The 96,452-nt window shown below is 48.8% G+C and carries 89 protein-coding genes, 2 tRNA genes and 1 other RNA gene (1 of these 92 only partly in view); 79 read left to right on the top strand and 13 right to left on the bottom strand.

Translation table 11 applies throughout. The annotated features are described in order from the left end of the window. Positions 1-613 precede the first annotated feature (613 nt). Positions 614-1,192 (bottom strand): LOG family protein, encoded by a 579-nt coding sequence (locus tag FAY32_RS08225; protein WP_143462959.1) that lies wholly within the window; start codon positions 1,190-1,192, stop codon positions 614-616. 273 nt (positions 1,193-1,465) lie between these two features. Here FAY32_RS08225 and FAY32_RS08220 point away from each other — a divergent pair, with 273 nt between their 5' ends. Beyond that, positions 1,466-2,365: a 3-hydroxyacyl-CoA dehydrogenase gene (locus tag FAY32_RS08220; protein WP_143462958.1), complete on the top strand. Its 900-nt coding sequence runs from the start codon at positions 1,466-1,468 to the stop codon at positions 2,363-2,365. A 65-nt stretch (positions 2,366-2,430) separates the two neighbouring features. On the opposite strand, the gene nrdF is transcribed toward FAY32_RS08220, so the two are convergent. The 3 genes from nrdF to FAY32_RS08205 form a co-directional block, all read right to left on the bottom strand. Continuing rightward, a complete protein-coding gene (gene nrdF, locus FAY32_RS08215) occupies positions 2,431-3,426 on the bottom strand; it encodes a class 1b ribonucleoside-diphosphate reductase subunit beta (protein WP_143462957.1) in 996 nt (331 codons plus the stop codon). A 72-nt stretch (positions 3,427-3,498) separates the two neighbouring features. Then, positions 3,499-5,664, bottom strand: a complete 2,166-nt coding sequence (gene nrdE / locus FAY32_RS08210) for a class 1b ribonucleoside-diphosphate reductase subunit alpha (protein WP_143462956.1) — start codon at positions 5,662-5,664, stop codon at positions 3,499-3,501. A gap of 117 nt (positions 5,665-5,781) precedes the next feature. Further along, positions 5,782-6,009 carry a redoxin NrdH gene (locus FAY32_RS08205; protein WP_048732442.1) on the bottom strand — a complete coding sequence of 76 codons (228 nt, stop codon included), beginning with the start codon at positions 6,007-6,009 and terminating at the stop codon, positions 5,782-5,784. A gap of 197 nt (positions 6,010-6,206) precedes the next feature. On the opposite strand from FAY32_RS08205, the gene FAY32_RS08200 reads away from it, so the two are divergent. The 22 genes from FAY32_RS08200 (at position 6,207) to tsaD (ending at position 27,031) form a co-directional block, all read left to right on the top strand. Further along, the gene (locus FAY32_RS08200) at positions 6,207-6,809 is read left to right on the top strand and encodes a class I SAM-dependent methyltransferase (RefSeq protein ID WP_143462955.1); all 603 of its coding nucleotides are present in this window, start codon (positions 6,207-6,209) and stop codon (positions 6,807-6,809) included. 24 nt (positions 6,810-6,833) lie between these two features. Continuing rightward, positions 6,834-7,355 (top strand): tRNA adenosine(34) deaminase TadA, encoded by a 522-nt coding sequence (gene tadA / locus FAY32_RS08195; protein WP_143462954.1) that lies wholly within the window; start codon positions 6,834-6,836, stop codon positions 7,353-7,355. Positions 7,356-7,804: 449 nt separating this feature from the next. Continuing rightward, positions 7,805-7,891: signal recognition particle sRNA small type (gene ffs, locus FAY32_RS08190), an RNA gene on the top strand. Between the two features lie 271 nt (positions 7,892-8,162). Beyond that, positions 8,163-9,923, top strand: a complete 1,761-nt coding sequence (gene dnaX, locus FAY32_RS08185; RefSeq protein ID WP_143462953.1) for a DNA polymerase III subunit gamma/tau — start codon at positions 8,163-8,165, stop codon at positions 9,921-9,923. A gap of 20 nt (positions 9,924-9,943) precedes the next feature. Next, entirely contained in the window at positions 9,944-10,261 is a 318-nt protein-coding gene (locus tag FAY32_RS08180) for a YbaB/EbfC family nucleoid-associated protein (protein WP_143462952.1), read from the top strand. A gap of 23 nt (positions 10,262-10,284) precedes the next feature. Beyond that, positions 10,285-10,884 carry a recombination mediator RecR gene (gene recR, locus FAY32_RS08175; RefSeq protein WP_143462951.1) on the top strand — a complete coding sequence of 200 codons (600 nt, stop codon included), beginning with the start codon at positions 10,285-10,287 and terminating at the stop codon, positions 10,882-10,884. A 13-nt stretch (positions 10,885-10,897) separates the two neighbouring features. Next, complete coding sequence (locus FAY32_RS08170; protein ID WP_143462950.1) at positions 10,898-11,149, top strand: YaaL family protein; 252 nt, start codon at positions 10,898-10,900, stop codon at positions 11,147-11,149. Positions 11,150-11,639: 490 nt separating this feature from the next. Then, positions 11,640-12,776, top strand: a complete 1,137-nt coding sequence (locus FAY32_RS08165; RefSeq protein ID WP_191988163.1) for a glycosyl hydrolase family 8 — start codon at positions 11,640-11,642, stop codon at positions 12,774-12,776. Positions 12,777-12,801: 25 nt separating this feature from the next. After that, entirely contained in the window at positions 12,802-14,286 is a 1,485-nt protein-coding gene (gene wsfD / locus FAY32_RS08160) for a glycan biosynthesis hexose transferase WsfD (RefSeq protein WP_143462949.1), read from the top strand. A 3-nt stretch (positions 14,287-14,289) separates the two neighbouring features. Next, the gene (locus tag FAY32_RS08155; RefSeq protein ID WP_143462948.1) at positions 14,290-15,843 is read left to right on the top strand and encodes a hypothetical protein; all 1,554 of its coding nucleotides are present in this window, start codon (positions 14,290-14,292) and stop codon (positions 15,841-15,843) included. Between the two features lie 48 nt (positions 15,844-15,891). Further along, positions 15,892-17,145, top strand: coding sequence for a glycosyltransferase (locus tag FAY32_RS08150; RefSeq protein ID WP_143462947.1), 1,254 nt, complete (start codon positions 15,892-15,894; stop codon positions 17,143-17,145). Next, positions 17,090-19,204, top strand: coding sequence for a cellulose biosynthesis cyclic di-GMP-binding regulatory protein BcsB (locus FAY32_RS08145; protein ID WP_318635486.1), 2,115 nt, complete (start codon positions 17,090-17,092; stop codon positions 19,202-19,204). Before FAY32_RS08150 ends, FAY32_RS08145 begins: the two co-directional genes overlap by 56 nt. Beyond that, positions 19,197-20,057 carry a diguanylate cyclase gene (locus tag FAY32_RS08140; RefSeq protein WP_143462945.1) on the top strand — a complete coding sequence of 287 codons (861 nt, stop codon included), beginning with the start codon at positions 19,197-19,199 and terminating at the stop codon, positions 20,055-20,057. Before FAY32_RS08145 ends, FAY32_RS08140 begins: the two co-directional genes overlap by 8 nt. A gap of 284 nt (positions 20,058-20,341) precedes the next feature. Next, the gene (gene tmk, locus FAY32_RS08135; RefSeq protein WP_318635485.1) at positions 20,342-20,983 is read left to right on the top strand and encodes a dTMP kinase; all 642 of its coding nucleotides are present in this window, start codon (positions 20,342-20,344) and stop codon (positions 20,981-20,983) included. A gap of 26 nt (positions 20,984-21,009) precedes the next feature. Then, positions 21,010-21,339, top strand: coding sequence for a cyclic-di-AMP receptor (locus FAY32_RS08130; RefSeq protein ID WP_143462943.1), 330 nt, complete (start codon positions 21,010-21,012; stop codon positions 21,337-21,339). Positions 21,340-21,347: 8 nt separating this feature from the next. Continuing rightward, positions 21,348-22,364, top strand: coding sequence for a DNA polymerase III subunit delta' (gene holB / locus FAY32_RS08125; RefSeq protein WP_143462942.1), 1,017 nt, complete (start codon positions 21,348-21,350; stop codon positions 22,362-22,364). Between the two features lie 26 nt (positions 22,365-22,390). Continuing rightward, complete coding sequence (locus FAY32_RS08120) at positions 22,391-22,729, top strand: DNA replication initiation control protein YabA (RefSeq protein ID WP_143462941.1); 339 nt, start codon at positions 22,391-22,393, stop codon at positions 22,727-22,729. 14 nt (positions 22,730-22,743) lie between these two features. After that, positions 22,744-23,625 (top strand): 16S rRNA (cytidine(1402)-2'-O)-methyltransferase, encoded by an 882-nt coding sequence (rsmI, locus tag FAY32_RS08115; RefSeq protein WP_143462940.1) that lies wholly within the window; start codon positions 22,744-22,746, stop codon positions 23,623-23,625. A 5-nt stretch (positions 23,626-23,630) separates the two neighbouring features. Next, positions 23,631-24,368: an acyl-[acyl-carrier-protein] thioesterase gene (locus FAY32_RS08110; RefSeq protein ID WP_143462939.1), complete on the top strand. Its 738-nt coding sequence runs from the start codon at positions 23,631-23,633 to the stop codon at positions 24,366-24,368. Positions 24,369-24,619: 251 nt separating this feature from the next. Continuing rightward, a complete protein-coding gene (gene tsaB, locus FAY32_RS08105; RefSeq protein WP_143462938.1) occupies positions 24,620-25,342 on the top strand; it encodes a tRNA (adenosine(37)-N6)-threonylcarbamoyltransferase complex dimerization subunit type 1 TsaB in 723 nt (240 codons plus the stop codon). Next, positions 25,326-25,913 carry a ribosomal protein S18-alanine N-acetyltransferase gene (gene rimI / locus FAY32_RS08100; RefSeq protein WP_143462937.1) on the top strand — a complete coding sequence of 196 codons (588 nt, stop codon included), beginning with the start codon at positions 25,326-25,328 and terminating at the stop codon, positions 25,911-25,913. The genes tsaB and rimI overlap by 17 nt, the downstream gene beginning before the upstream one ends. A 74-nt stretch (positions 25,914-25,987) precedes the next feature. Continuing rightward, positions 25,988-27,031, top strand: a complete 1,044-nt coding sequence (gene tsaD / locus FAY32_RS08095; protein ID WP_143462936.1) for a tRNA (adenosine(37)-N6)-threonylcarbamoyltransferase complex transferase subunit TsaD — start codon at positions 25,988-25,990, stop codon at positions 27,029-27,031. Positions 27,032-27,258: 227 nt separating this feature from the next. On the opposite strand, the gene FAY32_RS08090 is transcribed toward tsaD, so the two are convergent. Then, positions 27,259-29,211, bottom strand: coding sequence for an ABC-F family ATP-binding cassette domain-containing protein (locus FAY32_RS08090; RefSeq protein WP_143462935.1), 1,953 nt, complete (start codon positions 29,209-29,211; stop codon positions 27,259-27,261). A gap of 237 nt (positions 29,212-29,448) precedes the next feature. Between FAY32_RS08090 and FAY32_RS08085 the strand changes: the two genes are divergently transcribed. The 4 genes from FAY32_RS08085 to groL all read left to right on the top strand — a co-directional run bounded on the left by FAY32_RS08085 (position 29,449) and on the right by groL (position 33,967). Beyond that, the gene (locus FAY32_RS08085; protein ID WP_143462934.1) at positions 29,449-30,084 is read left to right on the top strand and encodes a redox-sensing transcriptional repressor Rex; all 636 of its coding nucleotides are present in this window, start codon (positions 29,449-29,451) and stop codon (positions 30,082-30,084) included. Positions 30,085-30,519: 435 nt separating this feature from the next. Continuing rightward, the gene (rsgA, locus tag FAY32_RS08080) at positions 30,520-31,593 is read left to right on the top strand and encodes a ribosome small subunit-dependent GTPase A (protein WP_143462933.1); all 1,074 of its coding nucleotides are present in this window, start codon (positions 30,520-30,522) and stop codon (positions 31,591-31,593) included. 405 nt (positions 31,594-31,998) lie between these two features. Next, on the top strand, positions 31,999-32,283 hold the full coding sequence (gene groES / locus FAY32_RS08075) for a co-chaperone GroES (protein ID WP_143462932.1): 285 nt from the start codon (positions 31,999-32,001) through the stop codon (positions 32,281-32,283). A 58-nt stretch (positions 32,284-32,341) separates the two neighbouring features. Beyond that, positions 32,342-33,967, top strand: coding sequence for a chaperonin GroEL (gene groL / locus FAY32_RS08070; RefSeq protein ID WP_143462931.1), 1,626 nt, complete (start codon positions 32,342-32,344; stop codon positions 33,965-33,967). 153 nt (positions 33,968-34,120) lie between these two features. Here the strand turns inward: groL and FAY32_RS15025 are convergent, their stop codons facing one another. Next, positions 34,121-35,011: a CatB-related O-acetyltransferase gene (locus tag FAY32_RS15025; RefSeq protein ID WP_191988162.1), complete on the bottom strand. Its 891-nt coding sequence runs from the start codon at positions 35,009-35,011 to the stop codon at positions 34,121-34,123. A gap of 742 nt (positions 35,012-35,753) precedes the next feature. On the opposite strand from FAY32_RS15025, the gene FAY32_RS08060 reads away from it, so the two are divergent. After that, positions 35,754-37,589, top strand: a complete 1,836-nt coding sequence (locus FAY32_RS08060) for an APC family permease (RefSeq protein ID WP_143462930.1) — start codon at positions 35,754-35,756, stop codon at positions 37,587-37,589. 216 nt (positions 37,590-37,805) lie between these two features. Here FAY32_RS08060 and lrgB read toward each other — a convergent pair whose 3' ends face one another. Together lrgB and FAY32_RS08050 are read right to left on the bottom strand one after the other, a co-directional pair. Further along, a complete protein-coding gene (lrgB, locus tag FAY32_RS08055; RefSeq protein WP_143462929.1) occupies positions 37,806-38,612 on the bottom strand; it encodes an antiholin-like protein LrgB in 807 nt (268 codons plus the stop codon). Positions 38,613-38,657: 45 nt separating this feature from the next. Next, positions 38,658-39,098 carry a CidA/LrgA family protein gene (locus tag FAY32_RS08050; protein ID WP_404820128.1) on the bottom strand — a complete coding sequence of 147 codons (441 nt, stop codon included), beginning with the start codon at positions 39,096-39,098 and terminating at the stop codon, positions 38,658-38,660. 409 nt (positions 39,099-39,507) lie between these two features. On the opposite strand from FAY32_RS08050, the gene FAY32_RS08045 reads away from it, so the two are divergent. Further along, a complete protein-coding gene (locus FAY32_RS08045) occupies positions 39,508-40,602 on the top strand; it encodes a glycosyltransferase family 4 protein (protein WP_143462928.1) in 1,095 nt (364 codons plus the stop codon). A gap of 113 nt (positions 40,603-40,715) precedes the next feature. Here FAY32_RS08045 and FAY32_RS08040 read toward each other — a convergent pair whose 3' ends face one another. Further along, positions 40,716-41,375: a YigZ family protein gene (locus tag FAY32_RS08040; RefSeq protein ID WP_143462927.1), complete on the bottom strand. Its 660-nt coding sequence runs from the start codon at positions 41,373-41,375 to the stop codon at positions 40,716-40,718. Positions 41,376-41,444: 69 nt separating this feature from the next. Here FAY32_RS08040 and FAY32_RS08035 point away from each other — a divergent pair, with 69 nt between their 5' ends. From FAY32_RS08035 to FAY32_RS07890, 30 genes are all read left to right on the top strand, one after another. Then, positions 41,445-42,761 (top strand): DEAD/DEAH box helicase, encoded by a 1,317-nt coding sequence (locus FAY32_RS08035; RefSeq protein WP_143462926.1) that lies wholly within the window; start codon positions 41,445-41,447, stop codon positions 42,759-42,761. Then, positions 42,758-43,435 (top strand): ComF family protein, encoded by a 678-nt coding sequence (locus FAY32_RS08030; protein WP_143462925.1) that lies wholly within the window; start codon positions 42,758-42,760, stop codon positions 43,433-43,435. The genes FAY32_RS08035 and FAY32_RS08030 overlap by 4 nt, the downstream gene beginning before the upstream one ends. A 140-nt stretch (positions 43,436-43,575) precedes the next feature. Continuing rightward, entirely contained in the window at positions 43,576-44,130 is a 555-nt protein-coding gene (gene hpf, locus FAY32_RS08025) for a ribosome hibernation-promoting factor, HPF/YfiA family (protein WP_143462924.1), read from the top strand. A gap of 537 nt (positions 44,131-44,667) precedes the next feature. After that, a complete protein-coding gene (secA, locus tag FAY32_RS08020; RefSeq protein ID WP_143462923.1) occupies positions 44,668-47,031 on the top strand; it encodes a preprotein translocase subunit SecA in 2,364 nt (787 codons plus the stop codon). Between the two features lie 258 nt (positions 47,032-47,289). Continuing rightward, a protein-coding gene (gene prfB / locus FAY32_RS08015) for a peptide chain release factor 2 (protein ID WP_143462922.1) occupies positions 47,290-48,406 on the top strand; the annotation gives its coding sequence in 2 pieces (ribosomal slippage) (positions 47,290-47,361 and positions 47,363-48,406; 1,116 coding nt in all). 115 nt (positions 48,407-48,521) lie between these two features. After that, complete coding sequence (locus FAY32_RS08010) at positions 48,522-49,676, top strand: PDZ domain-containing protein (protein ID WP_143462921.1); 1,155 nt, start codon at positions 48,522-48,524, stop codon at positions 49,674-49,676. Positions 49,677-49,680: 4 nt separating this feature from the next. After that, positions 49,681-50,388 carry a response regulator transcription factor gene (locus tag FAY32_RS08005; RefSeq protein WP_143462920.1) on the top strand — a complete coding sequence of 236 codons (708 nt, stop codon included), beginning with the start codon at positions 49,681-49,683 and terminating at the stop codon, positions 50,386-50,388. Further along, positions 50,385-51,746 (top strand): sensor histidine kinase, encoded by a 1,362-nt coding sequence (locus tag FAY32_RS08000; RefSeq protein WP_143462919.1) that lies wholly within the window; start codon positions 50,385-50,387, stop codon positions 51,744-51,746. The genes FAY32_RS08005 and FAY32_RS08000 overlap by 4 nt, the downstream gene beginning before the upstream one ends. 419 nt (positions 51,747-52,165) lie before the next feature. Next, positions 52,166-53,047 (top strand): phosphate ABC transporter substrate-binding protein, encoded by an 882-nt coding sequence (locus tag FAY32_RS07995; RefSeq protein WP_143462918.1) that lies wholly within the window; start codon positions 52,166-52,168, stop codon positions 53,045-53,047. Next, complete coding sequence (pstC, locus tag FAY32_RS07990) at positions 53,048-53,983, top strand: phosphate ABC transporter permease subunit PstC (RefSeq protein ID WP_143462917.1); 936 nt, start codon at positions 53,048-53,050, stop codon at positions 53,981-53,983. It begins immediately after the preceding gene. Continuing rightward, on the top strand, positions 53,983-54,867 hold the full coding sequence (pstA, locus tag FAY32_RS07985; protein WP_143462916.1) for a phosphate ABC transporter permease PstA: 885 nt from the start codon (positions 53,983-53,985) through the stop codon (positions 54,865-54,867). The genes pstC and pstA overlap by 1 nt, the downstream gene beginning before the upstream one ends. A 48-nt stretch (positions 54,868-54,915) precedes the next feature. Then, positions 54,916-55,704 (top strand): phosphate ABC transporter ATP-binding protein PstB, encoded by a 789-nt coding sequence (gene pstB, locus FAY32_RS07980; RefSeq protein WP_143462965.1) that lies wholly within the window; start codon positions 54,916-54,918, stop codon positions 55,702-55,704. Positions 55,705-55,721: 17 nt separating this feature from the next. Beyond that, positions 55,722-56,480, top strand: coding sequence for a phosphate ABC transporter ATP-binding protein PstB (pstB, locus tag FAY32_RS07975; protein WP_048732388.1), 759 nt, complete (start codon positions 55,722-55,724; stop codon positions 56,478-56,480). A gap of 11 nt (positions 56,481-56,491) precedes the next feature. After that, positions 56,492-57,169, top strand: a complete 678-nt coding sequence (phoU, locus tag FAY32_RS07970) for a phosphate signaling complex protein PhoU (protein WP_143462915.1) — start codon at positions 56,492-56,494, stop codon at positions 57,167-57,169. 320 nt (positions 57,170-57,489) lie between these two features. Next, a complete protein-coding gene (locus tag FAY32_RS07965) occupies positions 57,490-57,837 on the top strand; it encodes a PspC domain-containing protein (protein WP_143462914.1) in 348 nt (115 codons plus the stop codon). A gap of 1 nt (position 57,838) precedes the next feature. After that, positions 57,839-58,210: a phage holin family protein gene (locus FAY32_RS07960; protein WP_143462913.1), complete on the top strand. Its 372-nt coding sequence runs from the start codon at positions 57,839-57,841 to the stop codon at positions 58,208-58,210. A 91-nt stretch (positions 58,211-58,301) separates the two neighbouring features. Further along, positions 58,302-59,237 (top strand): HPr(Ser) kinase/phosphatase, encoded by a 936-nt coding sequence (gene hprK, locus FAY32_RS07955; RefSeq protein ID WP_143462912.1) that lies wholly within the window; start codon positions 58,302-58,304, stop codon positions 59,235-59,237. A 3-nt stretch (positions 59,238-59,240) separates the two neighbouring features. Beyond that, complete coding sequence (gene lgt, locus FAY32_RS07950; protein ID WP_143462911.1) at positions 59,241-60,104, top strand: prolipoprotein diacylglyceryl transferase; 864 nt, start codon at positions 59,241-59,243, stop codon at positions 60,102-60,104. A gap of 15 nt (positions 60,105-60,119) precedes the next feature. Beyond that, a complete protein-coding gene (locus FAY32_RS07945) occupies positions 60,120-61,133 on the top strand; it encodes an NAD(P)H-dependent glycerol-3-phosphate dehydrogenase (protein ID WP_143462910.1) in 1,014 nt (337 codons plus the stop codon). Between the two features lie 35 nt (positions 61,134-61,168). Next, complete coding sequence (gene galU / locus FAY32_RS07940; RefSeq protein ID WP_143462909.1) at positions 61,169-62,080, top strand: UTP--glucose-1-phosphate uridylyltransferase GalU; 912 nt, start codon at positions 61,169-61,171, stop codon at positions 62,078-62,080. A gap of 65 nt (positions 62,081-62,145) precedes the next feature. Beyond that, positions 62,146-63,087 carry a thioredoxin-disulfide reductase gene (gene trxB / locus FAY32_RS07935; RefSeq protein WP_143462908.1) on the top strand — a complete coding sequence of 314 codons (942 nt, stop codon included), beginning with the start codon at positions 62,146-62,148 and terminating at the stop codon, positions 63,085-63,087. Positions 63,088-63,265: 178 nt separating this feature from the next. Beyond that, a complete protein-coding gene (locus tag FAY32_RS07930) occupies positions 63,266-63,913 on the top strand; it encodes a YfbR-like 5'-deoxynucleotidase (protein ID WP_143462907.1) in 648 nt (215 codons plus the stop codon). Continuing rightward, a complete protein-coding gene (locus tag FAY32_RS07925) occupies positions 63,910-64,437 on the top strand; it encodes an acetyltransferase (RefSeq protein ID WP_143462906.1) in 528 nt (175 codons plus the stop codon). Before FAY32_RS07930 ends, FAY32_RS07925 begins: the two co-directional genes overlap by 4 nt. A 311-nt stretch (positions 64,438-64,748) precedes the next feature. After that, the gene (gene uvrB / locus FAY32_RS07920) at positions 64,749-66,755 is read left to right on the top strand and encodes an excinuclease ABC subunit UvrB (protein WP_143462905.1); all 2,007 of its coding nucleotides are present in this window, start codon (positions 64,749-64,751) and stop codon (positions 66,753-66,755) included. A gap of 20 nt (positions 66,756-66,775) precedes the next feature. After that, positions 66,776-69,631, top strand: a complete 2,856-nt coding sequence (uvrA, locus tag FAY32_RS07915; protein ID WP_143462904.1) for an excinuclease ABC subunit UvrA — start codon at positions 66,776-66,778, stop codon at positions 69,629-69,631. Between the two features lie 164 nt (positions 69,632-69,795). Continuing rightward, a complete protein-coding gene (locus FAY32_RS07910) occupies positions 69,796-70,341 on the top strand; it encodes an HdeD family acid-resistance protein (protein ID WP_143462903.1) in 546 nt (181 codons plus the stop codon). Between the two features lie 426 nt (positions 70,342-70,767). Further along, complete coding sequence (gene rapZ, locus FAY32_RS07905) at positions 70,768-71,652, top strand: RNase adapter RapZ (protein WP_143462902.1); 885 nt, start codon at positions 70,768-70,770, stop codon at positions 71,650-71,652. Beyond that, entirely contained in the window at positions 71,649-72,662 is a 1,014-nt protein-coding gene (locus FAY32_RS07900; protein WP_143462901.1) for a gluconeogenesis factor YvcK family protein, read from the top strand. Before rapZ ends, FAY32_RS07900 begins: the two co-directional genes overlap by 4 nt. A gap of 2 nt (positions 72,663-72,664) precedes the next feature. Next, positions 72,665-73,603, top strand: a complete 939-nt coding sequence (gene whiA / locus FAY32_RS07895; protein WP_143462900.1) for a DNA-binding protein WhiA — start codon at positions 72,665-72,667, stop codon at positions 73,601-73,603. Positions 73,604-74,009: 406 nt separating this feature from the next. Then, the gene (locus FAY32_RS07890; protein WP_143462899.1) at positions 74,010-74,573 is read left to right on the top strand and encodes a GNAT family N-acetyltransferase; all 564 of its coding nucleotides are present in this window, start codon (positions 74,010-74,012) and stop codon (positions 74,571-74,573) included. Between the two features lie 57 nt (positions 74,574-74,630). On the opposite strand, the gene clpP is transcribed toward FAY32_RS07890, so the two are convergent. Next, positions 74,631-75,227: an ATP-dependent Clp endopeptidase proteolytic subunit ClpP gene (gene clpP / locus FAY32_RS07885; RefSeq protein ID WP_048732353.1), complete on the bottom strand. Its 597-nt coding sequence runs from the start codon at positions 75,225-75,227 to the stop codon at positions 74,631-74,633. 350 nt (positions 75,228-75,577) lie between these two features. Between clpP and FAY32_RS07880 the strand changes: the two genes are divergently transcribed. Both FAY32_RS07880 and FAY32_RS07875 read left to right on the top strand, forming a co-directional pair. Beyond that, positions 75,578-76,024 carry a LytTR family DNA-binding domain-containing protein gene (locus tag FAY32_RS07880; RefSeq protein WP_143462898.1) on the top strand — a complete coding sequence of 149 codons (447 nt, stop codon included), beginning with the start codon at positions 75,578-75,580 and terminating at the stop codon, positions 76,022-76,024. 6 nt (positions 76,025-76,030) lie between these two features. Then, on the top strand, positions 76,031-76,768 hold the full coding sequence (locus FAY32_RS07875; RefSeq protein ID WP_143462897.1) for a LiaF transmembrane domain-containing protein: 738 nt from the start codon (positions 76,031-76,033) through the stop codon (positions 76,766-76,768). Positions 76,769-77,049: 281 nt separating this feature from the next. On the opposite strand, the gene FAY32_RS07870 is transcribed toward FAY32_RS07875, so the two are convergent. Next, positions 77,050-77,121: transfer RNA gene (locus FAY32_RS07870), tRNA-Arg, on the bottom strand. Positions 77,122-77,248: 127 nt separating this feature from the next. On the opposite strand from FAY32_RS07870, the gene FAY32_RS07865 reads away from it, so the two are divergent. Continuing rightward, positions 77,249-77,851: an ECF transporter S component gene (locus FAY32_RS07865; protein ID WP_143462896.1), complete on the top strand. Its 603-nt coding sequence runs from the start codon at positions 77,249-77,251 to the stop codon at positions 77,849-77,851. A 197-nt stretch (positions 77,852-78,048) separates the two neighbouring features. Here FAY32_RS07865 and FAY32_RS07860 read toward each other — a convergent pair. Next, positions 78,049-78,120, bottom strand: a tRNA-Arg gene (locus FAY32_RS07860). Positions 78,121-78,378: 258 nt separating this feature from the next. Here FAY32_RS07860 and FAY32_RS07855 point away from each other — a divergent pair. The 12 genes from FAY32_RS07855 (at position 78,379) to FAY32_RS07800 (ending at position 92,223) form a co-directional block, all read left to right on the top strand. Further along, the gene (locus tag FAY32_RS07855) at positions 78,379-79,407 is read left to right on the top strand and encodes a sugar-binding transcriptional regulator (protein WP_143462895.1); all 1,029 of its coding nucleotides are present in this window, start codon (positions 78,379-78,381) and stop codon (positions 79,405-79,407) included. 68 nt (positions 79,408-79,475) lie between these two features. Then, positions 79,476-80,486, top strand: coding sequence for a type I glyceraldehyde-3-phosphate dehydrogenase (gene gap, locus FAY32_RS07850; protein ID WP_143462894.1), 1,011 nt, complete (start codon positions 79,476-79,478; stop codon positions 80,484-80,486). Positions 80,487-80,665: 179 nt separating this feature from the next. Further along, positions 80,666-81,868, top strand: coding sequence for a phosphoglycerate kinase (locus FAY32_RS07845; RefSeq protein WP_143462893.1), 1,203 nt, complete (start codon positions 80,666-80,668; stop codon positions 81,866-81,868). Between the two features lie 147 nt (positions 81,869-82,015). Continuing rightward, positions 82,016-82,774: a triose-phosphate isomerase gene (tpiA, locus tag FAY32_RS07840; RefSeq protein ID WP_143462892.1), complete on the top strand. Its 759-nt coding sequence runs from the start codon at positions 82,016-82,018 to the stop codon at positions 82,772-82,774. Positions 82,775-82,882: 108 nt separating this feature from the next. Then, positions 82,883-84,202 carry a phosphopyruvate hydratase gene (gene eno / locus FAY32_RS07835; protein ID WP_143462891.1) on the top strand — a complete coding sequence of 440 codons (1,320 nt, stop codon included), beginning with the start codon at positions 82,883-82,885 and terminating at the stop codon, positions 84,200-84,202. Between the two features lie 131 nt (positions 84,203-84,333). Further along, the gene (locus tag FAY32_RS14895; protein ID WP_143462890.1) at positions 84,334-85,683 is read left to right on the top strand and encodes an LPXTG cell wall anchor domain-containing protein; all 1,350 of its coding nucleotides are present in this window, start codon (positions 84,334-84,336) and stop codon (positions 85,681-85,683) included. Positions 85,684-85,751: 68 nt separating this feature from the next. Beyond that, a complete protein-coding gene (locus FAY32_RS07825; protein ID WP_143462889.1) occupies positions 85,752-87,314 on the top strand; it encodes a ClC family H(+)/Cl(-) exchange transporter in 1,563 nt (520 codons plus the stop codon). A gap of 97 nt (positions 87,315-87,411) precedes the next feature. Continuing rightward, complete coding sequence (gene secG / locus FAY32_RS07820) at positions 87,412-87,648, top strand: preprotein translocase subunit SecG (protein WP_143462888.1); 237 nt, start codon at positions 87,412-87,414, stop codon at positions 87,646-87,648. A gap of 78 nt (positions 87,649-87,726) precedes the next feature. Continuing rightward, positions 87,727-88,470 carry an alpha/beta hydrolase gene (locus FAY32_RS07815; RefSeq protein WP_143462887.1) on the top strand — a complete coding sequence of 248 codons (744 nt, stop codon included), beginning with the start codon at positions 87,727-87,729 and terminating at the stop codon, positions 88,468-88,470. A gap of 18 nt (positions 88,471-88,488) precedes the next feature. Next, a complete protein-coding gene (gene rnr / locus FAY32_RS07810) occupies positions 88,489-90,906 on the top strand; it encodes a ribonuclease R (protein ID WP_143462886.1) in 2,418 nt (805 codons plus the stop codon). A gap of 15 nt (positions 90,907-90,921) precedes the next feature. Then, positions 90,922-91,395, top strand: a complete 474-nt coding sequence (gene smpB, locus FAY32_RS07805) for an SsrA-binding protein SmpB (RefSeq protein ID WP_143462885.1) — start codon at positions 90,922-90,924, stop codon at positions 91,393-91,395. An 81-nt stretch (positions 91,396-91,476) separates the two neighbouring features. Continuing rightward, entirely contained in the window at positions 91,477-92,223 is a 747-nt protein-coding gene (locus FAY32_RS07800) for an amino acid ABC transporter ATP-binding protein (protein ID WP_143462884.1), read from the top strand. A gap of 302 nt (positions 92,224-92,525) precedes the next feature. On the opposite strand, the gene FAY32_RS07795 is transcribed toward FAY32_RS07800, so the two are convergent. Continuing rightward, entirely contained in the window at positions 92,526-93,083 is a 558-nt protein-coding gene (locus FAY32_RS07795) for an LURP-one-related/scramblase family protein (protein WP_143462883.1), read from the bottom strand. A gap of 123 nt (positions 93,084-93,206) precedes the next feature. Here FAY32_RS07795 and FAY32_RS07790 point away from each other — a divergent pair, with 123 nt between their 5' ends. The 5 genes from FAY32_RS07790 to FAY32_RS07770 all read left to right on the top strand — a co-directional run. Further along, a complete protein-coding gene (locus tag FAY32_RS07790) occupies positions 93,207-93,926 on the top strand; it encodes a uracil-DNA glycosylase (RefSeq protein WP_048732330.1) in 720 nt (239 codons plus the stop codon). Between the two features lie 42 nt (positions 93,927-93,968). Next, positions 93,969-94,946 (top strand): phosphate acetyltransferase, encoded by a 978-nt coding sequence (gene pta / locus FAY32_RS07785; RefSeq protein ID WP_143462882.1) that lies wholly within the window; start codon positions 93,969-93,971, stop codon positions 94,944-94,946. Between the two features lie 207 nt (positions 94,947-95,153). Continuing rightward, complete coding sequence (gene tsaE, locus FAY32_RS07780) at positions 95,154-95,627, top strand: tRNA (adenosine(37)-N6)-threonylcarbamoyltransferase complex ATPase subunit type 1 TsaE (protein ID WP_143462881.1); 474 nt, start codon at positions 95,154-95,156, stop codon at positions 95,625-95,627. Further along, positions 95,624-96,139 carry a GNAT family N-acetyltransferase gene (locus FAY32_RS07775; RefSeq protein WP_143462880.1) on the top strand — a complete coding sequence of 172 codons (516 nt, stop codon included), beginning with the start codon at positions 95,624-95,626 and terminating at the stop codon, positions 96,137-96,139. The genes tsaE and FAY32_RS07775 overlap by 4 nt, the downstream gene beginning before the upstream one ends. Before the next feature lie 250 nt (positions 96,140-96,389). Beyond that, positions 96,390-96,452, top strand: the beginning of a protein-coding gene (locus FAY32_RS07770; protein ID WP_143462879.1) for an aldo/keto reductase. 954 nt of this gene lie beyond the right edge of the window; only the first 63 of its 1,017 coding nucleotides appear in the window; it begins with the start codon at positions 96,390-96,392; its stop codon lies off the right edge, out of view.

Genomic DNA, 96,452 nt, shown 5'->3' with positions numbered 1-96,452 from the left:
TGGCTTTGACACACAAAAGCCAGCGCCTTGAGACGCTGGCCAGTACCCAGGGCTTATAGCCCTAGAGAAAACCACCCGTTCAACGGGTGGTTTTTATTTTGGCTAAAGGGTGGAAGATAAAATTCAGGTCTCATCTCAGTATTGGTAAGCATTCGCACCGTTAAATTAGTCTAAATTGGGCGTACTCCGGCTGCCAGAGATTCCGCCTGCTGTGGGGATGCTTCGGCCTGGAAGAACACCAGTCTTCTGGGGCCATCCCTGGCCTCCTCCGGCTCTGATTGTGTTTTATCAAGTAAACAGTTATTTAACGATTGTTGGTCCGGTCAATAACGATGGTTATAGGTTAGTCTCAATGTTGTCTTAGCGCACAACGTAAGCCGAGAGGTCGGCAGATATGGGCTCAGGCGCGTCGTTCTACTTAGTCAGTAAGTGGTTTGCTTACTGGCTTAGTAGAAAACCAAGCTTGTAGACTCGGTTCTTTCGAGGCTTCAAGTTGTGTTCGCACCGATCCAGCCCATATCTGCCGACCGGTAAGGCGAAGGGACTACTAGGTTGCCTAGTTTTAGTCCTACTGTTGTTGCTATAACAGGCAAGGCCTTGGAACTTGCAACCCTTAGTTCGTGTACTTGAACGGTAATTGATGGTGGAAGTTATCGAAGCCCGCAAAGATGGCGTCGATGCTGTCCGCGTCAATGAAGAGGTTCAGATTCTCTTGTGGGGCAAAGCCCTCATCGCAACATTTGTGCATCATCGCAACCAGTTCATCGAAATAGTGATCGATATTGAAGAGTGCAATGGGCTTTTGATGGACGTTGATCTGGCTCCAGGATAGCATGGTCGTGAACTCTTCAAAGGTACCGAAGCCACCGGGAAGGACAATAAAGGCATCTGATTGGCGGAGCATTTCGTCCTTCCGTTCGTCCATGGTCGCAGTTTCGATGAAGGTCGTGACATCTTCCTTGGCTAAGCCCATTTCGCGCAGAAAGGTCGGGATAATGCCGATGACTTCACCACCAGCCGCCATGGTCGAGGTGGCAATGGCGCCCATCAAGCCCTCCTTACCTCCACCGTAAACGACGGGATGATTATTCTCAGCCAGGTACTTTCCCAGCGCATTGGTTTGAATTAGGAATTGTGGGTCGTAGCCGTGGTTCGAGCCACAGAAGACGCACACATTTTTAATGGTTGACATATTAAAGGCCCCCAAAATTTAGATTTGGCATTATTATACCGCAATCTTTACGGAAAAGTTTGATGGACTGGCCGCCGGGACGTTGGATAAGTGGCTTAGTAAATGTTGGGACGCAACAATCGCATCCAGATTGTGAAAAGATTTGGTGAATTTTAAAATAAGGGTGTTTTTAATAAAGAGGTCTGTGGCCAACTCATGATACAACTGATACCAGCCAACGCCGGCCAAAGATCTCAATATGTCTGAGGATTTCGTACAAGGAGGAAGAGGACCATGACGATTGAAAAGGTAACCGTTGCCGGTGGTGGTACGTTAGGAAGTCAAATTGCTTATCAAACGGCCTACAGTGGGCTGGAGGTCACCGTCTATGATGTGAACGCTGCGGCCATCTCAGCGGCTAAACGGCGCATGGCAACCTGGGACCAATCCTACACGCGGGAAATGAATGCAACGCCAGCAGTTTTATTTGACACGAATGAACGCCTGCATTTCGCAACGGATCTCGCGACAGCCGTAGAAGATGCCGATCTGGTGATTGAAGCCATTCCAGAGGTATTGACCATCAAGAGTGCCTTTTACGGTGAACTCGCAAAAGTTGCACCAGCGAAAACAATCTTTGCGACCAACTCGTCGACATTAGTACCTAGCCAGTTTGCGGCCATGACCGGGCGACCAGAGAAGTTCTTAGCGTTACATTTTGCGAACCACATCTGGTCCAACAACATGACTGAGGTCATGGGGCATGCCGGCACGGATCCGGCGATTTATGAAGCGGGGGTCACCTTTGCCCGCCAGATTGGCATGGTGCCGATTCAATTAAAGAAGGAACAACCCGCCTACGTCCTCAATACCCTGTTGATTCCGTTTGTGGACGCCGCTTTGGTTCTATGGGCCAAGGGTGTGGCAGATACCGAGACCATCGACCGTGCGTGGATGATTGCAACGGGGGCGCCGATGGGGCCATTTGGCATCCTCGATGAGATTGGGTTACGGACCGCCTACAACATTATTTTGGCGGCCAGTGCGCAACCCGGTAAGGAATTTCTGGTGGACGTGGCCCATACGGTCAAAACAGATATGATCGAACAGAATCATTTGGGGCAAGAAAGCGGGGCGGGGTTCTATCGGTATCCCGATCCGGCGTACGCCCGGCCAGAATTTTTGAAGGGATAACTAAAAAGTCCCCTCAGCAACACCCTGTGCTCTGGGGTGCTGGTGAGGGGACTTTATTGATGAACTTATTTGCTAGGATCTTCCGGATCAGCGGGTTCGCCGATGTTGTAATCGTCGTTGCTCATGGCTTCAACGTTTCCCAAAAGGTAACCGTTACCGACCTGGGAGAAGAAGTCGTGGTTGGCAGTCGAGGTGGAAATTCCGTTCATGACAACGGGGTTCACATCGTCGGCCGTATCTGGAAACAGGGGATCTTGTCCCAAGTTCATCAGGGCCTTGTTAGCGTTGTAGCGAATAAACGTCAACACTTGTTCTGACCAACCGATTTGATCGTACAGCGTGTGGGTATACTTTTCCTCGTTGTCGTAGAGCTTGTAGAGGAAGTCGTACATCCAGTCCTTCATGGCCTGCTGTTCGTTATCGGTCAATTCCTTCATGCCCAACTGGAACTTGTAACCGATGTAGGTCCCATGGACGGATTCGTCACGCAAGATCAACTTGATAATTTCCGCCACGTTATTGAGCTTGTTGTGGCCCAGGTAGTAGAGTGGGGTGAAGAAGCCGGAGTAGAACAGGAACGTTTCCAAGAAGACACTGGAAATTTTCTTCTTCAACGGATGTTCGTCATCGTGGTAGAGGTCGTAGATCCGCTTGGTCTTGTTCTGCAAAAATTCTTCAGAATCGCTCCATTGGAAGATCTCATCGATTTCATCCGGTGTGTTCAGCGTGGAAAAAATGGTGGAGTAACTCTTCGCATGGACGGATTCCATGAATTGAATGTTGTTGAGGACGGCCGTTTCATGTGGTGTTCGCACATCGCGTCGCAGCGCTGCCATGCCATCTTGAGACTGAAGGGTGTCCAGCAGGGTTAACCCGCCAAAGACGTGGCCCACGACCCACTTGTGGTCCGTGTCCAGCGTCCGCCAGTCATCGAGGTCATTAGACACCGGAATCCGCGTGTCCAGCCAAAATTGTTCGGTTAATTTTTCCCAGGTCGCCTTGTCGATTTCATCGGAGACCTGGTTCCAGTTGATTGCTTGATAATTTTCTGTTCTTGCCATGCTACCACTCCTTTGATTGTTCGTGAGTGTTGCTTTGATTTGGAAATTTAGACTGAAATTGAACGGTTCTTGCTAGATAACGCAGCTTTCACATTGGTTGGCGCCAACTTCGTTATTGTCGTCGGTGAAGGTCCGAACGTAGTAGAGGGACTTGATGCCCTTACGGTAAGCGTAGTTCCGCAGAATGCTCAGATCCCGCGTGGTCATCTTGTCGGTCCGGCCATTCTTCCATTCATACAGGCCGGCTGGAATCGTGGACCGCATGAACAGGGTCAGACTCATCCCTTGGTCAACGTGTTTCTGAGCAGCGGCGTAAACGTCGATCACGCGGCGCATGTCGGTATCATAAGCGGACTTGTAATAAGGCATGGTTTCGTTGCTCAGGTAAGGGGCAGGGTAGTAGATCTTCCCAATCGTCTTTTCTTGGCGTTCCTCAATACGGTTGATGATGGGGTGCAGACTGGCCGTGGTGTCATTGATGTAGGAAATGGACCCGTTGGGCGCAACGGCCATCCGGTTTTGGTGATACAGGCCGTCAGTCATCACGTCAGCCTTTAAAGCGGCCCAATCTTCCGGTGAAGGCAGCCAAACGTTGGCGAAGAGACCTTGGACCTTCTTGGACGTTGGGCGCCAGTCTTTTTCGGTGTAACGGTCGAAGTAGGTACCAGAAGCGTAGGTACTCTTTTCAAAGTTGTGGAATGTTTCGTGACGTTCCTTGGCAATTTGGTTGGAAGCTTTTAGCGTCCAGTAGTTCAGTAACATGAAGTAGACGCTGGTAAAGGCGACACTGTCCTTGGAGCCGTACATCATTTGATTCTTGGCAAAGTAACTGTGCAGGCCCATGGCGCCTAACCCAATCGTGTGCGCCAGTTGATTCCCCTTTTGAATGGAAGGAACCACGTCAATATCGGAGTGGTCGGTCACAAATGTCAACGCCCGGACCATGGTTTCTACGGAATGGCCAAAGTCAGGGGAAGTCATGAGGTTTACGATGTTAGTGGAGCCGAGGTTACAAGAGATGTCGGTTCCTTTTTGAATATATTCCTGCTTGTTGTTGACGGTCGATGGCGTTTGCACCTGCATGATTTCAGAACACAGGTTACTCATGACGATGCGGCCGTCAATCGGGTTTTCCCGGTTAGCCGTGTCAATGTTGACGATGTAAGGGTAGCCGGATTCCTGTTGTAGTTTGCCAATATCAGTCTCTAGATCACGGGCCTTGAGCTTCTTCTTACGAATATCAGGGTTAGCGACCAAGTTGTCGTATTCCGCGGTGATATCCACGTAGGAGAAAGGTTTGCCGTAGATACGTTCGACATCGTAGGGGCTAAATAAGTACATGTCAGCATCGGCCTCACAGAGTTCATAGAACTTGTCGGGAACCGTGACCCCGAGGGATAGCGTCTTCAAGCGAATCTTTTCGTCGGCGTTTTCCTTCTTCGCGCCCAGAAAAGCCACGATGTCTGGGTGGAACACACTTAAATAAACGACACCGGCCCCTTGGCGTTGGCCGAGTTGGTTGGAGTAAGAGAAGCTGTCTTCCAACAATTTCATGACCGGAACCACACCGGAAGCGGCGCCTTCGATATGTTTGATAGGGTCGCCAGCACCGCGCAAATTGGAAAGACTGATGCCGACCCCACCACCGATCCGTGACAGTTGTAGTGCGGAGTTGATGGTCCGGCCAATCGTGTTCATGTCATCGGTCGATTGAATCAAGAAACAGGAGACTAACTCGCCGCGGCGTGAACGACCGGCATTTAAGAAGCTCGGTGTCGCCGGTTGGTAGCGTTGATGAATGATCTCGTCGGCCAAATCGTGGGCCAATTGCTGGTCCCCATCGGCAAAGTCCAGGGCGTTCATAGCGACCCGGTCGATGAAATTTTCCAGGTAGTAGTCATTGTCATCGGTTTTAAGCGCGTATTGGGCGTAGAACTTGTAGGCAGCCATGAAGGACTTGAAATGGAAGTCTTGGGACTTTAAGTAGGCGTAAAGGTCTTCGATGAAGCTCAGTGGATAGGCGTCAATCACTTTTTTTTCAATGTAGTTATTGGTAATTAAGTAGTCGAACCGGTCGCGGAGTGAATCAAATTTTTTGGTATTGGGGACGACATTTTCCTTTAGGAAGGCTTGGAGGGCTTCTTGGTCCTTATTTAACGGGATCTGTCCATTTACGGGGATGTTGATCTCGTTGTTCAAGTCGTAGTACGTGACATCTTTTAAGTCTTTTAAGCTCATACTGGTCGTCTCTTCCTCTCTGATAAGTCAAAGTGTGTAAGCAAGTTAAGTCAAATAAAAATGGCGACACCGTGAAAACAAACACGACGTCGCCAAGACGGGTTTGTGCCAGGCTAATTAGCCCGCAATCTTAGTTAATTGGTCGGGTCGGAACCCATAAAATGCGGGAAGACCGGGTGCTTCAACTACGGGAACCGCTTGAAAGCCTTGTTCCTTGAGATATGACACATATTCTGGGTTCTGATTGATGTTGCGTTCTTCAAAGTCCACGTTGTGTTCGCTGAGAAAACGCTTCGTCATCTTGCATTGCATACAGTTGTTTTTTGAGTAAATCGTTACTTTCATTGTTGCCACATCCTCTAATTTCAATATCAATGAACTTAGTGTACACCAGATATAGAAAATTTCAATCAAAAAAGACACCATATTTTGTAGTTGAAACATACAATAACTACTAAATATGGTGTCTAGCACGATAATCTTTTTTTATTAGCCACGGTGACCTATCTACGGTAAAATAAAGAGTAAAGGTGGCGGAGAATTTGACTAATCACTATTATACACAAAATCCAGACGTTTTACACGAAGAACAACACTGGCCATTTACCCTCTTAGGTAACGAATTGTTGTTTACCACCGACAACGGCGTCTTCTCGAAGAACCGGGTGGACTACGGATCACGGGTACTATTGGAAGCATTTAACGCGGACAAGACCCCGGCAGGCCCTTGGTTGGATTTAGGGACAGGTTACGGTCCGATTGGCTTGGCACTAGCAAAGCGCTGGCCAGAACGGCAAGTTACGATGGTCGACGTGAACGAATTAGCGCTGACTTTGGCACGACAAAATGCGGTGGCCAACCAGATTGAAAATGTGGAAATCAAGACCTCAGATATTTATGCCAACGTCACGCAGCGTTACGCGGCCATCATTACCAACCCGCCAGTGCGCGCCGGCAAACAGGTTGTCACGACGATGCTGGAAGAGGCGGCACAACATTTGTTGCCAGGCGGAACGCTGACGGTGGTCTTACAGAAAAAGCAAGGGGCCCCATCGGCTAAAAAACACATGGCGGAGACTTTTGGGAATTGTCAGATCTTGAAGAAGGATAAGGGCTACTACATTTTGGAAAGCACACTGAACTAACTAGTGGTGAAAGGAGGGGCCGACGTGCGCGAGAGAACGTACACGACGCAGCAACGTCATTATATGGAAGAAGCTTTGTTTGAAGCTGACCAGGCGGCCATTATCGGCGAGGTTCCCATTGGCGCAGTCATCGTGCATGACGGCCAAATTGTTGGCCGAGGGCACAATCTCCGTGAGCATGGCAACGATGCGACCCTTCATGCAGAAGTTCGGGCAATTGAGGAAGCCTGTGCGACCTTAAAGAGTTGGCGGCTCAATGATTGCCAGCTCTACGTGACGATTGAACCTTGTCTCATGTGCAGTGGGGCCATCGTTAATGCACGGATTCCGGAAGTCTTCTATGGCGCCCGTGACCCCAAGGCTGGAGCCGTGGATAGTCTGTACCAAACACTCACAGACGACCGCTTGAATCACGTGGTTACGGTTCATGAAGGCTTAATGGCCAAAGATGCGGGTGAACGCATGGTCAGCTTCTTCAAGGCTGCCCGCAAACGCCAAAAGGCGGCCAAAAAGGCGCGTAAGGCGGCACAACGAGCGGAAGGTTAAGCACCTAAAGGTTGCAATTTTAAAAACATCTGCGTGCGTTGATAGATTGAATTGCTGAAATATGGGCAACATGGTGTTAAATTGCCGCCTTACCGTTCGCTAAATTTGGCTCACTCACGGCTACGTAACTGGTAGGCCAAAACTATGTGTCATACCAGCGATTGATCACACCGGTATGGATAATCAGCTAACGTAACCGGAGGAGGTCAGAGATGTAGCCAGCTGTGTCGACGGTGTAAGCCGAGAATCGGCTTACACCGTGGGACGTGTTTGGAGACCGGTGATTTTCCGGGCTTCAAACCGAGCCGGAGGACCGTTTCTCAGGCCGCAGGCGGTCCCCACAGCAGGCGGAATCTCTGACAGCCGCAGGTGATCGCCAATATGACTGCTAGTTGATAAGTGAGTAGACAGAGTTGGGGAATCATGATACACTAGTATTTGCCGTTAAGGCCTTGAAGCAAGGGCGGGCCTACGAATCGTGTCAGGTCCGGAAGGAAGCAGCACTAAGTTCGTTTCGCTTTGTGCTTCAAGTTTATGAGCTAATTAATAACTCCTAGTCGTTGACTGGGAGTTTTTTCATACCCACAAATTTTTTTAAACTCCTATAAAAATAGAGTCAGCCGTTAAGTTGAGCACCTTAATTTCCCGTAAATACTTGCCGTCAATCCGTGACAGCTGCTGGGGAAAAAGGCTATAATTATACTCAGCGAATTTGAAGTAAAGGCGCATTGAGTCTCGAAATTTTCTTGTAAACTAAGGTTGAAAGATAAAATTCAGGTTTAACCATTGAAGAAAGGAACAGATTGCATGGCTTATCAAGCACTTTACCGGGTCTGGCGGCCCCAGCGTTTTGACGATATGATCGGGCAAGAGGTCATTACCCGGACGTTAAAAAACGCCATTACGACCAATCAAATTAGTCATGCCTACTTGTTTGCTGGCCCCCGGGGAACCGGGAAGACGTCGGCAGCCAAGATTTTTGCGAAGGCCATCAACTGTCATCACCAGCAGGACGGCGAGCCCTGCAATGAGTGTGACACCTGTAAGGCTATTACGGACGGGACGTTAAACGATGTCATTGAAATTGATGCGGCTTCCAACAACGGGGTCGAGGAAATTCGGGATATTCGGGACAAGGTAAAATATGCTCCAACCGTAGCCGACTACAAGGTGTACATTATCGATGAAGTCCACATGCTCTCGACCGGGGCATTTAACGCCTTATTGAAGACCCTTGAAGAACCACCGGCTAATGTGATTTTTATCTTAGCAACGACGGAACCACATAAGATTCCGGCGACGATTATTTCGCGGACCCAACGGTTTGATTTCAAACGAATCGCAGCCAACGACAGTTATCAACGCATGATCTACATTTTGGATCAGAAAAAAGTGACTTACGACGAACAGGCGGTTAAGGTCATTGCTAAGGCAGCCGAGGGTGGTATGCGAGATGCCTTGAGTATCCTGGATCAAGCCCTGTCTTTCGGTGACAATGAGATTACGCTGGACAACGCGTTGCTAGTTACCGGGAGCGTGACTCACGAACTGCTGGCAACCTATGTCCAACAGGTCCTCAATGGTGATACCAAGGCGGCATTGGCAACCTTACAATCGGTCTTGGAAGCTGGTAAGGACGCCGAACGGTTTACCGAAGACGTCATCAGCTATGCCAGAGACCTGTTGCTCTATCAACAGGCACCACAGTTGGTGGAAGAGGCCGAGATGGGAAGCGTGAGTGACGACTTCCAAGCTTTGGCGAAGAAGACGCCCGCGCAGACCATGTACGCCATGATCAACGAGCTAAATGCCATTCAACAACAGATGCGGTTCACGACCCATCCGGATATCTACTTGGAAATCTTGACCATCAAATTGGCTGAGATTGGCCATCAAAATGGTGCAACACCGGCTGAAACGACCGCTTCGGTGGCGCCGAATGCCGAGGCACCGCGTGCACCACAGCCAGCAGTCGGCACCAGTGAAGTGACGGAACTGCAACACGAGATTGATCAGTTACGCTCAGCTGTGAAGCATTTGGAACAGGCACCAAGTCCCGTTAAGGCTGCGGCGGCGCCTGCGAAACCACGAGTGACCAAGTCAGCACCGGCCAAGGAAGTCAATTTGGCGAAAATCTATCCAGTCTTGGGTTCGGCCACGCGAGAAAAGCTCAATCAGTTACAGGAAGTCTGGCCGGATCTATTGAATAGCCTGTCGATTACCCAACGGGCGGTCATGAAGGTCTCACAACCAGTCGCAGCGGCCAATTCTGGGGTCATCGTTGCCTTTGACTACTCCTTCCTGTATCAACGGGCCACGACCGATCATGAGTTGACCGATGCCTTGGAAAACGGGCTGGATCGGATGATTGGGACGGCTTTGCCGGTGGTCTTCGTACCTAAGGAAGATTGGCCTGGTATCCGGAAGACCTATTTGACGGCGCACAAAGCAGAGCTTCAAGCCAATGCGGATACGCCAGCTGAGCCGGAAAAGCCAGCAGCCAATCCGGTGGTCACCAAGGCCGAAGAACTCTTTGGTAAGGCTATTGTTAACGTAAAAGCAGATTAAAATTTGAAAGGATGATTACGATGCGGAACATGGGAAATATGGGGAACATGATGAAACAAATGCGGCAAATGCAAAAGAAGATGGAAGAGGACCAAAACAATCTGAACGCCCAAAGCTTTACGGGGACGTCACCAGATAGCATGGTTCAGGCAACCTTTACGGGTGACCGGAAGATGACTGATCTGACAATTAAGCCAGAGGCCATTGATCCCGATGATCCTGACATGTTGGCCGACCTGGTCTTGGCTGCCGTGAACGACGCCCTGGGTCAAATCGAATCAACTACCCAACAAACGTTAGGCAAGTACACGCAAGGAATGAACATTCCGGGGATGTAAGTTTAGAAAGGACGTTGTGACCTATGCAGTATCCAGAACCCATCGCCCAATTGATCGACAGCTACATGAAGTTGCCGGGCATTGGTCAAAAGTCGGCAACCCGGCTGGCGTTCTTTACCATTGACATGGCAGAAGACGACGTCACGGCGTTTTCTAAAGCGCTGGTCTCCGCAAAACGAGACCTCCATTTTTGTTCGATCTGTGGCAACATTACCGAAAGTGACCCGTGTTCCATCTGCACGGACAAGACGCGAGATCAGTCTCACGTGTTGGTCGTTGAGCAGGCTAAGGACATTATGGTCATGGAGAAGATGAAGGAATATCATGGCTTGTACCACGTGTTACAAGGGGTCATGTCACCCATCGAAGGCAAGGGGCCAGAAGATCTAAACATTGCCAGCCTGATCAACCGACTCCAGAAGAATCCGGCCATTAAGGAAGTTATCATCGCTACTAACGCCACACCAGAGGGTGAAGCCACGGCGATGTATCTGTCACGACTGATCAAACCAGCCGGCATTAAGGTGACACGTTTAGCCCATGGCCTGTCCGTGGGGAGCGACATTGAATACGCCGATGAAATGACGCTATTTAAGGCGGTTGAAGGTCGAACCGAAATGTAAGGGGGAATCGCGGATGTTTGGGAAAAAGAAGCGGCAACTTCCGCGATTGAAGGCGGCATATGATGAACAGCTCCTGTTGAGCATTGATGCAGCCAAAGATCGCTGGGACCACGCCAAACAAACAGAAGAGGCCATCGCGGATGCCGACAATGAAATGACGGCGAACACGGCATTGGCACGGCAAACGTATCTCTTCTTGTATCGCGAAGCGCGGCGTCGTCAAGTTAAAGGACAACATATCTCAGCTGCGGTGTTCCGCGACTAAGTGATTAAAAATAATTTTGGAAGTCATCCTTTGGGGTGGCTTTTTTTAGTTGGTCAGGAGATTACGGTTATTTTTAGGCTAAGGCCAAAATTTGATCCCCTAAATTGACGAAAGATTTGCAGTTTGTCTAAATTACTTTCTGGAAAAATGGTAAGATGAAAATGGAACTAGGTGAAATGGTTTATACATTATTAGTATAAATGAATTTAACGATAAGTTAGCAACCCTCAAATGTTTTTTTCAAAAGTAAATCATTGTGACAACAAGTTGGCGGCCGACTTTTCGTTCGGATTGAATCGAAAATAAGCTGAATAAGTTTATTATTTTTGGAAGCGGTTTAACAGCCAATCAACTTGGTGTATTCAGAAAAAGGCAATCAACTTTAAAAATGAGTTTATAAAATTTGCTCGTCTAATTAAGGTGCATGTCTTAGCGGTGACTGGCACAGACAACGGTCCATTGACATCAGATTTCTGAGGAAGGAAAGCACATGCGATTAAAATGGCAATTTGGAATAGTGTTTCTGAGCGTTGGCCTGTTACTGGGAGGGTGTCGGTCGAAGACGGTTACGGAAACGCCGCCTAAGACAACGCCAACAACGTTTGTTCGTTCAACGTCCATTCATTCGGCGACGGATCGACAAAACCAGCGACAACTTGCTAATTTTGTCTCGGCCAAGTTGAAGACCTCACAAGGCATCTACACAAATTATGTGGATACGTCTCGGCGAACGGCTGACGCGGCAACGGGTCATGAGCTGTTAAGCGAATCGGCTGGCATGTGGCTTGAGTATTTGGCAACGCAACACGATTACCAGCAATTTCGAACGTTCTATCAAGCCACGGTCAAGACGTTTGGGAGCCACGGTCAGTTTAGCTATCGCTATGACCCTCGCAGTCGGAAGCGGTTTGCCGTCAACGCGACACTGGATGATTTGCGCATCATTCGTGCACTCAATCTCTATGATGCGTTAACTAAGACTAAGCGTTACCAGCAGACGGCGGCCAATCACTTTGCAACGTTACAAGCCGGTGCACTGAAAAATGGTCGGCTATATGATTACTATGATCCACAGACCAAGCAAACGGCAAAGACCAGCAGTCTGGCTTACTTCGATTTTAAAACGCTTAAATATTATGAGCAGGGTAGCCGGACCGGGAAAAAGGCCTATAAGGAGCAGTTAAAGGTTGTTCATGGTGGTTATTTAGGAAACGTATTCCCGTTGTACGCCGCAAGTTTTAGCTGGCAACAACTGACCTATTCGACGAAAAATTTGAATACATCGGAAGCCTTAGAAACATTGCTCCATTTGGCGGAAATCGGTGAGCTCAAGGCAACAAGTCGAACTTGGTTGGCCCAACAAGTTAAGGGCCACAAGTTGTATAACGGGTATTCAACGGCGGGAAGTGTTACGGATAATGGTCAGTCCACGGCGAATTATGCGTTGGCCGCGATGGTCTTTGCCACGGCAGGTGACCGGGCCAACTACCGTCAAGCCATGCGATGGGTGTGGCAAGGGCAGGTCGTGACGCAGTCGTCGCCGATCTTCGGTGGTATTGGAAATGCAAAAACCAAACAGAGTTATTCGTACAGTAACCTGACCGCGCTAAACGCTGCGGGGTATTAAAAGTTAAAGGAAGGGACTTGCCAAGATGAAACGATTTAAACAATTCAGGCTAACGGCTTGGCAGGCTTTTACGCGGCAAGTGTCACCGGCAATGTTGGCGACGATTTTAGCTGGCCTAGTGGTGGGATTCCTCTTGTTCGTGCCCCCTTTACGTGGCTTAGCGGATGATGGAACGTTTCCACAGATTTTGGCCAACAATGGTCTCTACCGCTTGAGTGGGTATCAGACGACGACCTATGTTAATCCGCAGCTGGGCATTATGCGGTACTTTAATGAATTGCGGGGGACGAGTTTTACTGCACAAACACTCTTTATCCAAGTGGCAATTCTGGTGAATAAACTGGTCCACAGCCAAACTGTTTTTGACGTGCGGTTTTTAGGACTGACCTATACTGGGCCATATCTTGGCAGAATCTATTTACTGACCAAGGCACTGACCCAGCCGTATCGTCGAATCCGTAGCTACTTTTTAGCAGTGGCCGTTGTCTTGGTCTTTGCTGATGCGGCGTTTATTCTGAGTTTTAATTCTTTTTATGCAACACCGGTAATGGTGATTGGGATGCTATATGTTGTAGCGACGACCTTACTCGTGGCCCGGCTACGAACCATGAATTGGCGGCTAGTAATTGGCTTTTTTGGCGGTGTGGCTCTGCTCGTGACGGCAACACCACAGAATGGGCTGTTAGTCCTGTGCTTTGTGATTGCTAGTGGCGGTTTCTTCTTTGTGGTGACTCGCGGTTCACGGTGGCTGTGGTTATTGGCAGGACTCCTGATGCTGCTGATTCTAGGTGGTTTGAGTTATACCTCACTTTCTAGTGAACAACGGGCCATGAACCGTTATCAGTCCTTTACGCATGGGGTATTAACGCAGGACACCGATGCGAGTCAGTCACTTGAGCATAGCGGAATCAGTCCGCAATATGGGCTAATGAAGGACGAAGACTATTACCCAACCGCCTTCACTGCCCAACGACCAAGCAGTCGTTCTGTACAGCGGCACCTGATTCAACGCTACACGGGCGTGTGGGTCAGCCGTTACTATCTTCAGCATCCGCGCCAGTTCTTGACGCTCCTGGACCTAGCTGCGAGTGACATGATGATGACGCAGAACAAGTCAGTGGGAGATTATCAAAAAGGAGCGGGTAAGGCTCCCGGGGCCCAGGTGACACTCTTTACCAGTTTTAGTGCGGCTGCAGGTAGCTTCTTTCCCGAGCGTTTTGCCTTCAATGTACTTCTAGTCGTGGCCCTGCTCATGATCTTTGCTGTAGGTGTCTACAACGACTTACGAGCTCAGCGAGTCGCCAGTGTCGTGCGCTTCTTCTTAGTGTGTGGGCTACTTCTAATTTTTATCAGCGTACCTATTATGGCAATTATTGGGGGTGGGACAACGGCGCTGGCCCAGCGGCTGCTGATGGTGCCCTTGAGTATTGACATGGTCCTGCTTATCTTTCTAGCAGATATGCTGAATCACCGTCTCTGGCATGCAGATGATGCGGAAACGGAGGTGTAGGTCATGCGAAAATGGTGGCAAGGTTTACTGGTTATCTTGGCGCTAACTTGTGGGTTGTGGGGGCTAGCGAAACCCGCACAGGCTGCATCACGGCGGGTACTTATCGTGTATGATGCATTGAATCCCAAACAACAGGGACAAAAAAAGTTGGTTGCTGTGCAGCGATTACTTGCAAGCGCTGGTGTCAAAACGCAAACGGAGCAGTTGACGACTTATCGGGCAGGGCAATTAACAACGCGACGGTATCAAGGCGTTGTGACCTTGAACAATTGGTCGGCCGGTCATTTAAAGAATCCAGCCTTCATTCGCGACCGCGATACTTTTACCGGCCAACAACTCCACATTGGGCCAGGACTTGATGCGGCTGAGACTGGTCGCTTGCGGGCAAAACGTGTAACGGTTCGGCATCAGCAATTTCTGTTGAAACACCAACGTAATTGGCAGCTCTTACCGTTCAGTGAAGATGTCACGCTACTGAAGACGAGAAAAGGGGCGCGAAATTTTGGAACGTTGACCACGCAACGGACAAGCCTGGCGGACCATCCGTATGGCACTGTAGTGGGGACTCAGGGTTACCTGCCATATTTGGAGCCACAAGGATTGAGCTTGCTGGTAGCGATGCAGACGGTGGCGACATTGTTTGGCCGGCAGCGGGCCCAAGCCCCGTTATTAACGATTACCGGGGTGACACCTTACAGTGACCTCAAACGTGTTCGGCGGTTGGCACAGCACTTGGCTGCCGATGGAATCCCATTTGCACTGAGTACGACAACCGTGGCCAATAACACATCAATGCGAGCGTTTACGCGCTTCACTGCGACGCTGCGGTATGTAGAACGGCATCACGGGGTCATTTTTCTACAGGCACCAGTCGTGGGTGCGGCAAACGCGCAGAGCAGAAACACGCTTGAACAAGTGATGGTGGCTGAGTTGAATCAATTAGGACAGCGACAGGTTATTCCGGTGGGAATCAGCGCGCCAGCCTACTGGAATCAGGATCGGACCTTACAACGCTATGGTTTACAGCGAGCAAGTGACGTCTTGCTCCTGCCCAACCCAACGACGACAGCGTTTGTACAACGGGATAATTTGGGTGCAACCCATAGAACGACCTGGTATGGGGTGACGTGGCAGTCTTTACAAACAGTGCGTAACGGGCAGATTCAGCAGGTTACTCCCGCACTGCCAATGGCCGTCACAGTTCAGTTACCAACATCTGCGAAGCAAGAGACAGCCCTGCTGCAGCAATTACGGCACACACATATCACGTGGTACGCTCCACAAAAGCAAATGCGGACCCGTTTGCTGAGTGCTTCCGCGACGTTTGGCTACCACAAAGGCATTTATTATCTGAATGGCAGTCCAGTCAAAATACGGACCCGAGCGACTGGCGTCCCCAATTATCATTTTGAACGTAAGAATTTTGTTGCGCTGAGTGGTTATTTTAAAGTTCAGGGGTGGATTCTGATGGCATTCTTTGTCATCACCACGATTGTGTTGGGGATATTCCTCTTCTTGGGTCGTCGAATCTACCGCCGGATGTTTATGCGAAAGTAGCTGACGGTACTGAGCATTAGTGTATCAACGAAGGAGGTTAGGCTTGTCATGAGTGTGTTGGACTACTTTGTGTTTGTCGCCATTGTCGCTATCTGGGGAATCTTGGTCGTTAATCTTATCTTGACCATGGCCGGGTATTTGCAGTATCTAAAGATTGTGCGGACACCAGACCCCCAGTTACCCAAGGATGTGCCGTTCGTGACCATCATGGTACCGGCGCACAATGAGGGAATCGTGATCGTCAAGACGGTACTTTCATTACTGAACTTTGATTACCCTCACGATCGCTACGAGATTATCGTGATCAACGACAATTCCAGCGATAACTCGGCCGAGCTCTTACAGGGCATTCAGAAGACTTATCCAGAACGAAACCTGGAAGTTATTAATACGGATAAGCAGACTGGCGGGAAGGGCAAATCAAACGCCCTCAACATCGCGCTGAAGCAGGCAAAGGGCAGTATCATTTCCGTTTACGACGCCGATAACACACCGGAACGTCCGGCCCTGCGCCTGTTAGTAGCTGAACTCTTACAGGATGACGGCTACGGTGCGGTCATCGGTAAGTTTCGGACGCGAAATAAGAATGCGTCCCTATTGACGCGATTTATCAATGTTGAAACGCTGTCGTTTCAGTGGATGGCACAGGCCGGTCGGCTACGCTTGTTCAAGCTTTGCACGATTCCCGGAACGAATTACGTGATTCGGCGATCGTTATTGGAAAAGATCGGTGGTTGGGATACGAAAGCCTTAGCCGAGGATACGGAAATTAGTTTTCGGATTTATCGACTAGGCTATCGGATCAATTTTCAACCGCGTGCAGTCACCTGGGAACAGGAACCACAAACGTTGGATGTGTGGTTTCACCAGCGGACACGCTGGGTCAAGGGCAACATCTACGTCATTTTGAAGAACTTGCCGTTGGTCTTTCGCAAGACCGGCCGACCGATTCGGTTTGACCTGTTGTACTTCTTGTCGATCTATTTTCTGCTGATGACATCGTTGTTGTTATCCGATTCGGTTTTTGTCCTGTCGGTCGCGGGAATCGCACATTCGAACCTGCGCGGGTTCAATAACACCCTGTGGCTTTTTGCCATCGTGTTGTTCGTGATCAGTACTTTTGTGACCATCACGACCGAAAAGGGTGAAATGACGTTGAGTAATTTGATGATTATAATTTTTATGTACGTCGTCTACAGTCAAATGTGGCTCGCTGTGGCGGCCTATGGAATGGTGGGGTATATCCGTGAACAAGTCTTTCATCAACAAGCTAAGTGGTATAAAACGAAGCGTTATCAGTAAAGTCGGCCTGTGCCTGATAGGTGGACTACTCGGACTGGTTGGCATAGGTGATGCGCAGGCCGCATCGTGGTCGACGTATACGCAGCCGTTTCAAAACAGCACGACCAGTCTGTCTGGTCAAACAGTTCAGACCAGCACATACTTTGTCAAGATGGACTATTGGCGCATGCATCGGGCAACGCTAAACCTGAACTTTCAGATCTCACAGTTGTCGAATCGGCAATTGTCAGATCTGACGGTCACTTTAAATGGGGTCAAGTTCTACTCGTTTCGGCCAAAGAATCAGATCGGCTTGCAGACCAAGTCCATCGAGATCCCACTACGACTCCTGCAGGGCGAGAATGAAGTGCAAGTGAGTGGTCAAATCTTGACAACTAAGCATAAAAAAGCCACGCAGGATTATCGCTTGGCGCAGACGCCTGCCAATTGGTTGACGATCGACAGGCGATCGTCTGTGAATTGCCAATATCGGTTGAAACAGCCGACCCGCAATATTGATTCTTTCTACGATCACTTTTCTGGGGCAGACACGATTGTCAATCGGCAGGCGGTCATTCGAGTGCCTAATCAGGCGTCGAATGCAGAGCTTGCGGCTAGTATGTATGCATTGACTGGAGAGGCACGCGTGATTACGACGAACGATCAGCAGATTCCGGTGACGACCTTTGCTGATAAGGCTGGCCGGTCGGCGGACTATCAACTGATTGTTGCGACCTATGATCACTTACCAGCACAATTTAAACAGTTATTTAACCGGGCAACGCTGAAAAACCGGGGCATGCTGCAACGAGTTGATCGTCAGGGCAAGCACTATTTAGTCGTGACGGCGTTGACGGGAAAGTTGTTAGCCAAGGCGGCCCGCTTTGTCGCTAATTCGGAATTGATGACGGAAACGGCGCATCCCAACGCCGATGTTACGGCGGCGACTAAGACGTTTACGTCGTCCTTGAATTATAGCGGTCACTATCAATTAACAACGACTAGCGATAGGTTGACGGGGGCCGGACATCAGGAGCAAAGCTATTTTGTGCGTCTCCCAATTGACCGTAATAATGCTGATGGTTCAACGATTACGGTTCATCTTCGGTATGCGCGTAATCTGGACTTCAAGGCGGCACTCGCGACGGTCTATATCAATGGTACAGCGATTGGCAGTCACCATTTGACTGCCAAACGGGCGGATGATGATCACTTTACGGTCACCCTGCCTAAGGGAATGGCGTTGGGAAACAGCTTTACGGTCAGAATTGGATTGGACTTGCCGGTCACACAGCAATCAGCGACGACTGAATCGCCGTGGGCTAGCATTGAACCAACTTCTGTGTCCAGAATCAAGTCGGCACCAGGAACTGATCTGCTCTTCAGTAATTACCCCAATCTCTTCTTGCGACAGTCAACTTATGACCAGTTAGCGGTTATGCGACCGCGGACAATGACAGCGGCCGATTATCGAACGCTGACCAACCTTTTTAACTTAATTGGAAATTACGCCGAAAGTAACCGGGGAACCATTACCTTTTACGACCAGCAGCCGCAACGGTCTATCCTAAAACACAGTAACGTGATTGCTTTTGGAACACCCAAGCAAAATGCGTTGATTGCCAGCCTGAATTCAAAGCTCTACTTTAAATTCAATCACGCCCGAACGGGTTTTGTTTCTAATGAGAAGCTGAGTATTGAACAACGCTACGGGCAGACTTTGGGGACGGCACAACTCTTGCGGTCACCATTTAATACGAAACGGGGATTGTTAGTGGTGACTGGGCCGCAGCCCAACCAAGCCTATTTAGCATCGACGCAGTTGAACACGCAGAAAAACATCGCCCAGTATGCAGGGGATGCCATTGTCGTCGATCAAAACAATCAGCATCTTGGCTACCGATTCAAGAAAAATAAATTGATTGATGTCAGTGCGAACCGACGACAGCAGCTTGATCGTCATGCCCAACTTTTGATTTATTTGGGGATTGCGTTGGGAATTGTGATCGTCATTTTGGTTGCAACGTTGGTGCTTTTGCGACACTATCGTCTTCTAGGAAAGGGGCGGCGTCATGATTAGACATGCAGGTCGAGACAGTTGGTTGACGGATATCTATTTGATCTTATTTCTGGCGTTACTAGGTGGATTAGGAATCGGCATGGCCGCTACCCATACCCATTTTCTATTAATCAACGTCCTTTTTTTAGGGGTGACCTTTTGCTTGATTTTACTCACGTATTTTTCGGGAATGATCACTGGGTTGCTGGTTAACTTGGCGTTCATCTTTGGTCAGATTATTTTTGCCATTTACGAGGAACAGTTGAATTCTCAGGACTTTATCTGGAGTCTGACCTATTGGCTGGTCATGCCATTGTTGCTATCGGTGACGTTCTATGGCATGACGGTGCATGCCCGGCGACTGCAAACGGAGAACGCCAAGCTACGGAGTGATTTGGTTGAACGGGGGGCCTTTGACGAGGCTACGAATCTGCGGACAACGGTGTCTTACATTGAAGATACGGCGGTCTTTACCGAAACCAATCGGCGTTTTGATTTGCCCGTTACGACCATGATCGTCCGCATCCGTTACTTTCAAGAGATGCGCAGCATGGTTAGCGACACCCAGATGACGGCATTGCTAAAGCTGGTGTCAGCAACCATTAAGGACGCCATGCGGACCAATGACATCACATACCTCATTGATCGCAATAACCCAACGTGGGCGGTATTACTCTTTACTAATTCTGCTGGGGCTAATATTGCTGCCAAACGAATTAAAGACAAATTTAAGGCAGCCTTGCCGAAAGAGACAGAGCTAACCAATCTAGAAGTTCGGTTAGTCGTCGGCGTTGCCAGCTGGAATCCAGAGAAGATGAAGAATCCGTATGACTTGATGAACGCAGGAATCAAGGAGACGGAGTATGATGTGTAGGGTAGCTAAACGTTGTTGCTACCTGGCATGGAACATTTCTTCATTAAAGTAGCCTAAATTGACCGCGTTCTGGCTGCCGGGGATTCCGCCTGCCGATCGGTAAGGCGATGCTAACCACCATATTGCCTAGTTTAGTTTGTCGTTAGAACAGGCATGACCGGTAACTTGGCGCCTAAATCAATCAATTTCCCAAGGAAAAATGGGAGAAGGCTGGCACTGCAAATAGACATCAATTCTGAATTCAAGTACAATATACCTATCAATCAAAAATGGGGTCGAGTATTTTGTCAGGAACGTTTATTAGTTTTGAAGGACCAGACGGCGCCGGGAAAACCAGTGCTTTGAACACGATTACGGCGCAGATTCAGCCCTTATTGGGTGACCGGCTGACGATTACCAGAGAACCCGGTGGCAACCCGATTTCAGAGAGTATTCGGGCGATTATTCTGGACCGGGCGAATACGGACATGGATTACCGGACCGAAGCCTTATTATATGCGGCAGCGCGGCGGCAACACTTGGCACAGACGATTCTACCGGCCTTAACGGCTGACAAACTCGTCTTGTGTGATCGGTATGTGGACAGCTCGGTGGCCTACCAGGGGGCTGGCCGCCAGATTGGTGAGGCCGAGGTTGCCCGCATGAATGAATTTGCAACTGATGGTTTGTTACCTGACCTGACGATCTATTTCGATGTACCGGCCGAAGTTGGTCTGAAACGTATTCAGGCACATCGGGACCCGAATAAGGTCGACCGCCTCGACGTTGAACAAGCGGCCTTCCATGATCGGGTTCGCGCGGCTTACTTACGGCTACAAGCTGCCCATCCGGAACGGATTAAGCTGATCGATGCCACGCAGGCGCCAGACCAAGTTGTCGCGCAGGCATTGACTTTAATTAAACAGACGGCACAGCGTTATTTTTAAAATCGGCATTTGAGGGAGGAATTTAAATGAAATTATTGATTGCAATCGTTCAAGATAAGGACGCCAATCGCCTTAGCAACCAGTTTATCGACAACGACATTCGGGCAACGCGTCTTTCCACGACTGGGGGCTTTTTGAAGTCTGGCAACACGACGTTTATGATTGGGTTGGAAGATGAACGGGTCGATGAAGTCTTAGACATGATCAAGGCGGCCAGTCATACCCGGCAACAGTTTATGACACCACCAGTTAATTTTGATGCGCAATTAGACAGCACATCTTCATACCCAGTCGAAGTACAAGTTGGTGGGGCGACGGTCTTCGTCTTACCCGTTGACCAGTTCCACCGCTTTTAGGAGGTCTCATGACGGAAGAAACCGTAGTTGCCACGATTCAGCGTCTACAACCAGAGCTGACGACTCATTTTATGCACCTGGTACAGACCAATCATCTTGCGCACGCTTATTTATTTAATGGTGCCGATGGGACTGGCCGTCAGGAACTAGCTACGGTGATTGCGATGCGACTGTTCTGCCAGCATGTTACTGCTGAGGGGTTACCCTGTGGTCAGTGTGCCGAATGTCGCCGAATTTTGGCGGGCGACCATCCTGATGTTGTCAGCGTCATTCCAGATGGACAACGCATCAAAGTTGATCAGGTCCGTTACCTGAAGTCGGAGTTCACCAAGAGCGCCGTGGAAGGCAATCAGAAAATTTTTATCGTTGATCAGGTCGACCGAATGACCACGGGGGCAGCCAATAGTCTGCTGAAATTTATTGAGGAACCCGTAGGTAACACGGTTGCCCTCCTGTTAACGGCCAACAAAAATTTGATTTTGCCCACGATTTTGTCGCGAACGCAGGTGGTGGATTTCTTACAGGTGGCCCCGCAGGCGTTTGCCCAAGCCTTGGAGAAGGCCGGAGTGGCACCTAGCCAACGGTATCTGCTTGCAACCCTGACGGAAAGTGTCAGTGCGGCACAGGAGTTGACGGCCGATGACTGGTTAAAGGATGCACAAACCAAGGTCGGTCAGTGGTTCAGTGCTTGTACGCAGGGGGATGAACGGGCCTTTGTGCGGGTGCAAACGGAACTCTTACCGTTAGCACTGAATCGTGACCGCCAAGGTGTGTTGCTGGATATGCTGGTGCAGGTCTGGCACGATGCATTACGTCAACAGACGGGCCAAGTCGCCAGTGATGACCTGGCCTTTCCGCAGGTGGCAACCGCTAGTCAGCAGGTGGGCCAACGGCTGAGTATTGATCAGTTGGTGAATGTGATGACCCTGACGCTTGCGACCCGGAGTCAATTGGCCGGCAACATGAATTTTCAGACGATCTTAGAGGCATTAACACTTCAGATTTTGGCGCAAGTCACGCGCTAGCTTAGTTTAGCAGGGAGGGGTGGCAATTGGATAAACAAGAAGTTTACGAGCAATTTAAAAGCTTAGAGGACCAGTTACAGCAAATGTCCGCCCAGTTCAGTGACTTACAGACTGAAATGACGCAGGTGTTTGAGCACAATGCCGAGTTGGAAATCGAAAACCAGCGGTTACGTGACCTGGTACGGGAACTGCAAAAGACCTTACCAGAGGACCCGGAGACCCCCCAAGGACTCTCCAAGTCGCGCCAGATTTTGGAAAAACTCTATGAAGAGGGCTTTCACGTCTGCCGTGAATTTTACGGGACGCGCCGCAAACAAGACGAAGAGTGCGCCTTTTGCTTAGAAGTTATTTATCGTGATCAGTAGGAGGTCAGCACCACATGGAACGACGACGAAGTTTTCAAGCCGAGGCAATTGGCCATCTTTATTTAGTACCTACGCCCATCGGTAACCTTGACGACATGACCTTTCGGGCGGTTAAGACCCTGAAGGATGCGGATCTGATTGCCGCTGAGGACACGCGCAATACCCAGAAATTATTAAATCATTTTGAGATTGAAACCAAACAAATCAGTTTTCACGAACACAATACACAAGAACGAATTCCGCAATTGGTCGCGAAATTACAAGCGGGGATGCAGATTGCTCAAGTCAGTGATGCCGGTATGCCGTCCATTTCCGACCCTGGCCACGAATTGGTTAACGCTTGTATCGACGCGCACATTCCAGTCGTGCCGTTACCTGGGGCCAACGCTGGGTTGACCGCGTTGATTGCATCTGGGTTAGCACCACAGCCGTTTTATTTCTACGGTTTCCTGGACCGCAAGCCAAAGGACCAACGCTCAGAAATTGACAGTTTGGCGCAACGGCCGGAAACATTGATCTTCTATGAAGCCCCTCATCGGTTGAAGAAGACGTTACAAAATTTGGCAGATGGTTTTGGCGATGACCGGCCAGCGGTACTTTGTCGTGAGTTGACGAAACGTTACGAAGAATTCTTACGCGGGAGCTTAGCCGAACTGGCTGAGTGGGCCGCAACGGACACGGTTCGAGGGGAATTCGTGGTCTTGGTGGGGGGCAACCCGGCACCAACGACCACTGCAACGACGGCCGTTGACCTGAGTGAACCCATTGAAGTGCAAGTCGATCGGTTAATCGCTGCCGGTGACAAGCCGAATGCGGCCATCAAAGAGGTCGCTAACCTGCGTGGGTTAAAGAAACAAGAGGTCTACCGGACCTATCATCATTTAGACGAGGAGTGACCTAGGTGGCTGCAAACGAATTTTCTGAAAAACATCGCATCGTCTATTATGAGGCCGATGACACCGACCAGTTAACCTTGGCGAAGCTCATTGACCTCTTTGTCTTGGTCTCCGAAGATCAAAACGCTGATCTCGGCATTACGACCGCAAAGATTCAAAGCTTGGGCGTGGGTTGGGTCGTCACCCAGTACCACGTTCAAATTGACCGGCTACCCCGGACGGGCGAGACGGTTACCGTTAAGACCCGGGCCACGGCTTATAACCGCTACTTTGCATACCGCGAGTATTGGTTGCTCGATGCGACGGGGAAACAACTGGCGTACGGTGAGGGTATCTGGGTGACGATGAGTTATGAGACGCGTAAGATTGCGACGATCCCGGCCGAAATCATGGCGCCCTATCATAGTGACCCCGTGACCCGGTTACCGCGGTTGCCACGACCAGACAAGGATGATGTTACGGCAACGAGCCACGTGAAGCCTTATACGGTTCGGTACTTCGACATCGATCACAATGGTCATGTGAATAACGCCCACTACTTCGACTGGATGTTGGACACTTTGCCCGCAGAGTTTTTGCGGCACCATCACGCAACGGACGTTCGGATTCGGTTTGAAAATGAAGTCAAATACGGCCAGCAGGTGACTAGTACGGTCACGCAACCAGCGTCTACGACGACACAGCACACGGTCAGCTTCGGCACAACGACGGCCGTTCGTGCCACGGTTCAATGGACAGATTAAGGTGTTCGGTTGGCTGGCCAGCCGATGGACTAGCAGTCAATCTTTAGCTTTTGGGAAAAGTAAGCAGGGAAGGTGTTGTTCCCCCTGCTTTGTGGTAGTATAGTAAACTGATAAAGTCAGTAAACGGAAAAAAGTAACCGAACTATTAAAATGAAGCGGTGGAGTGTCATGGCCGCCGCTTTTCACATTTAATGGTTGGCAGCAGGTCAAGCTGTGGCGGCGAAACAAATTAAAGGGGACCCCAAGTAATCATGAAGATTTTAGCAATTGATACATCGAATCGTCCACTGAGTGTCGCCGTATTAGACGACACAACGGTGCTCGCGGCCATCACCGTGACGGTTCATCAGAAACACGCGGAGTATTTGTTACCAGAGATCGAACGTTTGTTGGCAATGGCTGACCTGAAGCCTACCGACCTAGAACGCGTTGTTGTGGCCGCTGGTCCGGGGTCATATACGGGTATTCGGATTGCAGTCACTACGGCTAAGACCTTGGCCGCAACGTTAAATATTGATTTAGTCGCCGTTTCAAGTCTGGCGACTTTAGCCGCCAATGTGCCGGTCGAAGGGGCGTTAGTGGCGCCACTGTTTGATGCCCGCAACCAAAACGTTTTTGCGGGGCTGTACCGCATTCAAAAGGGCCGTCCCGTTGCCGTGATTGACGATGCCCATACTAATGTCGCTGATTTTTTGGCCGAGGTCAAAGAGTACGCGGAACCGGTCTGGTTCTTAGGTGACGCCGATCACTTCACTGACCTGATTAATACGACGATTTCCGCCGCAACACCGGCCGTGAGTCCTTGGTTAAATCTGCCCCAAGTCGCAACGATTGGCCTGCTGGGTCGCGATTTACCACCAGTGACCGATGTTGACCGTTTCGTGCCTAATTATCTTCGTTTAACGCAGGCCGAAGCAGAATGGCGAGCTAAGAATCCAGAAAAGGAACCCGAATCCTATGTTGAAAAAATTTAAAAGCTGGTATAAGAATGTATTCGGCAGTCGGCGGGAACTGGTGCGCGAAGAAACCATGGATGTTAAGAATCACCGCGTGGAGATTCATGAAGTCACTTACTTTGTCGCCAAGGCGCTGTTTACCGATATTCCAGAAATGATTGAAATTGAACGAGCCGTTTACGCCGGTCAGGCACCGTGGGATTCCACGGCGTTTGCCAATGAATTACGCCGGGAAAAGGACCGACTTTACCTGGTTATTCGGAAGAACGATAAGCTACTGGCATTCATTGGGAGTACGTTTGATGAACGGACACGCGATGCGCATATCACGAACATTGCTGTCTTACCTGAGTTTCAGAGTCGCGGCTTGGGCCGGTTCTTAATGGGAATTATGATCAAAAAGGCCAAGCAGTTGAATTACAAGTCCGTTAGCTTGGAAGTGCGGGTGTCCAATCACAATGCCCAAAAGCTTTACCGCGATTTGAACTTTGAGCAGACCGGTATCAAGCGGGGGTATTACTTTGGTGATCATGAAGATGCAGCTGACATGGTCTTATATTTAAAAGAAGAACCGCAAGCAACCGACTAGAAAAGCGAGTTGGCGTTAGGCCACTCGTTTTTTTCGTGAGTAGACGTGAATGAGAGCATGAGTGAGGAAGAGGAGTGAGTCCAACGGAAAAGCGAAATTTAATCTTAGCGTTTGAATCAAGTTGTGATGAGACGAGTGTGGCGGTCATTGAAGACGGCAAAAAAATTCTGTCGAACATCGTTGCCACTCAGATCAAGAGTCATCAGCGATTTGGCGGTGTTGTCCCCGAAGTTGCCAGTCGGCACCACATTGAAGAGGTCACACTGTGCATCAAAGATGCTTTAGCAGAGGCCAAAGTAGGGTACGATGACCTTGATGCTGTGGCGGTGACGTATGGTCCGGGCTTAGTCGGTGCCCTGTTGATTGGGGTTACTGCGGCGAAGACGGTGGCATTTGCCCACAATTTACCATTGATTCCTGTGAATCACATGGCGGGTCACATCTATGCGGCGCGCTACGTAGAACCTATTGAATTTCCAGCGATGGCGCTGTTAGTTTCTGGGGGACATACGGAATTGGTTTATATGCCTGCCGAGAATCAATTTGAAATTATTGGTGAAACGCGGGATGACGCTGCCGGTGAAGCCTACGATAAGGTTGGCCGGGTCATGGGTGTCAACTATCCAGCTGGTAAGACTGTTGATGAGTGGGCGCATCAGGGCCACGATACGTTCAATTTTCCCCGTGCGATGGAAAAGGACGACAACTTCGACTTTAGTTTCAGTGGGTTGAAGAGTGCCTTCATCAACACCACCCACCATGCCGACCAAATTGGCGAAACGCTCAGCAAACAGGACCTAGCCGCCAGCTTCCAACAAGCAGTGGTCGATGTGTTGGCCGAAAAGACGCAAAAGGCGTTGGCTGATTACCCGGTCCACCAGTTGATTCTGGCCGGCGGGGTGGCTGCCAACTTGGGTTTGCGGGAGCGGTTGGAACGTGACTTGTCCAGCAACCCCACGACCCATCTGGTCAAGGCACCGTTGAAGTTATGTGGGGACAACGCGGCCATGATCGGGGCATTTGCTGAGGTAGCTTACCGCCACGGTGTCTTCGCTGATGCCACGTTGAACGCCGATCCTAGTCTGGAATTCGACTGGGTCGCTGATCCAGTGAAATAATGAAACAACTTAGTCAAGTGGCCGTGATACCCTTAAAATTAAGTTTTTTTGTCAGCGAGTGCTGATGAGGGGGCTCTTGAGAGACGCAATTCACTTTCGAATTGCGTCTCTTTTTCTATTGTTACCGGGGCAACCATCAATGTCGATGGCGGGTACACGGCGCTATAAGACAAAAAAGCTACCCGGTTAACGGTCGTCAGGGCCATTAACCAAGTAGCTTTATTTTTTTAATCCTCAAAATCTTCTAGTGCTAAACTCTTCTCGGTCCATTCCTCTTCGGTGGCATCGAGGTCGCTCGTGACCGTCGTCAGCTGAGCTTGCAGGTCGGCCAACTTTCCGGCGTCATTGAAGTTTTCTGGTGAGCTCATGGCCGTCTCAATCGTTGACTTTTGTGTTTCGAGGTCGCCTAGTTTGGTTTCTAGCGCGTCCACTTGCCGACTAAGTTTTCGCTTAGCCTTCTGTTGTTCTTTTTGTTGTTGGTAATCGACTTGTGTCTGTTTCGGTGCGTCACTCGTCGGATTGGCTGCCTCGGCTTCAGCCGCTTCTTTGGCCGCATAGGCATCTTGTTCGGCTTTCTTGGCCACGTAGTAGTCGTAGTCGCCCAGATAACGCGTGGTGCCAGCGGGGGCCAATTCAACGACCTGCGTGGCGACTTGGTTGATGAAGTACCGGTCATGGGAAACGAACAGGATAGTCCCATCGAACTCATTTAACGCGTTTTCCAAGACTTCACGGCTATCGATATCCAAGTGATTGGTCGGTTCGTCCAGCATTAAGAAGTTGTCATGGCGCAGGGCCAGTTTCGTCAACAGTAACCGGGCCCGTTCACCACCACTCAGGCTGTGAACACTCTTATCGACATCGCTGCCGGTAAACAGAAAGCTTCCGAGGATGGAACGAATATCGCCTTCTGGTGTCGTGGGATGATCATCCCACAGTTCATGTAAGACACTCTTCTTCTCGTGCAGCGTCGCTTGATCTTGATCATAGTAGCCGATATCGACGCCGGTGCCGAAGATGATTTGCCCCTGAATGGCGGGGATCCGACCTAGAATGGTTTTTAGTAGGGTGGATTTTCCAATCCCGTTGGGGCCGACGATAGCCACGGCCTGATGTTTCTTGATATCGAGATTGACCGGGGCACAGAGAATCTGTTGATCGTAACCAACCGCACCGTTGACCACGTCCAAGACCACATTGCCACTTTGACGATGTGGTCTAAACGTGAAGCGGGCAACCTTTTCGTCACCCTCTGGTTTAGCGAGCTTATCCATTTTCTCTAGTTGCTTCCGTCGTGCCTGCGCCCGTTTGGTCGTGGACGCCCGGACGATGTTTTTGTTCACAAAGTCTTCTAATTTACCAATCTCGGTCTGTTGCTTGTCGTATTCCTTCCACTCGCGCCGTAGTCGTTCGGCCTTGGCCTCAATGTAATGGGAGTAGTTGCCGGGATAGTGAACTAAGCCACCGTGGGCCATGTCGTAAACGTCGTTGACCACGTGATCGAGGAAATACCGGTCATGGGACACGACCAGGATGGCGCCCGAGTAGCCCTGTAGGTAGCCTTCCAACCAAGTTAACGTTTCAACATCCAAATGGTTTGTGGGTTCGTCCAGGATTAAGAGGTCGGGGCGTTCCAGCAACAGTTTTGCTAAGGCCAACTGAGTTCGTTGTCCCCCGGAAAGTTCATTGATCGGCTTGTCATAGTACGCCTCGCCGAATTCAAATCCGTGCAGCACACCGCGAATTTCGGCCTGGTAACCGTACCCGTTCTGGTCGCTAAAGTCTTGTTGAAGTTGATCGTAGGTCTTGCTGACCTGTGTAAACTCTTCCTGATCCGCAATAATGGCGGGGTCACTCATTTGCTGTTCGAGTTCGTGCATCCGCTTTTCCATTGCCCGCAGCTTGGCAAAGACATCGAGCATTTCGTTCCAGACAGTTTTAGATGAGGCCAGGCCGGCGTTTTGCGCCTGGTAGCCAATGGTAAGCCCCCGTTTCGTTGTAATCTGACCAACGTCGGGCGTGGTTTCACCAGCAATCATTTTAAGTAGGGTGGACTTACCGGCACCGTTGCGGCCCACTAGTGCCACCCGGCCGTGTTCAGGAACGTCAAGACTGACGTTTTCAAAGAGTACGGTCGCGCCAAAGCGTCGCGTGACTTGTTGAACTTGTAAAAGAATCACGGTAAATGGACCTCCTTTTCGTTTTTCGTATAAGTTGATAGTTCTTATTCTAGCATATTTACGGGATAGACCGAAATATAGAAGAAATTGTGAAAAATATTTGCAATTTCTTTCACAAGACGGGCGGTTATGCTATAATCTGTAAGAAAGCAAATTTCACAATCAAAAAGCTATTTAGGGAAAGTGTCACCGTCGGTTGGCGATGACCAGTATTTATTGATTAGGAGGTCTCATTTTTTGACAGATCAAAAGATTCCCCGCGCGACAGCTAAACGGCTCCCCATCTACTACCGTTACTTAAACATCTTGCTGGACGCGGACAAAACTCGTGTGTCCTCGACGGAACTTTCTGAAGCCGTTAAGGTTGATTCAGCAACCATTCGTCGAGATTTCTCTTACTTTGGGGCCCTCGGTAAACGGGGCTACGGGTACGACGTTGAAAGTCTCATCAAGTTCTTCAAGAAGATCTTAAATCAGGACCGGTTAACGAACGTGGCCTTGATTGGGGTCGGAAACTTGGGGCATGCGCTACTGAACTTTAATTTCCACCAGGATGGTAACGTCCGAATCAGTGCGGCCTTTGATGTTAGCAAGGATATGGCGAACACGATTCAGAGTGGTGTTCCCATCTACCCAATGACCGACTTGCGGACACAGCTGGAAGAACAACAGATTCAAATCGCCATTCTGACGGTCCCATCTGACGTTGCCCAGTCCGTTACGGAAGAAGTCGTTGCCGGTGGGGTGAAGGGAATCCTGAACTTCACGCCACTACGGATTACGGTGCCCAAGGATGTTCGGGTTCAAAACGTGGACTTAACGAATGAACTGCAGACGTTGATCTACTTCTTGGAACACTACAATAAAGATTAAGTCTCATTTTTAATGAGAAACACCCACTTGGTTCAGTCCAAGGGGTGTTTTTTGCGTCTAAATTAGTTTAGTCGCGGGATGGCTTAACGATTGACACTGATTCAAGCATAATGCTATGCTATCAGCAATTAAATTATCGGAGGGTTGCCGGATGTCGGTCGTTCAATAGGAGTTACGCAGGAAGCTGAAAAGTGGGCAATTTGCCTGCTAGTTTTAGTGTACCCGTAACGACTTGAACGAAAATGACATCTGCACCCACAAAAAACTTGGTTCAGGGGTGCAGTCTCAACTGCATCCTTTTTTGGTGCAAATGGCAGGACCACACACCGAACAGTCCGAACTGGGATTATTTAGTGACCAGATTTAAGTGTAGCGCCAGTCATCTGTCGTCGTTAGCCTTTCGGGTACCACCGTTTGCGAAAGGAATTATCGAGATTGAAAATCAATTTAAAGCAATATGGTCTCACCGAACACCTAGAACAACTTGCCGCGGCAACACCCCAGTTGGCGTTAGCTCGCGTGACCGAACAGCATCGTGAGGCTTACCAAGTCATCAGTGCAAGTGGGGTGTTGCCAGCAGAAGTTGTCGGTAAGCTACGCCATGAGTTGACCGTGGCGACTGACTTTCCAGCCGTTGGCGATTGGGTGTTGGTCACGATTTCCCCGGATCACCAGCTCGCCTTGATTCAACGCGTTTTGCCCCGGCAAAGTGTGTTGGAAAGAGCAGCGGTTGGTAAGACGGGGGCTGGTCAGATCATTGCGGCCAACGTGGATACGATCTTCATCTGTATGTCGCTTAATGCCAACTTTAACGTGCATCGCATCGAACGCTACTTGACCATGGCGTGGGACAGTGGCGCCGTGCCCGTCGTGGTGCTGACCAAGGCCGACCTGTGTGCCGATGTCTCCACAAAATTAGATGAGCTGGCCACCGTGACGCTGGGCGTGGACGTGGTCACCTGTTCGGCACAGACCGGTACTGGTATTGATGCGCTTAAAGCTTACGTGACTGGAAATCAGACCGTTTCCTTTATTGGGTCGTCCGGTGTTGGCAAGTCGACGTTGATCAATGGGCTACTCGGGCATGATGTGCTGGACACGCAAGCGATTCGTACTGATGATGACAAAGGACGACACACGACCACGTCGCGAGAACTCCTGCGACTGCCAACTGGCGGAGTGGTCATCGACACCCCAGGCATGCGTGAGCTTCAGGTTCAGGGCGGTGATTTGACCAAGGCATTTACCGACATTACGACGCTGGCCGATCAGTGTAAATTTCGTAACTGTACGCATCAAACGGAACCGGGGTGTGCAGTCCAAGCGGCTATTGCGGCAGGGGAGTTAGACGCGAGTCGGCTGGCAAGCTACCACAAGCTCCAACTCGAACTCAGTTACAGTGATATGAGCGCTCGTGAACGGGAAAATGCCAAGATTCAACGTTTTTTTGGAAGTAAGAAGGAAATGAAGCGGACCATGGATCACGTGCAAAGGATTCGGCGCCGGTAAATGAGTCTGGGCATAATTTAAAAATCAGCTTTTTCAGAAGTCTTCTGAAAAAACTGATTTTTTTGGCCATTACCGTGCCGAAATGTGCGCCACGGGGGAGTTGCGCTTAACGTGAGAACAGAAATTATGCCAAGACCATCCCCCTGTTCTCACGTAAATGCTCGCAAACTAATCGCCTGATGTCACACGCACTTTGACCTTATTTTGAGTCGGGGAAACCACCGTTCAATCAACTTGAATACGTGCGAACCTATGGCGCCCAACCCCTAAGCGCATCGTCGCCGAAATAGTTTGTCAAATTCCTTGATTTTTAAAACGAAAAACCATATATTAGATATTGTGATTAGCACTTATGTTAGTCAAGTGCTAACAGTGCTAAAAAGTAAGTTTATTGGAGGGATTCAAGTGTTAAAACCATTAGGAGACCGCGTCATTTTAGATCAACCAGAAGAAGAAGAAACCACGGTTGGCGGCATTGTTTTAGCAAGTAATGCCCAAGAAAAGCCTTCAACGGCCAACGTCGTTGCAGTTAGCGATGGTCGTGTGTTAGACAATGGCGACAAGGTAGCCCCAGCTGTTAAGGTTGGCGACAAGGTATTGTTTGATAAGTATGCCGGTACTGAAGTTAAGTACGATGGTAAGACGTATCTTGTTTTACACGAAAAGGATTTAGTCGCAGTTATTGACTAGTGACTTTCCCACTAATACGATTGAATATAAAAATTTTAGTATGAGGTGAATTTAAACAATGGCTAAAGAATTAAAGTTCTCTGAAGACGCACGTAGCAAGATGCTTGCTGGTGTTGATAAGTTAGCAGACACGGTTAAAACGACCTTAGGGCCTAAAGGCCGCAACGTTGTTTTGGAACAAAGCTATGGTAACCCGACCATCACAAATGATGGTGTGACGATTGCCAAGTCCATCGAACTTGAAGACCACTTCGAAAACATGGGTGCTAAGCTGGTTTCCGAAGTTGCTTCCAAGACCAACGATATCGCTGGTGACGGGACAACGACCGCAACTGTTTTGACACAAGCTATCGTTAACGAAGGTATGAAGAACGTGACCGCCGGTGCCAACCCTGTTGGGATTCGTCGCGGGATCGAAAAAGCAACTGCTGCTGCCGTTGATGGCTTACACAAGATGTCACATGATGTTAAGACCAAGGATGATATCGCCCAAATCGCTTCCATTTCATCTGCTAGCAAGGAAACTGGTAAGTTAATTGCTGACGCCATGGAAAAGGTTGGCAACGACGGGGTCATCACGATTGAAGAATCCCGTGGTGTTGACACCAGCTTGGACGTTGTTGAAGGGATGCAATTTGACCGTGGCTACATGTCACAGTACATGGTTACCGACAACGACAAGATGGAAGCCAACTTGGACAACCCTTACATCTTGATCACTGACAAGAAGATTGCGAACATCCAAGACATCTTGCCACTGTTACAATCCGTCGTTGAACAAAGCCGTTCTCTGTTGATCATCGCTGATGACATCACTGGTGAAGCTTTGCCAACGTTGGTCTTGAACAAGATGCGTGGGACCTTCAACGTGGTTGCTGTCAAGGCACCTGGCTTTGGTGACCGTCGTAAGGCCCAATTACAAGATATCGCTGTCTTGACTGGTGGGACTGTCATTACTGATGACTTAGGTCTTAACTTGAAGGACACGACCATTGAACAACTAGGCCAAGCACAAAAGGTTAACGTCACTAAGGACAACACCACGATCGTTGAAGGTGCTGGTTCTAAGGACCAAATCGCTGACCGGGTTGCTGAAATCAAGGGTCAAATTGAAGAAACGACTTCTGACTTTGACAAGGACAAGTTAAAGGAACGTCTGGCTAAACTAGCTGGTGGCGTTGCCGTTGTCCGTGTTGGTGCTGCTACTGAAACGGAACTGAAGGAACGTAAGTATCGGATCGAAGATGCTTTGAACGCGACCCGGGCTGCCGTTGAAGAAGGCTTCGTTGCTGGTGGTGGAACTGCTTTGATCAACGTCATCTCTGACGTTGCCAAGGTTGAAGCCGAAGGTGACGAATTGACGGGGGTTAACATCGTTCTGCGTGCTTTGGAAGAACCCGTTCGTCAAATCGCTCAAAACGCCGGGGTCGAAGGCTCTGTCGTTGTTGAACACCTGAAGAGCGAAAAGCCAGGCGTTGGGTACAACGCTGCTGACAACAAGTACGAGGACATGGTTAAGGCTGGTATCACCGACCCAACCAAGGTTACCCGTTCTGCACTTCAAAACGCTGCCTCTGTATCTGCACTGTTATTGACGACTGAAGCCGTTGTGGCTGACAAGCCTGAAGATAATCCAGCACCTGCAGCCCCAGCTGCTAACCCAGGAATGGGCGGCATGATGTAAAACTTAACCGTTAGCGAGTTTAGCTAGCGTCAAATGAATAAGAGGTCGGGACATTGAAGTCCCGACCTCTTATTCGTGTACCGATTTATATTATGAAAATAGGTCATTGACTCAGTTTAAGGCTACCTGGTCTACCTGTTATTTAAAAAGTCCTTAGAGAGCATCAGGGTCCAAGTTGGAATCAAAATCTTCATCCCCAGGCTTACCCTTCTGTTCACTAGCTTTAGCTAGCATGTCAAAGGTTGTTCTTGCTGGGGTGAATGGCTTAAGCTCACCAGTGGCAACGAGATTACCGACCTTATCAATAAAGGTCTCAATGTCGTCATCAGGAGCGACACCATGAAAGTCACCAAAACCGTATTGCCACCAGCGTAACTTCATTAGTTCTTCGATGATATCATGAGGGAACCGAAATTTAATAATTTGTGCGGGGACGCCTCCTACCACAGCGTAGGGGGGGACATCCTTGGTAACCAGGGCACCACCAGCAATAACGGCACCATCCCCGACGGTAATACCAGTGGGGGCAAAGCGTACGTCATGGCCAACCCAAACATCGTTACCGATGACGATAGGGCCTCCGTTGGGAATGGGATTAGGGACGTGTTCAAAGGTGTTGCCGGTGGCGTCAAGGTAATCATTGAAGGCACTGACCCGAAAATCATAGGTTAACATGGACGTTGTGAAACGATCCATCGGGTGACTGCCCTGCATCCGGGTTACTTTATTAGCAATTGAAGAATAGCGCCCAACGATACTATTTACAGGTAACGCACTGTTAGAGGAACTAAAGGCGCCCATGGTAAAGAACTGCCGACCTACGAGAAACATGCTGTAGGCCTCAATTTGAAGGTCAATGGGGGCACGAACGAGTGAGCCAAACGGAATTCGATTGGCTTTATTTTGACGTGCTACCATGTAAACGTGCTGATTCGTCAGCAAGTCAGCAAAGTTTTCATTGAAAGTTAATAAACGGTTCTGGTGTGAACGGGTCGCTACTAAGTTATCTTGAAAGAAAGTTACCCCGTTAATTTTGATAGGCATAGTATCACTCCATTTTTGGTTGTGTTCTAGAGGTGGAACGCAGGCTAACTTCAATTGAAGCTACAAAGATGACGTGCTCCGAAAGTTACTCATTTGGTCAAGCTGGCTGAAGCAGAATATCGTCTCTAGCTCTGATTGCACTTAATATAACCACACCCTTAGTGGGGGTGTGATGGCAACCTGGCGATGATTAGCTAGTCATAATTCTGGGCCCCAAATAAACGCATTTCTGAGTTAACCCCAACACAATTTTTACTTACAGCTATTTCATACGATACACGAATAGTATAAATCACTTACCGGATGTTAGGAACATCAAGTTGAATTTTTTGTGACTAATTTGGTGGGAATTTTAACCATTAAGAGGAAGATAGAGGTGTCGGGGACTTGAAAACAAATTGAGTCAGGCAGCTATACTTAACGTTATGACTAATTTTAGCTGACCCTGGGGAAATTGGGTAGACACCGAACAGGCTGTGGTTAAGAAAGTGCAAGCCATGTAGGCATGGGAGGGTAGCAACAGAATAATTTGAAAATCAAGGCTTTATTTAGCCCAACCTTTGCCGGATAATGGGGAAGTTCGGCGTTTACTATTTCGCGGTTGCTAACTGCTGTAATTGTGGTAATGTTTAACTAGTTGTAGTAGAATTACGTCTGCACTTAAACTTGAATTAAATCAAGCAACTATTACGGCGGGCCTCGGCCCGTCTTCATTATTTATGGAGATAAGGAGTAACTAGTCATGTGGCATTATTTAAAGCGGGTTTTAATTGGGAAACCCCTCAAGACCATGGACGAGGGCGGTCAAGCGATAACGAAGTTTAAAGCATTGGCTTTGCTGTCATCTGATGCGCTATCTTCCGTGGCTTATGGTACTGAGCAAATTACCACAGTTTTAATCACCTTATCCGCAGCGGCCTTAATGTATCAATTGTACGTCGCTGCTCTGGTCTTAGTTCTGTTATTTGCGATCACGCTTTCTTACCAGCAGATCATTCACGCCTATCCCTCCGGTGGTGGTGCCTACGTGGTGGCCAGCACCAACTGGAACCAGTCGGCTGGATTAGTCGCTGGGGGATCTTTACTGGTTGATTACATGCTGACCGTGGCGGTATCAACGACATCTGGGACTGAAGCAATTACGTCGGCAATTCCGGCGTTGTATCCCTATTCAGTTTTGATATCGGTGTTAATCGTTATCGGGATCATGCTCTTGAACTTGCGGGGGATGAAGGAGTCAGCATCATTTCTAACGGTGCCAGTCTACCTGTTCATTGGCATGGTCTTTGTAATGATCGGTGTCGGTCTTTATAACATTATGAGCGGCCAGATTACGTACCACGCCGCGGCACCCGTTGGCGGTTCCGTACAAGGAATGACGCTGTTACTGTTCTTCCGGGCGTTCTCGTCCGGGTCGTCTTCATTGACTGGGGTCGAAGCCATCAGTAATGCAGTGCCAAACTTCAAGGAACCGAAGCGGCATAATGCGGCAGCAACGCTGGCCATTATGGCCGGAATCCTGGCCTTCTTCTTCGCTGGGATTACGTTTCTGAGCTACTACATGGGGATTCGGCCACAGAGCAGTCAAACTGTGTTATCTCAAATCGGAACGAGCGTGTTTGGTCACGGTGTGCTGTATTACATTTTCCAACTGTCGACGGCGATGATTTTAGCGGTGGCGGCAAACACTGGGTTTTCGGCCTTTCCAATCTTGGCGTACAACTTGGCTAAGGATAAATTCTTACCTCACGCTTACCTTGATCGGGGGGACCGGTTAGGGTATTCCAACGGGATTATCTCGTTAGCGGTTGGCGCAATCGTGTTGATCATCATCTTCCATGGACAAACAACCCGATTGATTCCACTTTATGCCATCGGGGTTTTCGTCCCATTCGTCCTGTCACAGTCCGGAATGATCATTCACTGGTTCAGAACACGTGAGGGCTGGTGGATTGGGAAATCCCTGATTAACTTATTGGGGACCCTGATTTCACTGGGCTTGGTCATTATCTTACTGGTCAGCCGGTTGAGTAACGTTTGGCCATACCTGATTATCATGCCATTGATTCTGTTGCTGTTTTACCGGATTAATGGTCACTACCATAACGTAGCTAAGCAGCTACGGGTCGCGGAAAAGGAACGCGCGGACATCCATGAGTATGATGGGGCGACCGTAATCGTGCTGGTCAGCAATATCACCCGTGTGACGTCTGGGGCCATTAACTACGCGCGGTCCATTGGGGACTACGTGATTGCAATGCACGTTTCCTTCGATGAGAACCCGGAGAAGGAACACAAGACGGCGCAGGAGTTCAAAGAGGAATTCCCGGACATTCGGTTCGTGGATATTCACTCGTCTTACCGGTCAATCGCCACGCCAACTTTACGTTTCTGTGATGTGATTGCGAAGCGGGCGGCTGAACGAAACTTTACGACAACGGTCTTGGTACCGCAGTTCGTACCACGGCACCCTTGGCAAAATGTCTTGCATAACCAAACGGCGTTACGGTTACGGACCATCCTGAACTCACGAGAAAACATCATCGTTTCCACTTATAATTATCATTTGAAAGAGTAGTGTCATTAGCCTCCTTGTCGATTGACGAGGGGGCTTTTTTTAAATTGAAAGGGAGACCCACGGTGGCACCGCTGAGGTTGATCTGCACAACAAAACAGACCGCATCCAAAGTGGATGCGGTCCGTAGAAAACGCAACTATGTGGTGAAGCCCGTAAGTGACTTGACGCTATGTTCGCGGCTGGTCGAGCCGCAAAATGCAAAGGCCAGTAGTTAACTTACATGAGTCCCATTAATTTCGCGAATGAAGGAACTACGATGTCGACGACAATGGAGATGACGACGACGGCGATGGAGGCCATGGATCCTTGAATGGAACCAAGTTGAACGGCCTTAGCAGAACCAACTGTGTGGCCGGCAGTTCCTAAACCAAGTCCAGCACCAACAGGATCGTTGTTGATCCGGAAGAACTTAACCAGCCAGTCACCTAACGCGTAGATAATGACGGCGTTCAGGATGCAGGCCATCGCAGTCACGGCAGAGTTCCCACCAATAGCTGTGGCGATTGGCATGGCGATCGCGGTCGTGGCGGCTTGTGGCAGCATTGAGGCGATACCGATTTTGTCCAAACCAATCAGCTTAGCTGCAAAGTAGATTACGAAGAGGGAAACGAATAACCCAACGATCAGTGATAACAAGATTTCCAGCCAGAACTTTTTAACCACGTCGTTCCGACGATACAGTGGAATAGCAAACGCAATCGTTGCTGGGTTTAAGAACCAGAAGATAATGTTTCCTCCGGGCAGGTAAGCTGACTTGTAGAAGGTCGCAGTGTCCGTTCCGAAGGCCTTGGCCATGAGGTAGAGGATAAAGATCCCCAAGACCATCCCGACGAAGAGGGGCTGAAATAAGAAGAAGCCCTTGCCAATCTTGAACAACCATTGGCCAATCAGGTAAACCATGAGTGAAAGGAAAATACCAAACAAAGCGTTACCGGCAGAGGCCCCAGCGGCGTTGGTGCCTAAAGCATCACCGAGCCACTTGCCCCAAACTGCCATATGGGCGGTTCCAGTTAGAATAATCATAAGTTTTCATCCTTTTCTGTGAAAGTAGCGCGCACTTGCGCGAATCTAGTCGTCGACATTGACGTCTCGATGGAAGACGTTCTTTCGGATCCAGATGAAGCCGGCAGTTGTGTAGGCCACGACAACCAGTAAGACAATCGTTGCAATCAGCACAACGATAACGATTTGAATCCCTTGGGCCTTTAAGATATCCAAACTTGCCGCCAGTTGAATTCCAGAAGGAACGAACAGGAAGGCAATCAGACTGATCATAAAGTCACCGAATTTCTCAACATTTCGTAGCTTGACGATGTGCGTTGCTAGCAAGACATACAGAATAACCAGACCAATCACGGGTGTTGGTACTGGAAAACTAGCGGGAAACAGCGGCGAAATCAAACTTGAAACAAACAGAATCGCAGCGAAGATTCCCATTTGAATTAGGATTGGTGACGCTGGTTCTTCCTTAGCTGTTTCTGCTTTATTAACCTTATCATTAGCAGCCAATAGAAAAATCTCCTTTCAAAAAACAAGCGCTGAGTAACGAACAACTAGAAAAATTTCACAAGGAATTGGGATAGATAGCAGGTACAAAAATAAATGTGAAACCCTTCTCAATAGCACAATATAATTATATGGCTTTTAGTTGATTTGCACAAGTTAAATCTCCTTTATTTGGGCATTTGCATGTATGATTGTGCACCTAAACTAATTTGAAATGTCGATGAAAGCGGTTGCTTAAACGATTGTCGATAGAATTTAATTCACAATATTAACCAGCTGGACTTTGTGAACTTATAAAGGTCAACAAACTAACCCTTAAGATTTAAGTCAAAAAATAAATCGCGGTTGTGTTTGAATTAGGAGATTTGTATAATTAGCAAAAGAACCAATAGAAAAGAAAGAGGACTCTTTAATGAAATTTGAGATTATTGTTAGCTTGTTTGCTACCATGATTATCTCCGCAGTCCTAACCCCGTTTGTGCGCCGCTTTGCGTTTCAAATTGGTGCGGTGGATAAACCTAATCAGCGGCGGGTCAATAAAGTGCCCATGCCGACTATTGGTGGCCTAGCCATCTTCATTGCTTTTACATTTTCAACCATGTTCCTTTTAAGAGATCAAATGCCAACGCAACAGTTGTGGGGACTGTTTGGGGGCGAATGTATCATTATTGCTGAAGGGATGATCGATGATATTTTTGAATTAAGTCCCAAGCAAAAAGTCTTAGGCCAATTGCTAGCAGCGCTGGAAGTTTATTTCGTGGCGGGCGTCCGCATGCGTTATCTGACATTACCCTTCTTCGGCGTCTGGCATTTTGGTTGGCTGTCATTACCGATCACGTTGTTGTGGATCGTTGCCATCGTTAATGCTATCAACCTGATTGATGGGTTGGACGGCTTAGCGACGGGGGTCTCGATCATTGCGTTGACCACGACTGGGATTACCGGGTTGTTCTTCTTAAATGTCGCCAACACCTGGGTCGCCATCATGATTTTTGCGTTGGTTGCTGCGATGGTCGGGTTCTTACCGTATAATTTCTTCCCGGCACGAATCTATCTGGGGGACACGGGTGCGCAATTCATTGGGTTTATGATTGCCTGCTTCTCACTATACGGTTTGAAGAACGTGACGTTTATTTCCGTGATCATCCCCGTGATCATCTTAGGGGTGCCAATTACGGATACCGTTTATGCCATGATTCGGCGAATTTTAAACAAACAACCGATTTCACATGCTGACAAGCACCATTTGCATCACCGGTTAATGCAACTGGGATTGACTCACCGCCAAACGGTGCTGGTCATCTACGGCATTGCGCTGATCTTCTCATTCATTTCACTGCTGTATCCGTTGTCGACGATTTGGGGATCGGTCTTACTGACCATTGCCATCCTGATTGGACTCGAACTCTTCGTTGAGGCCATCGGACTAGTCGGCTCGGACCGACAGCCACTATTGCATTGGATTAATCACATCGTTAAAAAATTAACATCGAAAAATTCAGATTAATTAGATTAAAAAGTTCCGCGGTGGCTGCCGCGGAACTTTTTTGCACAAATTTAGTGAAACGTTTTGGACACTGAGGCAGCTAAGGGAGCTTTAGTGGCTGATTTAAGCTGGTTCTAGTCTTCACGCGTACTGGCATGAATCTCGACGGGGACCTCGTGGTAATCAACGTCACCCGGTTTTACAGTCAACTGATTACTTAAGAGATCGACAATGGCTTGTTGGGTGGTTGCCACAGCATCGAGGTCCACGGCAATCGTTACGACAACGGCCGTAGTGTAGGCGGTGTCGAGCACACTGATGCCATTTTCCGTCAGGTAGTGGCTGAGCTTATCATAGTTAGCGTAGTCGACAGTCAGTTCGAGTGCCCGCTGCCGGACCCGTTTGACCACACCGACTGCCTCAATTCCCGTCGAAGTGGCGTTACTATAAGCACGAATCAGGCCACCGGCACCTAATTTGATGCCGCCGAAGTACCGTGTAACCACAGCAATCGTATTGTGGAGCTGGTTACGTTGCAGGACGGTCAGGATGGGAACACCGGCCGTTCCTGAAGGTTCACCGTTGTCGCTCTCCCGTTGAATCTCATCGTGTTCGCCGAGAACGTAGGCCCAGCAGTGATGGTTGGCCTTGGGTTCTCGAGCAGTGATGGCAGCGATAAACGCTTTAGCCTCTTCTTCGGTCGTGACGCGACCCAGGTCGGCAATGAAACGGGACTTCTTGATTTCAAGCTCATGGTGGCCGGCTTGTTGAATGGTAAGATAATCTGTTTCCATAAAAAAGCACCTTTCCCACAAAATTTTTGTTAGTTTTTACGGAGTTAAGTTGTATAGGGGGGACGTGAAATGTGTGATGAACAGGATCTATTTGGACGCCAATTGCCGTTAACAAATGGCCCGGCCAACAGTCGGGTGCGGCCAGCAATCGTAACGATTGGTCGGCGGCGACGGTGTCAACGGTGTCAGCAGTGGCTTTTACCGACGGATTGCCTGCCTAATCAGGCCTGGTATTGTCGGCAGTGTTTACAACTTGGACGGTTAACGTCTCACCATAAATTATACACTATTCCAGAACCGAATCGGTTTGCCCCAGTAGCGGCCCCAATTCTGACCTGGCTGGGCAAGTTAAGTCCGATGCAGGGAACCGCGGCGACCGGCATCTTGGACTTGGTGCGGCAACAACGGCACCAGTTACTCTGGGCAGTTACCGGGGCGGGGAAAACGGAAATCGTGTATCCGGCGCTCGCCTGGGCACTGGCACAGCATTGGCGGGTCGCCTGGGTCTCTCCTCGCGTAGACGTTTGCTTGGAGCTGGCGCCACGATTACAACAGGCCTTTTGTCACGTGCCGCAAGCCCTCTTACATGGCAAGCAAACGCGGCCGTACCACTACCGTCAGTTGACGCTCTGCACGACACATCAGCTGCTACGGTTTCAATCGGCTTTTGACTGGATCATTGTGGACGAGGTCGATGCCTTTCCGCTCGCAACGAGTCCATTGCTACAAACGGCGATTGCAACGGCACAGAAGCCAACGGGCAGTCATCTTTATCTGACCGCAACGCCGGGTGAGCAGTTGCAACGGCAGGTCCGCCAAAAAAAGTTGGCAGTGACCTATTTGCCGTTGCGCTATCATGGCGTCCTTTTACCACAGATTGAAGTTCGCTTGATTTGGCGGTGGCGAGAACGGCTAACTAAGGGCCGGCTGGCACCTAGACTTATCAGGCAACTCCAAGATTATCGGCAACGGGGCCAACGATTCTTGTTATTCGTGCCCCACGTGCTCGACTTAAAGCCGGTAGCCCAAGCGCTTCAGCGAGCGGGGGTGACGGGGGGGATTACGGTCCATGCCGCAGACGGCGAGCGAGCGGCGAAGGTCCAGGCGATGCGCGACCGCACGATTCCCTTTTTAATCACAACGACGATTCTGGAACGTGGTGTGACCTTTCCCGATATTGCCGTTGTCGTCTTGGGTGGGGATGATGCCGTCTTTTCGACAGCAGCGCTGGTTCAAATCGCAGGACGTGTGGGCCGGCACCAAGATTTTCCCACGGGGGAGGTGACAGTCTACTGTCATAGCCAGAGTCGTCGCGTGCGACTGGCACAGCGAATGATCGCCCAGTTGAATCGTCAGGGAAAACGGTTAGGGGGGCGGCGCCAATGAGCAAGTGTTTGCTCTGTCACCAGCCGCTCCGGCCCCCAATGACGTTGGCTCAATTCTGGTGCTGGCAGCCCTTGCCCGTGCCAGTTGTGTGTCAGCGATGTATCCAACAGTTTGACCGGATTTCGGCCACTCACTGTCCACAGTGTGGCCGCCAACAAACAAAGATGACGGTATGCCATGATTGTGATCGGTGGGGGGACCAACGTTTACAGAATCACGCGGTATATACCTATAACGAGGCGATGAAAGCCTACATGCAACAGTACAAATTTCAGGGGGATTATGCGCTGCGGCAGGTGATGATGGCTCCCTTGCAGCAAGCGCTGATGCGAGAAACGTATGACGTGTTAGTGCCGATTCCAGTCAATCAAGAAACTTGGCAGGCACGGGGCTTCAATCAAGTGACGGGATGGTTACGAAATCAGCCATTTCAGCAGGTGCTGTTGGTGACGGCTGATCATAAGGAACAGCCACAGTCGGCCAAGACCCGGCAACAACGACTGCTCACGCAACAACCCTTTTCCTTGGCCCCCAATGCGGCAAGGGTATTAGCGGGAAAGCAAATTTTACTGCTCGATGACGTTTATACGACTGGACGGACGCTACGCCATGCGGCAACGCAAATTTATTTAGGAGGTGCGAAAGCGGTTACTAGCCTGACTTTAGCGCGTTAAAGCCCACTTAAAATCACGTAGATTAATTGTTTATGACAGGGCTTTCTATTATAATATTAGTAAGCAAAGCATATTAGAAGAGTGGTCCTTCTAATGCTAAGCAAGCCAAGCAATTTCTTGGTTGAAGGGAGAGAAGTTTTATGCTCACATTTAATATTCGTGGTGAAAACATCGAAGTTACTGACGCAATACGGGATTACGTTGAAAAGCGTATCAGCAAGTTGGAGAAATATTTCGACAACAAAGTTGAGGCAATTGCGCATATCAACCTGAAGGTCTACCAAAACAAGACGTCGAAGGTTGAAGTAACAATCCCACTCCCATACTTGACATTACGGGCAGAGGAAACCTCTCCAGACTTATATGCAAGTGTTGACTTAGTTACGGACAAGCTGGAACGTCAAATTCGCAAGTACAAGACTAAGGTCAACCGTAAGTCACGGGAGAAAGGTTACAAGAACCTCGACTTCGCACCTGAATCAGCGGAACCAGAGTCGAATGAAGGTAGCGAATTAGAGGTTGTCCGGACTAAGCGGGTTTCATTAAAGCCAATGGATAATGAAGAGGCCGTTCTGCAAATGGACATGTTAGGCCATGACTTCTTTATCTACGAAGATGCCGAAACCAATGGTATCAGCATCGTCTACCGCCGGAATGACGGTCGGTATGGTTTGATCGAAGCCGACGAAGACTAATGTTAACTAAGCTAATAAAGCACTGCGATGCCGTGGTGCTTTTTAGTTTGGCCTTTTTTAGATTCTTAGGATGTGAGCCACCAATCCATTGAGTTAAAATATAGTAGTCACGCTGCGACCGTCGGGACCTGTTTTGCAAAATCAACTTCGCCGCGAACCGATTAGCCATTAAGTCATCTTGCGACTAGTTACGATAATTTTCTAATCGTTAAGTAGGTATGGTATAATGACGAATCACGTCTGTTAAGTTAGTTTAACAACGATTTAATCGAAATGACGTTTCAACGTCTTGCACGGTGCCGGAAAGTGGCGAGTTTTAGGTTTGCCATTTAAAATAAAGACGATAGGCGGGAATCGCAGGTTGTCGTAACAGGTTACAGACTGATTACTTTTAAAACCGGAAAACGCTTTAAACTGACCGGACTTAGGGTAAAAGTTTCATCTTAACCTGGATAGTGGTAAAATGTAGGTTGATTTATCGCAAATAAATGGGTAACTTTAAATAGACTTATTAAATGTACTGAAGGGAATTCTCACATGGCAAATATTTTGAAACGATGGGTCGAAAGTGATCGAAGAACTTTACGACGCCTCAGTAAATTAGCGGATGAAGTTGGCGCTTACGCTGATGAATACGGAAAACTTTCAGATGAAGACCTGAAGGCTAAAACGCCAGAATTTAAGCAACGTTACCAAAACGGCGAAACCCTGGACGATTTATTGCCAGAAGCTTTCGCCGCTATTCGTGAAGGTGCTAAGCGGGTTCTCGGCCTCTATCCATTCCATGTTCAAATCATGGGGGGAATTGTGCTTCATGAAGGTAATATTGCCGAAATGAAGACCGGTGAAGGGAAGACCTTGACCGCAACGATGCCGGTTTATTTAAATGCCATCTCTGGCGAAGGGGTGCACGTGGTTACGGTCAACGAATACTTGTCCGCCCGTGATGCCACTGAAATGGGTGAGCTCTACAACTGGATGGGCTTATCAGTTGGGTTGAACTCAGCTGCCAAGTCTCCCGAAGAAAAGCGGGAAGCTTACCAGGCTGACATTACGTACTCAACCAACGGGGAAATCGGGTTCGATTATCTGCGTGATAACATGGTTGTTTACAAAGAAGATATGGTACAACGTCCCTTGAACTTCGCGATTGTCGATGAAGTTGACTCCATCTTGATTGATGAAGCCCGGACGCCATTGATCATTTCTGGTCAGTCTGAAGGCACGAGTGCCCTGTACCAACGAGTGGATCGGTTTGCTAAGACCTTGCACGAAAAGGAAGACTTTAAGATCGACCTGGAATCCAAGACGGTTGCATTGACCGATACTGGGATTGAAAAGGCAGAAAAGTACTTCAACTTGAAGAACTTGTACGACACTGATAACACGGCTTTGACCCACCATATGGATCAAGCATTGCGGGCAAACTTCATCATGCTCCGGGATAAAGATTACGTGGTTCAAGATGGTGAAGTCTTGATCGTTGACTCCTTTACTGGTCGGGTTATGGACGGTCGGCGTTACTCTGACGGCCTGCACCAAGCCATTGAAGCTAAGGAAGGCGTCGAGATTCAAGAAGAAACTAAGACGATGGCCAACATCACCTACCAAAACTTATTCCGGATGTATACCAAGTTAGCCGGGATGACGGGGACGGCGAAGACCGAAGCTGAAGAATTCCGAGAAATCTACAACATGGAAGTTATCTCCGTGCCAACCAACAAGCCGGTTGTCCGGGTCGATGAACCTGACCTGTTGTACCCAACTCTGGAATCCAAATTTAACGCCGTTGTTAAGGAAATTAAGATGTTGCACGAAAAGGGTCAACCCATGTTAATTGGGACCGTTGCCGTGGAAACTTCTGAATACCTGTCTCAACGTTTGGATGATGAAAAGATTCCGCACGTGGTCTTGAACGCCAAGAACCATGCGAAGGAAGCTGACATCATTCAAAACGCTGGTCAACGCGGAGCAGTTACCATTGCCACCAACATGGCTGGGCGGGGGACCGATATCAAATTGGGACCTGGCGTGGTTGAAATTGGTGGGTTAGCCGTTATCGGGACTGAACGTCACGAATCACGGCGGATCGATAATCAGCTTCGTGGACGTTCTGGTCGTCAAGGGGATCCTGGTATGACACAGTTCTACCTGTCCCTTGAAGACGACTTGATGCGGCGATTCGGTTCCGACCGAGTTAAAGCTTTCTTGGAACGGATGAACGTGGACGGCGAGGATGCTGTTATCCGGAGCCGAATGATTACGAAGCAAGTGGAATCCGCGCAAAAGCGGGTTGAAGGGAACAACTATGATTCCCGGAAGAACGTGCTGCAATATGATGACGTTATGCGTCAACAACGGGACGTTATCTACGGTGAACGTAACCAAATCATCAACCAAGATAAGTCTTTGAAGTGGGTCTTAATGCCAATGATCAAGCGGACTGTCGACCGGGTGGTTAACTTACACACGCAGGGCGATCAAGCCGACTGGGATTTGGATACGTTACTCGACTTTGGGATTTCCGCGATGGTTTCGCCAGATAAGATCAGTCTGAGTGATCTGAAGGATAAGACTAGTGATGAGATCAAGGCTTACTTCATGGACTTGGCAACGAACGTCTACGAAGAAAAGCAAAAGCAACTCTACGATCCAGCACAAATGTTGGAATTCGAAAAGGTTGTCCTCTTGCGGGTCGTTGACTCCCACTGGACCGATCATATCGACACTATGGACCAATTACGTCAATCCATTGGATTACGTGGGTATGGCCAATTGAATCCACTGGTTGAATATCAACAAGATGGATTCCGGATGTTTGAAGAAATGATTTCAGATATCGACTATGACACCACACGGTTGTTCATGAAGTCTGAAATTCGACAAAACATTACCCGTTAGTGGGTGAGCAGACGAGGCGGGAGATTATTCCGGCCTCGTTTTTGCTTAAAGGGCCGACTGACTAAAATTTAGAGAAACACAGCAATCCCTGATGGTAAGCAAGCTACTGCTTTACCGGTTCCCCAATTTGAGCCAGCCCTTTAAGTTCACTTTGAATCGGCCACCAGCAAGCCGCCTAAATTTAGTGCTATCATGGTTGCTGAGTCAACGACAATTGAAAATATATTAAGGGAAATAACTTAAAAGGAGCCAATCAACATGGAATTAAGCGATGCAAAACGCGAAATTGCGACCATGCGTGAACAACTAACCGGCTTTAGGGGGTCGCTTTGACTTTGATGCCCTGAACGAAAGCATCAGTGTCAATGAGGCCCAAATGGCCCAACCGGATTTTTGGGACAACGCGCAAGCGGCACAGAAGTTAATTGATGAAACTAACGAAATGAAGAAAAAGGTGGATGAATTTAAACACCTGGCAGGACAAGTGGATGACCTGGAGGTCGCCGTCGAATTGCTACAGGAGGAGCCGGATGCGGACATGCAGGCAGAGTTTGAACAAAACTTTACAACGGCTCAAGCAGCGTTACGCCAGTACAGCCTGAACATGTTACTGAATCAACGGTACGATCACAACAACGCTATCTTAGAAATTCATCCTGGCGCTGGGGGAACGGAATCCCAAGACTGGGGTGACATGTTGATGCGGATGTACACACGTTGGGCGGAACAACACGATTTTAAGGTGACCGTATTGGACTATCAACCCGGGGATGTTGCTGGGTTAAGCAGTGCAACGCTGCTGATTGCGGGACACAATGCATATGGGTATTTGCGTTCTGAAAAGGGTGTTCATCGGCTAGTTCGAATCTCGCCATTCGATTCAGCTGGACGGCGGCACACGTCATTTGCGTCAGTCGATGTTTTGCCTGAACTGGATGATTCCGTTGACGTTGAGATTAATCCAGCAGACTTGAAGGTTGATGTCTATCGCGCTTCCGGTGCCGGTGGCCAGCACGTTAACAAGACGTCATCAGCCGTGCGAATCACCCACTTACCAACGGGCATCGTGACGCAAAGTCAGGCCCAACGGTCACAACTCCAGAACCGGCAGACGGCAATGGGCATGTTGCGAGCAAAATTGTACGAGCGTGAAGAGGAGAAAAAGGCGGCTGAGAAGGCCAAACTTGAAGGTGACCAGATGGATATTGGTTGGGGCTCACAGATTCGGTCCTACGTTTTCCATCCCTACACGATGGTCAAAGATCACCGGACCAACTATGAGACTGGAAATGGTCAAGCTGTGATGGATGGGGATCTCGATCCATTTATCGATGCTTATCTGCAGTGGCAACTCAGCCAAAAGAATCCGGATTAAAAAGTGACCGGTTTAACAGTCGAATGATTGCAAGGGTAACACGAATGTCGTGTTGCCCTTTTTTGTTTCATGCTATACTGAGGACAACTATCTTTTCAGGAAAGGTGTCGATGACATGCGGACTTTTATTGCTTGTGGTAGTTTCTTACTGCAACCATTAGTTTGGCTAGCTGTTTTGCGAATCTGGCTAACCAGTCGTTCTCGAATTAAAGGGGAACGGCATGATTTTGGCAGTGCGGTCTTTAGCGACCATTTTGAATTACGTCATTTACTGACCCAGGGCGTTGTTTTGGGATTAGGGCTATCCTTAGTAAACCTACTGATGGGCTTTAGTTTGCCCTTGCTGTGGATCATGGTCTACGAGGCTTTGGCGTTTGCAACGCTTCTCTTGATTCCGACCACGGTGCTCCCAATGCTCTTGATCGTCGTGACCAGCTTGATTACAGTTTTAGGTGGTTCTTACATAACGGATAAGCCAGACCTAGCGATGACGGGACTCCATTGGGGGAGTGTGCCGGTTCAAAATTATTTCTGGTTAGCAGCCATGTTTTTCCTACTGCTCGGCCACTGGCTAGCCAATTACGGGGGCCGATTCGTGAGTCCTAAGATTTATGCGAAACAACGGGGCAAACGAATTGCGGGATACCCGTGGCGAGAATTTTTAGTGTTGCCCATGGTGACGTTGGTTCCCGGCGACTGGTTTACCAGTCACTTGGCTTTTTGGCCAGTTTTCAGCATTCACGGCCAAAGCTTTGCCGTCCTAGTAGTTCCATTATTAGTGGGCCTACGATTTACCGTCTTCCGGCAAGTCCCACGCGAGGTTTATCAACGGTTAGGCAAGCAAATGATCTGGTTGGCCGTGATTGCTATGGCCTTCTTGGGATGGTCAACGGCGCAACCACAAATTTTACCAGTCGGATTAATCGTTCTGTTAGTTGGTTATGGGTTTATCCTTTGGCGAGCAAAACGTTATGATGATCGGCAACAATTCTGGTATTCTCAGGTAGATGACGGGGTCCGTGTTTTGGGGATTCGGCCCCGGACGCCAGCGGTTAAGTTGGATTTGAATGCTGGTGATATTATTTTAGAGTGCAATCATCAAGCTGTGAATAGTGAAACGGCCTTCTATGAAGCCTTACTGGCCAATCCCACGTATTGTCATTTACGAGTGCGGAACATGTTAGGTGAATTGAAAGTTACCGAAACGGCCATTTATTCCGGGGCGCCACACGAAATTGGTATCGTTCTATTCAGAGATCAGGAGGGGTAAACCTATGAGTAGAGTCCTAGTCGTCGACGATGAACCGGCCATCGTTACCTTACTGCAGTACAACTTGGAGCAAGCGGATTACCAAGTTGTGACGGCAATCGATGGTGAGCAGGCACTGAATTTGGCCCTGCATGAGAAATTTGATGTCATTTTATTAGATTTAATGTTGCCTAAAATGGACGGTGTTGAAGTCACAAAACGACTACGCCAGGAAAAAATCAGTACGCCAATTATTATGATCACCGCGAAAACGAGTGAGTTTGACACGGTCTTTGGATTAGAACTTGGCGCGGATGATTACATTACCAAACCATTCAGTCCACGGGAGGTTATTGCCCGCATGAAGGCTGTCATGCGGCGGTATCACGAAGATGATGGGCCTACAAGCATGGCGGCTAAGATGGATCACCGCTTACAGGTGGCCGATTTGACGATCGATCAGGATAAGTTTCAAGTGAAACGTGGCAGTCAGTCGATTGATTTGACGCCTAAGGAATTTGAATTATTACTCTTTTTTGCCAAGCGACCAGGCAAGGTGTGGAGCCGTGAACAACTGCTAGAGGGGGTCTGGGGATTTGATTACAGTGGTCAGACCCGGATGGTGGATATCCACGTGTCCCATTTACGCGAAAAAATCGAGTTGGATCCGAAGCATCCCGTGCTATTAAAGACGGTAAGGGGCTTTGGGTACACCTTTGAGGGGCAACCATGACCGCGCTTCGCCGGGCGGCGGTTGCTTGGTTGGTGATTGGCGTGAGTAATACAGTGCTTGCATGGGTCGTCCGGCCGCAACATTTGGCCTTGGCGACCCTTATCGCGTGGTCGTGGGCGTTGGTCGAGGCTGCTGGCGTCAGTCTACTGTTTCATTGGGCCAATCAACGCATCAGCATTTTGACCAACAAGGTTGAAGGCATCCGGCACGAAGAAACGCCGGCCCACGTCTTGCTGTCACCCCATGATCCGTTCTACCAGTTGGCCCTACAAATTAACTATCTGCAGACGCATCAACGCAAGGTCCAACGGCAAATGGCGGGTCAAAATCAGGAATTTGCAACGTTGTTGGACTACTTACCGATTGGGGTCATGGTGATTGACCGCTATCGCAAGGTGGAATTAGCGAATCCAGCAATGGAACAGTTTTTGCAGCACCGGATTTCGCCGCGCCGGCACCCGTTTACGCAAGACGTCCGGCAATTCGAATTGGCCAGCCTGATCAACTCGGCACTAAATGAACGTCAGACCCAACATCATACCTTGAAATTACCTGGTTCGCCTAATGAGCGCACGGTTGATGCACGGGCAATTTATACGGCGACGTCGCAAGATTATTTTCAGGTGTTGGTCCTACTCTACGATGTGACTGAAGTTTACGCGGTCGAGCAGATGCAAATGGACTTTGTCTCCAATGCCTCACACGAGTTAAAGACGCCGGTGACGGCTATTTCTGGATTCGCCAAGACCTTATTGGCCGGCGCCAAGGATGATCCAGAGAAGTTGGTCGAGTTCTTAGAAATTATTGACCAGCAGAGTGAACGACTAGTTGAATTGATCAACGACGTGTTGACGATTTCACACATCGAGTCGGGGAATTCAGTCGAGGTCAGCGAGGTGCCAGTCGGGCAAGTAATCGCCAATCAGGTTCACTTACTGACACCACTCGCGGCGGTCAATCAGGTAACGTTGGATAACCAGGTGCCCACGGACTTGATGGCTGTGACTGATCAACGAAAATTTGATCAGGTGTTGAAGAACGTCTTAAGTAACGCGATTAAATATAATCGGCCACAGGGAAGTGTGACTCTGACGACCAGAGAGATGGGTCCTGAATGGTCGCTGACAATTGCGGATACGGGAGTCGGCATCTCGCCACAGGACCAACTGCGGGTTTTCGAACGTTTCTATCGCGCAGAGATTTCGCATTCTAACCAGTTAGTGAGTGGTAGCGGGCTGGGGTTGGCCATTGTACGAGAACTCGTCCAGTCACTGAACGGTAAAATTGACTTGCAAAGCACATTGGATGTGGGAACGCGCGTCACCATGACCTTCCCAAAGGACTTTCCCCAAGGCTAGTGTCAACTGGAGGAGCACGCATTTCTGTTTCAATAGTTGGGCTAAACCTAGGCAACTTGGTGGTCTGGTCGCCTTACCGGCCGGCAGATATGAGCTGAATCGGTGCGATTGCTTACTAGTACTGAGCTGAGATCTGAACTTTATCTGTCAACATGTCTTTAGTTATCAAATTGAATAAATAGTGAGGGGGTCTGAGACAAAAGTCTCAGGCGCCTTCTTTTTTTGGCCCCAATGTGGCGTAGATGGTGACGACCTCTCACTGTTATTGCCAGCAGGACATAGATTTAACGGTTAAATTATCAGTATCGGGTTACATTTACATAACCTTTACAATACGTCTACATGATGTTTACATTCGTTCGCTATACTAACTTTTGAAAAGGTCGGGCGTGACGCGCGACTATTAGGAGGTTAGCGGTATGTCGAAGAAACGCTGGTGGCAAGGTCTAGGCTTGCTGATTGTGGTGGTACTGGGCGTGTATGCCTACCAGACGCGACAGGTCAGTCATGCTGGCGAATCAATCACGGCGGTTGGTTCAACAGCGTTACAGCCCTTAGTGGAAGCGGCTGGAGAACAGTATACCGGAGAGCACCTGGGGACGTTTATTAACGTGCAGGGTGGTGGAACCGGAACGGGTCTCAGTCAAATTCAAGAGGGGGCTGTCCAGATTGGAAATTCCGACTTATTCGCTGGCGAACAAAAAGGGATTCAGGCGGCTGACTTAGTTGATCACCGAGTGGCGGTCGTGGGCATTACGCCGATCGTCAACCGAAAAGTCGGCGTGACCAACTTATCAACGGCCCAATTGATTCGGGTGTTCACGGGTAAGGTCACCAACTGGAAACAGGTTGGTGGCGCGGACTTGCCGGTCGTTTTGATTAACCGGGCGCAAGGTAGTGGGACCCGAGCAACGTTTGAACAGTTTGGTCTTGCCAAGCACCGTTCCAAGACAGCGCAGGAACAAGATTCCTCGGGAATGGTTCGGTCTATCGTTGCCACAACGCCGGGGGCAATTAGCTACGTGGCATTTTCTTACGTGGATAAGACGGTGCAGGATCTTTCCTTAGATCACGTGTCGCCAACCGAGGACAACGTGACCACAAACCGTTGGAAAATTTGGTCGTACGAGCATTTGTACACGAAGGGCCAGCCAACGGGCTTAACCAAGAAATTTATTGCGTACGTTGAATCACCAGCAGTCCAGAAAACGTTGGTCCGGCAGTTGGGTTACCTATCTCCCAGCCAGATGATGGTCGAACGGGACGCGGCTGGTAAAATTACCCCAATGGGAGGCGCCTAGATGAAGACCAAGACCACGCAGCAACTCGAGCAACAATTGAAGCGTCATTCCAAGGCTGCCAAATTAGAAATTTGGGGGCGGACCATCAGTTTGACGGCCCTGCTCTTGATCGTAGCCGTTGTGGTGGCCATCATTGGGTTTGTGGCGTCAAAGGGAATCGCCACGTTTACCAGTAACCACGTCAATCTGGGAGATTTCTTGACCGGTAAAAGTTGGAATCCCAACATCACGGATGCCAATGGCAAACCGGAAGTCGGGGCACTCCCGATGATTGTGGGGTCCTTTTTGATTACGATTCTGTCGGCTATCGTGGCGACACCGTTTGCGATTGGCACGGCAGTATTTATGAATGAAATTTCACCCAACAAAGGCGCCAAGATTCTTCAACCCGTGACCGAGTTATTGGTCGGGATTCCGTCAGTCGTCTATGGGTTTATCGGCCTGTCCGTGGTGGTCCCGACGACCCGGGCTATCTTTGGCGGTAGTGGGTTTGGAATCTTGTCCGGAACCTGTGTCCTGTTCGTGATGATCTTGCCCACGGTCACCTCAATGAGTGCGGATGCCTTAAAGTCCGTACCGCGTTACTACCGTGAAGCCTCACTAGCCTTGGGTGCGACGCAGTGGCAGACGATTTATAAAGTGGTGCTACGGGCAGCAACGCCGGGATTAATGACGGCGGTCGTTTTCGGAATGGCACGCGCGTTTGGGGAAGCTTTGGCTGTCCAAATGGTAATTGGGAACGCCGCTTTGATGCCGAATAGTTTGGTATCACCATCCTCAACGCTAACGTCTGTCCTGACCACGGGTATCGGAAATACGGTGATGGGCTCGTTGCAAAATAACGCGCTCTGGTCATTAGCACTCGTCTTACTGCTGATGTCCTTAGTCTTTAACTTGATTATCCGGTTGATTGGTCGGAAGGGGCGGTTACAGTAATGGACTCTAAAAAACAAAATAAAATTGCGATTGGCACCTTATATGGTATCGCCGGGCTAGTCGTGCTTATCTTATTAGCCTTACTCGGTTACATTCTGGCGAGTGGCTTGCCCCAACTCAGCTGGCATTTCTTGACGGCCCCCGCTAAAGCCTTTCTTAAAGGTGGTGGGGTTGGGGTACAGCTCTTCAACTCATTTTATCTACTGATTTTGGCAATGGCGATTTCCTTTCCCATTGCGTTAGGTGCAGCCATCTACCTGTATGAATACGCTCGTGATAACTGGATCACCACGACGATTCGCACGGCCATCGAAATTCTGAGTTCGCTACCTTCTGTGGTGGTAGGACTGTTCGGTTTCCTGTTCTTCGTGGTCAAGTTGCGATTAGGCTTTTCCATTCTTTCAGGAGCATTTGCACTGACCTTCTTCAATCTTCCATTGTTGACGCGGAGCATTGAGGATTCACTGCGAACGATTGATCTTGAACAACGCGAGGGAGGCCTGGCATTGGGTTTGTCTCGATGGGAGACGATTACGCGTGTTATCCTCCCCGCTGCCGTTCCAAGTATCTTGACTGGTGTTATCTTGAGTGCCGGTCGGGTCTTCGGGGAAGCTGCCGCCTTGATCTACACGGCCGGTCAGAGTGCCCCCGCCTTGAACTTTGCGGACTGGAATCCATTTAATATCTCTAGCCCGTTGAATCCGATGCGGCCCGCAGAAACGTTGGCCGTTCACATTTGGAAAATTAACTCTGAGGGCATTATGCCGGACGCCAAGGCCATTTCTTCTGGTTCGTCAGCGGTCCTGATCATTGCCATCTTGCTGTTTAACTTTGCTGCCCGTTACGTGGGCAAACGACTATACAAACGTCTAACGTCGGCGTAAAGGAGGGGTGCTATGTTTATCAACAATGATGTGACGAGAGCAACAGCTATGCAAGAGCGCCACGTGGTCCAACCGAACGATGCGGGCCACCCAATCATTCTGTCAACGGAAGGTCTACACGTCTTCTATGGCAAAAAAGAGGCGTTGTTCGAAGGTGACCTCCAGTTTGGGAGCAACCAGATTACCGCGTTGATCGGCCCCTCTGGTTCGGGAAAGTCCACGTACTTGCGGTCGTTGAATCGAATGAATGATCGTATTGCTACCGTGACTGGGAAAATCATGTACCGGGGCGTGGACATTAACCAGCCCGCCATTGATGTCTACGAGATGCGGCGGCGGGTGGGCATGGTCTTTCAACGGCCCAATCCGTTCGCCAAATCCATCTACGACAATATCGCGTTTGCGTTGCGGTTACGGGGAACCACAGACAAACACGAATTGGATGAAATTGTAGAAACGTCACTCAAGCAAGCAGCCCTCTGGGATCAGGTCAAAGACGACCTGAACAAGAGTGCGTTAGCCTTGTCTGGGGGACAGGCGCAACGGTTGTGTATTGCTAGGGCAATCGCCGTGAAACCCGATATTTTATTGTTGGATGAACCGGCGAGTGCGTTAGACCCCGTGTCGACCAGTCAGTTAGAAGATACTTTGTTGGATCTCAAGCAGCATTACACGATTATCATTGTGACCCACAACATGCAACAGGCCGCGCGAATCAGTGAATACACGGCATTTTTCAATCAGGGACGGGTGTTAGAGTATGACACCACGAGCCAAATATTTACGAATCCGCAGGTGCAGGTCACAAGTGATTACGTTTCGGGGAACTTCGGCTAAGAGGAGGAAGAAAACAAATGAGTGAGGAAATTTTAACGACCCAGGATCTCCATCTGTACTATGGGGAAAAGGAAGCCTTGAAGGGCATCAACTTGAACTTTGATGCTAAGGGAATCACGGCATTGATTGGACCGTCCGGTTGCGGCAAGTCGACGTACTTACGGACGCTAAACCGAATGAACGATTTGATTCCCAATGTGACGATTACGGGGACGATTAAGTTTAAAGGGGAAAACTTGTACGCGCCTAACGCGGACACGGTGGAAATTCGTAAGGAGATCGGCATGGTTTTCCAACAACCTAACCCGTTCCCATTTTCCATCTATGATAACGTCATCTACGGTCTGCGAATTGCTGGCGAAAAGGACAAAGAAAAGTTGGATGCGGTGGTTGAAAAGTCATTGCGGCAAGCAGCCGTGTGGGACGAAGTTAAGGATCACCTGCATGAAAGCGCATTGGCCTTGTCCGGTGGGCAACAACAACGGGTCTGTATTGCGCGGGTGCTTGCGGTTTCACCAGAAATTATTCTCTTAGATGAACCCACAAGTGCCCTGGATCCGGTGTCTAGTAGCCAAATTGAAGCAACCCTCTTGAATTTACGCCACGATTATACGATTATTATTGTGACCCATAACCTCCAGCAGGCTTCGCGAATTGCGGATCGGACCGCCTTCTTTATGAATGGCGAGCTGGTGGAAGTGGACCAAACCAAGAATATTTTCATGAATCCAGCGAAGAAACAGACGGAAGACTACATTAGTGGTCGATTTGGGTAAGGAGGCAGGCTATGAGAAGATTATTTGATGATGAATTAGCAGAATTGGATGCAGATTTCACCGAAATGGGAATGTTGGTCAGCGAGGTCATTCAGCAGGCCGTGGATTCCTTTACGAATCGCGATGCGGTGGCTGCACAACAGATCATTGATCAGGACCACCAGATCAACGAACGAGAAATTGCATTAGAGAAAAAGACGTTTGAAATGATTGCGTTATACCAACCCGTGACGACCGATCTCCGCGAAATCGTCACCATCTTAAAGGCCGTTTCGGAATTAGAACGGGCGGGTGACCACGCACGGAACATTGCGCATGCGACAATTAAATTTGGCAGCAAGCAAAAGATTCCGGTACTCGAGCAATTGTTAGGCCAGATGGGGCTGTTAACGACGCAAATGGTTAAAGACGTCTTGACGGCATACGTGAACAAGGATGAGGATGAAGCGCGTGAACTGGCAGCGGTTGACCGAAAGCTGGATCAGTTGAACCACCAAGTGCGGGCAGATAGTTATGAACAAATGCGCTTGGACCCTGCTTTTGAAACGGGAGCTTCCATCTACCTCAACGTTGCGCAAGACCTCAGTCGGATTGGTGATTACGTGACGAACGTCTGTGAATGGATCGTTTATCTGAAGTCGGGGCAAATTATCGAACTGAACTCAGCCAGTCAAGATGGCGAAGGCTAAACGTTAATCTAAACTGAAGATTTGCGAAGACGGCCACTGGAGACTTGCTTTCAGTGGCCGTCTTCGCTATTCTTGCCATAAGCCAGTCAATCAGGGGATCGTCAGGGAGAACCGTGATATTAAATGACAAGGTTAACTAGTGTCGTATATAATAACTGATACAGGGTGGGTAGTGTCGCCTGACCAGTCGGTAATATGGCTGAAACGACGCGGCTGAGTTTTACATGGCGCCTCTCTGGCAGCCGCAGTGCGACCGCGTTCTACCACCACTGATTCAAAATTTACGCAAAACAACTGTCTTAAAAAAGGAGTGTCCGCTGATGGCAGGTAACAAAAAACGTTTTGTCCGTTCCCGCACTAACCGTTTAGTCGGTGGGGTGTTGGGCGGTATTGCTGAATATTTTGGTTGGAACGCCAACCTCTTACGACTCATCTACGTCTTGATCTCGTTGGCGCTACCAACGCACGGAGTGTTGGGGCTCTTGCTCTACGTCATCGTGATGTCGTTTATGCCGCTAGATGATTCTCGGCCAGCAGGGCCCAACCTCGGCAATCTGGGTGATCTTTTCCGCAACGGGGGGTCGTCCGAATCTCAGAATTCAGGTCGTAAGGTGATTCATGACGTCACGGAACAAGACGTGAAGGATCAACACAAGGACGGTGAGTAGCATGCGCTTTTGGAGCCGAATTTTAGTAAACGCAGTGATTTTTCTGGCGTTGGCTGGGTTCTTCCAGAGTTCATTGGCCGGCTCATTTCAACATTCATTTTATGTCTCAAGCGTGGGCATCGCGTTACTGGCGAGTTTCGTGCTGGCCCTGTTAAACGCCGTTGTCAAACCAATCCTATTCGTCTTGTCACTGCCAATTACCATTCTGACCCTCGGGTTATTCAGCGTGGTGATCAATGCCATTATGCTGGAATTGACGTCTTGGTTTGTGGGGAGTAGCTTCACGTTCACCTCGTTTGGAACCACTCTGATTATTGCCATCGTCATGTCAATTTTTAATGCGATTATCAGTGATCACTATGCGCACGATTAACTGGTGAACTCAAAGGGAATTTGGTAGGAGTTCCCCCGCTAAAGTGCTAAAATTAAGGGTAGTTTTACGATGTAGTAAGGAGGAGCGCCCAATGCCAGAAAGCGTCACAGTGGCCGAACTTGTCAAAGCTAACCGGTTAGATGTCTACTCCGGCGAAGATGACTTGGAACGCAAGATTACAACTAGCGATATATCACGACCTGGTTTGGAATTAACCGGGTATTTTAACTATTATCCAGCAAAACGGATTCAACTCTTAGGAATCACGGAAACTTCCTTTGCTAAGGGCATGTCCCATGACCAATTGCTCGACGTTATGCGCAAAATGTGTCAGCCAGAAACGCCGGCTTTTGTGGTGTCCACCCAACTTGATCCACCAGAAGAATTGAAGCAGTCCGCGCAAGAGGCGGGGATTCCAATCTTAGGAACAAAGTTGACCACGTCACGGGTCCTCAGTAACATGACTAACTTTCTCGAAGGTAAACTAGCTGAACGCCAGTCTGTTCATGGCGTCCTAGTCGATATCTACGGGGTCGGGGTCATGATCACCGGAGATTCTGGCGTGGGTAAAAGTGAAACCGCTCTAGAATTGGTTAAACGGGGTCACCGATTGATTGCCGATGACCGCGTGGAGGTCTATCAACAAGATGAGCAGACTTTAGTTGGTGCTGCACCAGCTATTCTAAGCCACTTGCTAGAAATCCGCGGAATCGGTATTATTGATGTTATGAACTTGTTTGGGGCTGGTGCGGTCCGTAGCGAAACGGATATCGATCTCATTGTTCACCTTGAACTTTGGCACGATGATAACCACTTCGATCGTCTCGGCAACAACACGGAGTCTCAACGGTTCTTTGATGTGGTGGTGCCTAAGATTACGATTCCGGTAAAGACAGGTCGTAACTTAGCAATTATTATTGAAGCAGCGGCGATGAACTTCCGGGCCCGCTCCATGGGGTACGATGCCACGAAAGTCTTCGATGATAATTTGAATCGTCTAATCAAGCAAAACTCGAAAAAAGAATAGGAGATGGGCGTTATCTTCTCACCAATCATTGCGGCGTTGAATCCCATCGCCTTTCGTTTAGGGCCCATCGCGGTTCACTGGTATGGCATCATTATTGCTTCCGGCGTTGTTTTGGCAGTCACTTTGGCTGTGCGCGAAGGTCGTCTACGGGGAATTGACCCCGATGACATCTACGACATGATTTTGTGGGCGTTGCCAGCAGCTTTGATTGCGGCGCGACTCTACTATGTGGTCTTTCAATGGTCGTATTATCAGCATCACCCGGGCGAAATCATCGCCATCTGGGACGGGGGAATTGCAATCTACGGCTCGTTGATTGGTGCCGGGTTGGTCGTCTTCTTCTTTTGTCGATCACGATTTATTCCGGTTTGGTTGATGCTAGATGTTGCCGCACCAACGGTTATTCTGGGACAAGCCATTGGGCGCTGGGGAAACTTTATGAACCAAGAAGCCTTTGGTCGCGTTACAAGCTTAGCCTTTTTACAGGGGCTACACTTACCACAGTTTATCCTCGACCAGATGCTTATTGATGGGGCTTACCGTCAGCCAACGTTCCTGTATGAGTCGACTTGGGATCTGTTGGGATTCATCGTTTTGATGAGTCTACGACACTATCCGGGCCTCTTTAAGCAGGGCGAGGTCTTCTTGAGTTATGTGCTCTGGTATTCACTGGGGCGTTTCTTTATCGAGGGCATGCGGACGGATAGTTTGATGCTGTTTGGCATCATTCGAATCTCGCAGTTACTTTCGGTCGTTTTGTTTGTTGGGGCGTTGGTCATTTGGATCTATCGGCGGCGGGCAACCGTTACGCCACCGGACTATCTGGATGGCACCCCATTTCGAGAACGAACTAATCTTTCTAAATAAGGAGAATCCATTACTATGTCAGAGAAAATTGCAGTACTCGGTGCCGGTTCATGGGGATCAATCTTAGCGAATGTCTTGGATGGAAATGGTCACGATGTTCGGTTGTGGTCGTACAATCCCAAGCAAGTTGAGGAACTCAACACGCAGCACACGAATTCGCATTATATTAAGGATTTCACCTTTTCTCCCTCGTTAGTGGCCTACTCCGATTTAGCGAGTGCGTTAGTTGACGTTGACGCCATCTTATTCGTTGTGCCAACCAAGGCGGTTCGTTCCGTTGCTGGACAGGTCAGTGAAATCTTGCAAAAGACGGGATTACAGCCACAACTGATCCATGCCAGCAAGGGAATCGAACAGAAGACTTACAAACGAATCTCACAAGTTCTAGCAGAAGAGATTCCGGCAGCCAATCGACAGTCTGTGACCGTTTTGTCCGGGCCAAGCCATGCGGAGGACGTTGCGCGTAAGGATATTACCTTGATTACGGCGGCTAGTGAAAGTCCAGACGCTGCCAAGTACACGCAAAAGTTGTTTATGACGCCTTACTTCCGGGTCTACACCAACTCGGACGTTATCGGGGTCGAAATTGGTGCCGCACTGAAGAACATTATTGCTTTAGGTGCCGGTGCTTTACACGGGTTAGGCTACGGTGACAACGCCAAAGCTGCCTTGATGACGCGAGGGTTAGCCGAAATTTCTCGGTTAGGGACCTCGTTTGGTGCCGACCCAATGACCTTTATTGGGTTGTCTGGGGTGGGGGACGTTATCGTAACGGCCACCAGCTCGAACTCACGTAACTGGCGTGCTGGTGACGAATTGGGCCGTGGGGAGGCCTTAGACGATGTCATCAACCACATGGGAATGGTGATCGAAGGGTTGGCTACGACGAAGGCCGCCTACGAATTGTCTCAGGAACGGGGCGTTTCCATGCCAATTACGGAAGCAATTTACCAAGTGATTTATGAGGGTAAGGATATTCGTCAAGCTATCTCAGATCTGATGCAACGTGAAGGTCGGTCTGAATTCTAACAAGCTCTGGGGATACGGGAAAGGATATTTATATTATGAGAAAAGTCAGAAAAGCAGTCATTCCAGCCGCGGGTCTGGGTACCCGATTTTTGCCAGCTACGAAAGCCTTAGCTAAGGAAATGTTACCGATCGTGGACAAGCCAACGATTCAATTCATCGTTGAAGAAGCACGTAAGTCCGGCATCGAAGACATTGTTATTGTTGATGGGAAGTCCAAGCGGTCCATTGAAGATCACTTCGATTCTAATCCTGAATTGGAAGCCAACTTAGCGGCTAAGCACAAGGATGAAATGCTCCGTCAGGTCCAAGAGACGACGGGGATGAACTTGTACTTCATTCGGCAACCTTACCCGCGTGGCTTGGGTGACGCCGTTTTGACGGCCAAAGCCTTTATCGGTGACGAACCCTTCGTTGTGATGTTGGGTGACGACATGACCGATAGTAAGGTGCCTTTGACCAAACAACTGATTGACCGGTATAACGAAACGGGTGCCTCCACGTTAGCTGTTATGCGGGTACCACATAAGGATACGGCCAAGTATGGGGTCATCAATCCTTCTGAAGAAACTGCACCAGGGCTGTACAACGTGACTAACTTCGTTGAAAAGCCACAACCTGATGAAGCACCTAGTGATTTGGCCATTATCGGGCGGTACTTATTCACACCAGAAATTTTTGAAGCTTTGGAAAATACACCAATTGGCTTGGGCAATGAACTTCAGTTGACCGATGCCATTGATAACTTAAACAAGACGCAACGGGTCTTCGCTCATGAATACACGGGCAAGCGGTTCGATGTTGGGAACAAGTTTGGTTGGCTCAAGACCAATATTGAATATGGGTTGAACCATCCGGAAACTAAAGACCAACTGCGCGCCTACATTAAAGAATTAAACACGCGATTAGCCAAGGAAGACGATCAATCGAAGCCAGCCAAGTCAAAGTAGGTGACAAACTTACTTTTTAATAGTAGAGTAGCACCATGGCTTAAGAGCAGAAGGGAGCGTTAACGTTGAAAAACTATGATGTCATTGTGATTGGTGCGGGTCCTGGCGGTATGACCGGGGCACTGTACGCCTCACGGGCCAACTTATCTGTCTTGATGTTGGACCGTGGAATCTATGGCGGTCAAATGAACAACACAGCAGCAATCGAGAACTATCCGGGGTTCAAGTCCGTCTTAGGACCAGACCTGGCCAAGGATATGTACGATGGCTCGACACAATTTGGCGCCGAATTTGCCTATGGTAGTGTAGAATCTATCGAAGATCAGGGCGATCATAAGATCGTAAAGACCGATGATGGCGACTATTCTGCGAAGGCAGTTATCGTGGCTACCGGTTCCGAATATAAGAAGCTGGGCGTACCTGGCGAGGATCAATTTGGTGGCCGGGGTGTCTCTTACTGCGCGGTCTGCGATGGGGCCTTCTTTAAGAACCGTGAAGTTGCCGTCATTGGTGGTGGCGATTCCGCAGTTGAAGAAAGTATCTACTTGGCGGGCTTAGCTTCCAAGGTAACCGTTTTTGTTCGCCGCGATAAGCTCCGGGCACAAAAGGTGATTCAGGACCGGGCCTTTGCTAATGAGAAGATTGAATTCGTTTGGAACACGAGCGTGACTGAAGTGTTGGGTGACGACATGAAGGTTACCGGTGTGGCAACTAAGAACAACGTGACCGGCGAGACTGGCGAAAAGGCTGTTAGTGGGGTCTTCATTTACGTGGGGAACTTACCAATGACTGCTGCTTTCAAGGGTCTCGGCATTACGAACGATGCTGGTTGGATTCCAACGAACGAACTGATGCACACGTCTGTTCCTGGCATCTTTGCAATCGGTGACGTGCGTGAAAAGACGCTTCGCCAGATTACAACAGCTGTCGGTGACGGTGGTATTGCTGGCCAAGAGGCTTTCAGTTACCTGGAAACTTTGAAGTCGCAAGCAGCTTCGGCAAAATAAATGTTAAACTTAGCGGAGACAACCATTTAGGGATGTTTCCGCTTTTTTGTTACGCGAAAAGGGACTACAATGTTTGGTATTAAAATGAATTTTGGTTAAATTCAATTTTCGTTTTAAGCGTGAATTCTAACGGCTAACCGGAAATGAATTCAAAAAAATCAAGGGAGTTGGCAGAAGTATGGGGATGAATCAGTTTTTACAAAGTTTGAGTGACTTGGAAACAATCAATCGCGCACCAGGCTACTTCAAGTTTGAGCAACATTCCGTGGCGGCCCATTCGTTTAAGGTTGCTGAGGTCGCACAGTTCCTGGGCGACGTGGAGGAACAAGCTGGGCACGCAGTTAATTGGCGACTGGTCTACGAGAAGGCGTTGAACCATGACTATACGGAGCGATTTATCGGGGATATCAAGACGCCGGTTAAATACGCAACGCCAGAATTACGGCATATGCTGGCCGATGTCGAAACGTCGTTGACTGCAAACTTTATTGAAAACGAAATTCCAAAACAGTTTCAAGCTGCCTACACACGGCGGTTAGGTGAGGGCAAGGATGACACCTTGGAGGGGCAGATCCTGTCTGTGGCCGATAAGGTCGACTTACTCTACGAATCATTTGGTGAAATTCAAAAGGGGAACCCGGAGCCCGTTTATACGGAGATCTACCGGGAGAGCTTGAGCACCATCTTGACGTTCAAGCAGCTGGATTGCGTGAAGTACTTTCTGGCCGAGGTGCTTCCAGAAATGTTGGCGGCAGATTTTAGTGATCGCCAAAAATTGGCACAGCTAACGGATGAACTTTTACAACAGCAGGAGGCACAAGCATGAAGTTAGCCGAGGTGTGGAACCAGAACTTAGCGGGGGCAACGGTACGGCCGTTGACGCATGCAGACGACGACCTGATCTATCAATTTCAGGCAAGCCATCCGGAATATTTCGACCATTTCCAAGATCATCCTGTAACCCGGCAAGAGGCCATTCAAGACGTGACGGACATTCCTTTGAACGCGCAAGCCGACCAAAAGGCCTACCTGGGTGTTTTTGAGGGGGATGACCTTGTCGTCTTGGTGGATCTGATTATCGACTATCCACTCCCAAGCTTGGTCTGGTTGGGCATGTGGCTGCCAGCCAAGCGTCTGACGACAGAACAATCAGCAGCTTATTACTGGAGCCTAGTCAAAACATTGCGGGCAGCGGACGCCGTTCAATTACAGCTCAGCGTCTTCATGGGTGACCGACAAATGAAACAGTTCTGGGACAACCTGGGGTTAACAGCTGTCCAAACGACCACGGTAGTTCGGGGTGAACGGGTCGCTAATGTGACCATCTATCAGGACAAGTTTGATCGATAGGACGCCAAACTAGCGAAAGTATGTTCGGTATGGTAGAATAATTTAGCGTGATGGGAAACGATCCGTTTCCCAACTTTTCTGCTGAAATTAAAAGTTAATTTACCGTACACTGGCTGACACTTCAGATTTAATGTGCGAGCTAAGTGACGGCGTACCAGTTGTTAATTTTGGACTGGAACGCGGTGAGCAGGGCGGTTCAAGGTAGTCTTTGACGGCACCTTTAAGCTAGAAGCTCACGAGGTCAACTTTTAAAGCAAAAGAAAAAACGACAAAATAGATAGTTATTTAAACGGGTAAGGAGGTTATCCACTATGATTGATCGACAAACAGACCGTAAATTTGACCTCGTGTCAGATTATCAGCCAACTGGGGACCAACCGAATGCCATTTCACAGCTGACTAAGGGGCTGAATGATGGCGAAAAGGCACAGATCTTGCTGGGAGCGACCGGGACTGGGAAGACATTTACCATTTCAAACGTGATTAAGAATGTCAACAAACCCACGCTGGTGCTTTCTCATAACAAGACCCTGGCAGGGCAACTTTACGGGGAGTTCAAGCAATTCTTTCCGAACAATGCGGTGGAGTATTTTGTGAGTTACTACGATTATTACCAACCGGAAGCTTATGTGCCCTCGAGCGATACTTACATTGAAAAGGATTCCTCAATCAACGATGAGATCGATAAGTTACGGCACTCGGCGACGAGTTCATTGTTGGAAAGAAACGACGTCATTGTCGTAGCCTCCGTGTCCTCCATCTTTGGTTTAGGGGACCCCACTGAATATAAAAATCACGTGGTCTCCCTCCGTGTTGGGCAAGAAATCGAGCGGGACGCGCTGTTACGTAAGTTAGTCAACATTCAATTTGAACGGAATGACTATGACTTTCAGCGGGGCCGCTTTCGGGTTCACGGCGATGTGGTCGAAATTTTCCCAGCATCGCGGGACGACCGTGCACTGCGGGTCGAATTCTTTGGCGACGAGATTGACCGGATTCGGGAAGTAGATTCCCTGACTGGTGAAATCGTCGGCGATCGCGAACACGTGGCTATTTTCCCGGCAACACACTTTATGACTAATGATGATGTCATGGCCAAAGCCACGAATGGGATTGAGGGTGAGCTGAAGTCACGTGTCGCCGAACTGGAAGGCGCAGGCAAGCTGCTGGAAGCGCAACGGCTCAAGCAGCGGACCACCTATGACCTGGAAATGATGCGCGAAATGGGCTACACCAGCGGTATTGAAAACTATTCGCGGTGGATGGACGGGCGTAAAGCCGGTGAACCACCTTATACGTTGCTCGATTTCTTCCCGAAAGACTTTTTGTTAGTCGTCGATGAATCACACGTGACGATGCCGCAAGTTCGGGGCATGTACAATGGTGACCGTGCGCGGAAGCAACAGCTAGTCGATTATGGTTTCCGACTGCCAAGCGCACTGGATAACCGACCATTGAAACTCAATGAAGTTGAACAGCACATCAACCAAGTCATTTACATGTCAGCGACGCCAGGCCCCTATGAGTCTGAACAAACGGATCACGTTGTCCAACAGATCATTCGACCAACTGGGTTGTTGGATCCCACAATTGAGGTTCGGCCAATCATGGGCCAAATGGATGACTTGGTGGGAGAAATCAATGCGCGGGTCGACAAGAACGAGCGGACATTTGTCACAACGTTGACCAAAAAAATGGCGGAAGATTTAACGGACTACTTGAAGGATCTCGGCATCAAAGTGGCCTACTTGCACTCGGACATTAAAACCCTGGAACGTACTGAGATCATGCGTGACCTACGTTTAGGGAAGTATGATGTTTTGGTCGGCATCAACCTGTTGCGGGAAGGAATTGATATTCCTGAAGTATCACTAGTGGCTATTTTGGATGCCGATAAGGAAGGCTTCCTGCGTAACGAACGGTCGTTGATTCAAACTATTGGTCGGGCAGCACGAAACTCTCACGGGGCCGTCATCATGTATGCTGATTCTGTGACGGAATCCATGCAAGCCGCGATTGACGAGACGGCCCGGCGGCGTCAAGTCCAGATGGCTTACAACAAGAAACATGGAATCACGCCAACGACGATTATTAAGCCAATTCGTGACTTGATCGCCGTTACGAAGAAGAACGACGATAGTGATGAAAAAGATGACTTTGTTGCAAGCGACTTTGAAGATATGACGAAGGAAGACCAAGAGAAATTAATTTCCCGGTTGGAAGACGAAATGCGCGCAGCGGCTAAGAAGCTGGACTTCGAACAGGCGGCGTCCTTGCGGGATACAATTATGGATATGAAGACTGAAATCGGGGACTAGGTTAGTTAGGAGAATGCCAATTGGTAAACGATAAAATCGTGATTCACGGGGCGCGGGCCCACAACTTGAAAGATATCGACGTAACGATTCCCAAGAACAAATTGGTGGTCATCAGTGGCCTGTCTGGTTCTGGGAAGAGTTCTTTGGCCTTTGATACGCTGTATGCAGAGGGCCAACGTCGTTATGTGGAGAGCTTGTCGTCCTATGCACGACAATTTTTAGGGCAAATGGATAAGCCAGATGTTGATTCAATTGATGGCCTAAGTCCAGCCATTTCAATCGACCAAAAGACGACCTCGAAGAACCCACGGTCCACGGTCGGAACCGTCACGGAAATCAATGATTATCTGCGACTGCTGTGGGCGCGGGTCGGAACACCGATCTGTCCCAACGATGGTACTAAGATCACGAGCCAGAGTGTGGAGCAGATGGTCGATCAGGTGCTAGCTTTGCCGGAACGGACGAAACTGCAGGTTTTATCGCCCATCGTTCGCGCGAAAAAGGGTCAACACAAAAAAATCTTTGAAAAAATCCAGCGTGAGGGTTTTGTGCGGGTCCGGGTCGACGGTGAGATCTTAGACATCGACAACGTGCCCGAACTGAATAAGAATCAGAGCCATGATATCGCCATCGTTATCGATCGGGTCGTTGTGAAAAAGGGTATTCGGTCCCGCCTATTCGATTCCTTTGAAGCGGCGTTACGTTTGAGTGGTGGTTATGCAATCGCCGACCTGATCGACGGTGATCCCATGATCTTCTCTGAGCATTATGCTTGTCCTGTCTGTGGATTTACCGTGGGCGAATTAGAACCCCGGCTCTTCTCCTTTAACGCGCCATTTGGTGCTTGCCCCGATTGTGATGGATTAGGGGTCAAGTTGGAAGTTGACCTAGATTTAGTGGTTCCAGATGCAACGAAAACGTTGCGCGAAGGCGCTTTAGAGCCTTGGAATCCAATCAGCTCGCAGTACTATCCAGCGTTGCTGGAACAAGCTTGCGCGGCCTTTAACATTGATATGGATACGCCCTTTAAGGACCTGTCCAAGAACGACCAAGCCGTCGTATTGTATGGCTCACAGGGCAAGGAATTCCATTTCCACTATGAAAATGATTTTGGTGGTGTCCGTGATGTTGACGTGGCCTTTGAAGGGGTTATTCCCAACATTGATCGGCGTTACCATGAAACGAACAGTGATTTTACGCGTGATGTGATGCGGAAGTACATGACTGAATTGACCTGTCAGACGTGTCATGGTTTTCGGTTGAACCGGCAAGCGCTGAGTGTGAAGATCAATCACCAACACATCGGTGAGGTCTCCAACTTGCCTGTCGACAAGGAGCTGAGCTTCTTTAATGACTTGCATTTTGGTGAACAGGATCAAGTCATCGCGCAACCGATTTTGAAGGAAATTCGTGACCGACTGACCTTCTTACGAAACGTGGGCTTGGACTACCTGACGCTCAGTCGTTCGGCCCGGACATTATCTGGTGGGGAGGCCCAACGGATTCGGTTGGCCACGCAAATTGGGTCCAATCTATCTGGGGTGCTCTACATTTTAGATGAACCTTCAATCGGGCTGCATCAACGGGATAATGACCGCTTGATTGCATCCTTGAAGCAGATGCGTGATTTGGGTAACACGCTGATCGTTGTGGAACACGATGAGGACACCATGCGGGCCGCTGATTACATTGTGGATATTGGTCCGGGTGCGGGTGAAAACGGTGGCCACGTGATGGCTGCGGGGACACCTAAGCAAGTCATGCGCTCGCGAAAGTCATTGACTGGCCAGTACCTGTCTGGTAAACAATACATTCCAGTCCCACTGCAACGGCGTCAGGGAAATGGCAAAGAAATTCGAGTGACTGGTGCAGCCGAAAACAACTTAAAGGATATTACGGTTGATTTTCCGCTGGGCGAGTTTGTGGTGGTCACCGGCGTCTCAGGCTCTGGGAAGTCGACGTTGGTCAATACGATTCTGAAACGCGCGTTGGCCCAGAAACTGAATCACAATTCGGAAAAACCCGGGAAATATCAGAGTATTGCCGGCGTAACGAACATTGAGCGCTTGGTTGATATTGACCAAAGTCCAATTGGGCGGACGCCACGGAGTAACCCAGCCACGTATACGGGGGTCTTTGACGATGTCCGGACCTTATTTGCTCAGACAAACGACGCCAAGTTACGTGGTTATCAAAAGGGCCGGTTTAGTTTCAACACCAAGGGTGGTCGTTGTGAGGCTTGCCATGGGGATGGAATCTTAAAGATCGAAATGAACTTTTTACCCGACGTTTACGTGCCTTGTGAAGTTTGTCATGGGACGCGTTACAACTCAGAAACGTTGGAAGTTGAATACAAGGGAAAGAATATTGCTGACGTGCTGGATATGACTGTCAGCGAAGCGCTGAAGTTCTTTGAGGCCATTCCGAAGATTACGCGGAAGCTCCAAACGATTCAAGATGTCGGTTTGGGCTACGTGAAGTTAGGCCAACCTGCGACCACCTTATCTGGTGGGGAAGCGCAACGGATGAAGTTGGCTTCTGAATTGCACAAGCAACAGAACGGGAAGAACTTTTATATCCTTGATGAACCAACCACGGGGCTCCATGCGGACGATATCAAGCGCTTGTTGGTCGTCTTGCATCGCCTAGTCGACAAGGGGAATACGGTCTTGGTTATCGAACATAACTTAGATGTCATCAAGACGGCGGATCATTTGATCGACTTGGGTCCTGAAGGTGGCGAAGCCGGCGGCAACGTTGTGGCGACCGGAACGCCGGAAGAATTGGCTGAAGTAAAGGCGAGCTACACGGGGCAGTACCTCAAGCCGGTCTTGGAACGGGATCGCGCACGCACGGAAGCCGACCAGAAGAAGTAGTGATTTAACTAGTCATCAAAACGTCATAAAGGAGGTATCAAGCTGCTATCACGCGGTTTGATGCCTTTTTTGTTTGAAGTTAACTTGTGAGAACTGGCGAAAACCAGTACAATAGTTGAAAAGCCGGTCGGCACTTGGCCGGAGTTGTGAGGAGATGTCGGTTTATGTTTAATATGAGTCGTACTCGTTGGGGTTTTGACTGGGGTGAGTTCATCCTCGGCATTTTATTTATCGTTGCTGCGGTGGGCTTATTGCGGTCACCCAAGATCGGTTTGACGGGCTTAGCTATTATCTTTGCTTTCATGGCTTTACTAAGTGGGCTGACCACCATTGCGGGTTACAAAAAGTTACATGATGTTACCGGAATCCGTGCCAACTTTGCGTTAGTTTTTGGAATTCTGGATATCTTGATTGCCGTGGTGTTCTTCTTTGATATGAATAGCGCCATCGTGACATTGGGCTACCTGTTCGCACTCTGGTTCATCTTTGATTCGGTTGAGCGGTTATTAGTTGCCAGTCATTTGCGCGACTTTGGTGGGGCCTTCTTCTGGTTGTCATTGATTTTAGATGTTATCAGTTTAGCCTTGGGCATTATGTTGTTTATTCATCCAATTGCTGCTGCACTGTCGCTGAACTGGTTGATCGCCATGTTCTTCATCGTCTTTGGTGTTAACGCCATCTGGATTGCGATTGCGCGTAGCCGCTCATAAGCAGTTAAGAAAATGGGTTAGGCCGCTACAGGTTGTTGGAAGAACCGGCAATGATCGTTGCGGGCCACAAGTAATTTGATATTTGTGAACGTAAAGGGAAGTTTCTTCTGAAGTAGTCGGGAAGAAACTTTTTTTGTACACCGGTGATTGATGACGACTGCCTGAGTGTGGGCTACGGACGAATGGTGTATAAAGGGCACAGATTGTGGGGTGGTCACGATTACTGGCTAGCTTGGTTTTGACGCGGATTACGAAAATGGAAAGTCGTATCCGGGCGAAACCGCGTGTTCCGGTCAAAATTTAGCGAAATAGTTATGATTTTCGTCGCTATTTGTTGATAATTTAAAGGAATTGTTAGGAAAAGACACACCCGGTGTGTTATACTGCTTAAAGATTGTTTTTGAAAAGGAAGCTGGAGGAAAAGCCATGACTGAAGATATTCGCCTGGTTATTATTACTGGGATGAGTGGCGCTGGTAAAACGGTGGCCATGCAAAGCTTTGAAGATTTAGGCTATTTCTGCATCGACAACATGCCGCCATCGTTATTACCTAAGTTCTGGGATCTCGTACGCGAATCGGGGAAGCTATCTAAAATTGCCCTGGTCATCGACTTACGATCCCGGGCATTTTACGACGAAATTGTTCGGATGCTAAACGATGTTGCCGTTCATGGCACGATGAACGCGCAGGTCTTGTTTCTAGATGCTTCCGATGAAGAGCTGGTTTCCCGCTATAAGGAGACCCGCCGTTCCCATCCACTGGCACGTAATGGTCGGGTCATGGAGGGCATTCAGCGTGAGCGTAGTCTCCTGGAACCAATTCGGCAGGCGGCCCAGCTGGTGATTGATACGACGAAATTAAGCCCGCGAAAATTACGGGAAGAAATTTTTCATAACTACGAGACGACGAACGTGCAATTGTTCCACATCGAAGTCATGTCCTTTGGGTTCAAGTATGGGTTGCCCATTGACGCCGACATCGTGATGGACGTTCGTTTCCTGCCCAACCCTTACTACTTGCCCGCATTGCGCGAACAAACGGGGCTGGATGAACCCGTCTACGACTATGTCATGCAACAGCCTCAGACCGAGGAGTTTTACCAGCGGTTCTTGAGCTTATTGACGGCAATCGTCCCCGGGTATCAAAAAGAAGGTAAATCTAATCTCACTATCGCCATCGGTTGTACGGGTGGCCAACACCGCTCCGTCGCTTTGGCCCAACGAATTGGTCAGGCACTGGGGGATGCTTACCCCGTGCACGTGACTCACCGGGATATTGAGAAGCGAAAGGAGTCTGCTAATCGCTCATGAGAGATCCAATGCGCACCCGACGGCCTAAGATTGTGGTCATCGGTGGGGGAACGGGATTACCCGTTATCCTCAGTAATTTACGCGATCAAGACGTCGACATCACTGCGGTGGTGACGGTCGCCGATGATGGCGGTTCTTCTGGTATCATTCGACATTACGTGAACGTGGTGCCGCCTGGAGATATTCGTAACGTCATGGTGGCGTTGGCGGAGGTTCCAGATATTTATAAAGACTTATTCCAGTACCGGTTCGAAACGAGTGATGACTTCTTTGCTGGTCACGCCATTGGAAACTTGATCATTGCCGCCTTGTCGGAAATGAAGGGCGGTATTTTTGATGCGGTGCAGGAATTGTCACAATTGATGCGGGTCAACGGTCACATCTATCCGGCCGCCAATGAACCTTTGGAGCTACACGCGCAGTTTGCGGATGGCAGTAAACTTAGCGGAGAAGCTGAGATTACGGCAGCCCACAAACTGATCAAGCGGGTGTGGGTCGAAACCAGTGACCACCATCAGCAGCCACAAGCCGTGCAACCTGTGATTGATGCCATTATGAATGCGGATCAGATTGTCTTGGGGCCAGGAAGCCTATTTACCAGCATCCTGCCAAACCTGATGATCGACAGTGTTGGTCAGGCTGTGCGGGACAGTTCTGCTGAGGTCGTTTACATCTGCAATATCATGACGCAGAAGGGCGAAACGGAAAACTTTACCGATGCTGACCACGTTCGCGTGTTAAATGAACATTTACAAGCTAACTTTATCGATACCGTTTTGGTCAATACCCGGAAGGTACCCGACCGGTATATCGATTATCAACGGTGGGACGAAATGTCACAACCGGTTCGTCACGATTTCCAGGGACTCCGCGATCAGGGGTGCCGGGTCATCTCCACGGACTTTTTAATGCTACGGGATAATGGGGCCTTTCATAACGGGCAAGAGGTCGTACGCGAACTCTTGAATCTGATTGGTCAACCGCGCCCCCAAAAGGAACGGAGGTCTTAACGATGTCTTATGCCAGTGAAGTCAAAAAGGAATTAACCACGCTCGATGTTCATCGGGAAAATGCGAAGGCCGAGCTGGTCGCGCTGATTCGGATGAACGGCGCGTTAGGTTTGGCAAATCACCGCTTCGTGTTGAACGTTCAAACCGAAAACCCCGCCATTGCGCGGCGGATGTACCAATTGCTCAAACAATTTTACGATTTGGAAAGTGAATTGTTAGTGCGGCGTAAAATGAAATTAAAGAAAAATAACCTGTACATCGTGCGGGTCAAGACCGGGGCAACTGAGGTCTTATCTGATCTGGGGATCTTTGATGGGATGCAGCTCTTGGAGTCCGTCCCGGATGAGATCTTGAATGATGATATGCGTGTTCGTTCCTACTTACGGGGGGCGTTCTTAGCAGGTGGATCAGTCAACAACCCTGAAACCAGTCGTTACCATCTGGAAATTTACTCATTGTATGAAGAACATAACCGGATGATTGCGGACATGATGAACCGTTACGACTTGAATGCGCGAACCATCGAGCGGCGAAGTGGCTACATTACCTACTTGAAGGGTGCTGAAAAGATCGCCGATTTTCTGTCACTGATTGGTGCGACAACTGCCATGTTGCGGTTCGAAGATGTGCGAATCATGCGTGATATGCGGAACTCCGTTAACCGGTTGGTCAATTGCGAAAATGCCAACTTGGATAAGGTCGCCAATGCCTCAACCCGGCAGATCGACAACATTCAGTTTATCGATTCGACTGTGGGCTTGGGCCAATTGCCGACGAAACTGCGTGAGGTCGCAGAAACACGATTGGCACACCAAGAAGTTAGTCTAAAGGAACTGGGTGACTTGGTTCCGGGCGGGCCGATTTCGAAATCAGGAATCAATCACCGATTGCGGAAAATCAACGATTACGCTAAACAGTTACGTGAAGAAGCAACGGCGTAAAAAAGCGGACGACCAGGGGCGGTTTTTTTAGACCGATTGCTCTTGGTGGCGCACTATTACTAGTTAAATTTAGTAAGCTAGGGGCTATGACAATCGTCGTAGTCCTTTTTATGTAGAACCTAAAGATTGAGAGGTTCAAGGCGGCAGCCATACTTGTTCTAACAACAATAGCGAAATTAAGTCTAGAAGACTGGTGTTCTTCCAGTCTGAAGATTTCCAACAGCAGGTGGAATCCCAGGCAAGTCGTCCAGCACCCCAACTTCTGAGTAGACAGAAGATTTGACGATACGAGGCGTTATCTGTTAAGGTGGTTGGTAAATTAACTCTCAACGATGGGGTGTACCGAACTAAACGGATAACGCCCGTCAATCGTAAACTCATTTCTAAGCTAGGAGGCTGGTTTTACATGCAAATTCGGCAAGCACAACCGCAAGATGGTGCGCAGATTGCCCCGCTGATTGCGATGATCTATCGTGACATGGAGATGCCCGTATTAAAAGAGGTCACGGAATCGGCATTGATCTCAATGTTAACGACGTTGTATTCCATGCCAGAGAACCTGAGTGGTCTGGCCCAGACGTTGGTCGCTACCGAAAAGGACCGTGTCTTGGGTGTGGCCTTTGGTCATCCAGCCGAAAATGAAGTGGCTGTGAATCAGATTTTGAAAAAGGTGTCGGCAAACCAGAGTGGTTTTACGGCACCATTAGAACTCGGTGGAGAAAGCCGGGCAGGTGAGTGGTACTTGAGCATGTTGGCAGTGGCACCACAAGCGCAAGGTCAAGGAATCGGCAGTCATCTGTTGAATGCTTTACCACAGTTTGTTGAAAAGCTGGGCAAGCATAAAATCAGTTTAAATGTCGACGACGGTAATCCTGGGGCAGCTAAGCTCTATCACCGGCAAGGATTTAAACCAGACGGTCGATTGATGATTGGTATCCACCCGTACCAGCACATGGGCCTAGAACTGTAAAAAAATTTGTAAGAAAAAAGCATCGACCAAATGGCCGATGCTTTTTTAGGAAGCTGATTACTTCTTTTGTTCACTGCTATTCGTCATGATGTGGTCGATTAAACCATAATCAACGGCTTCTTGTGCACTCAAGTAATTATCCCGTTCAGTGTCTTGGTTCAGACGCTCAACAGGTTGACCGGAATTGTCAGCCAAGATTTGGTTGATCAATTGACGGGTCTTCAAAATTTCACGAGCGGCAATTTCAATTTCCGTTTGTTGACCTTGAGCACCACCAGAAGGTTGGTGAATCATCACTTGGGCGTGAGGCAAAGCAAAACGCTTCCCCTTAGTCCCGGATGAAGCCAAGACACTGGCCATGGAAGCTGCCATCCCTAACGTAATGGTTTGGACGTCAGATTGGATGAAGTTCATGGTATCGTAGATGGCCAGGCCGGAAGAAACGACCCCACCTGGTGAGTTGATGTAAAGCGAAATGTCCTTAGTGGAGTCTTGGGCGTCCAAGAAGAGCAATTGCGCAATGATGGCATTTGCCATGTCATCTTCGATTGGGCCAGATAACATGATGATCCGGTCTTTTAATAGTCGTGAATAGATATCATAAGCCCGTTCGCCGCGGGATGATTGTTCAATAACTGTTGGTACTAAATTCATGACAAGATAGCCTCCTTATTAACAATTGTATGGCTAGCGATTCGCTAACATGATGCTAGTGTACCGCTAAGGTCAAAACAGGTCAAACAATTAGACTCTGTTAATTCCCACAACCATTTGACTAGAACTATCATACCAGAGTTTAGCTAAACGTCACGTATTCTGTCACATCTTTTGTCCGGTTGGGATAGATTGGTCAGCTACCACGATTAGAACTTGGCTGTGCAGGTGGGCTCTTGATTCTCCGCTAAACTGACCACTTATGGCGCTAACATGACCGGTTACGGTGATCTTATTTTATTTCACCGCATGATATGGTTTACTAAGATTAATGAAAGGGGGGAGCGTGCTTGAAGATTCGTGTGGAAGTTGACAATCAATTGCAAGAACCGGAAGTGACGATTCGAACGCCGGCAGCTGTGGATGTGGACCAGCTGGTAAAAGCCATTGCAGATGCCGAGGCAACGGCCACTCGGATGACGTTCAGCCAACGAGGGCAAAACTATCAGGTTAACTTGCAGGACATTTTATTCTTCGAAGCGGCGGATCATCAGGTGATGGTGCATACGGCAACTGATATTTTTTTGACCCGCCAGCGGTTGTATGAACTTGAAGCAATCTTACCGGTCAACTTTCGCCGGGTCTCCAAGTCGGCCATCCTAAACTGTGATCAAATTTTTTCGTTGACGAAGTCCGTCACAGGTAATCTCGTTAAATTTCAAAATTCGCATAAGCAGCTCTACGTCTCACGGCGCTTTTATAAGGGCCTGAAGGAAACGTTGGAGCGAAAGGGGTAAATCTAAATGCATAGAAATTGGTTTTGGGGGATCTTCTTCGTCTTAAGCGCGGGCATCCTCATCACAAGTCGGCTTGGTATTTTGAGCTATCATATTGGATTTTGGACGTTACTAATTGCCATGTTCTTGGTGGCAGCCTTTGTGGGAAGTCTAGTTCAGGTCAGTGTTAGCGGAATGGTATTTTCACTGGCATTCTTGGCGATTATCTTTGCCAAACCACTGGGAATCGTGGCACTGGTACCATGGACGATTCTTGGTGCCGCACTGTTATTGTCAATCGGACTGTCGATCATTATTAAGCCGCGCTGGCAGTGGCGGCGCAACATGACGTTTGTTAATGGTTATCATCAGCACCATGGGTGGCACAAAGACTTTCACCATGGTTTCGACAACATTAAGAACGTTGACGAATCTGAAGTCATTGTTGACGTTAATATGAGTGGTAGCATTCGTTATCTGCAGTCAAATGATTTTAAGCAAGCAGTTATTAAGGTGTCCATGGGAAACGCAAAGGTTTACTTTGACAACGTCATTTTAAATGAAGCGGGCGCAACCATTGTCGTTGACGGATCCTTCAGCGGCATCGAGTTGTACTTACCGCGGACCTGGAACGTTAAGCCAGATGTGAACACGAGCTTTGGGACTGTCGAAGAAAAGGGCACTCAAGAAAACAATGAAAATGGACCGCTAGTGACGATTCAGGGCGATATTTCCTTTGGCGGGTTGAGCGTGATTTACGTTTAAGGTAGTTAGACGCTCATTCGACTGGAAATGGCGGGTGTCTAAAAAATGAGAGTGGGACAAGAGGCGGTTAGTCAATGAGCATGAACGATGTTTCGATAGACGAATAATCCCGGGCTGGGATTGTTTGTCTATCGGGGTTAAGCGGAGTTGACTGCCTTTGATTCCACGTTTCAGCCATAGACGTTCGGAGCGCAAAAAGAGTCCAGGATAAAACTCCCGGACTCTTTTTTATAAAAAAACCACACTCGAACAAACGAGTGTGGTCAACCGATTAATTGTGATGCGCCCGGAGGGAATCGAACCCCCATTTCAAGAACCGGAATCTTACGTGCGATCCATTACACTACGGGCGCATAAAACGTTAATAAACAACACCAATTATGATAACTGATTTTGGATAAAAATACAAGGGACTTTCTATTTTTCAGGAGGGAAAGCATGCTATAATAACGGCATTAACTTTAAGTGGAGGTTCGGTAAATGACGCGACACAAGACTTTTCGCCTGGTTGTGGATTCATTACTGATGGCGATTGTTCTCTTACAAAATATCTTACCATTTCTGGGGTACATTCCATTAGGCCCCTTTAGTATGACCTTAATTGGTCTAACGGTTATTGTTGCCGGAACCGCTTTGGGACCGAAGGATGGCATGCTGATTGGTGGTTTTTGGGGCTTGATCACCTTCGTCCGGGCGTTCACCTGGCCATCTAGTCCGGTGGCTCCGTTGATTTTTACCAACCCTTTAATCTCCATTTTGCCACGATTTCTAATGGGATTGGCCGCTGGTGGTCTTTACCTGTGGGGGCGTAAGCGGCAGTGGTCGATGCACCGGTCGATGGCGATTGCGGCGGGATGTGCGGCTCTGGTCAACACGGTCTTAGTCCTCGGTCTAGTTTTTCTCTTTTATCAAAATCCAACTGTGGCGGCCGCTTTTGGCGCAAAAGGGAATCAAACATTGGGTTATGTCCTGATGATTTCGTTGGTTACCAATGGTATTCCTGAATTCATCTTGGATATGGTAGTGGCCCCCTTGATTGCGCAGCCCTTGCGTCGGCGATGGGACCAATTAAATCAGCATTAACGTTAGACGAGTCTGACTTTCCACGATGGTTTAGGAAAATCAGGGCTCGTTTTTTGTTATGATAGTGACACCAAATAGCGGCCGGGACGTTGCCCCAGTGGAAATGCTGGCGTGTCCAATATCGGGTTTAGGCCATAATTAATTGGCAACAAAAAAGCCACGTCCATTACTGAACGTGGCTAATCGACTACTTCTAATGCGCCCGGAGGGAATCGAACCCCCATTTCAAGAACCGGAATCTTACGTGCGATCCATTACACTACGGGCGCATAAAGCGTTGTACTTCAAGAGCACTTAACTACTATACCCGAAGCTGAATATAAATTCAAGTAGTGCTTACAGCTTTTTTGAAAACAATTTATGTAAGGGTTTTCATTATTTAACGGTATGAATGACTTGCTAAAGTGGGAGGAGGGGCTTATACTTACACAGTAAAGGTTAGCTCTGGTTGGCCTTCAATTTTTTGACCAGGGTGGGCGTTAATTAGCCACCGCTGGTCGGTTATTGTCCCACTAGGAGGTAGTCGGATGCGTGAGGATTGGCAATGGGTGGAAGCAATCATGCCGCGTATGGTTGCAAAATTAACCAGCCGGTTTCGAATGCTACAAGGGATTGCGAGTCTACAACCTGTCGGCCGGCGCACCTTGGCAACTAGCCTAGACTGTTCCGAACGAACCGTGCGCACCACAACAGATGCCTTAGCTGATTTGGGATTCATCCAAATGTCGGTTAAGGGGATGCAGGTGACCACGGCTGGACAGCGCGTTCTGCAGGGATTAATTCCCATTATGGATGAGCTGGCCGGCCGACAGCAACGAGAACTGGAGCTGGCGCAACGTTTGAATATTGCGCATTGCACCATCGTTCCCGGTGATAGTACGGCAGCCAATGGTAATCTGTCTGGTTTAGCGCAAGCTGCTAGTCAGGTGTTGGCAGATCAGCTACCGGCCGGAAAAAGCATCGTGGCGGTTATGGGTGGTCACACCTTGGCTAACGTGGCCGAATCACTGACGCCAACGTTGGCAATGAATCGTGATTTGCTTTTCGTTCCCGCCCGTGGGGGTGTTGGTGAGTCCCCAGCGATTCAAGCGAATGCGGTCAGTGCCCGCATGGCTCAACGGACCAACAGCGATTTTCGGTCGCTATATGTGCCCGAACAGTTAACGACCGCAACTTATAAACCACTTTTTGCGGAACCGGCCATTCATGAGGTTTTGCAATTGATTGCACAGAGCAATGTGGTCATTCACGGGATTGGCCAGGCACTCGTCATGGCCAAGCGGCGGCAGATGACGCCACACGTGATTGCTGATCTGACGGCGGCACATGCCGTAGGTGAAGCTTTTGGCTATTTCTTTGATGCTGACGGCCACGTGGTTAGTAAATTTCCCCGCATTGGTTTAGACATTGCGGATTTAGCCGCTAAACAATTGGTCATTGCCGTTGCCGGTGGTGCCGAAAAGGGTGCTGCAATTGCGGCATACATGCGTTTAGCGCCAGCACAGACTTGGTTAATAACTGATGAAGGTGCTGCTGACTTTGTTTTAAAAAAGTGATACACTTAACCTGTACTGCTTTTTAAAAAAATTATCTTTGTTTGCTTCCTGAAGGAGGAAATCACAGTATGACTGTAAAGATTGGTATTAATGGTTTCGGACGTATCGGCCGTTTGGCTTTCAAGCGGATTCACGAACTCCACTCAAGTGACATCGAAGTAGTTGCCATCAACGATTTGACGACACCTTCAATGTTGGCTTACTTGTTGAAGTATGACTCAACTCATGGCCGTTTCCCTGGCGAAGTTTCCGCTACGGACACTGGCATCGTGGTTGACGGTAAGGAATACCCTGTTTATGCTGAACCAAAGGCACAAAACATTCCTTGGGTTAAGAATGACGGTGTTGACTTCGTCCTCGAATGTACCGGTTTCTACACTTCCGAAGAAAAGGCTCACGCCCACATCGAAGCTGGCGTTAAGCGGGTATTAGTATCTGCTCCAGCCGGTGCTGTTACGACTGTTGTACCTGGTGTTAACTTGGACGTCTTGAGCAAGGACGATATCATCGTTTCTGCTGGTTCTTGCACGACCAACTGTTTAGCACCAATGGCTTACTTCTTGAATGAAGAATTCGGGATCAAGGCTGGTACGATGACGACTATTCATGCCTTCACTGCTACCCAACAAATCTTGGATGGCCCTCGTGGCAAGAAGATGCGTAACAACCGTACTGCAAGCATTAACACTATTCCTCACTCAACTGGTGCTGCTAAGGCTATCGGCTTAGTTATCCCAGAATTGAAGGGTAAGTTACAAGGCCATGCACAACGTGTTGGTGTTGTTGACGGCTCATTGACTGAATTAGTTACTGTCTTGGACAAGACGGTTACTGCTGACCAAGTTAACGAAGCTATCAAGAAGCACACGGTTAACAACGACGCCTTTGGTTACAACGCTGATGAAATCGTTTCTACTGATATCATCGATGATGACCATGGTTCTGTCTTTGACCCAACCCAAACGGAAGTTACTACCGCTGGTGACACCCAATTAGTTAAGACTGTTGCTTGGTACGACAACGAATGGGGCTTCACTTGCAACATGGTTCGGACTTTATTGCACTTCGCAACTCTCTAATCCGACCGTTGTAAATTAGCTTAAAATAGACTCACAGACGCGGCGGGGGGTGGAATTTCCTCGCTGCGTTTTTTGTAAGTCGCTAAAAAATTGCATAAGTCCTTTGAATTTCGAAGGTAAGTGCTGTATATTGTGAAAGTAATCTTTTAAAAGATATTACTCAAGGAGGGTTTTCTAAATTGGCTAAATTAACAGTTTCTGATTTAGACTTAAAGGGCAAAAAAGTCCTGATGCGGGTCGACTTTAACGTCCCGATCAAAGACGGCGTCATTGGTAACGATAACCGGATCGTTGCCGCATTACCAACAATTAAGTACGTTATCGAACATGGTGGCAAGGCCATCCTCTTATCCCACTTAGGTCGGATCAAGAAGGAAGAAGACAAGCCAGCATTGTCCATGCGCCCAGTTGCAGAACGTCTGTCCAACCTGTTAAACAAGCCAGTTACCTTTGTTCCAACCACTGAAGGTAAGCAGCTTGAAGATGCCATTGATGGCTTGAACGACGGTGACGTCTTAGTTATGGAAAACACCCGTTACGAAGATGTTAAAGACGGCAAAAATGTTAAACGTGAATCCGGCAACGACCCTGAATTGGGCAAGTACTGGGCTTCATTGGGTGACGTCTTTGTTAACGATGCCTTTGGGACGGCTCACCGTTCACACGCTTCCAACGTGGGTATCGCTTCGAACATGGCACAAACCGCTGCTGGTTTCTTAATGGAAAAGGAAATCACCTTTATTGGTGGTGCTGTGGACAATCCTGAACACCCATTCGTTGCTATCTTGGGTGGTGCCAAGGTTTCTGACAAGATCGGTGTTATCGATAACCTGTTAGCCAAAGCTGACAAGATTCTTATCGGTGGTGGGATGACTTACACGTTCTACGCTGCTAAGGGTATGAAGATTGGGAACTCATTGGTTGAAACTGACAAGATCGACTTAGCCAAGGAAATCTTGGACAAGGCCGGTGACAAGTTAGTTCTCCCAACTGACTCCGTTGTTGCTGAAAAGTTCGACAACGATGCTGCCCACAAGACCGTTGATGGTGACATTCCTGATGGTTACATGGCACTTGATATCGGACCTAAGTCCGTTGCTGAATTCGAAGATGTTTTGAAGGATGCTAAGACGGTTGTCTGGAACGGCCCAATGGGTGTCTTCGAAATGAGTAATTATGCAGAAGGTACTTTGGAAATCGGGAAGTTCTTGGGAACTTTGACGAATGCTAAGACGATTGTTGGTGGTGGTGACTCAACTGCCGCTGTTCAACAACTTGGTGTTGCTGACAAGCTTTCTCACATCTCCACTGGTGGTGGTGCTTCCCTTGAATACCTCGAAGGTAAGACCTTACCAGGAATTGCTGCAATTTCTGAAAAATAAATAAATATAAAGAGCTGTGGTGGTAACCATCACGGCTCTTTGCTATGATGATTGCTCGCTAGTGAAGGGTCTTCGCTGGCTAATCTGCCTTGAATTGGGTAAGATGATGAGCGTAGTCAATTTATTTTTAGGAAAGGGTGGATAAGGTTGCGGATACCACTCATTGCAGGAAACTGGAAAATGAATAAGTCGGTGGCTGAGGCGAAGCAATTTATCACTGCTGTGCAGGGAAAATTGCCCGCCGCAGACCAAGTTGAGACAGCCGTTGCGGCACCAGCACTATTTTTACAGACAATGTTAGAGGCTAACACCGATAACGTCTTGCGGGTCGCTGCAGAAGCTTGCTACTACGAAGATGAAGGTGCCTACACCGGGGAAACTAGCCCTAAGGCATTGCACGAGATGGGAATCCCGTACACCATCGTTGGCCATTCCGAACGTCGCCGGTACTTTAACGAGACGGACGACGTTATCAACCGAAAGGTCCAAGCTGTCTTTCGCAATGGCATGACGCCAATCGTCTGCTGTGACGAAACTATGGGGCGACGTGAATCTGGTGAGAAAATCCACTGGGTGGTCAACCAAGTTTCAGCGGCGTTAAAGGGTGTTAGTGCCGAAGACGCAGCGAAGATCGTCATCGCTTACGAGCCAAGTTGGGCAATCGGCAGTGGCACGACCGCATCTACCGACCAAGCTGAAGAGGGTTGCTACCTCATTCGTCAAACATTAGCTGATATTTATTCTGATGATTTGGCAAATGGCGTTCGCGTTTTATATGGTGGGAGCGTCAAACCAGACAATATTGCGGGAATTATGGGCCGCGATAATGTCGATGGCGTCCTCGCAGGTGGTTCTAGTTTGGATGAAAGCTCTTTCATTAAGCTGGCAAACTACCAAAATTTGTAAAACGGTCAAAATGTGATTGAAAGTTCAAAGTTAAACTTATAGAATGAAACATGGGATTGTTATCTTGTTCCCGTGAAGCCAAACTTTCTTAAGGAGAGAATACAAAAAATGTCTATTATTTCTGATATTTACGCACGCGAAGTCTTAGATTCACGTGGTAACCCAACTGTTGAAGTTGAACTCTACACTGAAGCCGGCGCTATGGGCCGCGGAATCGTTCCTTCCGGTGCATCTACTGGTGAACACGAAGCCGTTGAACTTCGTGATGGCGACAAGAGTCGTTTCATGGGTAAGGGTGTTACGAAGGCCGTTGATAATGTTAACAACATCATCGCCAAGGAAATCGTGGGCTACGATGTTACTGACCAACGTGCCATCGACCAAGCTATGATTGATCTTGACGGTACGCCAAACAAGGGTAAGTTAGGTGCTAACGCTATCCTTGGTGTCTCCTTAGCCGCTGCACGGGCTGCTGCTGACGAATTAGGCCAACCTTTGTACAACTACTTGGGCGGTTTCAATGGTCACGTATTGCCTACGCCAATGATGAACGTTATCAACGGTGGGAAGCATGCCAACAACAAGGTTGACTTCCAAGAATTCATGATCATGCCTGTTGGTGCCAAGACTGTTAAGGAAGCTATCCGGATGGGTTCCGAAACGTTCCACAACTTGAAGAACTTGTTGAACGAAAAGGGCTACTCTACTGCCGTTGGTGACGAAGGTGGATTTGCTCCTGACTTGAAGAACAACGAAGAACCATTCGAAATCTTAGTTGAAGCTATCAAGAACGCCGGTTACGTACCTGGTAAGGACGTTGCGATTGCCTTTGACTGTGCTTCATCAGAATTCTACAATGCTGACACCAAGAAGTACGAACTTAAGGGTGATGGCAAGGAATACACTGCTGAAGAATTTGTTAGCTTGCTTGAAAGCATCGTTGACAAGTACCCAGTTGTTTCCATCGAAGATCCTCTGGATGAAAACGAATGGGAAGACTGGCAAATGGCTACTGAACGCCTTGGCAAGAAGGTCCAAATCGTTGGTGACGACTTATTCGTTACGAACACGGACTACTTGGCAAAGGGTATCAAGATGGGCGTTGCCAACTCTATCTTAATCAAGCTGAACCAAATCGGTACTTTGACTGAAACTGTTGAAGCCGTTGAAATGGCTAAGCAAGCTGGTTACACGGCCGTTATCTCTCACCGTTCTGGTGAAACTGAAGACACGACTATCGCTGACTTAGTTGTTGCTTTAAACGCTGGTCAAATCAAGACTGGTTCTATGAGCCGTGGCGAACGGATCGCTAAGTACAACCAATTAATGCGGATCGAAGACCAATTAGGTAAGACTTCCGAATACAAGGGAATTCACTCCTTCTACAACTTGAGCGAAGACGCACGTCTGGCCATCGTCAACAAGTAAAGTTAAAGTGAACAAAAATGTGAGGTAAGTCCAGAAATGGGCTTGCCTCATTTTTTTTGAAAAAATTGTAAAACAGAAAAATTTTCAACCTATTTCTACGGAGTTAACTATAACGAAGGGGGAATAGCGTAATGAAAATATGGCAACGTGCAATTGGCTTGATGAGTTTAGTAGCGATAGGGGTGACTCTTGGAGGTGGCGACAACTTAACTCTGGCAGCAGCAACCAGTTATCCGTGGGAGATTACGTATAAGCTGGCAACAACAAATGATGACGGGAGTAAAACGACTACTGTTTTCGATAAGTTGACGCAGATCGTGACGCCGGGGAAGATAGTTCCTGGCCATCCTACATTGATGGTGCCGGGGTTCCGTATGGCAGCAAAATATGCATTGGAACAGAATCAGGCGCTTCCAATTAATGCAGTCTATTTTGCAGAGTCCAAAGCGGCAGTTGCTGTGAACTATTTGGACGAAGCTGGCAAACGGGTTGGGCGTTATAAGACCCATGCTGCGTTGATGATGGGCGGACTTGTACAGTTGGTCGCACCAGAAGGATATCGACTGACAACGGCTGAGACGACACGACGGGCGTTTAAGCCAGTTGATACTTGGCAAGTACAGGTCCAACCAGTGACGGTAACGGTACCACCAATGAATCAGCTGGTGCCGAAGCCAGAACCGAAGCCCAAACCGAAGCCCAAACCGGAGCCCAAACCGGAGCCCAAACCGGAGCCAGAACCACAACCAGAACCACAACCCAAACCGAAGCCAGAACTACAACCAGAACCACAACCCAAACCGGAGCCAGAACCACAACCACAACCAGAACCAGAACCACAACCACAACCACAACCCAAACCGGAACCGGCACCACAACCAGAGCCAAAACCAGAGCCAAAACCAGAGCCAAAACCAGAGCCAAAACCAGAGCCAAAACCAGAGCCAAAACCCAAACCAGAACCAGAGCCCAAACCAGAGCCCAAACCAGAGCCAACACCAACACCAACACCAACACCAACACCAACACCAACACCAACACCAACACCAACACCAACACCAACACCAACACCAACACCAGATACTAGCACGAACCTACAGGGTGCACATCATTCGGCAAATCTGCCAAGTAAAACTTCAGTTTTGAATGCTAATGATCGTCATACTGCATCGGCGCAAGGATCGACGTTGTCAGCACCTAAGCCAGTATCTGAACCATTAGCGAAGCCCAGTAGTCAAGCGGCCGCAGAAGATCTGGGAGATTCAGTCTCCGATAGCGATAAACCACAAAGAAAGCAGAAACACAACGAAAAGCAAAAACGACTTGCAGGCGCAACAAAAACAACAACTAGCTCTAACACTGCTAGGGCTGATAAAACGTTACCACAGACTAACGACTCTCGGTCCGCGACACAAGTGATGGGACTAGGCTTACTGCTTAGTTTGGTTGCTGGATGGCTCTATCGACGATTTGTCCGTTAAACGTTCCGTCAACTGTGATAGGATAGACTGGTAAATAGACATTTATTTACTGGTGGGGGGACTTACGGATGAAACAGAAACAACCAACACAACACGACCTGACCCGACTAAACGCCATTGCCTTTGGAAGTTTAGTCGGGTTATTAGCTGGAGCAGTCGTGAGTGTGTTTCGCTTGGCCATTGAGCACTTCCTGATCTTAGTGCAAGGATGTTACGGGTGGCTTGGTCAGCATTCACTGTGGCTCATTCCTTGGGCACTCTTCATGTTAGTTCTAGCTATCATTGTCGGTCGCTGGACAAAGCAGACACCAATGATCAAAGGGTCTGGGATTCCACAGATTGAGGGGCAACTGGCTGGTGAACTGGATTATGCATGGTGGCCTGCTCTTTGGAAAAAGTTTGTTAGTGGCATTTTGGGTATTGGTTCAGGCCTCTTTCTGGGGCGTGAGGGGCCTTCCATTCAACTTGGTGGGACCGTTGCGCAAGGGGTCGCGGAACGACTAAATTTCACAGGATCTCGGCGGCGCTTAATGATTGCTGGTGGGGCGGCAGCAGGGCTTTCAGCCGCGTTTAATGCCCCCATTGCCTCGACGCTATTCATTTTAGAAGAGGTCTATCATAATTTTTCAACACTCGTATGGTTGACGGCACTAACGAGTGCGGTAGTCGCTAATTTTGTGTCGAATGAGATTTTTGGGCTCACCCCAGTCCTACATATCAATTTTCAGCAGGCCTTGCCATTGAAATATTATGGACTTCTCCTTATCTTAGGGATTGGTTTGGGGCTACTGGGTTTTGGTTATCAGTGGGCAACGTTACATAGTGGGGATTGGTATGCTAAACTAAAGGTGCTTCCGCAGTGGCTGAACGGCGTCGTCCCATTTTTACTAGTGATTCCAATTGGGTTATTGTGGCCTGAGACGCTGGGTGGTGGGAACCAAATGATTGTTGGGTTCGCGCAGCACACCCCGCTATTGCTACCACTGATTGGTTACTTTATTCTCCGCTTCATTTTTTCAACGATTAGTTACGGTTCGGGATTGCCTGGAGGTATCTTTTTGCCGATTCTGACGTTGGGGGCCTTGTTAGGGGCAATCGGGGCACGGAGTTTTGTTGAACTTGGCTGGTTGCCGAGAATATTCGTTGCTAATTTCATGATTTACGCGATGGCCGGCTACTTTGCCGGAATTTCGAAGGCGCCATTTACGGCAATTCTGCTGATTACGGAAATGGTCGGAACCTTGCAACATTTGATGCCGTTAGCGGTCGTGTCGATTGTGGCTTACATTACGGTTGATATTTTAGGCGGCGCGCCAATTTATGAAGCAATGTTGGAACGAATGGTTAAACCGGCTGTTTCCAGCTCGCAAGGACCCACGGATCGACTAGAATACCCGGTTGAAGAAAGTTCTGAAATTGCTGGCGAGCAGGTGCGTGATTTATCTTGGCCAGTCGGTTCACTACTGGTTAGCGTGCGGCGAGGTGAGCGTGAGGTGATTCCCCATGGTGACACCATTCTCAGAACGGGAGATACGTTAATTATTTTCACGTATCGCCAAAATCGTGCGTATGTGCGTCAACAGCTGGATGGGATTCGGCGTAACGATTCACATCAGAATATCCCGAATTAAGCAAGCTCGGGACTGGTAAAAACGGGCTGACTATGATAAATTAGGAAGAGTATAGTTAGACCTATTAGACCTATTTGAATAGGTAGGAGGCAAATTTGTGTATAATTTTTTAATGACGTGTATTTTAATTGTCGCCGTGCTCATCATTATCGCGGTAATGATGCAGCCCGCTAAGACCAACGACGCGTTGTCCGCTTTATCTGGTGGTGCGGACGATTTATTTGCGAAGCAGAAGCCCCGGGGCTTTGAAGCATTCATGCAAAAGGTCACGGTTGTCTTGGGTGCACTCTTCTTTGGACTGGCAATGGCTTTAGTATATCTATCTTCACACTAGAGAAGTGGCCTCCTGTTCGTTTGTTACAGGGGGCTTTTTTACAGACTATCTAAAAATTGCGGAAAGTGGTGGTTTGATATGATTCGAAAACCAACCCCGCTCTTTTTCGAGCAGGGACCCCAAGCAGTTATTCTGCTCCATGCCTATTCGGGGAGCTCAAACGATATGCGCTTATTAGCGCGACGGTTAGAAGCCGAGCAATATACCGTGCTGGCACCGATTTTTACTGGCCATGCAACGGGTGACCCTGCGGATATTCTGAAAGAAGGATCACCACAGCGTTGGTGGCAAGATACGCAAGACGCCATCGCGTTTTTGCGGCAACGTGGTTATCAGCAGATCGCCATCTTTGGCTTGTCACTAGGTGGTTTATTTGCCACTCGGGCCTTACAAATGGATGCTGATCTGTTAGGTGGGGGAACGATTGCGTCCCCGGTGATTTTCAAGGGACAGACTAATGTTCCCAGTGCCTTTATTGAAATGGCACGTGCAGCTTATAAAGCACAACACCTGCCTAGTGAAGCGCTCGCGCAACGATTGGCTTGGGTGCAAGCACATCTTGGTGCGCAGTTAACAGCCATTCAAGCTTTTGCGGATACGACGGCGACTCACTTAGACAAAATCAAGCAGCCCGTCTTTATCGCTCAGGGAGATGCCGATCAGATGATCGATCCCCGGTCCGGTAAGTGGTTGGCGGATGCTTATCCAACTAATCAAATTGATTTCCATGAGTATGCGGGAGCGGGCCATGTTCTAACCGTGAATGCGGCTCACCATGCTCTGGAAACAGATATTTTAACTTTTTTACACACAATCTTTTAAAATAACGAGGAATCGATAGTGCAAGATAATACATTAAGAACCGATTTAACAGCGTTCTTCCGAGCACACTCGGACCAGAACTACACAGTAGAAGATATTTCAGATGCGCTACATTACCACGGCTCAGCTGCCTTTAAGCTGATCGTACAAGAATTAGCACAACTGGAACGGGATGGTTTGGTACAAGTTACCGATCACGGTCATTTTCAGTTGGATCCTAGCCAACGGACGTTGACAGGAATTTTCCATGGTAACGACAAGGGCTTCGGCTTTGTTGCTTACGATGAAAACAAGATTGAACCAGACGCTTATATTGCGCCTGACAATACCTTGCGGGCTTTAAACGGTGATACGGTTAAAATTGAAATCGTGCGTGCCGGTGATCCTAGAAGCGGTAAGGGTCCTGAAGGTAAAGTCACGGAAATCGTAGAACATCACTACGAACAAGTCGTCGGTGAATTCTTCCAAACCGATGACGATGCCGGCTATTTAGGCCAAGTACGCTTGACTGACAAAAAGATTATGAAGTACAAGTTCTACGTGACCAATGTTGGTCTAAACCCAACGCCGGGTGAAGTGGTGACCGCAGAAATTACGGAATATCCAAGCGCTGAGCATCCGGACGCTATGGTCGGAATCGCCAAGCAAGTTATCGGTAGTGTGGACGATCCTGGTATCGACATCTTACAGATTGTCTACCAACACAACATTCCATCAGAATTCCCTGAAGAAGTCATGCAGGCCGCTGACGAAATTCCAGATCACGTCTTACCAGAAGAAATGGCTGGTCGTGAAGACATCACCAAGCAAGACTTGGTCACTATTGATGGCGAATCCTCAAAAGACTTGGATGATGCCGTTACTGTTTGGAAATTACCTAATGGGAACTACCACTTAGGGGTTCATATTGCGGATGTTTCGCATTACGTTCAAGAAGATTCTATCTTGGATAAGGAAGCTTACAAGCGGGGCACCAGTGTGTACCTGACTGACCGGGTCATTCCAATGTTGCCGCGGCGTTTGTCCAACGGAATCTGTTCGTTAAATGAAGGCGAACTCCGTTTGTGCATGAGCTGTGACATGGAAATCAATCCAGAAGGTCACGTTGTCAAGCACCGAATTCACCCTTCCGTTATGCGTTCTAAGGCCCGGATGACCTATACAGCCGTTAATCAGATCTTGGAATCTCATGATCAATTAACCATGGACCGTTACAAGGATCTCGTCCCAATGTTTGAACAAATGGGTGAATTACACAAGATTCTGTTGAAGCAACGGAAGCGTCGTGGGGCAATTGATTTTGATGACCGCGAAGCCGAAATTATTGTGGATGACAAGGGGCACGCAATTGACGTTAAGCTACGGACACGTGGTTTGGCTGAACGGATGATTGAATCCTTCATGTTAGCTGCCAATGAAACGGTTGCGGAACACTACTTCCGTGCCAAAGTGCCATTCCTTTACCGGGTCCACGAAACGCCAGATGGCGACCGTGTCCGGAGCTTCTTTGAATTCTTAACGGCCTTCGGGATCAACGTTAAGGGTGACCCAAACCACTTGCGGCCTAAGATGCTGCAAGGGGTCCTAAAGCAGGTCGCCGGCAAGCCAGAAGAAGCCATGGTTTCCGTGATGATGTTACGGAGCTTGAAGCAAGCGCGGTATGCCGATCAATCTTTGGGTCACTTTGGGTTAGGTGCAGAATTCTACACCCACTTTACGTCGCCAATTCGGCGTTACCCAGATACGATGGTTCACCGGATGATTCACTACTATGAAGATCATGGAATCAACGATGCCAGCAAGGAAAAGTTTGCCCCAATCTTGGAAGAGATCGGTGTGCACACATCCGAAGCTGAACGGCGGGCCATTGATGCAGAACGTGATACTAACGACATGAAGATGGCTGAATACATGGCTGATCACGTTGGCGAAGAATTCGATGCCGTGGTTAGCTCCGTCATGAAGTTTGGGATGTTCGTCGAATTACCAAACACCATCGAAGGGTTGATTCACATCAGCCGGATGCAAGATGACTATTACGAATACGTTGAAAAGTACCTAGCTTTGGTTGGACGTAATACGCGGCGGACCTACCGAATTGGCCAACCAATTCGGGTTAAGGTCATTCACGTTGATAAAGAACAAAGCGAAATTGACTTTGAATTGTTAAATCCAGAGGCAGCACCAACCAGTGATTTATTACCACACCGTGAGCACCGTTCACGTGGTGGCAATTTCCACGGTCGGAGCAACAACAGTAACGGTCGCGGGAATGGAAACAATCAACACAGCGGCGGTAACCGGAATGGAAACCACCGTAACGGGAATCAACGACCATCGAACCAACGCGGTGGCAATGGCAGCAATCACCAACGGAGTAATTCCAATGGTAATGGCGGTCAACACCGCAGTAACTCACAAGGTGGTCGTCACTAAGCGAGGTGACAGAACTTGGCCAAGAAAAAGTCCAAGAAAACACCAGATAATGTTTTAGCTCAAAATCGAAAAGCACGTCATGAGTATACCGTGACGGATACGATTGAGGCTGGACTCGTCTTGACGGGAACCGAAATCAAGTCGATGCGGGAACGTCGAATCACGTTGCAGGATGGCTTTGCTCAGATTCGAAATAATGAAGCTTGGCTGATGAACGTGCATATCAGTGAGTACGTTCAAGGGAACCGGTTCAATCACGATCCCTTACGTAACCGAAAGCTCCTCTTACACAAGACGGAGATTCGACGTTTGGGAATCGCAACGCAGGACAAAGGGGTGACCTTGGTTCCCCTGAAGGTTTACTTGAAGCACGGCTTTGCCAAGGTGTTAATTGGCATTGCCCAAGGGAAACGTGAATTTGACAAACGAGAAACCATTAAACGGCGGGAACAAGACCGTCAGATTGCTCGGGTCATGAAACATTACTGATCAAGATAAGGGGAAGGCTAGCTGAATGGCTAGGACCTTCCCCTTTTGTCTAGAATGGTTGATTTGGGAGGTTAACAGGTTATGGGCACAACTCAAATTAAGATCCATGTTGAAGATTTACACAAGGCCTTCGCCGGTAACGAGGTCTTGAAGGGCATTACATTAAACGTTTACGCACAGGAGGTCCTGTGTATGATTGGACCTTCGGGTTCTGGGAAGAGTACCTTTTTACGCTGTCTGAATGGGTTAGAGAACCTGACAAGTGGGACGGTGGAAGTTGACGGTCAGCGGATTGGTGATCCACGCGTCAACCTCAATCAGATTCGCGAGAATATCGGCATGGTCTTTCAGCACTTTAACTTATTTCCCCATCTGTCAGTTTTAAAGAACATCACCCTGGGGCCAATCCAACTAAAAGGCATGAGTACCGCTACGGCAAATGTTCAGGCCGAAAAGTTGCTAGCACAGGTTGGCCTAGAGGATAAAGCAACCGCCATGCCCAATTCACTATCAGGTGGACAACAACAACGGGTGGCGATTGCCCGGGCACTAGCCATGGATCCGGAAATCATGTTGTTCGACGAGCCGACCTCTGCACTTGATCCGGAAATGGTGGGGGATGTCCTCCACGTCATGCAGCAGTTGGCCGAGAAGGGCATGACCATGGTGGTTGTGACGCATGAAATGGGGTTTGCTAAAAATGTTGCTGATCAGGTTGTCTTTATGGACGATGGGATGATTCAGGAGTCTGGCACGCCGACTGATGTCTTTGAACACCCCAAGAATGTCCGAACGCAAGCGTTTTTGGATAAGGTGTTGAACGTTTAACTCATATTTCGTTAAATTGTCACGTTGCCATTCACCGAATGTGGGTGAAAAAAGCCTGAGGAGCGGTTTTGACCCTGAGGCTTTTTTAGTGACTAGACAATTAGGCGGGACAGGTTCAATCTTAAACTAAAAGTTAGTTGTCCGATTAAACTTTTAAATTGAAAATATTGCAAGGGTTATTCATTTAAATTATCAACGAAATGTGGTATTATTTGATAAAGAGTTGATACATAAGACTCAACCCAGCCACAGAATAGAGAGAAGCGACCCGAGACAGTGTCCCGGGTCGCTTTGCGTTTAATTTATTTATTTTTAGTGGTGAAGGGAACCGCGCCAGAAGGCAATGTGCCGGGATCGAGTGCGCGACTCCGTAAGGGATTAAAGGCGTGTTGTTGATGCTTAGCCCACCGGTCAAGAATGGCCGCTAAACAGATGACCAGTGCTTCATGGTCGGGCTGATCAATGGTGAGTTCCACCGTGGCGCCGCCAGATGCACGAACTTGGTCAATTGTGGCAATTGTGTCCTTACCATGCGTGATACGAAAGTGGCCGTTGTTAAGATTTCCCAGAATGACCCAATTAAGTCCGCGAACAAATAACACTTCGCGAATCACCCCAAACGTCTTGTTAACACGGCCCACCGTTTGTCGATGGTAGAGTAGACGGAATTTTGGCAATAAACCTAACGTTTCCTGTTTAACTTCAGCTTCTAGTTCCCCCGCAATTGTGTAGACGGACAGCACGTCCGCACGCATTCCCCATTTACCAACTAGAAGGTAGCATGACTGATTATCCGTATCCCGAATAACCGTAGTTGCCCGAGCGGAAAGGGCAGCCTGATTCAGGTACAATTTACGCATGGGGCACCTCCTTAATTTGGTTAGTAACACCAGTTGACCCCATTTTAACATGTTTTGCGAGGAGACGTTCGATAATATCATTTCGACTGTTGTTATGATAGAATAAAAGGCGAGGTGTTGGGAATGAAACCGTTTATTCATAATGACTGGTGGCCGGTACTTGAACCCGAATTTGAGCAGAGCTACTACCAAGAGCTTCGTCAATTCTTAGTGGAAGAGTATCAGCACTACCGCATTGATCCGGATATGTACCATATTTTTACAGCGTTCGATTGGACGCCGTTTAGTCAGGTCAAAGTGGTGATTTTGGGGCAGGACCCCTACCACAATCCAGGACAAGCACACGGGTGTAGCTTTTCTGTTATGCCAGGAACGCCGATTCCACCGTCGTTGCAGAATATTTATAAGGAACTCGAGAGTGATCTCGGAATCAAGCCAGTTAACCATGGCTATTTGGAAAAGTGGGCGAAGCAGGGGGTACTCTTGTTGAACTCTGTGTTGACCGTTCGTGATGGCAAGGCCTTTTCACATCAGGGCCACGGCTGGGAACGGTTAACGGATGCTGCCATTGCAAAATTATCTGAACGTCCCGAACCCGTTGTCTTCATTCTATGGGGGAGCGCGGCACGTTCAAAGATTAAATTGATCGATACGCAGACCAATATCGTTTTGCAGTCACCCCATCCGAGCCCACTGTCCGCTTATCGCGGCTTCTTTGGCTCCAAGCCATTTTCAAAGACCAACATCGCACTCACATCATTAGGGGAAACCCCCATCGATTGGCAACTGCCAGAACACGTTACCGTTGATGATGGGCCAACCACCGCATCCAACCAGGCATAGAAGAGAATTGATTCGTGGGATATTTTATGGAGGTCATCATCTATGGAACTTTTCGATAGTCTTAAGCAAAAAATTACTGGTAAAAACAAAACCATCGTTTTCCCTGAAGGGGAGGACCCACGGGTTCTAGGCGCCGCAAGTCGTTTAGCCGCTGATGGTTTGATCAAGGTTATTGTTTTGGGTAAGCAAAGTGATGTTGAAACGACGGCAACGAACCACGCCATCGATCTGACACCCATCACACTGATCGATCCAGCTAACATTCCTGCTGACCAGCACAAAGAAATGCTGGATGCTCTAGTGGCACGCCGTAAAGGGAAGAACACCCCGGAACAAGCCGCCAAAATGTTGGAAGATCCTAACTACATTGGCACGATGATGGTCTACATGGGCCAAGCTGACGGGATGGTTTCTGGTGCGGTTCACGCTACTGGAGACACGGTCCGTCCTGCCTTACAAATTATCAAGACGCAAGAGGGTGTTCGGCGCATTAGTGGTGCGTTCATCATGCAAAAGGGTGACGAACGTTACGTCTTCGCTGATTGTGCCATCAACATTGAACTCGATGCTGCAGGGATGGCTGAAGTGGCCATTGAGAGTGCTCAAACGGCCAAGGTCTTTGATATCGACCCTAAGGTTGCCCTGTTAAGCTTCTCCACTAAGGGTTCTGCTAAGGGCGACATGGTCACTAAGGTTCAAGAAGCAACCAAGATTGCCCACGAAACGGCACCTGATTTAGACGTTGACGGGGAATTGCAGTTTGACGCTGCCTTTGTTGCTAGCGTTGCTGCTCAGAAGGCACCGGACTCCAAGGTCGCTGGTCACGCGAACGTCTTTGTCTTCCCAGAACTTCAATCCGGCAACATTGGCTACAAGATTGCCCAACGCTTCGGTGGTTTTGAAGCAATCGGGCCAATCTTACAAGGCTTGAACAAGCCAGTTTCTGACTTGTCTCGTGGTTGCAACGAAGAAGACGTTTACAAGGTTGCCATCATCACGGCGGCCGAATCCATTAAATAAAATGAGTTACTAAATTTAATCACGTCAAATGAGTACCCGGATTGCTATTTATCAGCAGTCCGGGTATTATTTGTGAGGTTGAAATTAAGGCTCGTCGTGTTAGTATTTGAATGAGAGAATTACCAATGACGGGCACACAGGCTCGATCGTAACGGCTTAGTTAGCACTGTTGCGTAAATTATTTTGTTCGTTAAAGGGGTTAGTCGAATGTTTGAAGTGACAGTCACGACGCCAGAGGCCACCATGGCTTTGGGTCAACAGTTAGCACCATGGCTACAGCCGCGCGATGTTATTTTATTGGACGGCGATCTTGGCGCCGGCAAGACAACATTTACCAAAGGATTGGCAGCGGGATTAGGGATTAAGCGTAACGTGAAAAGTCCAACGTTTACCATTATCCGTGAATATCAGGGTGGCCGGATTCCGTTGTACCACATGGATGTTTACCGGTTGGAAGAAGGCGGCGGGGATGAGCTGGGCCTCGACGAGTATTTCAATGGTGACGGGGTCAATGTCATCGAATGGTCAACCTTCATTGCTGATGAGTTGCCGGCGGACTATCTGCGGGTGGTCTTCAAGCGTGACGATGATGCCGGCGAGAATCAACGCACGTTACGGTTTGAACCCGTGGGGGAACGGTTTAGTCAACTGGTTCAACACCTGGAGGACGCACAAGCATGAGTGAAGAAGTCAGCATTCGGCTACCAGAAGCAGCCGATGCCAAGAAATTATTGGCGCTACTAGCGCGATTACAGCAAGAGAGTGATACGTTTAGTCTGGTCGATGCCGACGATCCAATCAGTGCTGCCCAAGAGGCCGACCAACTTGACCAGATTCGGCAGAGTCCCCGGCACTTATTGCTAGTGGCGAGTCTCGGCAAGCAGTTGCTGGGTGTCTGTTCGATTTCCCCGACGCCACAAGGCAATGTGGGGGAGCTCGGGATTGCCGTGGAAAAGAAGTATTGGCGCATGGGCATCGGTACCGCTTTAGTCGATGAAGCGTTGTACTGGGCTGAATCGGCCAGCGAGTTGGAGGCCGTGGGCTTAATTGTCCAAACACGCAACGTGGCTGCGATGAAGCTCTACCAGAAGCTGGGGTTTGTGCGCACCGCTACACCACCAGAAATGGTGACGGACGATGATGGCGAGCAGGTCACAGCAGTGGAAATGGTGTATCCGTTGCATAAAGACTGAAACCGTCCAAATTGGGTGTTTTGTTTGGAATCCGTTTCGATCATAACAGTAAGAGGGGCAGAGACTTTTGATCTCAACCCCTCTTTTTGGTAGCGGTCAAAGACACCCACAATGTGAGCCGAAAACGGATGAGTTAGGACTTTCGTAGTGGCTGGGGGTAACGAGTTTTCGGTGCAAGTTTTAGATGAAAGCGTTATCCTTAACCTATGGTGTCATTAAGAATCAGTGATTAATGAGGAGGAATTTGGAGATGTATCAGGCAAATGAACATCGCTATGACCAAATGGTTTATAACCGAATTGGGGATAGCGGG

It is taken from the genome of Levilactobacillus enshiensis, from assembly GCF_007115095.1.
GTDB lineage: Bacteria > Bacillota > Bacilli > Lactobacillales > Lactobacillaceae > Levilactobacillus > Levilactobacillus enshiensis.
The sequence above is the reverse complement of the archived record's forward strand: the minus strand, read 5'-3'. Positions and strand labels throughout refer to the sequence as shown.

What these genes read in the sequence shown, in the direction of transcription:
- nrdE (WP_143462956.1), bottom strand. Translation starts at nt 5,664, where the DNA reads ATGAGCTTAAAAGACTTAAAAGATGTCACGTACTACGACTTGAACAAC.
- FAY32_RS08225 (WP_143462959.1), bottom strand. Translation starts at nt 1,192, where the DNA reads ATGTCAACCATTAAAAATGTGTGCGTCTTCTGTGGCTCGAACCACGGC.
- FAY32_RS08045 (WP_143462928.1), top strand. Translation starts at nt 39,508, where the DNA reads ATGAAATTTGAGATTATTGTTAGCTTGTTTGCTACCATGATTATCTCC.
- FAY32_RS07790 (WP_048732330.1), top strand. Translation starts at nt 93,207, where the DNA reads ATGAAACCGTTTATTCATAATGACTGGTGGCCGGTACTTGAACCCGAA.
- FAY32_RS08005 (WP_143462920.1), top strand. Translation starts at nt 49,681, where the DNA reads ATGAGTAGAGTCCTAGTCGTCGACGATGAACCGGCCATCGTTACCTTA.
- FAY32_RS07925 (WP_143462906.1), top strand. Translation starts at nt 63,910, where the DNA reads ATGAAGTTAGCCGAGGTGTGGAACCAGAACTTAGCGGGGGCAACGGTA.
- FAY32_RS15025 (WP_191988162.1), bottom strand. Translation starts at nt 35,011, where the DNA reads ATGCCTATCAAAATTAACGGGGTAACTTTCTTTCAAGATAACTTAGTA.
- clpP (WP_048732353.1), bottom strand. Translation starts at nt 75,227, where the DNA reads ATGAATTTAGTACCAACAGTTATTGAACAATCATCCCGCGGCGAACGG.
- uvrB (WP_143462905.1), top strand. Translation starts at nt 64,749, where the DNA reads ATGATTGATCGACAAACAGACCGTAAATTTGACCTCGTGTCAGATTAT.
- FAY32_RS08000 (WP_143462919.1), top strand. Translation starts at nt 50,385, where the DNA reads ATGACCGCGCTTCGCCGGGCGGCGGTTGCTTGGTTGGTGATTGGCGTG.
- FAY32_RS07900 (WP_143462901.1), top strand. Translation starts at nt 71,649, where the DNA reads ATGAGAGATCCAATGCGCACCCGACGGCCTAAGATTGTGGTCATCGGT.
- FAY32_RS07960 (WP_143462913.1), top strand. Translation starts at nt 57,839, where the DNA reads ATGCGCTTTTGGAGCCGAATTTTAGTAAACGCAGTGATTTTTCTGGCG.
- wsfD (WP_143462949.1), top strand. Translation starts at nt 12,802, where the DNA reads ATGAAACGATTTAAACAATTCAGGCTAACGGCTTGGCAGGCTTTTACG.
- pstA (WP_143462916.1), top strand. Translation starts at nt 53,983, where the DNA reads ATGGACTCTAAAAAACAAAATAAAATTGCGATTGGCACCTTATATGGT.
- secA (WP_143462923.1), top strand. Translation starts at nt 44,668, where the DNA reads ATGGCAAATATTTTGAAACGATGGGTCGAAAGTGATCGAAGAACTTTA.
- rapZ (WP_143462902.1), top strand. Translation starts at nt 70,768, where the DNA reads ATGACTGAAGATATTCGCCTGGTTATTATTACTGGGATGAGTGGCGCT.
- FAY32_RS07855 (WP_143462895.1), top strand. Translation starts at nt 78,379, where the DNA reads ATGCGTGAGGATTGGCAATGGGTGGAAGCAATCATGCCGCGTATGGTT.
- pta (WP_143462882.1), top strand. Translation starts at nt 93,969, where the DNA reads ATGGAACTTTTCGATAGTCTTAAGCAAAAAATTACTGGTAAAAACAAA.
- lgt (WP_143462911.1), top strand. Translation starts at nt 59,241, where the DNA reads ATGGGCGTTATCTTCTCACCAATCATTGCGGCGTTGAATCCCATCGCC.
- tsaB (WP_143462938.1), top strand. Translation starts at nt 24,620, where the DNA reads ATGAAGATTTTAGCAATTGATACATCGAATCGTCCACTGAGTGTCGCC.
- hpf (WP_143462924.1), top strand. Translation starts at nt 43,576, where the DNA reads ATGCTCACATTTAATATTCGTGGTGAAAACATCGAAGTTACTGACGCA.
- FAY32_RS08205 (WP_048732442.1), bottom strand. Translation starts at nt 6,009, where the DNA reads ATGAAAGTAACGATTTACTCAAAAAACAACTGTATGCAATGCAAGATG.
- recR (WP_143462951.1), top strand. Translation starts at nt 10,285, where the DNA reads ATGCAGTATCCAGAACCCATCGCCCAATTGATCGACAGCTACATGAAG.
- FAY32_RS08155 (WP_143462948.1), top strand. Translation starts at nt 14,290, where the DNA reads ATGCGAAAATGGTGGCAAGGTTTACTGGTTATCTTGGCGCTAACTTGT.
- FAY32_RS14895 (WP_143462890.1), top strand. Translation starts at nt 84,334, where the DNA reads ATGAAAATATGGCAACGTGCAATTGGCTTGATGAGTTTAGTAGCGATA.
- FAY32_RS08040 (WP_143462927.1), bottom strand. Translation starts at nt 41,375, where the DNA reads ATGGAAACAGATTATCTTACCATTCAACAAGCCGGCCACCATGAGCTT.
- FAY32_RS08060 (WP_143462930.1), top strand. Translation starts at nt 35,754, where the DNA reads ATGTGGCATTATTTAAAGCGGGTTTTAATTGGGAAACCCCTCAAGACC.
- FAY32_RS08220 (WP_143462958.1), top strand. Translation starts at nt 1,466, where the DNA reads ATGACGATTGAAAAGGTAACCGTTGCCGGTGGTGGTACGTTAGGAAGT.
- rimI (WP_143462937.1), top strand. Translation starts at nt 25,326, where the DNA reads ATGTTGAAAAAATTTAAAAGCTGGTATAAGAATGTATTCGGCAGTCGG.
- dnaX (WP_143462953.1), top strand. Translation starts at nt 8,163, where the DNA reads ATGGCTTATCAAGCACTTTACCGGGTCTGGCGGCCCCAGCGTTTTGAC.
- FAY32_RS08030 (WP_143462925.1), top strand. Translation starts at nt 42,758, where the DNA reads ATGAGCAAGTGTTTGCTCTGTCACCAGCCGCTCCGGCCCCCAATGACG.
- FAY32_RS07775 (WP_143462880.1), top strand. Translation starts at nt 95,624, where the DNA reads ATGAGTGAAGAAGTCAGCATTCGGCTACCAGAAGCAGCCGATGCCAAG.
- FAY32_RS07815 (WP_143462887.1), top strand. Translation starts at nt 87,727, where the DNA reads ATGATTCGAAAACCAACCCCGCTCTTTTTCGAGCAGGGACCCCAAGCA.
- lrgB (WP_143462929.1), bottom strand. Translation starts at nt 38,612, where the DNA reads ATGATTATTCTAACTGGAACCGCCCATATGGCAGTTTGGGGCAAGTGG.
- FAY32_RS07945 (WP_143462910.1), top strand. Translation starts at nt 60,120, where the DNA reads ATGTCAGAGAAAATTGCAGTACTCGGTGCCGGTTCATGGGGATCAATC.
- pstB (WP_048732388.1), top strand. Translation starts at nt 55,722, where the DNA reads ATGAGTGAGGAAATTTTAACGACCCAGGATCTCCATCTGTACTATGGG.
- pstB (WP_143462965.1), top strand. Translation starts at nt 54,916, where the DNA reads ATGCAAGAGCGCCACGTGGTCCAACCGAACGATGCGGGCCACCCAATC.
- FAY32_RS07865 (WP_143462896.1), top strand. Translation starts at nt 77,249, where the DNA reads ATGACGCGACACAAGACTTTTCGCCTGGTTGTGGATTCATTACTGATG.
- FAY32_RS07995 (WP_143462918.1), top strand. Translation starts at nt 52,166, where the DNA reads ATGTCGAAGAAACGCTGGTGGCAAGGTCTAGGCTTGCTGATTGTGGTG.
- pstC (WP_143462917.1), top strand. Translation starts at nt 53,048, where the DNA reads ATGAAGACCAAGACCACGCAGCAACTCGAGCAACAATTGAAGCGTCAT.
- FAY32_RS07875 (WP_143462897.1), top strand. Translation starts at nt 76,031, where the DNA reads ATGCATAGAAATTGGTTTTGGGGGATCTTCTTCGTCTTAAGCGCGGGC.
- FAY32_RS08035 (WP_143462926.1), top strand. Translation starts at nt 41,445, where the DNA reads ATGTGTGATGAACAGGATCTATTTGGACGCCAATTGCCGTTAACAAAT.
- FAY32_RS07795 (WP_143462883.1), bottom strand. Translation starts at nt 93,083, where the DNA reads ATGCGTAAATTGTACCTGAATCAGGCTGCCCTTTCCGCTCGGGCAACT.
- FAY32_RS08010 (WP_143462921.1), top strand. Translation starts at nt 48,522, where the DNA reads ATGCGGACTTTTATTGCTTGTGGTAGTTTCTTACTGCAACCATTAGTT.
- FAY32_RS07825 (WP_143462889.1), top strand. Translation starts at nt 85,752, where the DNA reads ATGAAACAGAAACAACCAACACAACACGACCTGACCCGACTAAACGCC.
- FAY32_RS07910 (WP_143462903.1), top strand. Translation starts at nt 69,796, where the DNA reads ATGTTTAATATGAGTCGTACTCGTTGGGGTTTTGACTGGGGTGAGTTC.
- hprK (WP_143462912.1), top strand. Translation starts at nt 58,302, where the DNA reads ATGCCAGAAAGCGTCACAGTGGCCGAACTTGTCAAAGCTAACCGGTTA.
- gap (WP_143462894.1), top strand. Translation starts at nt 79,476, where the DNA reads ATGACTGTAAAGATTGGTATTAATGGTTTCGGACGTATCGGCCGTTTG.
- holB (WP_143462942.1), top strand. Translation starts at nt 21,348, where the DNA reads ATGACGGAAGAAACCGTAGTTGCCACGATTCAGCGTCTACAACCAGAG.
- phoU (WP_143462915.1), top strand. Translation starts at nt 56,492, where the DNA reads ATGAGAAGATTATTTGATGATGAATTAGCAGAATTGGATGCAGATTTC.
- groL (WP_143462931.1), top strand. Translation starts at nt 32,342, where the DNA reads ATGGCTAAAGAATTAAAGTTCTCTGAAGACGCACGTAGCAAGATGCTT.
- eno (WP_143462891.1), top strand. Translation starts at nt 82,883, where the DNA reads ATGTCTATTATTTCTGATATTTACGCACGCGAAGTCTTAGATTCACGT.
- FAY32_RS08140 (WP_143462945.1), top strand. Translation starts at nt 19,197, where the DNA reads ATGATTAGACATGCAGGTCGAGACAGTTGGTTGACGGATATCTATTTG.
- FAY32_RS08165 (WP_191988163.1), top strand. Translation starts at nt 11,640, where the DNA reads ATGCGATTAAAATGGCAATTTGGAATAGTGTTTCTGAGCGTTGGCCTG.
- nrdF (WP_143462957.1), bottom strand. Translation starts at nt 3,426, where the DNA reads ATGGCAAGAACAGAAAATTATCAAGCAATCAACTGGAACCAGGTCTCC.
- FAY32_RS08130 (WP_143462943.1), top strand. Translation starts at nt 21,010, where the DNA reads ATGAAATTATTGATTGCAATCGTTCAAGATAAGGACGCCAATCGCCTT.
- FAY32_RS07890 (WP_143462899.1), top strand. Translation starts at nt 74,010, where the DNA reads ATGCAAATTCGGCAAGCACAACCGCAAGATGGTGCGCAGATTGCCCCG.
- FAY32_RS08150 (WP_143462947.1), top strand. Translation starts at nt 15,892, where the DNA reads ATGAGTGTGTTGGACTACTTTGTGTTTGTCGCCATTGTCGCTATCTGG.
- whiA (WP_143462900.1), top strand. Translation starts at nt 72,665, where the DNA reads ATGTCTTATGCCAGTGAAGTCAAAAAGGAATTAACCACGCTCGATGTT.
- FAY32_RS07800 (WP_143462884.1), top strand. Translation starts at nt 91,477, where the DNA reads ATGGGCACAACTCAAATTAAGATCCATGTTGAAGATTTACACAAGGCC.
- galU (WP_143462909.1), top strand. Translation starts at nt 61,169, where the DNA reads ATGAGAAAAGTCAGAAAAGCAGTCATTCCAGCCGCGGGTCTGGGTACC.
- rsmI (WP_143462940.1), top strand. Translation starts at nt 22,744, where the DNA reads ATGGAACGACGACGAAGTTTTCAAGCCGAGGCAATTGGCCATCTTTAT.
- FAY32_RS08180 (WP_143462952.1), top strand. Translation starts at nt 9,944, where the DNA reads ATGCGGAACATGGGAAATATGGGGAACATGATGAAACAAATGCGGCAA.
- tsaE (WP_143462881.1), top strand. Translation starts at nt 95,154, where the DNA reads ATGTTTGAAGTGACAGTCACGACGCCAGAGGCCACCATGGCTTTGGGT.
- FAY32_RS08170 (WP_143462950.1), top strand. Translation starts at nt 10,898, where the DNA reads ATGTTTGGGAAAAAGAAGCGGCAACTTCCGCGATTGAAGGCGGCATAT.
- FAY32_RS07930 (WP_143462907.1), top strand. Translation starts at nt 63,266, where the DNA reads ATGGGGATGAATCAGTTTTTACAAAGTTTGAGTGACTTGGAAACAATC.
- FAY32_RS07965 (WP_143462914.1), top strand. Translation starts at nt 57,490, where the DNA reads ATGGCAGGTAACAAAAAACGTTTTGTCCGTTCCCGCACTAACCGTTTA.